The sequence below is a fragment of the Embleya sp. NBC_00896 genome (assembly GCF_045207785.1).
Taxonomy (GTDB): Bacteria; Actinomycetota; Actinomycetes; order Streptomycetales; family Streptomycetaceae; genus Embleya.
Map to the genome: position 1 here is coordinate 1 of NZ_CP108778.1, position 115,343 is coordinate 115,343.

A 115,343-nucleotide genomic window follows, 5' to 3' on the forward strand; every position below is an offset into this window, starting at 1 on the left:
ACCCGCATGACGCGCGACCCTACGGGTCGCAAGAGGTGTTGGCTGGAAGTGACTCCGTCACTTCCAACCAACACGCAATCGCTACGCGATTGCCCGCCGAACCAAACATGTCGGGCCTCCGACCGATGCGCTCCGGAACTGTGCTGGCAGCATGGCGGGTTGGTGTGAGGTTCCGCATCTGCTGTGGGGCCAGCGGGCCGAGACACCGACCGGTGGAGCAAACCAACATCGCGCAATGCCAGAGGACTTGAAACCGTCATGCACCAACCATCATTGGAAACAGGCGACTTCAGACCAGCCGAAGACTTCCAATATAGGTGGGCATCGCATCACGGACAAGACCATGCATCAAAAATCACGCCGGGTACGATTCGGGGAAATCCACGGGCCCCACGAGGACCCCCGACCCGGTCCGCTCCGCGGCCCCACCACCGCGCCCAACGGGCGAACGGCACCGACCCGCAGGCGCATCGAACCAGCCCCTCGCAGGCCACCACGAGCCCGCCTCGGACATCACCAGGAAGCCCCGACAAGCAGCCTGGGCGCCCTCTGCGGCCCCCAACAACACAACCCGCCACAACCCACCAAGCGCCGGACAACGCCACACGACGCCACTCCCCGACACCGACCACCGAGCCCGAAAGTTGTAAGGAAAACCCGACAGGAAAACCGAACAGGAAGCCCGGAGAACCGAGTCAGGAACGATCCCGGATGCGATCCAGGTCCGCGTCCAGGACCGCGAGGCCCGGATGGTCCCGCAGGTCCTGCTCGCGCGCCCAGTCCTCGAGGTCGACCTTGTGCACCGCCCACACCATGTCCACGCCGGTGTCGGTGAGGATCGCCAGCAGCTCCGCGTTCTCGCGGCTCAGGCCGTGATAGCGGTTGGCCGGAGCGAAGCACGAGACAGCCTCGGCAGGGAGGCCGGAGCCGGCCGCGGCGAGTCTGTCGATCAGCCATCGCCGGAACGGCGTGTCCTGGGTGCTCCAGGCGGGGTCGTAGTCGTCGTACTCGGGATCATCGAAACCGGGACCCAAGGCAGCCATGACCCCATCCTCTCCACAACCGCAGCAGCGTACGCCAGACCCACCCGAACGAGCGGCACCCCAACCGCCCGGCGCACGGCGTACCACGAGGGCCGCGGCGACGCCGGCCGCGCACCACCGCGTCCAGGTCCTCGACCTCCCCACGGTCCGGTGAGCAGGCGCCGGTCACCCGAACACACCGCTCGCCAAAGGGAAAACTCAACGGCGTTGCCCGACCCTCCCAAACCGTGCGGCACCCCAGGTCAACCGACCCCTCGGCCAGAGGCGCGCCCAGCGCCACACGCCAAAACCCCAGGTCATAAGACACAGCACGACATTCTCAAGCGGTGCCGCACCCCAGGTCAGAACACCGCACCCCTGACCTGCCATTGAGACAACGCAACCAGCACGGCCCGACACCCACGACCGACGACACGTCCATGCGTCCACCACGACACCGACCTGCACCCCGGGGACGATTTGCCGGGACGCCACCCACCCGCAGTCCCTCACCACTTACCTCACGCGGCATTCCTCGCATGAAACCCTCCCCACCTTCCGGCCGGCGCAGGAACCGCGTGCCACCGTCCGAGCCCCCAATGCAGGCAGCCCGGGGCCACAACGACAGGCGGCAAGGTCGCCCCGTCCCGCGGACAGCGGTCACCCCCATACCCGACGGTGCAACGCGGATCCCACGGCGGCGCAGCGGCGGGCGAGGGGCCGTCGAAGGCCTCGTGTGGAGGCGACACGCGTTGTCGTGCCGAAATTGTGCGGGGGCCGCGGTTCCAGGAACCTAGGCTCCGACCCATGACCGAGGATGTCTCTCCCGAGTCCGTGTCCTTCACGGTGCCGATCACCACGAGGTTCGCCGAGTTCGTAGCGCAAGCGCTCGGCGGTTTCCGCGTTCTGGCCGCGGACGGATTCCCGGAAGAGCCGATCTTCGCTGCGGACTTCCCGTTCAAACGCGAAGTCGAGGCCCATCGCGCGCTGCCACAATCGGTGGGGGCGGCGCGGATGTCGCTGCTCAACATGTTGTCGAAGACATCGCAGTTGCTCTGGGACAACGCGCTCGATCACGTCCGAGCGTTGGAGACGGACGTTCTCATGACGCCCCCGCCCGTCTGGTCGCCTTTGACGTTGAGCCGCACGGTGATGGAGAACGTCCTCATCCACCATTACCTCCTCGATTCCTCGATCGCCGGTGGACTTCGACTGGCCAGGTTCGCGGGTTTGTGGCGGACGGACATCGGCCATATGGGGAAGATGGCCGACGCTTTGGGCCACCCTGGCGCCACGGCGAGTACGGCGAGCACAGACGCACGCGCAAACAAGCTCCTCGCCGATGCGGGGATTCGAGAGCGGTTCAATGCCAAGGGCAAGCTGATCGGCCACGAGGTCGACGGCGACAATGCACGGTTGGACATCAACATCACCGAGCAGGCCGGCAAAGCGTTGCCGACATGGATTCCCGCGCCGTATCGGCTCCTGTCAGGGGCGGCCCACGGCCGGCCCTGGATGATCGAGCGTGCGCGCATGCTCGCCCAAGGAACCGACGATCGGTTGGTCGGCGAAGCCGCGACCCTCATGACGGCCGCGATGGTCGTATTCGGCTCTCTGGAGGTGGCTGTGACCACCTGGCAAAATTATTACGGCGCCGATCTGACCACCGTGCGACGAGAGATGGAGACACGCCGAACCCAATTCCCTCGGCAAGCCGCTGCAATGGTGAACGCGGTCGAGGCGTAACGAGCCGTTCCCACAGCCCGGTCGCGGGTGAGGGCGATCCCGCGTGGCAGGACCACAGCAACCGCCGCGCGCCCCGTAACCCATTGCCGTCGTGGAATGAGGGCCGGTGTGTCGGGCACCGGGTGCAGCGTTCTCAAGCAGTCCCGGTGTGTGCCGCCAGCTCCAGGGATACCTTCGGTGTCGCGGCCGACGGCCCGCCGCAGTGGGTCGCGGAGTCGACGGCCGCGACCTCGCCCGGCTCGACCTGCCTCGGGTTCGGGCCATACAACGCGTATGCCCGAACAGGCCCGGTGAACCGTGGCCTCGGGCGCGTCGTGGGCCTCGTGCGTAGCCGCCGGTGTCGGATCTCGGCTCCGGGTACTCGTCGCGCCCGTCGACCCTGCAACAGGCCGCTCACGGGGAGTCGAGTCGTGCTCCCAGGTCTCCGGAGGCAATCAGGGCGTCACGCAGCACAGTTCGTTCGTCGGTGCTCAGGTGGTCGGTGCTGTCGCTCAGGAACCTTTTCGCGTGGCCCTGGATGGCGGCGACTTGCCACGGGGAGCGGAGATGGCCGTCCTCGAGTAGTCCGACCAGCAGGTGCAGGGCGTCGGGGCTGTCCGGGAGACCGGCGGCGCGTTCGGCGATGTCCTCGTCGTACGGGCCCGGTTCGGCGATTCTTTCGCGGGTGCGGACCGCGAGGGTGAGCCAGGTGTGGGAGTCGAGGGTTCCACGCACGGCGAACACCCCGCTGGTGGCCAGTGCGTGGTCGGGAACGTCGGCGTCCAGGACTGCGGTCCAGATCCGTGCGGCGTGGTCGGCTTGGGGACGGTCGGGGTCGTCCGGCACGAACCTGGGCAGCAGTTCGAGCAGGTGGGACACGGCGTCGGGGCCTCCGTCGTGGGCGGCGAGGGCGGTGAGGAACGTGCCCGGGGCGCCGAGAAGCGCCGGGTTCGTGACCAGGGCATGGGCCACCTGGTGGAGTGCTCCGTCCGCGCGGTGGCGGTGGGCGGGGTCGGGATCGGTTACACAGAGTTCCGCGCGGAGTTCGTCGGGGTCGAGCCGCGCGAGCAGGGCAGGGCAGGGTCCGGCGTGGCGTAGCCAGCTGCGTGCGGGAGAGGGAGTGCCGGGGGCCAGGGCCAGCAGTGCGTGTTGGTGGAGATCGACCCAGTCGGGGTCGCGAGTGTGCAGAATCGGCAGCGCGTAGCCGATGACCGCGTGCGGGCGCGGGTCGGCGGCGGCGAGCATGTCGTCGAGGATGCCCGCCAGGTCTGCGGACAGGCCGGCGTGCCGGGTGCAGGTGTCGGTGATGAGGGCGTAGGCGGCCCTGCTCGGTGGGTGGGACAGCGCCGCGCCCCAGGCGTCGTCGCCGACTTCGTGCGGGTCGGGGTGTACGTCGGTGCGGTGTCGCGCGACTTCCCGTAGCCATGCGGACATGGTCTCGCCGTCGGTGCCCAGGTCGGTGTCGACGTCTTGCGCGGCGCGCAGCAGGGCGAAGGTCGTGTTGAAGAGCCCGTCGCTGTCGTGGTCGAGGGTGTCCGGGTGGCGGGTGACTGCGGCGTGGCCGGCGAGGGTGGCTTGCACGAGGACGGTCGGGGTTAGGTGGGTGCGGTGGTCGTGGTGGCGCGCGTGCAGTTCGTTGAGGTAGGCGGCGATCAGGCCGCGGTGGCGCAAGGCGTCGGCCACCTTGCGGGGCGCGGCCGACCATGCCTGGTCGTCCGCCGTGACGAGTTCGCGCACGACGCGTTGTGCGTGTTCGGTGTGGGCCGGGGCCGTGTCGACGGAGGCCGCCAGGGTGCGTGCGGCGTGCACGGGGCCGTGGGCGTTCGCGGCGGTGACGGCGTCGGTGCGCAGTTGCTCGGGTACGGCGTCGTAGGCGACCACGGTGACGATGGTCGTGTGGCGGGGGTCGGGCGGCGGGCCGCCGGTAACCGCTCGGAGGGCGGAAAGGGCGGGACGCCACGCGGCGAGGATACGGTCCGGCAGGAGGGCTTGCAGGTCCCAGGCGTGGAGCCATTCGCGGGGTGCCCGGGCGCCGTGCTCGTGGCGTGCGAGGGCGGCGAGTTGCTCTTGTCCGGCTGCGAGTTGGTGTGTGTCGGGCGGTGGGCCGATCAGGGCGGTCAGCGCCCGGTCGAGGTCGGGTTCCCGTTCCGGGGGGCACCGGTCGACGGCGGCGTGCAGGAAGGCTGCGGTGTCCTGGTGGATCCGGCCGTAGGGCATGACGCCGGGAATGACTTCGAGCGCGGTGTCCCACCAGGTGTCGGTGTCCGCTGTGCCGTCGTCGGATCCGCCGGGTGGTGGTACGTCCGCGAGGTGGGCGGCCAAGAGCCGGTCGCGGACGTCATCGAGGGTGGTCTTGCGGCGCAGTGCGGCGGTGCGGTCGGTGAGGGACACGTGGGCGGCCGCGTCCGCGCGGGCCATCTTGAGAATCGCGTGCGCCAGGGGGCGGGCGAAGGAGTACCCGGCATCCTGGTCGACGCGCAGGTCGTCCACGAAGTGCAGAGCGGCTCGGTGCGGCCGGCGAAGCTGTGTCGGGGCGTCCGGCGACGGGGAGTCGGTGGACGGGGGTTCGCACTCGAGGTTGTGCATGCGGTCCAGGCAGCCCGGCAGGACGTTGCGGATGATCTTCGCCAACGGGCCGGGCGTGCCTGCGCCGTCGGGGTGGGCTGTGGTCCGCAGTGCGGCGATCAGCGCGCGGCCGGTGTGGTGGTCGAGGCGGTCGTCGGCGGCGGCGTCGACGAGCGGTTCGACCGTGGCGACCCACTCTCCGTTGCGTGCGTCGGCCGCAACGGCGAGCGCCCAGTCCGCCGCGGCGCGAACGATCCACTGCGACCTGGCCGTCGCAACGCCGCCTTCTCCGGCGCGAGTGGCGGCGGCGTTCGCGCGCGCCGCTTGCGCGCGGACCACGGCGCGGATCGAGTCCGCCATCTCCACGCCGCAGCGTGTCGCGATCCGGCACGCCGCTTCGCACACCTGGTCCGACTTCCAGAGCGAGTCCCAGTGCACACGCAACCAGTTGGCAACCGGCCCGGGATCGGTCCGGGCGATCCGGTCGAGAAACGGCCTGGCGTCCCAGGCGTCACCGGAAGGCAGCAACAGCGCATCGCGCAACAGCCCGAGCCAGCCGGGACTGTCCGCGAACGCGAAGAAGTACGTGATCGCGCGTGGGTCGGACCACGCATGGATCTCGTACGCATGCTCCCGAGTCGGGTTCGGTTCCGCGGCCACTGTCAGCACCCGACCGGCGCGGGCCGGCAAGGGGACGAACACCTCCCCGACCGCCAGGATCACGTCGTTGAACAGGTCGACCGCCGCCAGCTCGGACGCCGTTTCGCCGTGGACGGTACCGGATGCCCGGGAGTACAGGCTCGACCACAACCGCAGAGCCTCCGCGCCGGCGGCCGTCACCGGCAGCCCGGTCACGGACTCGGCCAGGCGCCGCGCGAGGCGGTTGCGGTACCCACCCGGTACGTCGATCTCCGCCTGCAGGGCGTCGCGTGCGTGGCGCAAGCCCGCGTCGGTCCGGGGCACCGCCGGGGCGCCGTCTCGGCGGGTGGACGCGGGCGAGCCGGCCGGGGCGACGCCACCGGCGTCGGAGTCGATTTCGTTCAGGTGCGCGTCGACCGCGTCGACCATGGCCCGGGCCGCGCCCTGGATGCCCGTGCTTGTCTTGTCGTCCGCGATTTTGAGGAGCAGCTCGATCGCAAGGCGGCACGCGGCCTCCGCGAGAACGGCGGGCAACGCGAGGTCCTGCGACTCCGCCAGCAGACGGCGGGCGTCGCGAAGGAGTTCCAACGCGCGCTCCCCTGCAACTCCCTGTCGGGTAAGTGCCATCGCCAACTCGACTGAGATCGACGCCGGTTCGTTGTCCCCGGCAGCAAGCGGGCCCGACCGCGCAGTTGCATCCGCTTGTTCCATGACCAGACTTCTACCATCACTTCCTGAAGGCCGAGCGGTCCCGAGTCTGCGCAGCGGTGCATTCACGGGTTTTTGATGGCGTCGCACGATGTCCGGGTCGGAGCCCAAGCGCAGTTGTGCGGGTCGGAACTCTCCGGGAGTGGTGTATCCCAGGACCACGACCCGGACCCGCGTCCCGGCCGGGTACCAGCCGTTCCGATCCCGAAACGCCGGCTCCGTGTACTCCGGCTCCAGCAGACCCACCTCCCCGTTGGGCATGTCCACCATCATCCCGAACGGGCGGTGCCGAACCACGACGGCCTCAACCACCGCACCCCGCGCATACGCATTCGCCATCGACTCCCCGTCCCTCCTCGAAACCCCCACCGTACGATCCGCGAACGCCGCGACGGGCCCGAGGTGTTTCTGCGCGGCAGGCGTGGTGATTCGGCTCCGTTCCGTCCCCTGCGATGCCCCGGTGGCGGGGCCGAACGGCGTGGGCGGCTTATGGGAAAAGCCTTCCCGTCCCCTGTTCACCATGGGAGACACTGGTCAACCGGAATGCAGCACGGGTTCGCCGAACCCGGGTTCGGCATCTCGAGGCCCGTCGGCAAGACGTCCCGGAGCGGCATTCGTCGACACCGTCGGCAAGACGAAAGCGATCGGAGAAAGCACCCGCATGAGTCCTCAGGACATCCCCGACAACCTGCCGATCCGCGCGCCTCAGGCGTCGGTTCAGGCTGCCCGCGCCGATCTGGAGGCGTTCGAGGACCTGATGCTCCAGGTCCTGGATGCCTGGGGGCTGCCCACGGACAACATCATCGTTCATGCGAAGCAGCGGGAGATCCTACTCAGAAACGCCCCGAGCGTCATCGAGGAGATGACCGACGAGGAGCGGGCCAAAGCGCCCTACATCGCAAAGATGATCATCGCGGGCTCGGTCGGGCTTTTCGACGCGGCACTGAACTACCTCTGGAACGAGACGGTCAACCGGCTGCGCGACCACGTTGCCGCGTTCGACGTCGACTACTTCTTCACGCTCGCCGAGACGGACCCGGCCCGCCGAAAGAACCTCAAGACGCGCGACGACCTCGCCCAGGTCGACGACTACAAGCTGCTGGAGGCCGCAAACAGGATCAAACTCATCAGCGATGTCGCCTTCAAACAGCTGACTCACATCAACTACATGCGGAACCACGCGAGCACGGCACACCCGAACATCGAGGAGCTGACCGGGCTCAAGCTGGCCGAATGGCTGGAGACCTGCATCAAGGAGGTCTTCCAGCTCAAGCCCCGCAACGTCGTCGCCGAGATCGGCAAGCTGCTCAGCAACATCAAGGAAAAGCGACTGTCGAAGGAGGAGCTCAACAAATCGGCGGCGTTCTTCGACGGACTCCCGCAGGAGCACGCCGACAACCTCGCGGCAGGCCTGTTCGGCATCTACACCCCCGACAGCGCGGCGCCGGAGGTCCAGGACAACGTCCGTTCCCTCTGGCCGGCCCTGTGGCCGTTGGTCAGCGAGGACGCCCGCAACGACCTGGGCATCAAGCTCGCCCGTTTCACCGCCAACGCTGACACCGATCGCGCGGCACGCGCACGGGAACTCCTGGAACTGGTCGGCGGCTCCGCATACTTGCCCGAACCCGAGCGCGTCGCCGAGATCCAGCAGGCGCTCGACGACCTCAAGCGGGCGCACGAGGCCCACATGAACAACTTCTACGAGGAGCCTCCCGCTGCCCAACGCCTCAAGGACGTCGTCGGTCGTCACGGCGACATCCCCGAGCAGGTCACCCGCAACTACGTTCTCCAACTGGTCGACGTCTTCCTGACCAACGGCTACGGCATCGCCTGGAACGCGGAGCCGACCTACACCGAACTCATCAGTCGATTCGACGGATCCCAGGCAGCGATCGCGCTCCGCTCCTTCGGATATCGCGAGATCCATCTCAAACTCCAGGACGAGCTGCCGCGCAGGAAGTGGACGGAGTTGCTCGACATGATCGACCCGAAACTCACGGGTCGCGGAGACCGGACCTTCCTCACCGCAGTCCGGGACTTCGGCGGTACCCCGGACAAGTTGGTCCAGGACACCAGGATCAAAGCTCAACTGGACAACTGGCTCGACCGGAACGAGCCCTGACCAACCCTTCCGCAACCCGGCGCGGGTCTCCCGCACACCCGCCCCGTCGTCTCCACCGGACGGTAGCGAATCGGCCGCCGACGCGACGAGGCCGCGCCGGGCACGGAGGGACGCTGGCCGAGCCGGCATCGAGGGTCGGCATGGTGAAGTCACGGCGGGTGTCGTCGGCCTCTCCACGATCATAATCGCCCACCCTCCTCGCTCGTCCCGACGCATCGTCGCGCAGACAACAAAGAGCCGAGGTACGCGATTCACCACACACACTCCCGCCCGATCGCGGTGAGAATGCGTCGTGTCGGTACCCCTGTCGATGTCGACTCGCAGCTTCGCCGAGCCCGCCCGGTCGGCGCGTCTTCGACATGCGGGTCTCGTGGTCGAGTTCCAGGCCCCATCGCCCCGGCGCGCCGGGGGCTCGCGAGGATCGACGACCATGGACGGCCGCGCGTATGGCCGGACGCGCTCCGGAAACACTCGATTTCATCCGAGTGGAGTACCCGGCCAGCTCGTGAGCTTTCGGCGCTATCACGCAGCCGGCAGATGCGAGGTGACCACCCACGAGGTCGAACCCCGCACCCCCGATCGCATTATCAAGGGATTCTTGTCAAGGAAACCTTGAGGAGACTATCGTGTCGGAATGACTACACGAGGTGAGAGGTCGCCCGCTTCCGCGCCGGATTCCGTCGGCGGCGACCACCCCGTCGGGCGGATCATCACGCGGCATCGCCAGGCCATCGAACGCGATGTGGAGCGGGCGCTCGACATGAACGCCGAGCCGTACCTGGCGATCACCCACGTCGTCGGCCGGTCCATCGTCCTGTCCCCGGGCGACGACCCGAGCCGCCTGGCCACCGAGGACGTCGCCGACGCCCTGGCCGCAGTGCCCGCCGCGCGCAACCGGTGGGAGCACTGCGAGGCCGAACTCCTGCGCGCCGCACGCACCCCCACCGCCGACGGCAAGCCGCGCATGACCTGGCGCGAGATCGGCGAACGCCTCGGCATCACCGAACAAGGCGCCCAGGACCTCTACCGCCGCCGCATCGGCAAAAGCTCTCCCTCCGAACTCCGGAGCCCGTGGCCCGTGGGCCCCGGGGACCTCTCCACCGAACCGAATCACCAGGGCACGCGGGCCTGAGGTCACCCACCCGCCCCCACGCCCCGACACGGACACCCGGCTCACCCCCGCGGAGACCTTGATGCCCAACCCCACTGCACGCCGCCCCGCCCGCAACACCGCTCCGACGCTGCGCCCCCACCAACGCGACGCCCTGGCCGCCGTCGTCCGTGAACTGGAGAACCCGGACCCCACAGCGGTGGGCAGCGCCCGGTACGGCGGACGCCGCGCCACCGCCGTCATGGCGTGCGGTACCGGCAAGACCTGGGTCGCCGCCGCAACAGCCGCCACCCTCGCCGCGCACGACCGCGTCTTGGTCCTGGTACCCACCCTCGACCTCCTCGTCCAGACCGTCCGAGCCTGGCAGCGGGCCGGGCGGGTGGGCGGGACGCAGGTGGCGGTGTGTTCCCTCGGCGGCGACGCGGCATTGGGCGGTGCCGGGGTGCGGGCGACCACCAGCGCCCCGCAACTGGCCCTGTGGGCCGGGGCCGACGGGGCGTTGACGGTGTACGCCACCTACCAGTCGCTGGGCACGATCCTGGACGCCCACGCGGGCGTGTACGGGCTGCGCCTTGCGCCCTGGCGGCTCGTGTGTGTCGACGAGGGACACCGCACCAGCGGATCGCTCGCGAAAGACTGGGGGGCCGTCCACGACGACCGACGCCTCCCGACCCAAGGGCGCCTGTACCTGACCGCAACCCCACGCGTGTGGGAACCACCCGCCAACAGCACCTACAGCGAAGGCACCGGCGAGGGCGAAGCCGAGCGACCCCCGATCCTCGCCGACGACGCGGCATGGGACGACCCGGATGCGGCGGGCCCGGGTGGGCTCGACAACCTCGCCGAGGACGACGCCGGCCGGGACGACGAGGGCGGCGCCGGGCCGCCTCGGGTGCGCGGTGGACGCCCGGTCCACTCGCCGCTGCCGCTCCACGCCGTCGCATCCATGGAGAACGAGGAAATCTTCGGCCCCACCGTCCACCGGCTGGAACTCGCAGCCGGCGTGCGTCTGGGCCTGCTCGCCAGGCCGCGCATCGTGGTGGTCGACGTCGCCGACCCCACCGTCCAGAACCTGGCCACGGCCGGCGGCATCGACCTCAACCGCGGCCCGGGCCGACGCACCCTGGAAGAGGTCGAGGAGTACCGGGCCGCACGCCTGGCCGCCCTACAGACCGCCGTACTGCGGGGCGCCGCCGACCAAGGGTTGAACACGGTCATCGCCTACCACGCGCGGACGGCCGAGGCCCAGGTGTGCGCGGAGACGCTGCCCGACGTCGCCAAGCGGCTCCACGAGACGGACCCGCAGCGGTATCCGGCGGCCGTGTGGGCGGATTGGCTGTGCGGGGAGCACGAGACCGAGCATCGGCGGCGTGTGTTGGGCGACTTCGCCACGCACGCCGACCGCGAACCCGCCGGACTCTTCGAAGTTCCCGCCCGGAGTGGGATGGTGACGCGGCGGGCGGTGCTCTCGAACGTGCGCGTCCTCGCCGAAGGCGTCGACCTGCGCGCCGACGCGGTCGCCTTCATGGACCCCAAACTGAGCGTGATCGAAATCGTCCAGGCCATCGGCCGCGTCCTGCGCCAGGAACCCCACGAAGGCCGCACCGCCACGATCATCGTGCCCGTGTTCCTCGCCGCCGGGGAACAACCCGACGACATGCTCGTCTCCGACTCCTACCACTTCCTCGTCCGCGTCCTGCACGCCCTCGCCGCGCACGACAGCCGAGTCCTGGACATGCTCGCCACCCCCGCACCCAGCGGCAGCCACATCCGGCTCACGGCCCCAACCGACACCGACGCCGAGGGCGACGCGGCCCCGGAGACGCAGGGCGACGAGAGCGAGCCGGCCGAGCAGGACTCCGAAGGCGAGGGCGCGGGCGAGGAACCCGAGGACGACGAGGAACGGTTCCTCGTGCGGTTCATGACCGAGCGCGATCCCGCCCTCCTCGCCGACTTCGTCAAACTCAGGGTCATCGACCCCGAACGTCGGGACTGGCGCCGCGGCTACCGCGCCGCCCGGCGCTGGCACGCCGCGCACGGTGATCTGAGGGTTCCGTTGGAGGCGATCGACTACGACGCCGAAACCGGGACCAGCCATCCCGTGGGGGCGTGGATCAGCGAGCAGCGCAGGGCGTGGTCGACGGGGACGATCAGTGCGCGCCGGATCGAACTGCTCGAGGCGCTGGGGATGGTGTGGAGCCCCGACGACGCCGCGTTCGAGGACGGACTCGCCATGTGCCGCGCGTACCACGCCGTCCACGGACACCTCGCCGCACCCAAGACCGCCGCCGTCAACAACTACCCCGTCGGACAATTCCTCGCCAACTGCCGCCGACCACTCGAATCCCGCAAGAACCCCACACGCTGGGCGCAGCGGTGGGCGCGGCTCGCGGCAGTCGACCCCGACTGGAACCCCACCGGACGCAGCGACCCCGCCCGGCGGTGGCCCCTGGACTGGCAACGCATACTCACGACGGTACGACTGCACATCGAAAGCGGCGGAAGCCTCGACGAACTGGTGCCCGGACACACCATCGAGGGCGAGGACGTCGGAGCATGGCTCCAGCGGCAACGGCGCAGCGGAGCGGGGTTGTCGGGGGCGCAGCGGGAGGCACTGGCGGGGGTGGGCGTGCGCGTGGCCGTCGAGGAGCGGCCGGTGGTGCTGCGGGCCGTGGACCGGTGGACGCTCACCCTCGCTGCGGCGACTGCGTTCCGCGAGCGGGAGGGGCATCTGACCGTGCCTCGTAAGCACGTCGAGACTGTCAAGGTCGACGATGAGGCGCATGCGGTGAAGCTGGGTGTCGCGCTGGCCAACGCCCGACAACGGCAGGCTTCTTGGGCGGCCGAACGAGTCCAGGCCCTGACTGGGCTTGGGATGCGCTGGGGATAGCGCCGACAACCAAAATCGGGCGTCGGCCTCGGACACAACCCTTCGGATTGAATTCCCAGCGCCTTCGCGCAGCTCTCTCAATCCGTGCAACGCCACAGGCCAACCACACCCACCCCGACTGGGACGACAGAGCTGGCAGAAGTCCTTCGATGTCACTTCCATGATTGGAGTACGACGCAGTCCCGAAGTTCAAGGCATCCGCAGCGTGTGAGGGGTTGGGCGACCGATCGGGAGGACTCCTACAACGACGAGTCGTGGGGTTTCCGTCGGGGTGCGGGCGTGGTGCGTGATCCAGATGCGGTCGTGGACGTCCGAGTAGCCGGAGTGGTGGTTGCTGTGGTCACCGACGATGAGCATCCCGAACGGCGGGCCGGTCGCCGTGTAGTTGGTGGCTTGCGCCAAGTAGACCTGTTCGACGGTCTCTCGGGCGGATCGGCTCTCACGGCGTTTGACCTCGACCACGAAGCGATTTCCGGGTTGGGGCGTGTAGGTGATGTCAGTACGCCCGCCGGCGATGTCCATGATCTCTCTCTGGACGGTTCCCGGGATCAGGGTGCCGCATAGGTGCTGGTGCAGATCGTCCTGCAGATGCTTTTCGGGCCACGGGCGCACTCGTCCCTCGTCGTCGGGGCGGGGTGGTCCGAGGTAGGCCGTGCGTTCGCCGTAGAGGTCTGCTTGGGCGTCGAAGCGGTCGTACATGAATCGCAGGAACTGTTCGAGCAGTGTGGTGAATTGGTGTGATTCCGGGTGGCGCCACGCGGGGCTGGCACGGAGCGTGTCGAGGAGTTCCTCGAGGTGCCCGTCGAACCGGTGGTTGCCGGTGGGGATGTAGCCCAGGCGTGCGTGTCGTAGGTGGTCCTCGACGCTGTCGAGGAACGTCACGTCGAGGTCACCGGGAAGGGTGCGCAGGAGTTGGGCCAGTTCGGGTCGCCCCTCGAGGGCTTTTCCCGGCACCGCGGCTCCCGTCGCGGTCTCGTGTGATGCTCTTTCTTGGACGGCGTGGAGCAGGGCGATGGCGTCCGGGTGCTCGGTGAAGCGCTCGTCGTGCAGCAGGGCTAGTTGCAGTTGGTGGCGAAGGCCTTCGTTGCGGAGGAAGGGGGCTTCGATGCTGGGGGCGACGAGTGCGCTGATTCCACCGGTGGGTGAATCGGTGGGCGCGTGGATGGAGCGGCTCGCAAGGTAGACGGCGAGCAGGTCGTTCAGGGCTGCGGCGGGCTCGTACCAACTGGGCTCGGTCAGGCGGGCGGCGGCGACGCGTAGGGCGGTGACGAGTCGGGCCCAGGCTCCTTGGGCGAGGCCGCGGGCGCTGAGCCAGTCCAGTTCGTGGAGACCGAAGGTCCATGCGGTGAGGTCGTCGAGGGTGGCTTCCAGGACGTCGGTGGCGTCCTCGAGGCGTGTGCGGGTCTGGCTGGATCCGGGATCGTGTTCGAGGGCGGAGAACGCCAGGATGGCGTCGATGGCGGCGGCGTAGGCGCGGGCGTCGAGTCGGTTCTCGTTGTCGTGGTCCAGCCGGGTGAGTCGGAGCAGGGCCCGGCCGAGGTGGAGTTCGGTGTCGGCGCGGTCGCCGGCTTGGAGGGCGTTGCGGAGGTCGGCCAGGGCGAGTTCGAAGCCGGCGTCGGCGCGTGTGGCGTGGGGCAGGTCGCCCCGGTTCTCGATGGTGGTGAGGACGTCGAGGAGGGCGGGCTCGTCGAAGTGGTCGTGGGCCACGCCGATGAGGATGGGGAGTCGCTCGAGGGCATCCGCCGGTTCGCCGCCGGTGATTTCGGTGAGGAGCGCCAGGAGCCGGTGAGGCCTTGCCTGGCCGGAGATCGCGAGACGAAGCATTCCCGAGATGGCGGGTTGGGCGTATGCGGCGTGGTCGTTGTCGGGTTCGAGTGCGGTCTCGGCGTGGGTGGTGAGTCGGCGGGCCGGTTGGTCCCCGAGGCGGGCGAGCAGGGCCGGTCGTTCACATAGGGCGTCGATGGTGTCGGCGAGTACCCAGGCGGCGTGTGGGCGGGTGATGCCCTGCACGATCGCGGCGAGAAGGGGGGCGGTTGCGGTGTCTTCGAGGGCGTGGGCCGCGACGTGGACGAGGTAGGGGAGCTGGGGGCCGGCGGCGAGGGTGGGTGCCTCGGTGAGGACGGCGTCCCGGCCGCCGAGGTCGTCGAGGGTGGGGCCGGCGGCGAGTTGGTCATCCGTGGCTCGGGTGGCCCAGTCCTGGAGCGCTCGGTCGACGGTTTGTGCCATGGTCCCCTCCTCTGACGGGTTGACCCCAGATTAGAACGGGTGCTCGATCAGAACAGGTGCTCGTCGGTGCTGGTGATGATGTGGTCCTGCGGGAGGATTCCTTCGACCAGGTCGGGCTGAGCCGTGGTCAGGATCACTTGGAGGTCCGGGAGTTCTTCGGTGATCCTGTGCAGTTCGGCGATGAGCGCGCGGGCGGGCACGGCCGTGACCTCCTCGGCGGCGACCGAGTCGATCAGGAGCAGCCCGGGGTGGGAGGCCACGCCTCGGCTCGCGCCGACGCGGAGCATGGCGACGACGGTGGCGATGCGCATGCGCAGTCGGTCGCCGCGGGAGAGGCTCTTGAAGGGAGTCTTGACGCCCGCCTTGACGGCGTTGACCTTGCCGCTGCGATCGAGTTTGACGCTGTCGAGGTTTTGGACACCGAAGGCGGTCGCGAGCTCGACGATCCGAGTGTTCATGCTCGGGAAGAGATGTGTGGCGGAGGTGGTGACCGCTTCTCGGACACGGGTCTCCACGGCGCCCAGGATCCGGGTGGCGAGGGGCGCCGGGGCCGTCCGGGTTTGATCCGAGGGTTCGGTGGCGGAGAGACGGCCTTCGAGGCCTGCGGCGATGAGTTCAAGTTCGCGGAGCCGAAGGTGTCGTTGCGAGGTGTTCAGGGCCTCGTCGACGTCTGCGGTGATCCGGTCGTGGGCGGACTCGCTGCGGGTGACGTCCTCCTCGGCAGCCCGGTGGCGGGTCGTCGTCTGCTGCTCGGTCGCCAGCGTTTGGGTGACGTCGTCGGCGAGTTGTCTCAGGACGGCTTCGGCGAGATCGGCGTCGACTTCGGGCAGTACGCGCGCGCAGACGGCGCACGCGGCCGTTTCCTTTTCCGCTGCTCGCCGTTCGGGGGTCACCGGTCCCTCGCATCGGGGACAGCAGGTGGGGTTCAGACGTCCCAGCACGCGCCGGGACTGCCAGGTCTCCCGGGCGTCGAGCAGGGCCTGCTGCGCGACCAGTCTCCGCGCGGCGACCTCTGCGAGGGCCTGGTCGACTTCCGCGAACGCCCGGCGGCGATCGCGTAGTTCCGCGGCTGCGCTGTCCGCCTGCCTCAGCAGGTGGGTGACGTCGCGGGGTTGGGCGTCGCGTAGTGCCGTCATCTCCTCCCGCACGCGTGAAAGGTCCTGTTCCCATTGGGTGCGGACTCCCGCGCGGGCGGCGGCGTCGGCGTCGGCGCGGCGCACCGACTGGGTCGTCACCTTCTGGTCGGCCTTGAGTGCGGTGTTCAGTTGGGTCAGGACGGTGCTGTAGGGGATGTCGACGAACAGTTCGAGCAGTCGTGCGGACAGGCCTACCGCGTTCACGTCGCCCAGGAGGATCTCGTCGCCTCCCGGGTTCAGGTAGCAGGCTCCGAAGTAGGAGGTCCAGCCGTGTACCTGGGGGGCGCCCTCGCCGTCCGCTCCTCCGGTGCCCTGCCAGAGTTTGGTGTGTTCCATGCGCAGCGCGTCCAGGAGGAACGCGCCGATGACGCGCTCGACCTCGGCGGCGCCGCTCGCGCCGTCCAGCAGCCGTAGGCCACTCTCGTCCTCGGCTTCGAGAAGAGCCGTCGCGGTGCCGGCGGACAGGATGCTGCCGTCCACATGCGGGGCGCGGTAGGTGACGGGCTCCTGCGGTACGGACTGCACGGGGTCGGTTGCCGTCGAAACGGAGACGTCGACGCGTTCGGTCGCCCAGATCGTGTCCTGGGCGAAGGCGAGCGCTCGTGGCACCGGTGGCGCGGCGGGCGCTGCCGGTGCGGAGTTCTCGCCCTTGGCCGGCGCCGGGGTGAAGTCCAGGACGATGCGGATGGGTCGCCCGGCCACGAGCACGTCCAGGCGCAGACGTCGGAGCCAGGAACGCACATCGCGGGGTAGATCGCGGTGGGCACCGCGCAGCGGGGTGACCAGGAACTCCAGCAGGCTCGTCTTGCCGGCGCTGTTGGAGGGGTGCGCGATCGCCCACAGGCCCGGACCGAAGGCCTGGTCCACCGCGAAGTCCTCGCCCGTGTGCTTGACACCAGAGGCGCGTAGGCGCAGCACGCTCAGTCTGCGATCGGCCGGAGCCGGGCTCCTGAGGGTGATGTTGGCCTCGGCCAGGGTGCGTTCGACCTGGTCGACGGTGAGGGAGAAGTCCTCGGCGACGCTCGCGAGGATGTCCGAGGCAGTCGGCACCGAGGGCGAGTTGCCGATGGGCACCAGATCGGAGCGGGGGGTCACGAGGCCTCCGGATCGACGAGTGGGGAAGAGTTCGCGTTCGAGTCGAGCGCGGCACGAAGGACACGCAGGCGCTCGCGGGCCCGGTCGGTGATCGAGGGGATGTAGCGGCCCATGGGGGTGTCGGCGTAGTCCCGTACCAGATACTGGCGATGCTTGAGCTGTGTCCCGCCCGAGCCGTCGACGAGCTTGACGACCATGCGGGTGCGGTCCACGTACCAGGCGAGTGCCGGCGCGTCCTCGACCAGGCTCCGGGCGACCTTGCGTCCTTGTTCCAGCAGGAAGTAGCGGTGTTCGACGACGCGGTCGCGCCCCAGGACCTGCGTCTTGCTGAGGAGCCCGCGTTCGACCAGCGGAGCCAAGGCGTCGTCGAGTTCCTCGAACGCACCGAATTTGTGGCGGAGCATCGGGAAACGCCGGAGATCCGGCTCCTGGGAGTCGAGGATCTCCCCGGCCCAGTTCAGCAGCGCGGTCACGGCCGGGTCCTTCTCGAACTCCGTCATCAACTCGTTCGCCAGGTAGTCGGGGTTGCGCACCCAGAAGTCGAGCTTCTGCAGACGAAGCTGCCCACGCACCACGCCCACCGTCGACGAAGGCGCGCCCACCTCGTCCGACGGACGATCCTGCGCGGCCGCGTCGATCAGCAACAACAGCCGCACCGAATCCTGCCACCGACTTGCCCGACGCACCGTCAGATCTCGCACGATCCCACCCACCCCCAGTGACCAGCGGGTCACATCCAAGCAGGAATCCGATCAACATGCCGAACAGCGGCGGGATTGATTCATCAAGCGGATTCGCACACGCACCACCACGGCGGGCACCACCCGAGGGCGGAGCCATCGGATCCTTTGAGAGCGAACGATGTAGGCGTCCGGGGGGCGGTGGTCGTCGCGGCAGGGAGCCGGTTCACGCAACTCGCCCTGATCTGGACCGGCGAGGCGTAGGTGGTCCCCCTTCGATGGCCACTGACGCCCATCCGCTGCCACGACACCGCCCATGCACACTCGTCGCGGTCGACCGGGCCCTGCACGACGCCGACGGTCTCACGCCCGCGTCGCCCCGAACGCGGCGAGCGCGCCGGCGGTCGCGCGCTCGGCGGGTTCGAGGTTCATCGCCTCCTCGATGACGGCTTCGAGGTCGGGGTCCGCCCAGGGCCTCGCGTCGGCCAGCGGGATGCGGCGCCGTCCGGTGGCGATGTCCTCCAGGACGTCGGCCGCGCTCGCGTGGGGGCCGGCGAAGCGGTCCGTGGCGGGCGTGACGCCGGTCCAGGCCCAGCGGATCGCCGCGGCGAGGCTGTAGGTCTCGGCGGCAGCGGTGAGTTCGACGTGGACCGCGGGGTCGGTGTCGAGGAGTCGTCGGGCGATCTCGGGGGCGGTGCCCTGGTCGCCGCCGCCCCGGTACGGGCCCGGGAGCGGCAGGAGTTCGCGGTGGTGGGCGCGGTCGCAGTCGATGAACTCGACGGCGCCCTCGTCGGGGGTGACGAGGATGTTGTCGGGGTGGATGTCGCCGTGGCGCCACCCGGCGGCGTGCCAGGTGCCGAGGGTGGTGAACGCGTCGCGGGCGATCTCGCGCAGCCGCCGCGCGTACGTCGGGTCCGCGCCTTGGGCGCGGGCCGGGGCGCACCACGCCCACAGGGTGATGCCGGGCCGCCAGGAGACGGCCGTCCACACGCCGTCGCCCAGGTGTCCGTGGGTGGCGGTCAGGTGGGTCAGGCCGGCTTCGCGCAGGAGGGTGAGGGCGTGGATCTCGTGGTGCAGGGCGGTGACGGCGGCCGGTGTGGTGGCCGTTTTGATCCTGTGGTGGTCGGTGCGCCAGGCGGTGGTGTGGTGGGGGGTCAGCGGGCGCGGGGTGTCCGCGGCGCCCAGGTGTTCGAGGGCGGCGGCGAGCAACGGGTCCATACGTCACATCCTCGCCCGGGCGAGCCCGGCGCTGGCGGAGGAACCGCTCGAAGGGCCGTGGAGGAGCAGGTCGGCGATGCGTTCGGCGACGGGCAGGCCGGTGTGGGCCTGGACGAAGCCGAACTCGCCGTTGGGGTTGGTCTCGATGTACCACCACCCCTGCGGGGTGACGACGAAATCGAGGGCCGCGTAGGCCAGTCCCAGGGCGCGCACGTGCGCGACACAGGCCCGTGCGATGTCGTCCGGGACCGTCAGCGGGGCGTAGCGACAGGTCCCGGGGGGTGCGGTGCGCCAGTCGAGTTCGCCGTCGGTGGTGATCGCCGCGCCGAACGCGGTGTCGTCCACGACGGTGACGCGGGCGTCGAGGAGGCGGTCGGCGACGAGGGCCTGAAGGTAGTGGACGGTTCCGGCGACGCGGTCCAGGTCGTCGGCGAGTCGCAGGCGGGTGGTGGGGACGAAGGCGGTGTGTCGTTTGGTCTGTGTCTTGACGACGACGCGGTCGTCGTGGGCGCGGAGGAACGCGCGGGCCGCGGCGGGGTCGCTGGTGAGCAGGGTGTCGGGGACGGACAGGCCGGCGGCGGCCGCGGCCGCGAGTTGCGCCGGTTTCAGGGCGGCTCGCGCCGTCGTCGTCGGGTCGTTGCACCACACCTTGAGGGGGTGGGTCCGAAGGAGTCCGAGGAGCGCGGTGGTGTTCTCGTCCGCGCGCCACCTCTGGTCCGCGTCGTCGTGGGCGTCGGGGCGGGTGGGCTTGCGCCAGTACACCGAGCAGTGCTCGCCGAGCACGGCGGTCCGGCCGCCGTGTCGCAGGACGCTTTGCCAGTGGCCGGTGCGGAATTCGCCGGTGATGTCGATGTCGTCGCGCAGTCGGCCGGGGTCCAGGCGCAGGACGGTGGCGTGGCCGTCGAGGAGGCGGGTCACCACCAGGTCGGCGGTGAGGTCGGTCTCGGCGGCCACGACCACCACGGACGGGGGCGGATCAGTCATCCGTGTGCAGGCCGCTCTGGTCCTGGGTCTGCGTGTAGTCGGCGACGAGCGCAGGGTCGGCGGCGTGGACGAGCGGGACGCCGTCGGCGGTGACGTTGACACAGGTGGCGGGGTCGTAGTGGTGCTCGGGCAGCGGACGCGGTCCCGCCGTGGTGGGGGTGGTGAACGTGCGGTCGAGGATCAACGGTCGACTCATGTTCTCTCCCTGTCCGTTCCGGTGTGCGGCACGGCCGCGGACGATGCGGGCCGGCCGGGCCGTACTCCGAGTGAACCCCTCGATGCCCCGCGTGAACAGGCCCTGGGCGGAACTCGACGAACGGCGCCCCGGGCGGTGGATGCCCGCCGGTTCATCTCCGGGACGGGCGGGCCGGTCGAGGTCCAATCCCACTTCTCGCTGGGTTGAACCGGGTCGGGGGTGCCCCGGGCGGCCCCGAAGGCGCGGGGCTGCTGTTCCGTCGGGGGATGTCGGCACGTTCGGCGGGGCGGTCGTCAGATGTCGGCCTTGGCGCGCATCCTGCGGACGAGTTCGGCGTCGCGGCGCAGAGCGGCCGGGAACGTGGTGTCGGTCCGGGCGCCGTGCAGGCTCCAACCGCCGGTGTCGATCCGGTCGGCGACGTGCTCGAGGATGTGGGTCGTCTCGTCGAGGACGCCCAGCGGGATCTCCACGCGGTCCTGATCGGGGTCGGTCCCGATGACGACGCCGAGTTCGTAGGCGAGGTCGGCGGCGTGCTGCACGGTGCGGGAATCGCCGTTGGCGCAGGCGTACTTGACGGTTTGGGTCAGGGCCATCAGCGGGCGTGAGCAGAGCCAGCGGGGCACGGAGAGCTTGCGTTCGTCGGTGCGGAGGGGGCGGACGCTGTGGACATCCTCCGCTCCCTCGGCCGCGGGGTCGCCCGCTTCGGCGATCCGGTCGGCGATCACGGAGGGCTTGATGTGGCGCAGGGCCGCGCGGGGCTGGACGTCGAGGTGTGCGGCCACCGTCGTGACCGCGTGGGCGAGTACGTCGTGCACCGCCGCGGGCACGACGTCCAGGCGACGGGTCAGCAGCTCCGCCTCGGTCCGTGCCGCCAGCGTCTTGAACGCCTGGGTCTCCTTGATGTCTGCCACGGCGGACAGCGTAGGGACCGGCGCCCCGGACGGGACGGCGAAGCGCACGCGGGAGACTCGCACGTGTTTCGCCGAGTTGCCGTCGGCTCGCCGGAACACGGTTCGCAAGTCCCGCCTCGTCGTTCACGGTCGCTCGCGTGCTCGACCCGCGCTGGGCCTAAGTCACCGGGGCCGACCGTGCCCCGTTCCGAGGGGGCCGGTCCGCGTCGGAGGGGTCCGGTCGGACGGTCACCTGCTCGCGCGGACGTGGGGGAAAGCGCGTGAAGAGGTCGCCGCGGTCCGGACGCCCCGCCCCGATGGCCGAACGGGGACGTGGCCGTTCCCCGTCGGCCGCCGGTGCGGCCTTCGCGCGGTCCTGCGACCGCCACGTCACGCCGGGAGGCGGTCCCGAACTCGCGTCGATGCCGGCGCCGTCTCTGTGTCGGCGCCTGAAGGGCCAGAGCGCGGGGCCCGGGCGTCCGGAGCCACGCGTACGTCCACTGCTATTCCGCGTCGGGCTGCTTGACCGGTTCGGTGCGCAGGCACGGAAGCCATTGGGATGGAAGCGCGTCCTGCGCGCGGAAGATGGTAGCCAGGTCCTTCGTGGACAGCGTGGGGATGTTTCGGCCACGAGCGGTGCGCCAGGCTCTGGCCAGCCGATCGAAGAGACCCAGAACCGGTGCCGGGCGAACCAGGTACACGGTGCTCGAAGCCACCATGCGCGCGGCGGGGAGCATCTTCGGCTTGGAGGACATGACGAACGCGACGGAGTCGCTCGGCGCGGAGGTGTTGCGCTCGGTCTCCGTGTACGGCAGATGTGATTGTGCCTGTCGGACTTCGTTCGGGCCGACCGCGCCAACAGCGGTCGCTTGGCTTTTGGCTTCCCAGGTGATCCAGCGGGCGTCCTCGAAGATCCACACGGCGTCCGGGGCGGCGGGCTCTGCGTCGTCGTCATTGCCGTAGCTTGCGGAGGCGCCGGCGAGAGTGCCGAGAGTGACGAGCCCGGCTTCGTAGGCCCGGAACTCCTGGCCGTCGAGTCCGGTGCTGTGCGGAGGGTCTGTTCGAAGACCTCGGGGCGCTGTAGTTGGTGGCGGTGTGCCGTGGCGATGCCGCGCATGGCGGCCTCGTCTAGGGGGTCGAGTTCGCTGTCGGTGGCGGCATGGGCCTCGCTGGGGGAAGCGAGGTGGGACAGCCAACTGGTGCCGGCACTCATGGCTCTGGCATCGCGGTAGTAGCGGGCGCCGGCTTCCGCGTAGCTGGTGTCGCCGGTCTGTCGGGCGAGTCGGTCGGCGAGGCTGTAGCCCAGGTAGTTCCACAGGGCCGCATAGCGTCGTGGGGTCCGATTTCCGGTGAGCCCGTCGATGACCTTCCGGAGTTCGGTGAGGGCCCAGTCCCACTGGTTGTCCCAGATCTTCTCCCAGACGGCGACCTCGTGCCCGGCGGACTTCCGAAGTTCCGGGGCGCTGGGGGCGACGGCGCGGCTGTAGGTCTCGCGGTTGGCGACGATGTCGCCGTCGACGTCGTCCCAGTTGCTGGTTTGGCCCAGGAAGGCGTCGAGGTTGTCGAGCATCGAGGTGGAGTCGGTGTCCAGGCTGTTGCGGCGCCCGAACTCGACTTCCGCGTGGACCTCGGGGTGCATGGCGGCCTGGACGTCGCGGCCGGACAGGTAGGACGTCAGGGATTGGCCCAGCACCATGACCGCTGCGTAGTCGCGGACGCTTCGGGTGGCGCGTCCGGATCCTTGGACGATGCGCGCTCGGATGCGTTCCTGGAGGACTTCGACGGCGCCGAGGGATTCGTGGAGGAATCGCTCCTGTAGGTCGCCGCGGGCGGGAAGGCCCGCGAGGACGACGAGCCTGCAGTCGTTGCCGGGCAGGTCGATGCCGTCGTAGCGGTTGGTGAGGACCAAGGCGGCATCAGGCCGCGAGGTGAACGTCGTGAGGTCGTCCTCGACGTCGCCGGCGTCGAGGACGGGGCAGTTCGGAGGCAGTGAGTGCTGGATGAACGCGTTCGCGGTTCGGCGGTCGGGAGTCAGGACTATCGCGCGGCCCGCCTTCGCGACGACTCCGGCCACGAAGGCGGGGACCTGGTCGGGGTCGGCCGCAAGGTCGGTGGTCAACTCGGGGAAGAGGAAGAACCGACGGCCGGTGCCCTGCTTCTCCCAGCCGTCCGGCACCGGGATCCGGCTGATCTTCCGGCGTCCGAAGGAGCGTTCCAGCTCCCCGCCGTCTCCCAGGGTGGCGCTCATGTAGATGCGCCGCTCGGGATCGCTGAAGGCCGCGTGCTGCCTCGTCGGGGGAATCAGGGGCCGGATCAGGATCTGCCCGTGCGAGACGTACACCAGGCAGCGGTCGAGGCGCCCTTGGAGCAGAGTCCAGACGTGACGTTCGCTCACCGGCAGTTTGCGCGCGTCCGCAGCCGCGCCGACGGTCGCCTCCAACTGCTGTGCCTGGGCGGTGACACCGACCGGCGAGGCGAGGTAGACGGCGGATCGATGGGACTCGTCCCCCGCGCGGAGCTTGGGCACGACGAGTGGGTCCAGCGCCGGTTCGAGGACGGAGAGAACGTCCTGATAGGCCGCTTCCGCGTCGTCCCGGGAGATGGTCAGGCACCACGGTCCGGCGACGTATCCCTCGGCCGCGTGGGCGTCGTCCAACACCAACATGGCGGCGTTGTCCAGGGCGGGCCGCGAGTTGAAGACGTGACTGTAGACGCTCACCGCGATGGCCTCACCCGCCTCGTATCGGGCTCGGTGCGCCGGGTTCCATGTGGCGACGCGGTTGATCAGCAGGACGTTGGGGATGCCGTACGCGGTGAACTTGGCCGCGGTCTGGCGGGCGAGCTGTTTGGTGGGGCACAGGTAGGCGACGCGATCGTCGTGCTTGCGCCGCCGGAACTCGGCGATCAGTCCGCCGACGAGTGTCTTCCCCGCCCCGGTAGGCAGTTCGATCGCCACGTCCGGCTTGTCGGACATGCTCCTGTGCCACGCGCGCAGCACATCCTGTTGATGACCCCACACGGCCTCGGGACCGCGGTTGCCCTGCGCCAGCAATCGATACAGCTGGACCGGGTCGTCGGGTGTTCCGGCATCGCCCGCGTTGCGTTTGAAGGCCACGATGACTCCATCCCCCGTAGTGCCACGGCCCGGCACCTCGGCGAGACGCTACCAGTGCTCCGGTCGTTGTCCGACGCGCGTCGAGAAACGCGAACTCGCCTGCCACTCGGCCCTGTCGGTGGCCCGTGTGCCCGCTCCGGGGCGCCGCGCGGGCGATGCCCGACGCGAGATCCCCAGCCGGCGAGGCGTCGCCGGTCAGTCCTGTGGTGCGAACCGCTCCAGAAGCCGGTCGCGTTGTTGGATGCCCAGGCCGCGCACACGGCGGCTCTCGGAGATCTCCAACTCGCCGAGGAGCCTCGCCGCCCGCGCCTTGCCGATGGCGGGAAGGGATTCGAGCAGGGCGCGGACCGGCATCTTGCGCACGGCGTCGGATTCGGCGGCCAACACCTCGCCCAGCGACAACCGGCCGCGCTTGAGCGCCTCCTTCACCTCGGCCCGCTCCCTACGCACGGCGGCGGCCTTCGCGAGCGCGGCCCGGCGCTCCTCGGTGGTCAGCGGCGGCACGGTCATCAGGGTGCTCTCCTCGCATCACTCGGAACGGAACGGGCCCATCATCTCTCTCCACCCGGAGCTTCGACCAGCGACTTTGCCGACAGCGGCGGGCACCCGGGCCCCGATCGAGAGAGTGGGCGCACGACGTCATCCGACCGACCCGGATATGTCTCGGGGCTCGGGGCCGTGCGCAATTCACGGAAACGCGTGTGTCCGCCGCGGACTTCTCGTCCCATGGAAGCCGGGACGCTCTGCAGGTCGACGACCGGTCGGCCGCGAAGACGAGGAGGCACGGGTGCGGTACCAATCGATGTCGTCGCAGGCCAAGGGCCGCTACCTGGCCGAGCACCCGCATTGCATGCTCTGCCCGGGAGCCGCAGTGGTCGTCGACCACGACCACGCCACAGGCTTGGTACGCGGCGCGTTGTGTCGTCGCTGCAACGCGACGCTCGGGTCGTTGGAGGCCGCGCTGCGCCTGCCGGAGCGTGGATTCCAAACCCTGGCGGGCGACCTGCACCGTGCACTGCGCCGCGACGCGATGATCACGGTGGGCGGGTTCCGGCGGGAGTTGGACTACCTGGGACTGAGCGAGGCGGACTACCTCGCGCGGCTGCGCCGCGTGCACGACCGGCTGGTGGTGCCGTACGTGTACTGGGCCGGCGTGACCGCGACGCCGCTGGGACGCCGAACCGAGTGGACCAAGTCCGGCCCGCTGCCCGACGAAGCGGAAGCCGAGCGACTGCTCGCCCGGCTCCTGACCCGGCCCGCGCCACCGCCGCACCGGTGGGTCGCCCTCGCGTGGGAGCCGGACGACCGCGTGAACTCGCCCGTGCCCCGCGGCCTGATCACCCACCACGCGACCGAAGGGGCCGGCGACGCACACCGCGCGCTCCGCGGAGTGATCGACATGAGCCCCCACGAGGCGAAGTGCCGCGATTTCGTCGAACTGGCAGTGCCGGTCCTGCTCAGCCGCGAGCTCACCCCGGAGGAGATCCGCGCCGCCCACGGGGGCTCCGTCGCCCGCCTCCCACGCTCGCGGGACGCGCTGCGGGGTCTGATCGGGACGCAATACGGCGCCAAGTGGCTGGACCTGGCCGTACGGATCGCCGTCGACGACCTTCGCACAGAGCCGGCCGATCCGCGCTGGGCCACCTTCGGCAAAGCCCGCTGGAACTGGCGCGAACTGCTCCGGCATTGGCAGGCACAGGGACCACGCTGATCCTCATCGGGCGGCATGGCGCGGGCAGACCGCGCCGTGGCGCTCGTCGTTCGTGCACTTGGTCGACGAACCGGGAGCGTGCGAGCACACTTGGCCGGCCGCCCTCGGCCCGAACAGGCTGTGACGGGCCCCTCGATCTCACGCCCGTGGGCGCTGTCGACCTTCGGCGGGCGCCTGCGTTCACTCTTGTGAGTGATGGCGTTCGGGACTCCGACCGGCCAGTCTCGGATGAGTGGCCAATCGGCCGGCGAGTGGCCACCGTTCGGGAGATTCGAAGCCCAAAATCCAACAAAATAGTTGGTCAGGCCGCGAATCCGACCCCGGAAGCGAACTCGAAGCCGCCCCAGTCCGAGCCGAGATCGGCCAGGACCTCGTCGGTCCACAGCTCGTCCAGGGTCTGTTCGTCGCCAGCCGCCCAGGCGCGGACGATCGCGTCCCAGCGGCGGACGTTGACGTTGCGGTGACCGGCCACCCCCGCTCGCCGGTGCGGCTCGCGCACCCCGGACTGGTCGTGCGGATGCAGTTCCACGCGGGTGCCGCGGCCGTTGTTGTTCAGGCGGCGGGTCAGCGAGCGAACCACGTTGCGCCGGCGCAGATCGCGGTAGGCGGCGTCGATCCGGCGCAGGTTCGCCCGATTGGGGGTTTGGTCCTCGGCGAGCCAGGCGGCGAGGGTGCGGGGGGTGACGGCGATCCCGGCGGTGTCCATGGCGGTGTAGCCGGCTCCCGAGGCGGTGAGGTAGCGCAGGCGTGCGGCGAGGCCGCGTTCGGTGTCGACGGGTGAGGTGATGCCGTCGGCGAGTTCGTCCAGGCGCTGCGCGGCCAGGGCGGAGGCGCGCATGCCGCGCATCCCGTACTTGCCGGGCTCCAGGGAGCGGTACGGCATACGGCGTCAGTTCCTTTCCTTGGTCTGGAGGGTGTAGGTGTCCTTGATCTTCACGTCGCCGACGCCGCGGCCCTCGGTGAAGATCGTGCGCCAGTCGCCGCCGGTGAGGTGGAGTTCGTCGGTGCCCATCACCCGCACCACGGCAAGGCCGCCCTGGTGGGCCTTGAAGGCCTTGACCCACAGGTTCGAGAACGCCTGGGAGCGGATGATGTGCATCCAGTCGGGGCGGTTGATCTCCCGGTTGTAGTTCGAACCGCCCATGGTGGAGACGAGTTTGGCGTACATCTGCTTCACGTAGTCCAGCGTGACGTCGTCCCCCTCCGCGATCGCGGCGTCGCGGGCGTCGCGCAACGCGGTCCGCAGCCGCTCGAGGAGGTTCTCGGTGGCCACCGCCGTCCAGGACTCGAGGATCCGCGGTTCCTCGCACAGGTTGCCGTAGGCGGGCGACGCGCACCGCAGGAGCAGGCGCAGGGTGGGGTCGGTGATCCACAGCGGGCCGGGCTCGTCGCGGTCGCCCAGCGGGTTGGGCAGGCTGTCGTGCTCCCAGGCGGGCGGGTCGATCAGGTAGATGCCGGCGCGGCGGCGTTTGCGGCCGCGCGGTCCGTCGAAGTCGTCCAGCTCCGGGCCGACGCGGTGTTCGAGCGGGCCGATCGGCAGGTGGGCCTTGAGCGCGGACAGGTACGCGGCGTTCATGTCCAGCGCCGTGACCTCGTGATCCCCGGCGGGCAGGTGCTTGTTGCGCCACTTCGGGCGGGCCTCCCACACCGCGTCCGACTCCTCCTTGCTGCGCTTGCGCAACAACTCCGGCAGAGGCGGGTACCAGGTGTGCTCGTACCGCGAACCGGCCCGCGACAGGCGCAGGAGCTCCATCACGTCCGGGATCGCCCGCCTGGCCAAGGCCTCGCTCGCGGCGGCGATGTCACCCTCGGCCGCGGCGAGTTCCTCCGCGACCGCGCCCGCGATCGCGCCGGGCAGCGGGTCCTCGTCGGTGTCCACCACGACCCTGCGCGCCGTCTTCGACGCGGCCGGGGCCTTGGACGCGGTGGACGCGGAGCGGGCGGTCTCGCGTCCGGGCGTGCTCGACGTGCGGGGTGCGGTCGCCGGTGCGGCGGCGACGGTCCGGTCCTGTCGGCCCTCGGCTCGTTCGCGAGGAGCGGGGACGGGGGTCTCGGCCCTGTCGGCCGGGGCCGCGCCGGCCGTCCCGGCCGGGCCGGTCTCGGTCTCGGTCGAGGCCGGTGGGGGGTCGGTGAAGCGGACGTGGGCCAGGTCGGCGTGCAGAGCCGCCTGGGCGACGGGGCCCAGATCGCGTTCGGCGACGATCGCGAACGCCTGCTCACCCTCACGGGTCAGGTGGACCACGGTGTCCGCCTGGGCCAACGCCGCGGCGACCTCGGGCGGTTCACCCGCGCCTGTCTCCCACACGGCCACCACGGGAACGTCCAGGTCCGCAGCCAGCCGGCGCAACGCCGCCACGCCCCGCCGGACATCGGGACCGGCAGGCCCGGTAGCGGCGGGGAGGAGGTGGTTGAGCGGATCCACCGCTAGCAGGCGCAGGCCCGCGACATCCGCCGCGGTCTCGCGCAACAGGTCCAGGGTCAGGTCGGCGCCGTCGTCCAGGAGCAGCCCCCCGGCGGCCAGGCGCGTCGATGCCGCGTCGGCGGCGTGGCGTTCGGTGTCGGTGAGGGTGCCCGCGCGCAACCTGCGGTGGTCCACTCCGGCGGCGGCCGCCGTCAGGCGGGCCGCGATGTCGGCGCGGGGGCGGCCGGGCGTGCACGACAGCACCGCGTTCGGCGAGTCGGGGTCGTCGGCCGGGGCGAGTGTCGCGGACAGTACGGTGCCCGCCGCGAGCAGGCCGGCGCCGGCGCCGGGCGCGCCGACCACCAAGACCAGACGGCCGGGCAACGCGCCCCCACCGGAGGCCTCGTCCAGGGCCGTGGGGCCGAACGAGATCGCGCGTCGGCGGGCGGTGGTCGCCTCCCCCAACGCCGTCGCGAACGCCGCCACACGACGGCCGGTCTTCGGGGCGGTGGGCCGGTCCGGTGCGATGTCGTCGGTGGCCGGGCGTGCGATCGCCGGGGACGGCGCGGGACGGGTGGTTGCCGGGGGTGTGTTCGCGGGTGCCGGCGCCGCGGAGAGGTGGGTGATCTGGGCATAAACGGTGCGGTAGCGCAGCACCAGTTGCGGGGTACCTGTCGCGGCGGCGCGAACGAGGTTGCCCAGGCCCTGCCGGGCGGCGGTCATCGTAAAGGTTGGCAACTCGCCCTGCGCGGCGATCACATCCGGAGTGGGCGGGGTCAACACCGCCCGCACCCCGTGCGGGGCGTGGATCACGATCCGCGCGCCCGCGGCGGCGTCCGCGACCACGCGTGCCCACTTCTTGCGGACCTCCTCCACACCCAGCGCCGCGTCGGGACCGGTGCTGCGCGCGACCTCGGGCGGCCCGGCTTCGGCCGACAGTGCCTGCGTCTCGTCATTCATCAGCCCGGCCTCCCATGGACGTCGACACCTCTCGATCCTACCGTAATCCGACGCGAAAATTTGCGAAATCGCTAGGAAATCAAGTCGGAATAGAGAGTGTTCTTCGTCAAGTCTCGGGTGCCGTCTGTGACCACGACTGATAGTTGGCGGTGCCGATCGAAAGTTGGCGGCGAGCTCGGCCACAGGCGTTCACCGATGCGAAATTTTGAGATAGATGACATCGAGTCGTGCCGACTGACACCGAGCATGTGCGCCGTCGGCCAGGGACAGCACCGAGCCTGCGGCCGGCGGAGAATCCCGGCTTCGTCGTCGGAACGTGGACGGGGCATGATTTCCGCTGTGCACGAGGACGAGAACGAGCGCGGGAGCGCGCGGTACACGCTGAGCGAGACTGAGCACGGCCATGTCTGGGGCGTCTGCGCCGAGGCGGAGGCACTGTTCGGAGAATCCCAGCGCGGGATGTACGAGCTGTTCGGCTGGATCCCGGAGAAATCCGACGTACCCGCTTGGGCCGGCAGCAGGGTGTGGCTGGTGCCGGACGACGAGGCACTCGACGCCTGGCTGCTGGAGGACGCGGAGAGTTTGGGGCAACTCCCCGGGACGGACAATCTGTTGCTCACCGGTTTGGACGACTACGAAGGTCCGCCCGAGGGGCACAGGGGTCGCGTTCGCGTGCACGACGGGCACCGCTGGCTGGGCTCCTGCCGGGAATTCACCCGCGTCCCGACGCCTGAGCACGTGCCGCCCCCGCTCGTCCTGTGGGGGCTCGCGCAGAGTGATCAGCTGAGGGTGGCGCTCGCGAAGGGCACCCGGCGGGCGCTGGACTTGGGGGAGGCCGCTCTGGAGATACGGGACGATCGAGGTGAGCTGCTTACCGACCGGCTGCTGTGGGCCACGGTCAGCGACTGGCGCCCATCCTCCCGCGGGGCGGACCTGATCGACCTGGAGCTCGACGGAGGCCGCTTCACACCCGTTCCCGAATACGCCCGGCCAATCTGGGAGCGGTGGCTCGCCGGGCCGCCGGACGCCGTGAACGCCTGGGCCGGCCTCGATACCCGCCGCCGCGGGGCCTGGCTGGACCTCGCCCGGGAGCGGGCCTGCCGACGATCCCACCATGACCGGCCGGCCGGCCACGCCTACGAACTCGACGGCCGGCACATCACCGACGAACCAGCCCTCTACCTGGCGCTCGGCGAAGCAGTCAACGGGCCGGGCGGCTACTTCGGCGGCTGCCTCGCAGCCCTCGACGACTGCCTGCGCGGCACCTTCGGCTACACCGCCCCCGCCACCCTGCTCTGGCGAAACGCCGCGACCGCGCGCGAGCACCTGTCCCACGCCCTGACGCCGGACGGCCGGCCCTACGACCTGTTCGCCGTAGTCCTTGAGGCCCTGGCCGAGGGTGGCATGGACATCACCCTGGTATGAGCAGCTGTCCACCCGGTCCTTCGGCCCCACCTCTCTCCTCTGGCTCACGTTCCGGATGCTGTTGGCGATCTTGCCGAAACTTCCCGCGCCGCGCTGCGACTCGTATGCAGCGCCTCAGGTCCTCGCGGTGGTGGCGGCAGGCAGGCTGGGACCTGCGGAGTACTGCAACTCCGATCTGACCCACCTCGGCGAGGACGGATCCAAGCGTCACGCACTGCCTGCTGCCCGCCCCGCGACGTATCCGTGCGTGCGTCGGAGCGCGTCAGCCATCAGGCCGTTTGCGAGAAGTAGCAGCCACCCCCCAGGCAGGAGCACAGTGCGAATCGTGTATCCGGGATTGGCGTCATCCGAGCGCTCCCAGCCGAACGTCATCGCGAGCACCCACAGACCAAGAAGCGTCACGATGGTGATCCAGCCGGCACAGATCACACCTGCCGCCAGGCCGAACTTCTTCAGGTCTTTGAACTGCTCCGGGTTCGTTAGAGACTCGGGTGTGTGGCGATGACCTGCGGTTTTGGTTGTCCCTGGTAGTGCTTGGTTTCGTATTCGACGGGTGGAACGTGGCCGATTTCACCGTGGAGCCGGGTGTGGTTGTACCAGTCGATCCACTCCGCGGTGGCGAGTTCGACGGCGGCCAGGGTGCGCCACGGGCCTCGGGGTTTGATCAGTTCGGTCTTGTAGAGGCCGATCGTGGATTCCATCAGCGCGTTGTCGAGGGCGTCGCCGACGGTTCCGATGGATCCGGCGGTGCCCTCGCGCGCCAGGTGGGCGGCGAGGCGGAACGAGGTGTATTGGGCGGATTCAACTGGTCGTCGCAACACCTCGATGGTGGAGGTGTGGATGGGCAGGCCAGCAGGGTGGATGCGGGAGTTGACGGGCAGGGCCGCGATGAAGTCGCCGGGGAAGCCCTCACTTCGTCGTGACGTCGAGCGGTTGTTCTGGCGTGAGATCGCCAAGGGGCTGACCAGCGAGGACGCCGCGATTGCGGTCGGCGCGTCGCAGGCGGCCGGCAGTCGGTGGTTCCGGGAGCGTGGCGGCATGCCGACACACATGGTCACCCCGTTGTCGGGTCGCTACCTGTCGTTTGAGGAACGGGAGGAGATCGCGCTGTTGAAAGCCCAGGGCGTCGGGGTCCGGGAGACCTCCCGCCGGCTGGGCCGCGACCCGTCGACCGTCTCGCGGGAGCTCCGCCGCAACGCCGCCACCCGCGGTGGGAAGCTGGACTACCGGGCGTCGGTCGCGCAGTGGAAGGCAGAACTGGTGGCGCGGCGCCCCAAAACCGCCAAGCTGGCCGGGAACGAGCGGCTCCGCGAGTACGTGCAGGACCGGCTCTCGGGCCAGGTCCGCCGGCCCGACGGAACACCGGTGCCGGGGCCGGGGACCGCGCGGTGGAAGGGCCGCAACAAGCCGCACCGGCAGGACCGCCGATGGGCGACGGCGTGGAGCCCGGAGCAGATCGCCCACCGGCTCAAGGCCGACTTCCCCGAGGACGAGTCCATGCGGATCTCGCACGAAGCGATCTACCAGGCCCTCTATGTCCAAGGGCGCGGAGCGCTCCGGCGCGAGCTGGTCGCCTGCCTGCGCACAGGGCGGGCGCTGCGCGTTCCGCGCGCACGCTCGCGACGACGCCCCGCGGGCCACGTCACCTCGGACGTGATGATCAGCGAGCGGCCCGCCGAAGCCGCCGACCGAGCAGTCCCAGGCCACTGGGAGGGCGACCTGATCATCGGCACCGACCGGTCCGCGATCGGTACGCTCGTCGAACGCACGACGCGGTTCACGATGCTGCTGCACCTGCCCCGCATGGAAGGCTACGGCGTCCAACCACGGGTGAAGAACGGCCCGGCGCTGGCCGGCTACGGCGCCGAGGCGATGAAGGACGCGATCGCGGCCAGGATCATCGAGCTGCCCGCACAACTACGTCGATCGCTGACCTGGGACCGCGGCAAGGAACTCGCCCAACACGTTCAACTCCGGTGTGAGACAGGGCTGTTGGTCTACTTCGCCGACCCGCACAGCCCGTGGCAGCGCGGCACGAACGAGAACACCAACGGACTGCTGCGTCAGTACTTTCCCAAGGGCACTGATCTGTCCCGCTGGGACGTCAATGAGATCGAGGCCGTCGCCGCTGCACTCAACAGCCGTCCCCGCAAGACACTCAACTGGCGAACTCCTGCCGAGGCCCTCAACGATCATCTACGCTCACTGCAAGGAAGCGGTGTTGCAACGACCCCTTGAACTCAAGTTGCGAGCCGGCGTCGCTGTGGTGGATCAACTCCCCGTGCCGGACGGGGTGTTGCGTCCGGTCGCGCTGCCACAGGCCCATCTCGAACGCGGAGAGTACGAGGTCGGTGCGTTTGTCGGTGGCGGCCGACCAACCGACGACGCGGCGCGAGAAGGTGTCCACGACGAACGCGACGTAGACGGTGCCGGCCCATGCGGCGACATGCGTGAAGTCGGCCACCCACACGCGGTTCGGCGTCGACGCGACGAAGTCGCGTCGCAACAGGTCCGGCGCCCGCGTGGCGGTCGGGTCCGGTTCGGTGGTGCGGATTTTCCGGCCGCGGACGGCGCCGGAGAGCCCGGCGTCCTTCATCAGCCGTGCGACGGTGCATCGGGCGACGTCGGTGTGGCCGCGGCGTTTCAACTCGGCCCAGACCTTGCGGACGCCGTAGACGCCGTAGTTGGTTTCGTGGACGTCTCCGATCAGGGCGGTCAGTTCCGCGTCGCGAACGGATCGCGCCGAGGGGGCGCGTTTCTTGTACGCGTAGTAGGTGCTCGGGTGGATGCTGCAGTCGTGTGCGGTGAGCACGGTGCAGATCGGCTCGACTCCGCCGAAGCGGTCCCGGTGCTCGTCGATGAAGGCTACGAGCGTGTGTGTGGCCGGTCGAGCTCGGCCGCGAAGAAAGACGCCGCCGCCTTGAGGATCTCGTTCGCGCGCTTGAGCTCGGCGTTCTCCCGTTTCAACGCCTTGAGTTGCGCGGACTCCTCCGTGGTGGTCCCGGGCCGGTGGCCGGCGTCGACCTCGGCCTGACGTACCCAATGGCGGAGCGACTCGGGGCCCACATCGAGCTTGGCGGCGATCGAGCGGATCGCCGCGTGCTCGGACTTGTACTGGTCACGGGACTCCAGCACCAGGCGCACGGCCCGCTCCTTGAGGTCCCTTGGATAGTGCTTCGGCATGATTCGTCCGATCCTCTCAAGAATGAGAGTCTCGATCAAATCCGGAGCAGTTCACTTGGCCGCCGGCCAGCCTCAGCAGGAACAGGACTGCCAAGGCGAGGCCGGCCGCTGTACCGATGATCCCGATGGGAATCGCCTGCCAGCTCGTTACCACTCCGGGGAAGCCGCTGGGAATCGCTTCCCAAGGGTGCTGCCAGTTGAAGCGCTCGACTACGTGTGCCACTTGAGTGCCGGAGGGCTCCCTCTTCCAGGTCTCCGAAAAGAGCGGCTTGAAGCTCGCCCAGAGGAGCGCTCCCGCTGCCACGAGGATCTCTGCCACATGGGTGCCGATCACGTCGCGCACCGATGGGGGCCCGATCGGGTCCGGCACCTGCTGCGGCAGTTTCTGCGTACCCGGCAAAGCGGCGGGAGCCGACGAGGCGACAGGCCCGGCCTCCATCGTCCCGCCGCCTTCATCGCCACCCGTTATGTGCGGGGAATCGGGTTGATTGCGGAAGGGGGTGTCTGCCGCTTCCGAGTCGGCGACAGCGAGGGCGCGCAAAGCGCTGGTGCGCGCCTGGATAGCCGCGCGGGCACCGGTGATCCCCATCCAGGCGCCCGGACCGAGCGTGTCGCCCAGCTCCTCCTCGCACCACTCCCGCACACGTAACGGTGTCGGGCGCTGATCCGGGTCCTTGTGCAGGCAGGTGGCGATCAGTTGGCGCAGAGGTGGAGTGAAGAGGGACACGTCCGGGTCGTCGGCGACGACCCGGTGGGCAACGGCCCACTCGTTCTCCGCGGCGAACGCCTCACGGCCGGCGGCGAGGAAGTACAGGGTGGAACCGAGAGCGAAGACGTCGGAGGCCGCGCCGACGGCACGGCCCGAGGCCTGCTCGGGCGACATGTACAACGGGGTACCGATCCGGGTGGAATGGCTCCTGTAGGTCACGGACTGGGTCAGAGATTTGACGATGCCGAAGTCGATGACCTTCGGACCGCTCTCGTCCAGCATGATGTTCCCGGGCTTGAGGTCCCGGTGCACCACGTTCGCGGCGTGGATGTCGGCGAGGGCGTGGGCGATGCCCCAGGCCAGCAGCATCACCTGCTCGGTCGGCAGCGGCCCATGGTCGGCCACCAGGTCCCGCAGGGAGGGCCCGGCCACGTACGTCGTGGCCAGCCATGGCCGCTCGGCCTGGGGGTCGGCGTCCAGCAACGGCGCGAGGTGGGCACCGCGCACCTTCTGTGCGGCGCCCACCTCGCGCGCGAATCGCTGTCCGAACTCCGCGTCCCCGGCAAACTCGTGACGGATCACCTTCAAAGCCGTTGGCTGCCCTCCGGGGGAAAGAGCGAGAAACACCTGCCCCATACCGCCCTCGCCCAGCCGCGCCACCAGCTGAAAGCCCCCGAGACTGTCCGGATCGTCCGACTGCAATGTAGGAAACTGAAACGCTGCCCTCGGCACGAAGCACTCCCCCTCGTCTCCCCACGCGGGGATACCTCACGGCTCGACCGCCCGCCGCGTTCGCCCCACGAGCGTAGGACCCTGCCTGCCGTTCCACCAGAACAGCCAAAGGTCCGAGTTGCCTCGCTCATTGCCTGCAAGTCAGGCAGCGGCACAGGGCGCCTCAGCTCCATGCCAGCAGGCCCCGACAAGATCACCAACAGCATCCGTTCCGAGCAAGCTGCCGACTCACACACTCGTGGTGCCGACTTGGGCTCAGATGCCAGCCGAGTTGCACGGTGGCAGGTGGCGACGGGGCTGAAAACGTGGCGTAGGTGTCAACAAGCTCGGCCTTCTGGCGTCAAGCGGGGCGAAAACTACGTCGCTAAGGCCCAGTTCAGGCCATGGATTTGATGTCACCTAGCTCGCATAGTCGCAACCGATCTTCTGTGCAGCGGCCCTCGTCGTCCTGGGCGCGAACGAGAGCCCGGCAGCCGTCCGGGGCCGGCTCTGGCGGGTTCGGTGATCGTTGCGGACGGAAACGGGGGCACCACGATGACGACCCGATCACATGCGCACCTGCGACGGCTCCCGATCACAAATATCGCCTTTCTGCATGTTGCGGTCGGGTGTGGACATCGGCGTGCTTCACAAGTGGAGAGGTGCTGTCGTGGTGGGGTGACGGCACATGTCCACGTCCGGATCCGTTCCGATACATGCGGGTTGGACGAGCTGTTCGTCCCGTACGACGTCGGTGACGTCGTACGGGAGCGGTTGTCGCTGGGCGCTTCCTGGCCGCGACGGTGGTCGGCGGCCTGGCGTTTCGGCGGGCGCGACGTGGTCTGGCCGGTACGGGATCTGGCCGCGGCTCCGGTGTCGACGGCACAGCCGGTTCGGCGTTTCACGTGGCGGGCCGCTCAACGGCATCGTCCGGGATTGCAGTTCATGGTGTCGACGGGGCGTCTGCACGGATTCGAGTCCCTCGAGGAGGCTCGCCTGTTGCTGGCGCTGGACTTCGTGCGCGTGGCCGAGGTGCTGTCGCAGCCGTTCCGGCTCGTCTTCGAACACGGCGGCGGCCGCGCCGCTCACATTCCGGACTTCCTCGCCGTCATGCCGAACGGGGCCAGGTGGTTGTTCGACGTGCGGCCGCGCCGGCCGATCGGGGAAGCCGACGCGCTTGCGTTCGCCGCCACCGAGGAGGCCGCGGCGGCCTGCGGCTGGCGCTACCTCGTGGTATGCGAGTGGAGGCCGCACGTGTGGGCCGTTCTCGATCATCTGTCCGCGCGGCGGCGGCCGTTGGACGATCCTCTCGGTCTTCGGGACCGGTTGGAGGCGTCCGTGGACGGCGGGGGTTTCGGGGACACGGTGGCCTCGACGTCGTTGCCGGTGCTATACCGCGACGACGCCACCGCGTTCGTCGTCACTACCCGCAGGCTCGGACGTGTACTCGCTCGGCCTGGTCCTGGTCGAGAAGCTCACCGGCCACCGCCTGCCCGCCGAACAACTCACCGCACAGGCAAGGGGCCGCCGCCCCCACGCATCGACTGCCTCTACTCACCCGCATGACCGCCCCCAGTCACGGCGATCGGCCAACCGCGGCCGAGTGCGCCGAACTGCTGCGCACGCCCGCCGAGCCGGCGAGACCACCCAAGCCGGCGCGGTTCGACACGCTCGAACGGTTTCTCCCGCCGGCGGTACTGGCTCACGTTGTTCGCCATCTCCCCGTTCCTGCACGCCTACTCCTACTCGGCGAGTGATTGGACGGTCGTCAAGGCTCGCTCCGACGGTGGCCGCCTGGGCCTGGGCGTCCTCGTCGGCCTGGCGACGACCCTGGTGATGTCGGTGGTGCTCGTCCCGGGCGACAGAGCGCCGGCGCGACTGACGGGCTACGCGGGAGCGGCACTCACCCTGGGCTGCCTCCTGCGGCTGGACACGTCCACCGAAACTTCGTATGTCGACGACCACGGCAACGTCAACGGTGTTGTGGACATCCACCTCGGACTGTGGGTCTTCTACCTGACGGCGGCCCTGACCGTCGCCACGTACATCTACTGCGACATCCGCATTCAAAGGGGGGACGCACATTCGTAGGCCATCCGTACGCGGTTCCACCACAGCTGCGGGCCGGCTCCCTGGTGATGCGCGAAGCCAAGGCTCGTCGCACCTCTCACCGACCCCTGGCTCTCCCGGATCAGTCGCCTGCTGGGGCCCGTGCGGCGCACGCCTCGAATACAGGCACCGCACCAGTTCAGCGGCGAATCCCAGCTATAGCGGCGGGTCGGCCGTCGATGCCGACGCAGACGGGGCCGTGGGCTTCGAGGTGAGTGGCTACCGACGGAAGCGAACACGCACTCCGCCGGTGCCAGGTCCCGACCGATGCATCACCGCGCCCGGTCACACCTGCCCCGGGAGCGTCGGGCCTCCTCACCTGCGGATAATGGGCACATGAGCAGAGACGCAGAGATTATTGTCCTGGCCAGGGACGCCGAAGCAGTCATGGAGCACCTGACGACCGACGAGTTCGCACAGGAATGGGGCGGGCACAAATTCTTCCCCATCGACAACGAGATGTTTCGCGCCATGAAATCCGGCAGCAAACTATGTTATATGTGGATTATCCAATTCACGCGACAGAATTGGTACGGTATTTTTGAATACCTTCAAGGAATCGAGTGGCCCGACCCACATTCCGTTCAGGTGTTGGTTCGTGATCAGGACGACGATTGTTTTGGCCTCTGGATGATCTTCAATGGAAAGCTTACGGAGGTGACTTTGCCTGCAACCGAGAGGACGGATACTGACTATATTGAGGTAGGCTGTCTGTCCCGTACGGACAGGACCCAGGGCACATGACGGCGCCAAGCCGCGAGAAAAGTACCGCGTGGTCTTCGGCTCCCAGCCAGCCCGATTTCTTCGACTCGTGCATCTCGAATCAGAACACCCGGACCCTGTTGGCGCAGACTAGTCGATAGTGCGATCGGTGCGAACACGAGCTTCGCCGGCGGCTCGCCCATCTGGGTTCCTTGCGAATCGTCGTTCACGACGATCGGACCGTGGCGTCGGAGCCCGAGAGAATAACAGGTATGGCGGGTTGATGCCCAACCCGCCATACCTCACCCTTCGGAAATCATTTCCGATCTACGTCCAGTTCGGATTGCCGTCGCCGTAGACCGCCTTCCTCCCACCCCAGGGATCAACGATCCCCCAGAGCGTTTCCTTGACGCCGCCCCACCATCCGTACTGACGAATATTTGCGGCTGCGGAGAGAGCTGCGATCAGCCCCATCCCAAAGGCGAAGCTCGGAGTATTCCTCATGCCTCTACCGAGAGCTCCCGATTTCGACCTCGGTGCGAGAGGGATCCTGACATTCGGCCGGGAATCGTAACCGTCATACGACAGTACCCGAACCCGCGTATTTCCCGCGAACCTCTTCGCCACATTTTCCGCCTGGGCGCGATCCCGCGCGACGAAGATGACATTGTTCGCCTGCATCTTCATGGTGTAGTCGAGTTTGCGATTGATTTCCTTCTCGATGAGATCGACATTTTTGTCGGCCTTGGCTGCAGTAACGGCATCGTAGGAGTCGACGCTGACGATGTTCCCCTGGTCCCATTTGACGAGAATCAGGTCGGCGGTTGCTCCGGTGAGCACGTGTTCGCCGTTCGGTGCCCGCACGAAGCCCTTGAGCGTGTCCGCATCGACCTGGTTGTAGTAGATGTAGCCCGACCTGGTTTGTGGATCGTATGCGTCGCCGCTCGCTCGGAGGTCGGCGTTCGCATACGCGTGCGCATATCTGCCGGACTCCCCGTCCCCGGTGTCGGTCAAGTTGTGGGGGGTTCCCGTCGAGTCCCAGATCGTCTCGGGCCTCCCGTTTACCCAACCCGGGCTGGCCTGGAGCGGCGTATTTCGCCCATCCTTAATCGCGGGATGTCCACACTTGTCGTCCGGGCTGGAGCAGCCCACCGGAGGGGTGCGGTCGGGGTCGGCCAGGCCCGTCGGGTCACTGGCGGTGGCCGGGCGGTTGCTGGAGTAGGCGTATCCGTGGAGTTGTTCGGGACGGGCCAGGTCCATGACGGGGTCGACGCTCACGAAGCGCCCGATGGCGGGGTCGTATTCGCGGGCCCCGATGTTGACGAGTCCCGTGGGATCGACGGTCTTGCCGAGGAACCCCTTGTCGTCCGGCCAGGTTCCGGGGGGCGGCTGGGTCCCTCGGGGACCGCCGAAGGGGAGGGTCTTGCGTCGGACGACTGCCTGGGTCGTGTTGTCGATGGCGGCGTTGGCAGTCCCGTGTGCGTCGCTCGACAGGAACTTGACCTTCGCTCCGGTACGGACGGCGACAGTCTTGCCGCTCTGCGCGTAGTAGCGGGTACCCTCGATCGAGCCGCCGGCCGATCGCCGCAATTCCGTGCCACTCACGAGATAGAGCGTCACGCCCGTGGAATCGCGTTTCAGCAGACGACTGCCGTTCGCGTCGTAGATGTAGGACGATTCCTGGGCGCCGTCCAGCACCTTGCCGAGCCGGCCCTCTGCGTTCCATTCCAGGCTCTGTTCGGGGTGTCCGGCGATCCTCCGCTTCACCGTGTTGCCGGATGCGTCGTACTCGTAGGTGTTCTCGGTGGTGCCGGCTGCCGCTTCGGTGACGACCTTGGTCAGCGCGTGGCGGGGGCCGGTCTGGCCCTCCCCGGGGTAGCTGTACCGACGTGTCAGGTCCTTGGTCGTGTCGCCGGTGACGTCGTGCAGTGTCTCCTGGAGGCGCGACCCCACGGCGTCAAAGGTGTAGGAGTGCCAGTAGGCGTCCGGGCCGCCCACGGTTCCGTCCGTACCGGCGGCGGGCCCGCGCGCGCAGCCGTCGGTGGCCGTCCAGGCCGCGGTCATCCGGCGGAGACCGTCGTAGACGAAGCACTGCGTGTCCACGACGGCCCCGGCGTCCTGTCCGGTCGTGTCCGCGATTCGTGTGACGTTCTGGCTGGGGTCGTAGCCGTACTCGGTGAGCGAGAGACGGGACTTGACCGATTCCTGATCCGTTTGACTGCTGATCAGTGCACCCGTGTGCGGGTCCCATTTCTGGGTGGAGACGAGCTTCTTTCCGAAGGCACCGCTCTCCATTTGGGTGACCCGGTCGAGCGGGTCGTACGTGGTGTTCCCGACGTAGGGGAGCAGGCTGCTACCGGTCGACTGGACGCGACCGAAGAGGTCGTATCCGGTGGTCACGGTCTCGGCGGGAAGGCCTCCGAGAGCAGGGTGCCGCACCCCGGTGGGAAGTCCGGTCTCCGGGTTGTAGGCGTACTGCCATGTGAAGGGCCCGGTCATACCGGGTCCTTCGGTGGCCGGAAGCGTCACCGTGGTGCCGGTGGATTGGCCGCGAGGGTTGTAGCCGGTGATGGCGGTCTGGTATGCGCCGCCAGCGACCCAGCGCGTGGAGGAGGCGAGTCGGCCGATGCCACCGGGGGCGGTGTCGTAGTCCCATTCGGCGAGAACGGTGTCGCCGTTCTTCACTTCCCGCTGGCGACCGAGACCGTCGTAGACCGTCGAGAATTCACCGCCCCGGGCGCTCCTGTTCTTGACAACGCGGTCCGCTTTGTCATATTCGCGCCAGGATTCGCCCTTGTCTGGGTCCAGGCTGTGAACCTCGTTGCCGCGTACGTCGTAGTCATAGGACCATGTGTTGCCTACCGGGTCGACGAGCTTCTGCATGTCGCCGCGGGCGTTGTACTCGTAACGAGTCGTCTGTGGGCTTTGCTGTCCGGGTTGGGTGTACTCGACGAGTTCGCGGGTTCGAGCGAAGGCGTCGACGACCACGGTGGCGGAGGTGCCTCCTGCCGGTGGAATGGTCGTGGTGCGCTCGCCGTCGTACACAGTGGCCGTACGCTTGGTCTCCTCGCCGTATCTCTTGGAGACGACGTCCGTGGGACGACCGGCGGCGTCGAAGAGCGTCTCCGTACTGGCCGGCACCTTCGTGTCGTCGCCCGCGACGAGCGAGGTCTCAGGAGCACCGGAAGCGAAGTAGCCGCCGTAGGCGCGCCAGATACGGCCCTGGGAGTCGTACCAGTTCTCGGTGACGACCCGCCCGCCCTGCGTGGGCACCTGGGTCTGTCGCTTCCTGAGAAGGGAGTCGTACAGGTCGATGTTGGTGAGATACGTGCCGTTGGGGATCAGGTGCTTCGTGCTCACGGCCACCGGACCGTCCGAGCGCACGAGGTACGCGTACTCCTTGGACGGCTTCGTCTGGTGGGACGCCTTGTCCCAACCGGGTTCCCAGACCTTCACCGTGCGGCCCAGCGCGTCGTACTCGACGTCGGTACGGGCGTTGTTCGCATCGACGTTGCTGACTACCAAGCCGCGCCGAACGTCGAACGTCTGCGTGATGGAGTGCCCGAGTGGGTTGGTCACCGAACTCGAGGTCGGGAGTTCGCCGATCGGCCCCGCGTACTCCGTGGAGGTGAGGCGCTCATCGACGTTCCAGGCCTTGCGTGCCCGCCCGTAGGCGTCGTACTCGGTGCGCACCTTGGTCTGGTAGTCGACGCCGCTCGCGGTGATCTCCGTGGCCGTCGTAACCAGGCCTGTGACCGGTGGCGTCCCATATGGAAGGCCGTCGTACAGGTTCTGGCCGTCGCTGAGGACGTCCCGCGGTCGTACGGGTGCGGTACCGCAACCCACGGTGACCGTCTCGGTCCTGGAGACGTGACTGACCAGCCAGGCTGCGGTGTTGCGAGCGTACTCGGTGCGCATGCACTGCTCGTCGCCGGTGACCGCCAGGTCGCCCTGGGAATCCTCCTGGGCCACCATCCCGTAGTCGTCGAAGGTGCGCGTAACCTTCGTACGGCGCCAGCCGCCGCCGGAGAGTGTCGTCCGACTGAGTTCGGCCGCAACGCCGGACCGAACGGCGACGAGGTCCGAGAGGCCGACGCGGCTTCGACTCGCCGTTGGATCGGAGACCCAGTACTCCTTGGAACTCGCCGCGAGGACGGGTCCGCCGTCGCCGTTGTAGTTGATCGTCTCGCGAACCGATCCGGTGAGTATCTCGAGGTCGTCGGAGGTGTTTCCTTCGGAGTCGGCGACCTTGGCCCCGGGTATGCCGCGGAAGTAGCGGGTCTCCACAAGACTTCGCCTGTCGCCGGCGCCGCCTGAACGCACCTTCAGGGCCGCGTAGCCGCGGTAGTCGTTGTACGTGCGTTCCGTCGGCTTGGTGAACTCGTCGGTGCTCTTGAGCCACGCCGGGGCGCCGACGTATTCGTAGTCGGTTTGCATGACCCGACCGCCACCTGTGTTGTCCGCCTCGAGGACCTGCGTGACCAGGTACTTGTGGAACCAGTCGAGGATGGGCGTGTCGGCCCCGTCGGGGGACCAGTTCACCGGGTAGCAACGCTTGGTGTTGGTGGCCGGGTCGGGTAGCTCGCTGCGCAGGCAGTCCCGCGCGGAGTAGGCGACCTGGGTGGTGGCACCGGTCTCGGTGGTGATCCTGTTGACGCGGCGTCGCCAGAAGGGGGCGATGTGTTCCTTGCCGTCGACGCGGTTCTCGAGTTGTTCGCTGCCGAAGGTCACCGGGGGCATGACGATGTCGGTGCTGCCGGCCTTGCCGGTGCGGTTGATGGAGGCGAGCCACAGCGGGAAGTGGCCGTCGCCGGAGTCGGGGAACTGCTGCTCGAACGCCCAGGCGTCCACGTCTCGTTGGGTGCCGCCGCTGAGGACCTGGGTGCGGATCGTGGTCAGACGCTTGCGCGTCCAAAAGCTCGGGGAGAGTACCTTGCACTCGGCACCCGACTTGCAGTTCAGGTCGACGGGCACGTCCGGCCAGGACTTGGCGTTGTCCTTGGTGAACTGCGCGTCGGAACAGGTGATGGTGTCGGTGGGAAGGCAGCGCTCCGCGACGTCGAAGTACACGACGGCGGGAGCCTTGGCGCTGAAGAGCGCGTCGCTGCGGTGGCCGTACTCGATGCGCGTCGTCCATCCGCCCCGCGTGTAGGGGGTGGAGGTGCCCTTGCCGGTGGTGACGTCGCCGTTGCGGCCGTAGTGGTTGGTCTCGGTCTCGTAGAAGTACGTCATCGCGTTGCCGCGCGGGTCGACGACGTAGTCCAGGTTCCACCGCCAGCCCTGCTGGCACCATGAGTCCGCGAACGCGTTTTTGTGGCACTCCTCACCGTCGTTGTTGCCGAAGACCGGCACCGTCCAAGCGGAGTTCGTGCGCTGCGCACCGGCTCCGGGGAGCTTGCTCAGCCCGAAGAAGTACTGAGTGCCGTCGGTGGTCGTGACCTTCCAGTGCTCGCCGTCGTTGTCGCCGTTGTCGGCGCCGGTGAGGCGTTCGATCCTCTCCGCGCCGTCGGCGGCGGCTTTCCACAGGCCGTCGGCGCCCTTGACCAGTTCGGTGTTCTTGCCGTTGAGCGAAAGCGTGGCGTTGTCGTTGACCCAGCACAGGTCGTTCGATTTGGCGCCCTGGTTGCCTGCCTTGTCGTTCTTGCAGGTGTTGTAGCGGCGTTCGACGAAGTTTCCGCCGGTGGACCAGCCGTCGCCGAGCCAGGAGGACTGGGTATTGGTCGCCGCCGTCAGACCGTCCAGGCTCTGCGACGAGTACGAGAGCGCGATGGAGGGGGCGGGGCCGCCGAAGGACGGCGGAACGGTGATCGGGTAGTTCCACGAGAAGCCGCCCGTCGAGCCGCCGGCGCTCCAGGATCCGGAGGGGGCGAGCGAGGTGGCCTTGTAGTCGCCGCCCTCCCCTTCGGGCGCCGCCTCGGCCGCCAGGAGAGCCTGCGGCAGGGACGCGAACGAGCGGGTGCCCGCGGCAACAGAGATGACGGGCTTGGCACTGACCGTCCCCTTGACCGCGTCGTTGCGGGTGGGCAGGGGTGTTCGGGTCCGGCATTCGGGGCGATCCGGGGTGGTGAGCGCGCATGCGGGCAGTTGCATCAGTCGCAGGCGGGAACCCCAGTTCCCGCCGTAGGCGTGTTTGAACGTGTTGTAGTCGACCTCGACGTCGACCGCTCCGGGCCCGGCGGATCCGAGGCCGGCCTTGACCGCAAGGAGGAGGCCGTCGACGCCTGCCTTGTCGGTGGACTTGCGGTCGAGCACCTCCACTTGGAGGCGATCGTCGTTCGGCGCGAGCGTCGGCACCGCTTGGGTCGCGGCGGCCACGCGCACGGGCAGGGTGCCGGCGCGAACCGGTTTGCCGTCGCGGCGCGCGGAGACGAGGTCGACGTCCGCCGCGCCCGCCTTGGGCCATGACACCTGCGGAAGGGTCGTCTTGAGTGCTTCCCGCCCGCTTTGAGGGGATCCAGACGGGACCTTGGCGACCGGAACGGGCTTGAGTTGCTCCGGGGTGGCCGGGCTCCATTCCGCCGCGGCCGCCACCATCGGGACCACCAGGGTGGTGAGGACGATCATGCCGACGGCGGCGGATGCGATCCGGTGGCCGCGTCTGCGTCGACCGGGGCCGGATCTCGTCCGCCCCCCGGTCAGTGGGTGGGGTCGGGGAAACATTTCCGGGTACCTCCTGTGAGAGAACCGCAGGAAGCTACCGGATGGTTGTTACTCACGCATAGGGTTGTACGAATGAGGCGTTTATCACTGGTGATAATTATCCCCGACAATTCTTTGCCCATATTGATACGGCTTATGATGCCAAAAGCAACTATCAGCAGTAATTTAGGCGTTGCCAGTGGAATTTGCGGCCTCTTAGCCTGACCCGCTATTTCCGGGTTCGACAAGGGGTTGTCTTCATGCAGTATCAACAGATACCAAGTCGTTTCGGGCGAGCGAGACGGCTGACCGCCGTCGCCGGGGTCTTCGGATTGAGCGCCGGCCTGCTGACCGTCCTGCCCTCGGTGGCAACCGCAAGCGCCAAGACCCAAACAGCGGCGCCGACCGCCGAAGCGGGTGTCAAGCCGGACGAGGGGTCCGCGTTGAAGGCCGCGAAGTCCTCGGGCAAGCGGGTCGAGGTCGGGTCGCTGCGGTCGGAGACCGCGCAGACGTTCGCGAACCCCTCGGGGACGCTGACGATGGAGCAGTCGCTGCGTCCGGTGCGCACGAAGCAGAACGGCAAGTGGGTCGCTATCGACCCCACCCTTCGAGCGGGAGCCGACGGGACCGTCGCCCCTGTCGCCACCGCCGCGGGCCTCAGGTTCTCGGGAGGTGGCTCCGCACCCTTGGCGACGATCGACCGCAACGGTCGTGAGATTTCGCTGAGTTGGCCGGACCCGCTGCCCAAGCCGGTTCTGGCGGGGACCACCGCCACCTACCCCGAGGTCCTTCCCGGGGTGGACCTGCAGGTCGCCGCCGACGTCGACGGGTTCTCCCACCTGCTGGTCGTCAAGAACGCCGCCGCTGCGACCAACCCCCGCCTCAAGACCCTGACCTACACGACCAAGACCAAGAACGTCACCCTCAAGGCCGGCCCCGGCGGCGTCCTCAGCGGGATCGACGAGACCGGGCAGGAGGCGTTCACCGCGCCCCAGGCCCGCATGTGGGACTCCACGCGACCCACACAAGCCCCCACCGCAAGGACCGCGGGCCCTCTCTCCTCCGCTACGCCCGCGGAACCAAGCGACGCGCCCTCCCCCAACTCCGCGGCGATGCCCGTCAAGGTCACCGGCGACATACTCGAACTCACTCCCGACCAGGGCCTGTTGACCTCGCCGACGACGACGTTCCCGGTCTTCATCGACCCGCCGGTCTACCCGGGGAAAATGCAGGCCTGGACCACCGCCTACAAACCCCACCCCAACGCCAACTACTGGAACGGCGCCGGGTTCGACGAAGGCGACGGCGACAAGGTCACCAAGGTCGCCCGGGTCGGCTACGAGAACTCAACAGGCGGAACCGCCCACAGCTTCTTCCAACTGGACTCCCGCGGGCTCTGGGACAAAGAGATCATCAAGTCCCAGTTCATCATCAAGCAGGTCTGGTCCTACAGCTGCACCAAGACCTCCGTCGAGGTCTGGGACACCGGAACCATCAGTACCGCCACGACCTGGAACAACGAACCCCACTGGGACCGGAAGGTCGACTCCACCACGGAGTCCAAGGGCTGGGGCGCGAACTGCCCCTCCGGTGACCTCGTCTTCACCGTCACCGACGCGGCACAGGACGCGGCCACCAATCACTGGAACGCCTGGACGCTCGGCATGAAGGCAACCAACGAAAGCGACCCGCACGGCTGGAAGAAGTTCCAGGCCGACACCGCGGTGATGTCCACCGAGTACAACTCCACCCCGGAAGTCCCCTACGGCCTCTCCACCGACCCCGACGCCGGCTGTGACGGCACCGGCGTCGTGGGCGACACCACGGTGTCCCTGCGCGCCCACGGCTGGGACCCCGACGGCGGCCCCGTCACACTGCGCTTCCGCCTGTGGCCCAGTGGCCAGGCCATCCGTGAAGCCGGCACCGTCGACGTCCCCAACGACAGCTACGGCACCCTGCCCATCGAAAGCGAGGACCTACCCACCGGCCGCTACACCTGGGACGTACGCGCCGAGGACGGCCGCACCGCCTCCGCCTGGAGCACCCGCTGCACCTTCCGGGTCGACCGCACCAGGCCCTCGAACCCGCCCGGCGTGAGCTCCCCGCAATACCCCGACGGCTCCGCGGGCTGGCCCGCCGACACGCCCACCTCGGGCACCGAGGGAACCTTCACCTTCACCAACGGCGGCATCACCGACGTGGTCAAGTACCTCTACACCGTCGACGGAAGCCCCGACGGCGAGGAGACCGTCGACGCCGGCCCCGGCGGCAGCGCCGCCGTGAAACTCACCCCCACCGGCAACGGCCCCCGCTATCTGCGCGTCCAGAGCATGGACGCAGCCGGCAACCGGTCCGACATTCGTGCCTTCCTCTTCTACGTCAACTGCAGGACCGACCCCGCCACCGGCGGCTGCGCCAACTACAAGGCCGGTGACGTCACCGGTGATGACAAGTCCGACATCTACGCCGTCACCCCCGACGGCGATCTCAGGATCTACAACGGCAAGGGCGACGGGAACCTCGGCATCCAGGGCGACGGAAGCACCGACGACTACACCGGCGTCCAGACCACCCACCGCGGCGACTGGAACAACGACGGCACCGAGGACCTCCTCGCCCGCCGCAAGAACGCCGAGGGCTCCTGGGAACTGTGGATGCACCCCAACCTCGGCAACGGCTACGCCTGCTGGGTGTGCAGCACCGGCGCCAAGCCCCTCAAGACCTGGAGCGACGACGACTCCGACCCCGCCACCAACGACAGCCACTGGAGGACCGGCGACGCCCAGGTCCTCGCCGTCGGCAACGTCACCGGAGACGACAACTACGACGGCCTCATCAACGCCGGCGACAACCCCGACCTGATCGTCCGCGCGGCAACAGGTGTGCTGTACCTCTACCCCGGCTCCGGAATCAGCGACATGCTCGGCGACCCCATCGTCATCGGCGAGGACGGATGGGAGCCCTACAGGATCCTCGCCCCCGGCGACGTCACCGGCGACGGCATCCCCGACCTGTTCGCCACCCACACCACCGACGGCCAGTTCTACCTCTACCCCCTCGACCGCTGGATCGACACAAACGGCGCCCCCGCCTACCACCACGGCACCCGCACCCTCCTGGGCAACGGCTGGAGCACCACCGCCATCCCCCTCCTCACCGCACCCGGCGACGCCAACGGCGACGGCAAAGCCGACCTCTGGTCCACCGACAACCTCGGCAACATGCGCTTCCACAACGGAATCGACGCCACCGGCCTCGGCCCATGGTTCAAGGAAGGCAGCGGCTGGCAGGGCTACCAAACCATCGCCTGACACTCCCACCACACCCAGGTGTGGCCCGGCCCCCGGGCCACACCCGCCCTCCCCGGAACGTGGATGGACGACCAGTTCCCTCGGCCTCGGCAATGTAGGCAACGAGGTTGTCGCGGATCTCCTCCAACCGACTGCGCTGGGCCGGGTCCGCCCGGAGGAGCGAGCAACGAACACAAGCGTGTTCATGAACACAGGGGCTTGAAAAGGCACGAGCGCAGGTGCCGAGAGACCCTGCGCTTCTCGAAGTGCGCAAGGAAAGCGTCCCATTCCCCCTCGGTGAGAGGCCAATATTCATCGCTGAGTCGGGTAACCCTGCGGCGGGCGATGAAGGCGCGATGGGCCTCGATGCAGACCCTCGGAACTCGCGGACGAGAGATCCGCACCCACCTGGATAGCCTCGGCGAGGTCATCGAGATCACCCCCGACGGCGAGATCACCCACGGCGCATGAAGAGTCCGCCGGGACGGCCTCCCCGCCGTGGACAGCGCTGGGAGGGCCGTCCACTCGGCAACGCGACGAGGCCATAGGGTCGCCCGGTGGTGCGTCGGATGCTCGAGAGGAGCTGTGCGGTGTGGTGCCGGACCCATGGGTCGTCGTCGCCGAATCCGAGCGAGCGCAATGGGACTGCGAGCCGCTCGACGCGTCGGTCCCCTCCGCTTCGGAATGAGTCCGCAGAAGGCGACCGCCGCAATGTCGGGACGGGGATTCGCCTCGGCCGCGTCGGCGTGCGGCAGGTTCGGTCCGTTCGAGCAGACGCGCACGCGTTTCCGCGCGGCCGGGGCGCCGGCGAGCCGAGTGGACGTCGTGGCCTACTTCGTCGACTCGATCGGTTTGACCTGCGTCGTCGTGGACGCGCTGACCGGCCCCAGGTCACGCTGGACGGAATCCGACTGATCGGCCGCAGGCCCTCGGAACTCGCGGACGAGATCGGCACCCACCTGGATGACCTCGGCGAGGTCGTCGAGATCACCCCCGACGGCGAGATCACCCACGGGGCATGGGGGATGTTTCCACGCGCACAGCGAACGGGCGATGTGCTCCTGACCCGCGCGGTGTTCGGCAGACCCAACGGCTGGGCCAACGCCACCTTCGACAGCATCCCGGCCGACGAATGGGTGCGGAACCGTGTGACGTGAGCCCGCCTCGCGGCCGGGTCGGCGACGACCTTGTCGCGTGGTCCGGTCTCGCGGGGCTTTCGACCCAGCGGAAGGACCTTACGCCCTCGTGCGGGTCCGGCCCGGTCAGGGGACGACGGTGACGAGGAAGGCGTCGCCGTCGAGCATGCGGTGTTCGCCGTAGAAGGTGCTGCCCGGGCGGCTGCCCACGCGTTGGTTGTCGTCGCGGTCGATCAGACGCGCGGAAAAGTTCCCCCCGCTCAGGGACACGCCCTCCTTGGTCGAGGCGAACGGATACTCGTCGCAGTCCAGACGCTGCCCGCCCCAGTCGCCCCACACCTCGGTGCACACCTTCCCGGCGGCCACGCGGTTCTGCTCCTGGAGGGCGGGGTCGATCAGGCGGTGCAGTTCGGCGGGCACGTTCTTGCCCACGGTCGGGGGGAACGTCTTGACCGGGTGGCGCAGGGCGTCGTCGATGTGGCGGGCGCTCTCGTCCTCGTCCGGGTTGCCCAGGCTCATCGCGAACGTCGGCCTGTGGTCGGGGAAGACGGTGCCCCGGGTCTTGCCCGCGATACGCCCCGCCGAGTCGAACCGGACCCGGAAGGCGGCGCCGCGTTCGTCGATGTAGGGGTCCGCGCCGGGTGGACCGGTGACCTCGAAACGCACCAGGATCGCAGCGGAGAGTTTCTTGAACGGTGTGGTGACAGCGCCGTCGGGCGAGGTATAGGTCAGGACGGTCTGGGGGCGGGCGTCCCAAGCGCCCCACAGGTCGGTGCGGTCCTGCGCGGCGGGGCGGACGATGTCGGCGCCGCCGCCGGAGACGGTGGCGCTGTAGTTCACGCGGATCGGCCACGTGCGGGCGTCCTGGCCGGGCACGGTCGAGGCCTGGATGTTCTCCAGGCTGGAGACGAAGTCCACGCGGCGGTCGCCGTCGTAGGCGAAGCCGAGTTGCCACTCGTCGAACCACATCGTCCCCAGCGGTTTCGGCGGCCGGTCCTTCGTCGCCAACACCACCTCCCGCCGCCGATGCACACACCTCGAACCTGCTCTTCACCCAGCCCGAGGGGGACGCCGCCTCGGCGGGGTGCAGCGCGCACTCCTGGCGCAGGTCCGCCGCCAGGGCCGCCCGCGCCGCCGGCCCGACGGCGGCCGGGACCGCGCCGGCGGAGGGGGTGGTGTCGGCGGGGGCTGCGGCCGGCGTGAGCAGGGCCGCGACCACCGGGACCAGGACTCGGCGCAGCGCACGACGGCGCGGCTGCGGGCGTGGTGATGTCACGCGTGACCTCCGGGAGTCGCGGTCGTGGACGCGGGGTGGGGTGGGTGCGGTGTGGGTCATGGGGTGCAGCCGGTGCCGAGGCAGGCGTGGACGAGGGCGCCGGTGCGGGCGTCGAAGGTGAGGCGGTAGCCGGTGTGTTCGCGTCGGTCGCCGGTGAACGCGCGCATGCGGCCGGTGACCGAGGTCACCACCCACATGGGACGTTGCCCCGCAGCGTCCGGGCTTTGAGCCGTGTCGGGTGGGAGGGTCGCCGCGTCGGCGTGGGCGTCTGGGTCCGTGCCCGGGCGCAGTCGGGCGGCGGCCAGGGCCTGGTCCGCGGTGTCGATCGCGCGGTCGGGTCGTGTGGCCCCGCCGCTCGCGGCCTCGGGGGTGGCGTTGCAGGGCAGGCCGGCGTCGACGCAGGCGCGCAGGCCCGGGACGCGGTCCAGGCAGGTGTCGGGTTCGGTCCTCGCGCAGGCGTGCAGGGCGTTTTGGTCGACGCCGTTGAGCGTGGCCATGCCGGGCGCGGGCGTTCGGGCGCCGGGCGATCCGGGGCCGGGCGGTGTGGGGTTCGCGTCTGGGGTGGCGGCGCGTGGGGTGGGGGTGACGACGTCCTTGGCCACGTCCCAGGACACGAGGTCCGCGCCCGCGGTGGTCATGGCCGTGGTGAAGCGGAAGCAGTAGGCGGGGTCGGCGCCGGGTTCGCAGTTCCCGGCAGGGGTACGGACGCTCAGGTGTGTGGTGGGGTGGCGCAGGAACTGGCCGTTGCCGTTGAGGTAGCGGATCCGGTCCTGCGTCTGCGGGAAGGAGCTCTGGGCGTATTCGGCGGGCAGGTCCCAGCCGGTGACGGTGTGGCGGGCGGACGGGCTGCCCTGCGCGGTGGTCTCGCCGACCGGGTTGAAGTCGTAATGGATGCGCCAGGCGGCGCAGCCGTCACAGGCGGGGACGGCCATCCAGCTGTGGAAGCGATTGTCCGCGACGTCCTGTTCCGGGCCGATCGCGTGGAACTCGTAGTTCTCGCCGTGGTTGGCCCAGAACGGTTGATAGCGCGTGCCGGCGGGGTCGTTGCGGGCGCGCAGGCCCATCTCGAAGGAGCGGCCGAGGTCGTCCGCGGTGAACATGCGGGTGCTGTTGTACGCCTCCCCCGCCGGATCCGAACCCGGCCCGTAGGCCACGGGGCGGTGGACGAACGTCAGGAAGACGCCATACATGTTCTCCGCCGGGTCCGCGCACACCTGTGCCACCGCGTCCCGCGGCTCGTCCGCACACACCGACAGCGCCAACCGCAGTGCGGGCCCGGGCGGTTGCGCTCCTGCCGGGCCCGGCAGGAGCGTCATCACCGTCACCGCCGTTGCCAGGGCCACGCGGCGGCTTCCTCGAGGCGCCATCCGGGTCCCCCTCCACGCTTCGAAACCGGCGGCCTCCGCCGGGCCGTCGACCCCACCATCTCCCGACCAACCGTCCGGCAAGGGTGGTCGGGCCGGAAACCACCCGAACGGCACCGCGCGGCGCGGAGCTTCCCCATCGGCGTGAGCGGCTCCGACCTCGATGAGCAAGGTGAAGCCCGGCGGGCGGTCGCCTCGAAACCCATGGAGCGGTCGAATACGCGAGTGGTGAACCGGGCGTGGACGACGGCAGGCGCGACATGGCGCACGTGCGGGTCGTCAGCCTGGCGTGGAGTGAGCGATGTCGTGCGCGCCTTGCGCCATGAAAGCGTGGGCGGCTTCGACGATTTCACCCTTGATCCGCTCCAGCGGGATGTCCCAGCTCTCGTTCCAGTCCTCGCCGTTGACGGCCCCGTTGACGAATTCCTGAAGCTCCTCGGGATACCCCAGTTCCATCGCGACACGCCACCAGATCAGATCGGCGCCCGCCACGGGATCGAGCTTCCCGTCCACGATCAGGCCGGCCCACCAACGAGCCATCGCCCAGAGCGCCCGATCACGATCGGTGGGCAGATCGGGAACAAGGTCGAGCTCCTCGAGGACCTTGGCGAACAGATCAGGGGCATCCGGTTCCTCCTTGCGCCCCAGACCGGCGAGCAGCGGCAGAGACGGCGACTCCACTCCACTCAGCAGAGCATCCAGGCCGGCCGCGATCAGGCGGTCCGATCCGACCTGGTGACCGCAAGCCCGCTCGATGGCAAGCCCACGCAAGCCGTTCAGTACATCCCCGGAGTCGGTCATCGCCACCTGCCCTTCACCCACAGCCTGCCGCATCCGCCGTCGACAGTGCCGAGCAATTCCCAGGCGGAGGCTAAAGAAGCCGCCAGCGGCGGCACACACACGCCATGCCGCCGGCAGCACGTTCGCGGTCACCCGACGCACGCTCGACCACGATCGTGTCGTCCTCGGCCCACAGCCGGTCCCCGGCGCGCAGGAACAGCGGCCGCTCCAGCTCGAACACCGAACACCCGGGCTCGAAGTCCACCTCGTTCAACAGCAACATCCTCGGGGCCTTCACCCGCTCACCCATCAGCATCACCTCCCCAGACTCCCGCACCCGTCGAACGAATTTCCCGAGCGTGCCAGTGCCATCCAGATCGACGACCGCGACCGGAGTCGGCGCAAGACGCCACACAACTCACGGCGCTTCAATACGCGATGGCGTCAGTAGGCTGCGGTGCGGTGGTCGCTGCGTGGTTGGAGGCGGTCGATGACGCGCCGGACGAGGCGCGGAGCCAGCGGAACTCCGATCTCGCCGATGCGCGATCTCGACCGGTGCTCCCCCGGATGGCAGAATCTCGGCTCCGGGTTGCATCGACGTGGTCGGCCCGACCGGGCTTCGTGAGCCTCCCACGCACTCGGGGCGCGCGTCCCGCCCATGGTGGGTCTGCGCCACGTCCACACGTCGCCGGACGAAATCGCCCAGTCCCCCTGCCGATACGCGCGCCTCTCGTGACGCGACCGGTCCTGTGGCGGCCTCGGACAGCCCACGCTCCGCCTTCACGACCCGCACGCCCCGCTCCGTCATCACCTCCCGCCCGGAACCGACCGAGAGGACCCGAGACCTTGAGCAAGAAGAAGAGAAGGAAGAAGCAGGACCTGACACCGGGCGAAGCCCTCACCGTCGCCTGGGCGTTGCCGTGCCTGATGTCGATCAGTGCCACGCAGTCGTTGGGAGTGCGGGAGATTGGCTCCTATTGGATCGCGGCGCTGCTGTTCATAGCCGGCGTCGGCCTGTTCGTGTGGCGCCGGGTCGCGTCGGGGCGCTCCCCGCTCCTCGGGTACGGGTCGTCGCCGCGCGGATCGACGGCGGTCTCGCTCGCCGGTGTGGACGCCATGAGCGGGCGGGAATTCGAGCACCTCGTGGCGGACCTGTGCCGGCGGGACGGATGTTCCCGGGTACGCGTGTCGGGCGGCGCGGGCGACCTGGGGGCGGACGTGGTCGGACTGCTCCCCGACGGACGACGGTTCGTCGTGCAATGCAAACGCTTCTCGGTCACGTCCAAGGTCGGTTCGCCGGACATGCAGCGCTTTCTTGGGACGGGCCGGCACGTCCACGGTGCCCAGGTTCTGATCTTCGCCACCTCCTCCCTGTTCACCGCCCCGGCACGCAACCTCGGTACCGCCCAGGCCGTGGTGCTGATCGACCGGGACCGCCTCGGATCGTGGTTGGCGGGACGTTCCGCACTCTCGTTCGTCGGGGCCGTCCGGCGCTGACCACCGCTTCCCCGGGAAACGTCACATGATGTGCGCGGCGCCGCCGGAGGCGCCCATGCCACTGAACCTTGACCGTTTGCCACCGAACCTCGACTACCGGGGGCAATCGCCTTGGCGCCTTGCGCGTGCTCGAACGTACGCCGGCAGCCCATGGAACAGATCCCCGAGAGCGTTGACTGCGACATCCTGGAACGCCGGATCATCCCCGCGCTCAAGGCGATCCGAGAAGCGTCGGGCTGCACGCTTCACGAGGCACTCGACATCTTCGTTCGGCGGTACGAGGAACTTCGCCGTGACCGTCCGGACGACTTCCACCTCGGCCGGGAGGACTACGGCCAAGGCTTCTACTCCTGATCCACGGAACCAACCCGTGAGCGCTACGCGCACACCGTCGTCGGTCAAGGTTCAACGGCACACACTGCGATGCTCGAGTCTGTCGGGGATCTCGGAGGACGCAACACGATCCGTATCCACCCTTGGCTAGGGTCGTTTCATGACGCGGATGCCTGGGGTGGAGTGGGTTGCGCACGTGGAGACGGATCCGATCCGGGCGCTGGAGTCGTTCGTCACGGGCTGGTTCCCCGCAGAGCGGCCGGAGGTGGGCGAGGGCACGAGCGGGGCGGACGGACTCGGTGACATGCCGGCGGCGTTGACCGCGCTGCACCGGTTCGCCGGCGCGCGTCCTGCCCTCCACGAGTTCCACCACCCGCTGTGGACGCGACCCGAGCGTGCGTCCGGGCCGCTCGGCGACCGACTGGTCTTCGCGAACGAGAACCAGGCCGGTTGGGACTGGTCCGTCCCGTGGCCGCCGCACGCGACGGACAAGGCCGATCCGCCCGTGTGGCTCACCTTCGACCCTCGTCTTCCGGACCCGGAGACGATCGTCGAGGAGGAGCCGCTGAGTCGCTTCCTCCTCCAGTTCACCCTGTTCGGGGCCTCAGGGGCCGCCCCATACCAGGCATGGACCAACGTCGTGCCGACCGAACGCCTCGCCCCCTTGGGGGACATGCTGCGCCCGGTGCCCCTGAGCCCGTTCCTGCCGACCTTCACCGCCGAGAGGTTCTTCGTCGCTCCAGGACTGCTTGCGCAGATCAGCAGCGGCGAGGGGGAGGCGACCGTGGCGTTCGGCGCGCTTCGTCGCGAGACCCTGACGCCACTGCGCGAGCACCCGTTCCCGTGGAGGCGCTTCGACGGGTGAAGCACCTGCCCCACGGCAGAAGGGGTACTCGCCCCGACGGGACCATCGTGGACGGGTGCCGGCGTTGGTGGAGGCGGGCGCTGATCTGCTGTGTATCGACTCGTCCGACGGCCATTCCGTGTACCGGTCGCGGGTTCTCGAGGATGTGCGCTCCGCGCACGGCGACGCGGTGCGCGTGGGGCGGGCAACGTGGTGGACGCTCAGGTGTCGGCTGTCGGCAGGCCCATCGCGCGCAGCAGCTCGAAGAAGTGGTGCTCGGCGGACTCGATGCGGTCGGCGAGCAAAATCTCCAGCACCGTCGCGGGCTCCGGGCGCCAACCCGATGCCTTCGCCCAGGCGCAGGCATCGCGGGCCCGCTGCGGCATCTCGACGACGATACGGTCGTGCGCCGAGTCCCACGCGGCCTGGTAGGCCGTGCTCGGCATCCCCGTCTCGTCCTCGTGGCAGATGCTGCTCGGGACCTCGTAGTCGGCCGCGAGTTCGGGCGTGAACCAGGTCCCGAACAGGCCGCCCCGGGCCGACCAGCCCTGGACGTATCCGGTGTCGCTGTCGCAGATGTACACCACCAACGCGGGATGGCCGGTCTGCGCCGCCAAAGCCTTCAGGGTCTCCGGTGTGTGGCCGGGCAGTCCGTGGTGCACGGCGACGGTCTGCCAGCCGTCACCGTGCTCGGGGAGGCCGGCGACGCACCGGTCGTGGCCGTCCCGGCAGATGCCCGCGCTCAGCGGTTCCAGGTCCGGCAGCGGCTTGCCGCTGCGGGCCACCACGTACTCTCCCCAAAAGCCCATGCCGTGCCCTGCCTTCTCGGTCGTGGATTCGAATCGGTCATTCACAAGATCGGCGGGCCCCAGGGGCCCCTGGGTATGGCTGTCGTGAGTGAGCCGTCCGATGGCTGGGGAGGCTTGACCGCCCGGGGCCCCGCGACGACTCGACCGCCGCTTGGGAGATGCGACTCGATCGCCGTGTGGGGCAAACGTCGGCGTGCTCGTCTGCCGGCGCGGTCTCAGAAGGGCGGGTCGTCGCCGAACCCCTCTGGGTCCGCCCAGGGATCGTCACACGTGGGGGGTTGGTGGGCGCCCGGGTCGAACATCCGGTTCAGGGTGTGTGTCAGTCCGGCGCCGTCGTCATCGACCTGCCGTATCCAGGGCACCTCGGCCATCAGGAGGCCGAGTTCGTGCGTGACGGTCTCGTCGAGAACGGCGCGCAGGTCGTCGGGGGCGGGGTCGTCGACCAGGCACAGCCATCCCAGCGCGGCTCCGAACCTGACCTCGGCCGGGCGTGCGGGATCCGACCAGCACGCGCGGGTGAATCCGGCGGCGTCCTCGTGCCGGTGTTCCCTCGCCAGTTGCGCGATCGCCAGAATCAGGCCGGCCCGCAGACGGGGAACCTCCTCGATACGGAACCGCTCGTGCAGGGCGGCGGAGATCTCCCACGCCCGGCCCGACGACGCCGCCACGACGTACGCCGCCGCCTCCCGCACCTCCAGGTCAGGGTCGTCGAGCAGGGCGATCGGGATGTGCGCGTCCGCGGCGATCGCGTCACGCGCCGCCCGCACCGACCAGGTCTGCGGATGGCCGCTCATGTCGCATCTCACCTCCTCGTCGGCGTCGGCCACCCGCAGGAGACCGGTGCGCGACCCGTCGTCCCAGTAGTTGCGGCGCGCCACCACGGCGACCAGGAAGAGCCCGTCCGCCCGGTAATGCGTGGCCCGGTCCGCGGCGATCCGCAACAGGAACGGCACCGTCAACGGCGCCACCGAACACCTCGTGCCCTGGTGACAGACGGAATTCCACAGTGAGGACAGCGCGTTGTCCGCCGTGGCGGCGTCGGCGGAACGCATCCGCTCCAGGTAATCGGGGACGTTCTCGCCCGAGCCGTAGGCGTGGGAAAACCGGCGCCAGGGCACCTCCTCGAGGAGGAACCCGTCCCTGACATCCCGCGGCATCCCCGCGATCACCGCACGCACATCGAGCGCAGTCCCCTCGTACAGCCCGAATCCGTGTACACGCACCCGCTCGAAATCGAACACGAGATCCTCGGACATCATGGTCCCCTCTGGCGGATGTCGCCGACCGAAAGGCCTCTGCCTACCACCGGGCGCCGACATCACCGGACGAGCCGCCGGGGTTCGCTCCCCGCGGCCCCGCCGAACACGTCCGACGAATGCTCGTGTGGGTAACGGGTCTTCGATATCGCGCGGAACTCCGGTCTCGGCGACGCGCAACCTCGACCGGCGCTCCCCCGGATGGCAGAATCTCGGCTCTGGGTCACACCCGAGTGGTCGGCACAACCGCGCTTCGTGAGTCTCCCACGCACTCAGGGCGCGCTTACCACGCCCGAGGGCGGGTCGGTACCACCTCCGAGACGTCATCGGACGAAACCGCCCGGCCCTCACGCCGATCCGCGCGCCTGTCGTAACGCGACCGGTCCTGCGTCGCCGCGGACACCCCACACGTCGCCTTCACGACCCGCACGTCCCGCTCCGTCATCACCTCCCGCCCGGAAACGACCGAGAGGAACCCGAGACCTTGAGCAAGAACAAGAGAAGGAAGAAGCAGGACCTGACACCAGGCGAACTCCTCACCATCGCCTGGGGAGTCGCGTGCCTGATCTCGATCAGTGCCACACAGGCGTTGGGGATGCCGAAGGTGGCCTCCTATTGGGTCGCGGCGCTGCTGTTCGTGACCGGCGTCGCCCTGTTCGTGCTGCGCCGGGTCGCGTCTGGGCGCTCCCCGCTCCGGGTGTACGGGTCGTCGCCACGCGGATCGACGGCGGTCTCGCTCGCGGGGGTGGACGCCATGAGCGGTCGGGAGTTCGAGCACCTCGTGGCGGACCTGTGCCGGCGGGACGGATGTTCCCGAGTACGGGTGTCGGGAGGCGCCGGCGACCTGGGGGCGGACGTGGTCGGACTGCTCCCCGACGGAAGGCGATTCGTCGTGCAGTGCAAACGCTTATCGATCACGTCCAAGGTCGGCTCGCCCGACATGCAGCGCTTCCTCGGCACGGGCCGGCACGTCCACGGCGCCCAGGTGCTGATCTTCGCCACCTCCTCCCTGTTCACCACCCCGGCACGCAACCTCGGCGCAGCCCAGTCCGTGGTCCTGATCGACCGGGACCGCCTCGGATCGTGGTTGACGGGACGCTCCGCCCTCTCGTTCGTCGGGGCCGCTCGTCGCTGGCCACCGCTTCACCTTTACTTTGCAGTCGACTTCGGGCGTGGCCGAAGATCACGTGACGCGCATCAACCCGAGGGCACATGGCAGTGTGCCTTCGGCCTCTTCCGGACTTTTGTCCCCGCTCGGCCACCCGTCATCGGCGCCTCGGTGGCGTCCGGCCCCCACTCGAGCGGCGCTGGGCCTCGCGGGCATGCGGCACTGGTCCGCGGGTTCCCGGGGAATGTGGTTCCGGGTTGTCAGCGTCGGGTGACGCAATAGCCGCTGTCGTGCAGTGCCGCGGTCCAGACATCGCGGTCGAACCACTTGTCGATGTCGGGTACCCGGGCGGCGACGGCGTCCATCCGTGCCTGCCAGTCGTGGCCCGCCGGGCCGCGCGCGTCCTCGCACCCGTCACAGCCGTCCTCGCCGTGGATGTGCCCGGCCATCCACGCGTTCACCGCGACGTTGACGATCACCGCGTACAGGTCACCGCCGGTCTCCACCAGAGAGTCGGGAACACCCGCCAGGATCACGGCGAGTTCGGGGTTGCCCACCGGCGGCATCGGCGCGCCGCCCACGCCCTTCGCTTCCCGGCCGTCGCCTTCCTTGACCTGTTCCGCGATCGTGTCGGCCAGGGCCGCGGCGTCGAAGTACCGCCAGGCCGAACGCGGTTGGATCCCCAGCTGCCGCGCGACCACGGTCATGTTGGCTTCGATGGTGTCGGCGACCGTGCCCGGCCGTACCGTGACCCCGCGTCGGGCCAGTTCGCTGAGCGTCTCGCCCAACGCGGTACGAAACGCCTTGGTGTTCTTCATCGCCCGAGTCTAGGAGAGCAAGGCGACCCGGCGGACGAGAAACGGATCGATAGGGGTGGCCACGACATAAAGGCGGCGCCCCGTGCCCCCCGCGTGATCATCCGGCATCGCGCCCTGCGGAGCCACGGCTGCGACGGTCACGGCGACGCACTGCCGTGCCGAGGTCGCGGGAGGTGTGACCACGATCAATGGCCGGCCCGCCACACCCAGGAAACCGCAGGTCAGTGCCCGGCGGCCACTCGTGACCGGCCAGTCTGCCGACCGACGGTCGGCCACTTCGAATCGCGCCGCCCTGGCTACCAGATCCACACGATGCCGGAAGTCGCGCCGCTCTCGTCGACGCCGACCATGTGGGCCGACTCGGGGCCCCCGCTCGTGTCGGAGTCCAGCGGGATGACGAAGCGGTGCTCCCCGAAGTCCAGGGCGAGGATCCGATCCGGATCCCATTCGTAGCCGTCGACGGTCTCGCCGACGTAGCAGCGCATGGGCTCCAGCGATCCCGGCTCGGGAAAACGCCACTCGCGGCCCCCGTACACCCCCACCGGGTCACTCAAGGCCCGCAATACCGGCCCGTCGAAGTGCAGCTCGACGTAGTCGCGCACGAAAGACACGGCGCTGACCTCCAAGCCCATCAGCAGCCGGAGCGGGTCGTCCGAATCGTTCCCGACGTTCACAGGCTCATGCTGCCAGAGACCTCCGCCTGCCCACGCGAGCCGGCCGGCTCGGACATGTCACAGTGTGACCACGACGCATAGTTGGCCAGTCACAGCTCAGCGGCCGCAGGTCAGAGCCCAGCGTCGATTCGCATCTGGTCAGTCTGACGACCGATAGTTGGCCACTTGGGATCCGGCTGCCCCGACTACCAGATCCACATCCCGCCGAGGACGGACGTTGTCCGCAATTGCTGGTCGCTCCGTGCGCGACGGGTGTCCCGGCTGGGCGCGGTCGGAATCCGGTCACCACTGGGCGACCGGCGGCGTGTCCGGTCCGTGCAGCTGCCATGCCTCGGTGAGGCGGGCCAGGCGGGCGGGGGCGGCGATGCCGCGGACCGTGGCGATCTTGCCGTCGGCGATGTCGAAGGTGACCGACCCGACGACCCGGTCGCCGACCACGGTGAGGATGGCAGGGGTGCCGTTGACGAGTGCGTAGTAGATGGCGGGGGTGCCGCCGGCGAGACGCCGCTTCCCCTCTGAGGGCCTGAAGCCGGCCCGTGCGACGGCGGCGACGCGCTGCGGAGTGTCGTATTGCAGCAGCTTCGCGGTCAGACCGGCGCCGTCGGAGATCGCGGTCACGTCGTCGGTGAGCAGTGCGACGAGCCGTTCGGTGCGGCCTGAGGATGCGGCGGCGAGGAACGCCTCGACGATCCGGCGGGCGGAGAGCGGATCGACTTCGCTGCCCCTGTCGCGGCGGCGCGCGGCGGTGAGGTGCTGCCGGGACCGGTGCAGATGCTGCTGGCTCGCGGACGTGGTGATGTCGAGGAGGTCGGCGGTCTCGGCATGGCTGTAGGAGAACACTTCGCGCAGAACGTAGACGGCCCGCTCGACCGGTGTCAGGCGTTCCATGAGGGTGAGCATCGCGAGGGAGACCGATTCGCGCTGCTCGAAGGTGTCGGCCGGGCCGAGCATCGGGTCGCCGTCCAGGAGCGGTTCGGGCAGCCAGGCGCCGGCGGTGCGTTCGCGGCGGGCCTGTGCCGATCCGAGCCGGTCGAGGCACAAGTTGGTGACGACCTTGGTCAGCCACGCTTCGGGCACCTTGATGTGCTCCCGGTCGGCGGCCTGCCAGCGCAGGAACGCATCCTGCACGGCGTCTTCGGCGTCGGCGGCGGAGCCCATCATGCGGTACGCCAGCGAGGCCAGCCGGTTGCGGCTGGCCTCGAACCGGCTGGTGTCGAAGCGATCGACGGCGGTGCTGTCCACGGGGACGACCCTAGGCTGCGGCGCGGCCGGCCTGGTCGGCGGCCACCTGGTCGGCGGCTGGGTTCGGTGCGGCGGCCAGGCGGTGCTTGCGCGTGGGCATGCCGAGGGTCGGGTGCGAGGTGGCCCAGCAGGAGAGCGCGACGAGGCGCACCTTGAGCCGCGCGGACTTCCGGCCGCCCATGTACTTCGGCTTCGGCATGCCTTCGTCGTCGACCGACTGCCAGATCGCGTCCCGCCGTCCGAGGCTGATGTGGTTGTACGTGTAGACCAGCTTGGTGTTCGGGATCTTGCGGCCGGTCAGGCGTCCCACGATCGCCGGGATGGCCTGCTGGCTGGTGTATCCGGCGGACCCGCAGGACATCGGCAGCGGCCGGCCGTTGTCGCCGATGGCGTGGACGCTGTCGCCGATGGCGTAGACGTTCGGGTGCGACACCGACCGCATGGTGCGATCGACGACGACCCGGCCGTCCCCGGTGACCTCCAGCCCGCTCGCGGCGGCGATGGGGTCGACTGCGAACCCGGCCGTCCACACGGTCGCGTCGGACGCCAGCACGGTGCCGTCCGCGCACAGTACCCGTGCCGCTTCGACGGCTTCGACCGTGGTGTGCTCCCAGACGGTGACGCCCAGCCGGTCGCAGGCCCGGCGCAGGTGGCCGCGGGCCCCGGCGGACAGCCGGGCGCCCAATTCGCCGCGGGCGACCAGTGCCACCGCCAGCCCGGGCCGGGCCTCGGCGATCTCGGTGGCGGCCTCGATCCCGGTCAACCCGTCGCCGACCACCACCACACTCCCGCGGTCGCTCCGCCCGCCCAGGCTGCCGAAGCTGTCGAGGCGCTCGCGCAGCCGCAGCGCCGAGGGCCGGGAGGCGACGTCGAAGGCGTGCTCGGCCGCGCCGGGGACGCCATCGACGGCGCCGCGGCTGCCGAGCGCGTAGACCAGCGTGTCGTAGACCAGCTCGCCGCCGCCGTCGGCGTCGGCCACGGCGACGACCCGCCGCTCCGGGTCGACGGCGGTGACCCGGGCGACGCGCAGCCGGATCCCGGTGCCCGCGAACACATCGGCAAGCTTCGGAGCGTCGAACCGGTGGCCGGCCGCGAGCTGGTGCAGCCGCACCCGTTCGACGAAGTCCGGCACAGCGTTCACCACGGTGATCTCGGTGTCCGCCGGGGACAGCCGACGGGCCAGATTCCCGGCAGTGTAGGCCCCGGCGTAGCCGGCGCCGAGGACGACGATGCGGTGCTTCATGTCTCGCTCCTGTCTGTCCGCTTGCTCTCGGGGACTTGAGCGGTACAGCGCCCCGATTCCTGACAGGAACCGCACATGGCGTGGGTCACACGCCGAGCAGGAGCGCCTCCCGGGGATGCCCGCGGCGGCGCACAAGTTCCGCCGGGTCGGCTCAGGGCGGTGGGTTGGGGCAGCACCCCGCGGGTGATCGGAGGTGATCGTGTTTGTCACGTCTAGGAGCGCATGCCGAGGACTGGCCAACTACCGATCGAGATGGCCATCGATCGGTCGGCGTCACAACAAAGTAGGTTGGCAAAGTTGATCTATTCGAACTATTGTCCGAATAAGAGAGGCGTTTTTCGGACAAGGGGGTGGGCGAGGACGGAGGTGCGCTGTGGACGCTTTCGCGCATCTCCATACCGCCTCGGGCTACTCCGCCCGGTACGGCGCCTCGCACCCGGAGGCCTTGGTGGCGCGGGCCGCCGAGCGCGGCATGTCGGCCTTGGCGCTGACGGACCGGGACACCGTCGGCGGGGCCGTCCGCTTCGCGGCGGCCTGCGCGGCGCACGACGTGCGTCCGATCTTCGGAGTCGACGTGGCCGTCGCCCCCGCCGCGCCCGGCCCACCCCGCGCGGAGCGGCGCAGGACGCCGGTACGCGGCGGCGCCCACGTCGTCGAACCCCCGCTGCGTGTCACCCTGCTCGCCCGGGACGGGGCCGGCTGGTCGCGGCTGTGCCGCCTGGTCTCGGCCGCGCACACCGCCGACGCCGACGGTCCGCCGGTGCTGCCGTGGACGGCGTTGCGCGAGTACGCGGGACCGGGCCTGACCGTAGTGCTCGGCCCCCTCTCGGAGCCGGTCCGCGCCCTGTCGGCCACACGCCCCGACACCGCCGAACAGTTGTTGGCGCCGTGGCGTGAACTGTTCGGTGACGCGCTGCGCCTGGAGGTTCTCCACTACGGGCTGCCGGGGACCGGCCCGGGCTCGCTGCGCCTGGCCGCCCGCACCCTGCAACTCGCCGACCGAACCGGGGTCGCGGCCGTGCTGACCAACGCGGTGCGCTACGCCGACCCCGACCAGCACAAGATCGCCGACGTCCTGGACGCGGCGCGGCTGCTGCGCCCGATCCGCTTCCGGTACCCGGCCTACCTCGACCCGGGTGGGCGATGGCTCAAGGACCCCGCGGAGATGGCCGCGATCGCGGCACGGATCGCGGACGCCGCCGGAGCCGGACCCGACCGCGCCCGGGCGCTGCTCGCGCTAACCGCCCGGACTGCGGACGAGTGCCGACTCGACCCGGTGGAGGACCTGGGCCTGGGCGCCCCGCACTTCCCCGAACCGGCCGTGGTCGGCGCCACACCCGACTCGGCCGCGCGGGTGCTGCGCGAGCGCTGCGCGAACGGGATGGTCCGCCGTGGCCTGGACCGCGACGAGGCCGCGCAGGACCGCCTCGCGCGGGAGCTGGAGGTGATCGCGCGGTTGCGCTTCGACACCTACTTCCTCACGGTCGGGCAGGTGGTGGCGGATGTGCGGGAGATGGGGGTTCGGGTGGCGGCGCGCGGGTCGGGGGCCGGGTCGATGGTGTGCCACGCGCTGGACATCGCCACCGCGAATCCGCTGGACCACAACCTGCTGTTCGAGCGGTTCCTCAGCGAGCGACGCTCGTCGTTGCCGGACATCGACATCGATGTGGAGTCCGCGCGGCGGCTGGACGTGTACCGGCGAGTCTTCGAGCGGTTCGGGAACGAGCGGGTCGCGGTGACGTCGATGCCCGAGACCTACCGGGCCCGACACGCGCTGCGCGACGTCGGCCTCGCGCTGGGCATGGCCGCATACGACATCGACCGGATCGCGAAATCCTTCCCACACATCCGGGCGCGCGGGATCACCGCGGCGCTCGCCGAGCTGCCCGAACTGCGGCCGTTGGCGGCGGAGGCCGCGCAGTACGGGCCGCTGTTCAAACTCGCGGAACGGCTCGACGCGTTGCCACGGGGGATGGCGATGCACCCGTGCGGCGTGATCATCACTGACGCCACGTTGTTGGACCGGCTGCCGGTACAGCCCACGCCCGGCGGCGGCTTCCCCATGGTCCAGGCGGCGAAGGAGGAGGTCGAGGCCCTCGGCCTGATCAAGCTCGACGTGCTCGGGGTGCGGATGCAGTCCGCGATGGCGCACGCCGTCGCCGAGGTCGAACGCACCACCGGCGAACACATCGACCTCGACGACTCCGCCCAGGTGCCGCTCGACGACTTCTTCGCGTTCCGCATGATCCAGGCGTCCGACACGATCGGCATGTTCCAGTTGGAGAGCCCCGGCCAGCAGGACCTCCTGAGCCGTCTGCAACCGCGTGGTGTCCAGGACGTCATCGCCGACATCAGCCTGTTCCGACCCGGCCCGGTCGCCGGCGGCATGCCGGAGCAGTACATCTCCGCCCGCCATGGCGCGGCCCCCGAGTACCCGCACCCCAACCTGGAACCGGTCTTGGCCGATACGTACGGCGTCACGATCTGGCACGAGCAGATCATGGGGATCCTGGCACAGCTGACGGGCTGCGACCTGGCGCTGGCCGACGTCGCCCGCCGCGCGCTCGGCGACCCGGAGCGACTGCCGCCACTGCGGGCCTGGTTCCATCAGCGGGCCGCCGCCCGCGGCTACTCCCCCGACGTCCGCGACCGGGTATGGCGAATCGTCGAGGCGTTCGGTTCGTACGGTTTCTGCCGGGCGCACGCGGTCGCGTTCGCCGTCCCCGCGTTGCAGAGCGCCTGGCTCAAGGCGCACCACCCGGCCGCGCTGTACGCCGGACTGCTCGAGCACGACCCGGGGATGTGGCCGCGGCGGGTAATCGTCGCCGACGCCCGCCGCCATCACGTGGCGATCCTGCCCGTCGACGTCAACCGCTCCGAGTCCGGCCACACCGTCGAGCGGATCGGCGACGGAACGTGGGGTGTGCGCCTGGCGCTGTCGGCGGTGCGCGGCATCACCGAGGAGGAGTGTGCGCGGATCGCCGCCGGCCGGCCCTACACCTCGCTGTCCGACCTGTGGCAGCGCGCCCGCCCCTCCTTGCCCACCGCCGAACACCTCGCCCGCATCGGCGCGCTCGACTGCCTGCACGACGGAGACTTGACCCGCCGGGACCTGCTGCTGCAACTGCCCGAGCTCCACCGCCGGGCCCGCAGGGTAGGTGATGGGCAACTCCCCCTCGCCGACAGTCGGCTGGACGCGACACACCCCAGCGGGCTGCCGGAGATGACCGCCCGCGAAGCCGTCGGCGCCGAACTCCACGTGCTGGGCATCGACGTCACCCGACACCTGATGGAGCACCACCACCGGCTGCTCCGCGAGATCGGCGCCGTCGACGCCCGACACCTCGCCGAGGCGCGTCCCGGCCGGCACGTCCTGGTCGCCGGAATCCGGGCGTCCACCCAGACCCCGCCGATCGCGTCCGGGAAACGCGTCATCTTCGTCACCCTCGAGGACGGCTCCGGCCTCGTCGACCTCGCCTTCTTCGAGGACTCCCACCTCGCCTGCGCACACACCGTCTTCCACTCCGGGCTGCTCCTGGTCCGCGGCAAGGTCCAGGTCCGCGGGCGCCGCCGCACCATCGTCGGCACCATGGCCTGGGACCTCGAGGAAGTCGCCGCCATCCGACGCGACCACGGACCCCAGGCCGTACTGAACCTGCTCGGCACCCCCACCGCACACCCCACCCCCGCCCAACCACGGCGCGTCCTCGTCCACGGCACCGGGGCGCTCCAACACCCCTACGCCGACCTCCAACCCCCCGGACAACGCTCCGCCGACCTCAGCCGGTTCAGCCATCGCAGCCCCGGCAGCCCCGGCTGACAACCACCCCGCCGCCACCCGTCACGACACCGGGGACTCGAGGTCTGCGCGGAGGGGTCCTGGACCGGGCCGACGGCCCCGGGGCGCATCCGACCGGCCCGGGAGCGGGAGTCCTGCCTCGACCGCCCGGTCCACCCGGGTACGGGACCACGGGTGATCGGGCTGCGGCCCGGGATGCTTCGTTCGCCCTACAGGTCTGCCCGGGCCAGGAGTGCTTCCGCCTGTTCCCGGGTGAGTATCGGCGGGCCCGGTGACGGTTTGCCACCCACATTGGGGTGGCGGCGGTACCTCAGGGCCCACTCGGCGACGGGGTTGTCGGTCTGCAGCGTGGCCACGATCCGCTCGCGCAGGGCCGGCGGGGTGTCCGGGCGGGCCGCGATCGCGTTGCGGACGAACATGTCCGGGTCTTCCGCGAGTTGGTCGCGCAGACCCGCGGAAAGATCCGGATGGTCGGCGACGGCCACGCGTACGGCGGAATCGGGGTCGGCGGCCAGTTCCGGTGACGGGGCCACGTATTCGACGGCGGCGGCGCGGGTCACGGGGTCGGCGAGGAGGGCGGGCAGCAGGTCCGCCGGCGGGACGTACTTCAGGACACCGTCCCTGCGGACGTGGGGGTCGGGATCCGTCATCAGGGCCCGACGCACCCACTCCGGGGCATCGCGCCAGTGGTGGACGATCTGCCGGCGCACACGGGGTTCCGGATCCACGGCCAGACGGGCCAGCAACTCCGGCGGCAGATGGTCGTTTTCCGCGAGGAACATCCGCACAGAGGGATCCGGATCGTCCGCCAGTCGGGCCAGAAGTCCCGGCGGATCGTCGGCGACGCTGGTGGCGATCCCGCACCGGACGATCGATTCCGGGTGCTCCGCCAGGCGGGCCCTGATGTCGGCGGGAACGGAGCGGTTGAGCGAGAGGGAACGTACGGAGCCGAGCGCGATGATCTCCTCGATCATCGCCTCGGTCAGGTCCCAGCGCAGCAGCGCCACCATACGGCGGGCCTCCGGGTGCCGAAGCAGGCGCCACACCAGGTCGGCCGCGAGGTCCTTTTGGGCCGCCAACGCGCTCAGTTCGGCATCCAGACTCATGGACCGCAGGCTAACGGGCGGGAGGAATCCGTCGGTCGTCGTCCGCGGCCCGCCGCATGGCCCCGATGGTTGTGGGGCGTTGCCCGCTGCCCGACGCCGGCGTGGACATCGGACGCGGTTCGGTCATGGGCCGCCCGGGCGGAATCCCGGGCGGCAGCGGGACGGGTGGCAGGGGATTGCGAGCGTAGGCGATCGCGGCGTCCAGCCTGTGCCGGGCGGCGTCGCTCAGGCGCACGACGCGGTCCGGGGCGTGGGCCGCGGACCACAGTTGGACGAGGTAGCGCTCGCCCGCAGGGTCGCCGGCGCTGCCGTCGTATTCCAGGTCGCGTCCGTGTGCGTGGACCCGGACCCGGTACGTGGCCGCCCCGTCGGCGCCGAGGGGCAGGCGCACGGAGGGGACGTCGGTGATCTCCACGGTGTGGAAGTCGTCGGTGTGCACGGTCAGCGAGGACTCCGCGACGTCCTCCCACTCGCCTGCGGGCGTGCCCGGGTCCGTGTCGTGGACCTCCACCGTCAACGGCATCCGCACACACGTCGCCAGTCCGGTGCTCAAGCGGACCTCGTCGTCGCGAGCCTCGACGAGACCGGTGGTGTCCACGGAATACGGCCAGTCCCAGGGAAACCTCTCCCCCGCGACCAGGTGCAGCGAATGATTGTCGACGAACACGAGACCACGCGCGGAATCAACGACGGGAATCGCACCCACCCCCGATCGGGAACATCCTCCACACCGCACCCCGGAGTGGGGAGCCGAAACCGGACGCTACGGTGCCGCACCGACAACCGCCGCTCGACCCCGCCACGCCGGCCCCGCCCGGCCCGGCCGCCCCCGGCGCCCATCTCGGCGACCGAGGGCGTGTCCGACTCGCCCCCCGCCGGCATCGGTCGGTGACGAAGCGTTCCTGGCCACCACCGCATTGATCCCATACGATCGAAAGCGGTCATTTCATGTCATTTGGCAAGGGGTGTGTATGCGGGCGACGTGGAAGGGGTCCATCTCGTTCGGGTTGGTGAGCATCCCGGTCGAGTTGTATCCTGCAACCGTTTCGGAGAGTCGCTCCGCGGCGCATCAAGTTCACGAGAGCGACGGCGGCCGAATCCGATATCGGAGGATCTGCGAGCTGGACGGCGAGGAGGTCCCCTACGCCGAGATCGCCAAGGCCTACGAGTCCTCGGACGGGCGCCAAGTCGTGCTCACCGACGAGGACATGGCCGAGCTGCCGCTGCCCAGCAAGAAGATCGTCGACGTGCTCGCGTTCGTCGACGAGGCCGACATCGACCCGCTCGCCCTGTCCAAGCCCTACTACCTCGGGCCCGCCGGCCCCACCGCGACCAAGCCATACGTGCTCATCCGCGAGGCCCTCGCCGGACAGGGCCGGGCGGCGGTCACCAAGATCACTCTGTCCACCCGCGAGAGCCTGGCGTTGGTCCGCGTGCAAGGAGCCATCCTCACTCTCCAGACGATGTTGTGGCCGGACGAGCTCCGCGCGCCCGAGGGCATCGCCCCGCAGGGCGAGGTGACCATCCGCCCCCAGGAATTGAAGATGGCCGCCTCACTCATGGACACCCTCAGCGAGGATTTCGAACTCTCCGACGTCCAGGACGACTACCAGCGCGCCCTGGACGCCCTTGTCGAGGCCAAGGCCGCCGGCATCCACCCCGACGAGGCCGCCGAGCGCACCGCGACCGCGAACAACGTCGTCGATCTGATGTCCGCGCTGACCGCCAGCGTGGAGGCCGCCACCAAGGGCCGTCCCGACACGAAACGAACGACGCCGAAGACCGCCACCAAGAGCGGCACGAAAAAGGGCGGCGCAGCGGCCCGGTCACGCAGGAAGACCGGCTGAAGCGCTCCGCTCCACGCCCTCGGGACGGTGGGGTTCGAGGCGCTTCCTCTCGGTCTGCGGCCGAACACCTCACGAGATCGCCGGCTCGGCACGACGGGGGTCGGCGCGTGTCGGTGCCTCCGGCGATGATCGTCCGCATGACCGACACCCCGGCGCCGGCCGCCGCTCTCGCCGACCTCGACGCCTACGCCCAGGCCGTCGAGACCGTCACCGCCGCCGCGCGGGCCTACTACGGCGGCGCGGACTCCGCGCTCGACGACGACGTGTACGACGCCCTGGTGCGCGGCATCGAGACATACGAGCGCGAGCACCCCGACCACGTCCTCGCCGAGTCCCCCGTCGGCAAGGTCGCCGCCGGGGCGCTCGCCCCCGGGGACGTCCCCCACTCGGTGCCGATGCTCAGCATCGCGAACGTGTTCGACCCGGACGGGCTCCTCGCCTGGGGCGCTTCGCTGGAGCGGCGCCTGGGCCGGCCGGTCGACGGGTTCACCGTCGAGCCGAAGATGGACGGTCTCGCGGTCGCGGCCCACTACCGCCAGGGCCGCCTGGAGCAACTGGTCACGCGCGGGGACGGGATCGCCGGGGAGGACGTGTCGCATGCGATCGGCACGGTGCAGGGTCTGCCGGAGCGGCTGGCGGAGCTGGTGTCGATGGAGGTCCGCGGGGAGATCCTGCTGACCGGGGAGCAGTTCGAGCGGGCGAACGAGATACGCGTCGAGAACGGCGCGACCGTCTTCTCCAACCCGCGCAGCGGGGCGGCGGGAACGCTGCGGGCCAAGGACCGGCCGTACACGATCCCCACGACGTTCTACGGCTACGTCGGCATGCCGGTGGCGGATGACGACGGTTCGTTCGCCGCGTTCCTGCGCGAGGCGACGCACTCCGAGGTGATGGCCGCCGTGGCGAACCTGGGGGTGAACACGACCGGTGGCACCCCCGCCGGGCTGCGGGTGTGTCCGACGCTGGTTCAGGTGCAGGAGGCCGTGGACGCGATCGCCGCCATGCGGCCGGACCTGCCGTTCGGGATCGACGGCGTGGTGATCAAGGCCGATTCGGCCGCCGACCAGGCCGACGCGGGCAACGGGTCGCGTGCGCCGCGTTGGGCGATCGCGTACAAGCTCGCCGCCGTGCACAAGATCACCCGGCTCGTCGGCGTCGACTGGGCGGTCGGCCGCACCGGGGTGATCGCGCCGCGCGCGATCCTGGACCCGGTCGAGATCGACGGCAGCGTCGTCGGCTTCGCCACCCTGCTTTTGTTGGGGTCGCGTGCTCTGAGCGTTGCAGGAATCTCGAATTGTGCAGCTCAGCGGCCGATCGAGGAGAGATTATCGAGTGCAACAGGTGTTGTGCAAGATGGGAGGCGATCGCTGGGATGGCCAGGGAGGTGAAGCCGTCGGTGCGGGCGGGCAGGCCGTCGGCGACCAGGGCTGCCGAGCCGATCTTGCGGCCGGTGCGGATGCGCTAGTGAGTCACCCACTCGTTGCTGGGCGTGTCGAAGCGGCATGATCGGCATATAAGTCGGCCGGGGTGGTGTGTTGAGGTTTTCCGGTGGACAAGGTGAATCCAGTATCACAAGGGCGTGCCGCATGGGGTGTGGACGACACCGGGTGGCTGCGGGTTACGCAAAAGGGGGAATGAGTGTCGGAGTTGGACTTCCCGCCGACGCGGGTGGCCGGTCAGGGGCATGGCTGATACCGGGGTGACTGTCATGTGCATTCGCTGCGGTGCCGGGTGTGAGGTATGCGCAGGGTGGCGGGCTGACGACGAGAGGGCAAAAGGCCCGGGAGCGGGTGCGATTGGAGGCTGGCGCGCGGTTCGCGCGGGTGAGAAGACCGCTGAGATCGCCGCCGAGTTACGGGTGGGCAAGCGGCAGGTGGAGAAGTGGCGCCGGGCCTGGCGCGAGGGCGGCCTGGACGCGCTGCGGTCCAAGGGCCCGATGTCGGTGGAGAGGCTGACTCCGCAGCAGTGGGAGCACTTGAAACGGGCACTGGGCCGAGGACCGCTGGCGCACGGCTGGGACAAAGCGAGACGGGCGGCCGACAGACGCCACGCCAGCGTGACCTGCTTCACAACCCAGACCTTGAAACAGCCCGGTTCCCTTCTGTGGATGAAGCGCCGTCAGATCGCGTGGGGAAGGAGCCCCCGGAGCACGGCCCTGGTGTAGGCAGCAATGGTGAAGCCGTCTGTGATGGTGTCGGTTCGGATCAGATCAGCCAGTTCAGCTGAGCTGACGGCCTGGATACTCCCGATCCCCTCCTCCTTATCGGCCAGCTGGTACTTGCTGATCTCCGCAAGGTAGAGGTGAACCGATGTAGCCATCTGGCCAGTGTCGGGGTACATGGAGCCCAGCGAGGTGAGCGTGTCGGCGATGGCGCCGATCTCTTCCAATAGTTCGCGCCGTGCGTCGTCTTCGGAACGCTCTCCGGGCGTTCCAAAGCCACGCGGGAACTCTAGATGCCACCCCCGGGTGCTGTGCCGGAAATGTCGGATCAAGATGAGACCATCCGGGTGCACGGGGAGGACGACGACGCCGGGTGCGTTGCCGGGATTGATACGACGTGAGTACGTCCCCCGTTGACCACCGGGCTTGCGGACAGCGTCGCGCAATGTGACGCTGTAAGGGTCCTCAAAGACCACGCCTAGGCGACCCCACTCAGGGGGATTACCTTGGGCAGCCAGTCTCCGCATCGCCTCCTCCTCGATCAAGCGGATCTCCTCCGCGCCTGTAATGAGCTCGACGGGTGCGTCGGGCGGATTGGTAAATAGATCGGGCAGCGCCGCGCGGATCTCCCGGTAGCGCGTCAGCCTCTCCTTATAGTTCACAAGAGACCCCTTCCGATAGGAATTCTGTCACCGTCTGTGACCTATGCCCCAGTGGTACCACGTTACAGAATCGAATCGGCTGCGACTCGAAGGAGTCGGCGTGTTGAGCGACAGGATCATAAGCTGGGCGGACGCGCAGGAAAAGGATGTTGTCGACCTAATCCTGTGCTACGACGTTGACTTCGATGTACCTATGCGGCATCGGTACGCTATCGGCGTCCTGCGCATCGTGGAGGCATTCGGACCCAGATGGCCGATGCCTGTCCGTGTGGGCGCCTATTGGTGTGAGCTCGTCCGTGCCGACGTAGAGTACGACCTCCTTGAGGGGCTGAGGATCATCGATGCTTCTCGCGCCGAGGCTGAGCAACTGGGCGAAGAGTGTATGGCCGGTTCGGTCCAGCCTGGCAACGAATTCAAACCCTATGTGGCCGCACGGTGGTCAGATGGCACGGGAAGGATTCTCTACAGACTGGGCAGCTTCGCTCGCGCTCGAATAGCCTTTGAATCCGCCGGGAACATTGCCAGAAAGCATAACCTCTGGTGGTGCCTACCAGACATCGACAGCAACTTCATTCGCGCGCAATTTGAAGAACAGAAACAGACCTACGGAGCCACCTTCGCAGAGAAGGGGTCAGCCAAACTCGTGATGGAAATGGAACGCATTAGATCTCGCGCGGCCGAAGAGATCGAAGAACGTCCGATCTCGCCGGTGGAAGATGTGGAAGATCTCGCGGTCCGGGAGAAGGAGTTTTTGCGCGGGTACTCAAGCATTCTACACAATCTAGCGATCTCCTACCGCGAGCAAGGGAAGACGGGTGATTCCCTGAAGGCTTCGCGCGAGTCACTTGAAATCTCGGAACGCTTGGGGGACTTCTACCGGATTGGCCAGTCACTGAACCATCAGGCGCGCTGTCAGCCAGACAAGGCGATCGAGCTTTATGAGAAGCTCGAGAAGGGGAAATGGCGGCGAGGTCACATTATTGCACGCCAGAACCTGGCAAAATTGCGTGGCGGCATCGGTGGTGTCAAAATGCTCCGTGACCTTCTGGAAGAGTTGGGTGTTGGCTCCAGAGGCGGCAAGAGCGCTGGCTTCGACATCGATCTTCAAAGTTTCACGGTCCGATTCTTTGAGGAGCTGGTGAAGGACCTCGGCGACAGCTTGGGCAGGTCAGATCCGTGCTACTACAGTTCCCTCGTCGATGAGGCCATTAGACGGCGATTTGAAATGGCGCGTTCGATACGCCGCGTGGTGGCGACCCCTGCTTACAAACGCGCCTACGCCGTGGCGGTCCGGCCGAACTTTCTCGAACGGGTAGCAGACCTTCTGACAGACGGTGACACACCAGGTCGCAACACGACCGAGCAAGCTTTCGCGCTCGCTGAGGAGTCGTCTGCGCGGGAGTTGCTGGACCTGTTGTCCAGCATGAACCTGCCCCAACTAGGCCGTCCGTCGCCACCTGCCGTCGCTCCGCAACCCCAAGACACATCCAAAGCCGGTGGTGCGAGGCCACCGACCAAGCTGGAGGCCGGAATCACGCGCTCCAGGCAGCGGCACTTGCGCCGAGCCGGGCTACGCGCGGCAACCCCGGAGATAGTGGAGGCGCTCCGCGAGACTCTCGCCGCCCGCGAAACCGAGTTCGAGAAGCAGTTCTTGCACCAACCGCTGGAGAGTGCGCCACACGACCCGGAGATTAGTCTTAGGGTCCGCATGTTCGCAGTGAACAATCCAGGCACCTGCGTAGTGCGCTACTTCAGCTACGGACCTGGCAAGGCAACCCACCTGGGAGCGTTCGTTTTCCGAGGTGGCGCGCTGAGTTGTGTCAAAGGAATCCCGTATGAGGAAATAGAGGCCCTAATCCGGGATTTGGACATCAACCTTCCGCCTACGAAACACGAAAGTGAACACCTCTGGAGCCTGCTCATCGCCCCAATCTGGGAGATGGCTAACGCGGGAGGGAATCTGACCCATCTGGTGATCATCCCCGTAGATGAGCTGTTCTCCCTTCCTCTTCATATCGCTTCGCCTCCGGGGGCCAACACTCTGCCATTGGCCGCCATGGTGCCGTTGTCGCAGTCGGTCAGCGCGACTGCCTTCGTCGGAAGGAGCCGCCACCTACTTAAGCGCCAGCCGGTAGAGCCCGACGATAACCTTGCGGCGATCATTGTGGCGGACGAGGAAACAGCAACCAGCGACCCCGATGAGGACGGGGTGCCAGCGATTGGCGACGAAGTGGTTGATAGTGGGTGGCCGGCCGAGCAGATCGTCATCGCCGGCGATCGGCCGCATCGGCTGAAGGAACCAGTTCAGGTCTTTAAGGCCGACTGGGACGGTGTCGCAGTGATCAACGAATCTAAACCGGAGTTCTTTCTCTATGCTGGCCATGGCCAATATCACAAGTCGTTCGGACAGCTTGGACCGTCTTTGATACTAGGTGGCGACGAGCTGCTGACGCAGTATGACGTCGCGCTGCGTCTGCGACTGCCGCGCAACAAACTGACCATCGTCGGAGCCTGTCTCGCGGGCCAATCCGCGCAGACTGGAGGAGGGGACGTAGTCGGTTTCCTGCGCGCATTCGTTGCTGCGGGCGCGGGCGCGGTCGGCATCCCGCTATGGAGCGTCCTTAACACTGCAATGGTCGACACCGTGCGAACTCTTCTCGCAGCGAGTCGTGCCGAGCTTGCCACACCGGAAAGGACCTTCGATGTTGTCCAGGTACTGCATGAAAAATACCGAGAAGTTGCACAGCGCCACACGAAGGACTTCAAAGGAATGGTAGAGAATATGCCGCTCAGCCTCTACCTCTGATAAATCTTTGAGAGGGAGTTCCTCAAACCTCATGCCCGGATCTGCATGTTCGGCGAATGGGCCATAGCCACCTCAAGATTTGACGCCTGCGCAAGATTCGGTGCAGCACCACTCGGCGTCACGGCCTCGTTCAGGCCGTCCTGGCCTTCCACCTCAAGCTTAAATCTAAAACAGGTGATCATATGTCAGTGCAGGCGAGATACACCAGAGAGCTGCGCGAGCGATTCGGGTACTCGGCGACGTGGTTGCCCACAGTGACTGTTCGGCTTGGAGACGTTGGTCGGCTCACAGGCTATACATACGATTCCTTGGGTTCATGGGAAGACTACAACCTTCCGTTCGGGTCGCGAAGAGAAAGCGCGACGGGAACCTTCGACTACGTCTCGACGGAGGGGGTTCAAATTTCCTCTAGGTCCCGTGCTGAAGCACTAGCGCTTGATCCAGGTGCAGTGGGCGGGGTACTAACGGTGAAGTTCGGAAGCGAAGGCGCCGTGCTTTTCCGGGCGGAAGAGTGTGCAAGCGAGGTCATCAGCAGCCCAAAAACGCTCGAGAGCGAGATTTTTAGGCGCTATGAAGACGGCACATGGGACGATGGACTGATCGTGGTTACCGAGGTCGTTCACGCCGCGCGGGCGACGATTCTCGTCTCGGGTGGAAAGGATTCCACCGTTGAACTGAGCGGTGCAGTCGACGCAGTAGGTCTGGCCGCTGCTGAGTCTGGTTTGGAAGTTGTCAAGTCGCAAAACATTGCTACACAGATCCTCGCCAGAGGAAACCTCACCCCGCTGTTCCGTTCGATGGGCATCCGCAAACGTTTCCTCCACAGAGCTGAACTAGACCGCAGAGGAGTCGAACCGTTCGACTCGCCGCAATACTCGCTGGAACTAGCCGAGGTCGATTATGAGGACTTTTCCTAAAGAAGCGATCCTCCTGGATGATCACGATTCTGGCCTCGTATAGGATTCCTCCGTCATGGTTCCTGGACGCTGGCTGGAGTCGACTTGGTCCTGGCGGATCCACTTGCGTAGCGTCTCGCGCGAGCCGATACCCGGCTTCGCAGCGACGGCGTTGCTGAGGTTGAATTCGCGAGGCGGCTTGGTTCGGTTATCGCGTCTCGATGATCAGGCCGGTCTCAGCGAGGCAGCCGTCGAGCAGGTGCGGGCGGTACTGGATCTTCTTCAGCTTGCGTTTAATGACGCGGGCCAGGTGGTCGAGGTTGGCGGCGGCGAAGTTCTCCAGCGACCGTTTGACCAGCGACCACACACCTTCGATGGGGTTGAGGTCGGGCGCGTAGGAGGGCAGCTGGAACACGGTCAGCCAGTTCTTGTTCTCTGCGATGAACTCGGCGAGCTCCCCAGCCAGGTGGACGTTCAGGTTGTCCCGCACCCACACAATGGGAGTGCCGAGCTGGTGGTGTGCGAGCACGATCAGGTCGCGATAGTCCCGCCAGGCGAAGCTCCTGCGCTCGCCTTTGCGGCCCCGCCATACGTGCAGTCGGTAGAACAAGTGCGGCCGCGCGCCGGGCTTGAGGCACAGCACGCGGCGACCGAGATCCGGCCCCGGTTGCTGCCGCGTACCCGCATCACCGGGGTCTTCCCGCGCGGTGCCCAGGTGCGTCCCTTCGGCGGCCTCAGCCCCTGGCCCGCTTCCTCCTCGAAGCAGATGTTGTGGAACGTCGCGTAATTCCCCAGCCACAACTTCACGGAATGGGCCAGGGACATCGCGGCGCCGACGCCTTCGTCCCCATGCGGACGCCGGAGCTGCCACCCACCTGCGAGGAAGCACGACGAAACCGTCCGCGCAGGGCGGGCGCCGTACCGTTTTGATGGACAGTCGCGGTCTGGTCGCGCTCAGCCCGGCTGATTCAACGCCCGTGTCAACTCGCGGTTGGCTGCCCGCGCAGCCTCCAGATCTTCCAGAGCTTCGTCCAGTTTCAGCCTCACATCGGCATTGTCCTGTTCGAGCTGGACGATGCGCTGCTGCAGTTTCTCCGTACTCTCGGGGGCGCCAAGTCCGGCCTCGGCGAAGACCTGCTCGCCCATGAGCTGCGACAGCCGGCCCTCCAGCAAGGCGATGCGACCGGCCAGCCGGGCATTGCGCTCATTCGCCGCAGCCAGGTCGGCCATCAGTGAGGCCCGTGAGACCCCGGCCCCGCCGACCGCATCTGCGGCGGGGGCCCGCTCAGCGATGTGGACTTCGCTCAGCAGGTCACGGTGCCGGTAGAGGAAGGTGCGGTCCACCCTCGCCCGCCGGGCCACCGCTGTCACCGACACCTCCTCGCCCGCCTTTTGCAGGTCCCGTAGGGCCTGCTCGACGCGGGCCCGGCGGCGCTCGGTGTCGGCCTGCCGGCCGCGGACCATCGCCTGGGTGCGGCGGGAGCCGGGGTTACTCATCGGTCAGGGCCTTTCCGGTCGAACGTCCGGCACCGGCTGCCCGACGCTGGGCATCCCGAGCATGACAGCCCGGCTCTTGCGGATCGTCACCATCGCCTCCTGCACCTGGTCCTGTTGGTCCGGCTCCAGGTCGCCGAGGGTCTCCTTCACGTTTGCGATCAGCCGGCGGACCCGCCCGATCTCCTCCTGCGACGGCATCGCCTCGGCCTTGGCCCACTCATCCGCCGTGGTCAACGCCGCGATCCGCTCCCGCGACTGCAGCAGGTCGGACAGGTATCGCTCCAAGTCCGGCAGATAGGACACATCGGTGTCGAAGTGGTCGCAGCCCAGACACCGGAACCGGATCGGGCACTCGCCCCCGCCGGCCTGGACATTGGAGGGCTCCCCGCAGCCGCCGAACGCCACCGGTACCGACTCCAGGCCGCGGCGCACATGCTCGGATTCCATCAGCTGCCGGGCCTCGCGCCAGATGCGGTTCCCGTGCCGGTCGAAGTGAAACCGGGCGACCGTATCGACGGCCTTGCGGGTCCGCTCCTCCGTCACCCGGTAATACCGGCGTGTCGACTCCAGAAGATCATGATCCATGAGCTTGCGGAGCTGGTCGATCGGCACCCCTGCGTCCGCGTGACGCTGGGCATAACTGTGCCGATAGGCATACATCACCACCTTGGAACGGTCGAACTCGGTCTTGCCGTCGTCCAGCAGTATCGGCGGCATCGCGGCCACCCACTCCGAATGCCGGTCATTGACCGTGCCCATGGCGACCGACCGCGTGCCGCGCGGGTTGCGGATCGAGGACGGCAGCAGCACCAGCTCCGACAGCGGCGTATCAGGAAACCGTTCCCGCACCCGCTGCTGCTGGGCCCGGATCACCTCGACGGTGGCCTGGGCTATCGGCAACTGCAGGCCGAGCCTGTTGCACTTGAAGTTCGTCCAGATCAGCTCGTGCTTCCCCCGCGAGTCGGTGGCCAGGCAGTCCCACTCCAGTTTGCAGATCTCATCCGGACGCCGCCCTGTATCGATCATGATGTCGACGGCCACCCGGACCTCGCGCGATGCCTCCTTCTCCAGCCGGTCCAGTTGTCCGCAGACCTGCCGCATCACCGCGAGCGGCAGGTCCCGGGGCTTGCGACGCTTGTCCACCTTGGGGACGTCCGACTCCCGCAGCGCGAAGTCCTCCGAGACGCCCGCCATCGGCCCGCCCGGCCGTGAGGCACCCAGGGCCCGGGTGCGGTTCAGCAGCTTCCGAAGCATCCGCAGGGTGTTGCACCTCAAGTTCTCGGTCATCTCGTGGTCCACCTGGCCGACCTGGAAACTCAGCCGCCCGAGGAAGTTCTCGATATCTGCCCGTGCAACCACCGTCCGGATCTCGCCGCCGTCCTCGCGGAAGGCCCGCAGACTCTTCGACAGCCGCACCACCGCGCCGACGTGAGCCTGCAAAAACCGGGTGGCGCTCTTGCCGTAGTGACGCGGCAACTCATCCACGAGCCACATCATCACCGCCTCACGCAGCCACTTCTGGCTGATGCCGGTGAAGTTCAGCACTCCGCGGTGACCCCACGCGCGGGCGTCCCAGAGATCCGGCTTGCGCCGCTCAACCTCTGGGTCCAACAGCGCGCGGACCACGTGGTCCCGCAGCAGCCGGGCATGAATGGCGGCGGTGTTCTTCTCCTTGCTTTTCTCCTCGCGGTCAGGAACGTCCATCAGGGACGGGAATTCCTGCCGGCGGATCCAGTTGACGGTCGACTGCAGCTTCTTCGGCGAGACCTTCACCTCCTGTCCGATCCGCTCCTGCAACGCGAACAGCACCTCGACCACCATCAGCGGGGACAGCCCCATCAGCGGGACCTCACCGGGGGTGGCCGGAGCCGGCGCCTCCGTCCGGGCCCAGCGGGTCTCGTCCGCGGACTCTGGCTCGCCGTCGCGCACCAGGCGCTTCCACTTCGTCATGTGCGCCTGGCAGTACGGGCTCGTCGTCAGCTCCCGCTCTCGCGTGCACGCCACCACACCGCAGATCCCCAGCGGCGGCATCGGCTTGACCAGCGGGTGAGCGAAGAACTCCGCCATCGGCAGTCCCAGCTTGCGGAACCGTGAGCGGTGCGGCTCGCACAGCTTCGACACCGAACTGCCCCACATCCGCGTGCAGTCAGGGACGTGGCAGCGCTGCCGCGGCTTCTTCTTCTCAGCCTCCACGCTGCCCAAGAACTCGGCGAACGCCAGTCCGGACCGGTTCCACCGTGTCTGGCAGGCATGACACAGCCCCGACAACAGCGTAGCGCTGGCCGAGCACACCGCGTTGACGCACGGCGTCCAGGCCAGCAGCGGGTGACCCGGCGGGATCATCAACACCAAGCGGTCCTCGTCCCAGCCGGCCTCCGCCAGGAACTGCGGATCCAGACGGGTCCGCAGCCGCTCCAACTCCGGCTCCGAGTCAGTGAGCCGCGCGGCTTCACCCAACGTAGTGATCGTCACTTCCGACCCTCCCCACCCGTGACCAGCAGCCGCGGCGAGGGAACCCGCTCGACGGCATCCCGCAACACCTGCGGATCCAGGTGCATATAGGGAACCAAGGACTCGGGCGACTCGTGGCCCATCAGCTCCGACAACTCATCCCACTCCGCCCCCGCCGCTCGCGCATTACTGACGAAGGCATGGCGCAGCTGATGCGGACGAACCCTGCGCGACAGGCCCGCCCGCTCGCTCAGCGCCGTCAGCAGCCCGTTCACCGCCCGCGGCGGCATCGGCGCCCCCAAGGGCTCGCGCTGCAGGTTGACCAGCACGAAGTCACACGCCTCCGCAGCCCGGCAGGCGAGGCGTTCCATCGCGTAACGGTCGTGCGCCTGCACCAGCAGCCGGTCCACCGGCACCACCCGCTCACGCCGGGACTTCGCCCACGCACCGTTCGGGTTCAGCTCCCGCCGCACCACATGCAAGTGCGGCCCCGCCACCGAACAACCCAGCGACACAGAGCTGACCAGGAAGTGGATGTCCTCACGCCGCAGCCCCACCAGCTCACCGCGCCGCAGACCACCACGGCCCATGAACAGCAGCATCATCCGGTCCCGCGCCGTCCGGCAGGCCCGCAGCAGACCCAGAATCTCCTCATCGCTGGCCCGGTCAACCGGCCGCTTCGGCTCCTTCATCCGGTGCCGCACCCCCAAACGCAGCCCCGTCCCGGCACCCTCGCCCCGGGCCACAGCCGGCAGATCCTCAGTCGACGCAAGATCGAACAGCACCGGCAGCACCCACTGCGGGGCGTCACCATGCGTCACCGCGTGCGCGACCATCCCCCGCACCGCGGTCAGCACCCCGTTCACCCGCTTCTCACTGCGTACCGGCTTGCGCCCCGGCCCGACCATCAACGACGCCCCCGACGCCGGCTCCAGGCCCGACACGCCCCGGGGCGCGTACCGAAGCCACGTCATGAACAGACCCAAATCCGGTGCCGCCGTACGCCAGTCCCGACCCGTACGCAGACACCAGCGCAGGAACAGCGCGAGCCCGTACGCGTACGTCTCCGTCGTCGACTCCGTCTTGCCCATCCCGAACCGCACGTGCCGCAGATACCGGTCCGCAGCCGCCACCGGGACCAACGCCCCGTCCAACACCGTCCAGTACCGCTGCCCAGACGGCAGGGTCACAGCAAACGCCCTCAACGTGGTGCTCTCCCTCAACTGATGTACGCCATGCCACGTGAGCTACACCAGAACAGAGGTGTTGCGTATAGACCTCCGAGAGACTCCCATGCAACGTCTCACCACAGAACACCGGCCCCAACAAAACCCTGCACAACCCCGCCGACATCGAACGCCGCGGGCTGATGATCGGCGACCAGGTCAGCGTCTACAAAGCCGGCGACATCATCCCCCGGGTCGAGGCCCCGCTGGTGCACGTGCGCACCGGGGACGAGACGCCGATCGAATTCCCCGCGGTGTGTCCGCAGTGCGGCGGCGGGATCGACACGACCGAGCAGCGGTGGCGGTGCGTCAAGGGGCGGGCGTGCGGGTTGCACGCGGGGATCCTGTACGCGGTCGGCCGCGACCAGCTCGACGTCGAGGGCATCGGCGGCCGACTCGTGGCGCAGCTCGTCGACACCGGCGCCGTCGCCGACGTGGCCGACCTGTTCACCCTCACCCGCGAGCAACTCCTCGCGTTGGAGCGCATGGGCGACAAGAGCGCGGACAAACTCCTCGCCGGGATCCAGGACGCCAAGTCCCGGCCGTTGAGCCGTGTGCTGTGCGCGCTGGGGATCCGAGGCACCGGGCGATCCATGTCGCGGCGCATCGCCCGCCATTTCGGGACGATGGACGCGATCCGGGCGGCGGACGTCGTCGAGATGGCGCAGGTCGAGGGCATCGGTGACGGCAAGGCCCCGGTGATCGTGGCCGAACTCGTCGACCTGGCGGAGGTGTTGGACAAACTCGTCGCCGCCGGCGTGAACACGACCGAACCCGGTGTCACCCCCGGAGAGTCGACGGCTTCGGACGCGGCGGACGACCCTGCCGCCCCGCAGGGACCGCTGCCGTTGGCCGGTCAGGCCGTCGTCGTGACCGGTGCCATGACCGGTGTGCTCGCGGCGCTGTCCCGCAACGAGATGAACGAGTTGATCGAACGCGCCGGAGGCCGCGCCGCGTCGAGTGTCTCCGCGAAGACCACCCTCGTCGTCGCTGGGGACAAGGCCGGCTCCAAACGCGCCAAGGCCGAGGCCCTGAGCATCGAGATCATCACGCCGGAGGACTTCGCGACGCTGGTGGCGCCCGTCCTGGACGACGCGTCGAACTGACGCTGCCCGCCGCTGTGCTCAGGAGGTGAAGCCGAGGTAGGTGCCGACCGTGAGCCCCGAGAAGGTGATGAGTTGGCGGGGCTTGAGGCAGGTGAAGGCGGCGTGCATTCCGATGCCGACCGCGACGGCGTACGGCCAGGTCGTCGGGAAGAGCAGGGCAAGGGGCAGGGCGATCTCCAGCGTGATCGCGCCTGCCGCGACCAGACGCCACAGTCGGACGTCGCGGTCGGTGAGGTTGCCCGCGTGGCGCAGGACGAGGCCGGGGACGGCGTACTGGCGCCGGTAGGGGAGCCGCGCCCTGACCGTGCCGTAGACGTGGATCCACTGCGCCAGGTACAGCCCCGAGCGGAACTGCGGCGAACGAATCTTCTGCCAGGCGGAGTTCCAGTAGATGTCGATGGTGACCAGCACGAGGAGGCATTGGGCCCAGGTGTTGGCGGTGCTCGGGTCGTGCTCGATGTGCAGGCCGGTGCCGAGGTCGCCGGCGAGGAGGAGGCAGGTGCCGGTGAGCAGGGTGTAGCGGACGGCGTTGGGGCTTTTGAGGTAGAGAAGTTCCATCGCTGCGCCGGCGAGGACGAGCACGAGGGCGAGGCGGGGTGCGAGGCCGGTGGCCAGGGCGAGGGCGGCGACGATGCGGACGACGAGGGCGGGGCGGTAGGCGGTGGTCAGCCACCGCGCGCGGGTGGGGCCGAGGCGTTGGTCGGCCAGGTCGGCGCTGAGCGATCCGGGGGTGAAGCGGTGCCAGCCGCCCTGGCCGAGGGAGAGGGTGAATCGAAGGGCGAGCACGGTGCCGTAGACGATGCGGAAGAGTTGGAGTCGTCCGGGGTCGGTGGGGTGGTGGAAGCCGGAGGCGAGGGCGTCAAAGAACCACACGGCTGCGGGTCACCTCCACGTGTTGCTCGCCGCTCGCGGACAGGACGCGGCCGTGTCCGTCGATCCGGTCGTACCGGCCTGTGCGGACCAGGTGGTCGATGATCGCCTGGAGTTGGGGCGGGCCGAGGATGAACGAGCCCGGGGAGAGGTGGTCGTAGACGTTCACCGGTTCGGTGTGGCCGTTCTTGGTGCCGGTGAGTTCGATGATCGTGAAGGTGGCGCGACAGAACATCTTCCACCGCATCCAGCGGCCGGGCAGCGGGGTGAAGCCGGTGACCATCCACGCCGTCAGGGCGAGTGTCGCGGCGATCTGGGCAACGGGTGGCAGGGACACGTGCATGCGGAGCCTCCGGAGCGGGAGGGTGCAGAAGGGGTGCGCCCGCGCGGCGGGCGCCGGGTGTCAGCGCTCGGGCTTGGGGGGCCGCTGCATCAGGGCCGCGACCGCTTCGTCGAGGGTGACTTTCTCGTGCAGCAGGGCGCAGACCACGTCCGTGATGGGCATCTCGACGTGGTGGGCGTGAGCCAGGGCCTGGATCGCCTCGGCGGATTTGACGCCTTCGGTGGTCTGGCGGGTGGCGGCGACGGCTTGTGCGACGGTGAGGCCTTGCCCGAGGTGGGTGCCGAAGGTGCGGTTGCGGGAGAGGGGTGAGGAGCAGGTGGCGACCAGGTCGCCCAGGCCGGCGAGCCCGGCGAGGGTGGCGGGGTGGGCGCCCATGGCGACGGCGAGGCGGGTGGTCTCGGCGAGGCCGCGGGTGATGAGCATCGCGGTGGCGTTGTGGCCCAGGCCCATGCCCGTGGCGATGCCCACCGCGAGGGCGATGACGTTCTTGACCGCGCCGCCCAGTTCGCAGCCGATCACGTCGGTGTCCCGGTAGGGCCGGAAGTACGGGGTGTGGCAGGCCTGTTGGACGCGGTGTGCGGCGCCCTCGTCGGGGCAGGCGATGGTGGCGGCGGCGGGTTGGCCGGCCATGATCTCGCGGGCGAGGTTCGGGCCGGAGAGCACCGCGATCCGCTCCGGGGGTACGCCGGTCGCCTGGCCGATCACCTGGCTCGCGCGCAGCCCGGAGCCCAGTTCGATGCCCTTCATCAGCGACACGATCACGGTGTCGGGCCCGATGTGCGGCGCCCACGCGGTCAGGTTCGCGCGCAGGGACTGGGCGGGGATGGAGAGCACGAGGAAGTCCGCGCCATCCAACGCGGCGGCCGGGTGCGTCGTGGCCGTCAACGCCGCGGGGAGTTCGACGTCCGCGTGGTAGTCGGGATTGCGGTGGGTCGTGTTGATCGCGTCGGCGATCTCGGCCCGGCGGGCGTGGATCACGACGTCGCAGCCGGCGTCGGCCATGATCTTGGCGACGGCGGTCCCCCAGGACCCGGCCGAGAACACCGCCGCACGGGCGGGCTGGGGCCGGTTCACTGCGGGGTCCTCTCGTCGGACGCGTCCCTGTTGCCGGGATCGCGGGGTCCGGTCATCGTATCGGCCGCGCCGGGTGTCGCCGGGGCGGTGGCGGGGCGCCGCAGGGTCAGCAGGACGGCGCGGCGATCGGGCAGCGTGGGCAGCATCCGGTGTGCCTCGCTCAGCATGTTGCGCGTCTGGGTCTCGCCCAGCTCGTGCCGCAGTTCGTCGGCGTGGGTGATCCACAGCCGGTACAGCCGCTCCCACATCGCGGGCTCGTCGGGGCGCTCGTCCACGTGCTCCACCTCGAGCCCCGCGGAGCGGGCCTGCGGCCACCAGGCCGGTTCGGCGCCGCGCCGCGACGACCGGGTCAGCAGTAGGCGGCTCCCCGGGGCGAGGACGCGGGCGAGCTCGCGCAGCACCGCGTCCCGGCCGCAGGCGCGACCGAGGGCGTCCACGCACACGATGCCGCCGGCAGCGGCGTCGGGCAGGCCGGTGTCCTCCAGTTCCGCGACGCGGAAGAGGGCGCGGTCGGCGCCGGCGCCGAGGAAGGCGTGGCGACGTGCGCCGGCCCGGGCCACGGCGATCGGTGAGCAGTCGAAGCCGTCCAGGCGCAGGGCGAGGGCGCGGGCGAGCCACAGGCCGATGCCGCCGGTGCCGCAGCCGGCGTCCACCAGGAGTCGGCCCGGGCGCATCCGCAGGCGCGCGGCCATCAGCCCTAGCAGGGGCATGTCGCACGAGCCGGAGGCGGCGACCTCGGTCGGGTGGTCCTCCCCCATCGCCTGCGCGTACAGGCGGGTGGCCAGGTCGGTGCGGGCCCGGGCGGCATGGAAGGCGTCGTACTGGGCGCGTCGCCGGTCGCCGAGGTTGAGCGAAGGCTCAGCCGTGGTGGTGCGGGCGGTATTCATCGGGGTATCGACCTCCTGATCCGTGAGTGGGTGCCGGGGCAGACGACCTGGACGGCGTGGACCGGGCCGGTCGCGTCCGACAGGTCCAGGGCCACCGGTTCGTGTCCGGTGACGTGGTGCAGGCGTCGCGCGACGTCGGCGGCCTGTGCGGCGAAGCCGCCGCCGGTCGGGGTGAAGCGGGCGGCCGTTTCGGGCCATGGGGCCAGGTCTTTGGTCTGTGCCGGGTGTGCGGGTGGGGTGTCGAAGCTGCCGGTGTCGCCGGGGAGGTCGTCGCGGGTCCCGGCGATGGCGGTAACCCTCGATTGCGCTGCCTCGGTCAGCGCCCGGGTCAGCGCGATGGCCGGGTCGCCGTGGCATCCGCCGCCGGCGAAGATCAGCGGATGGTCGTCCGACCACAGGTAGGCCACACACACCGGCAGGTGGAACGGCCCGTGCACCAGGGCAAGTTCGAGTTCCATGCCCGCGGCGAGGAGCCGGTCGATCACCTCCCGGCCGTGGGGGTCGTCGACCGACGCGGGGCAGACGCGCGTCCTGTGCCGTCCGGCGGCTGCGGCATCCCGGTGCAGTACATCGCGCTCGACGACCTCGAACAGGGCGTGCAGCAGCGCCTCGTCCCGCGTGTTCCCGCACGCCAGACCGGTGCTGGTCGCGCGCAGCACGTCCGGGCTCCACTCCGACCTCTGTACCCGGCGGCGGACGAGATCGGCCGGCAGCAGGAGCGTCTTGCCGCCGAGCAGACCTGTGCCCGGCGTCCAGTCCCACACCATCCGGGCCAGGGTGTGCTCGAGGTGGGGGGCGGTCAGCGGCAGCGCGGTCACCGGGCAGTCGGGGGCGACATCGACGGCCGGACCGTGGGCGGCGACGGGCAGGGGCTGTTCGACGTGCCACAGTTCGATCGCCTCCATCACCGCCGACAGTTTCGCCAGCAGGTCGGTGGCGCCCTTGCCCTGGGCGGTGCTCAGGGTCAGCGAGGCGGGCCGGATCGCCGCCCAGACCGGCAACCCGACACAGTCGAGACCGGTCAGGTCCGCGACCCGGGTGATGCCGTAGTCGGCCAGGTGTCCGGCCACGGCCGCCCACGTGGCCTCGGGAGTGCGGGCGCGCACCGTACCCGGCAGCGCCACCACGTCGTCAACGCCCGTCACAGGACGCCCCCATCCGTTCGTTCGTCTCTTCCAGAAATCCGGGCACCAGCCGCTTGGCCGCCTCGACGGCGCGCGACCCGCAGGACAGCCCGCGCGCGGACGCCTCCTCGTCGAAGCGCAGCCCGGGGCACTTCCACACCCGCAGCAGGAGATCGTGCGTGAGGTCGTCACGCACCGCGGCGGCCGAGAACCCGGGCCGGTCGCGACGGGCGCGTCCGAGGGCGTCCGCGTAACGGGCGACCGCTCGGCGGTCGCCTTCGGTCTCGCCGGCCAGCAACAGCGCCACGGTCGCCTCGTCCCGCAGGTCCACCGTCGGGTGGAACAGGCGGTCGGCCGGCAGGTCACCGCAGCCGGCCCGGACCAGGCGCTCCGTCAGCGGCCGGCCCGGCCCGCCGTCGGCCGGGTGAAGGGAGCGGTGTTCGAGGAAGGCCGTCCACGTCCGGTGGAACGCCGGGTCGAACACCTGCTGGTAGACGAGGCGGTCCTCGGTGGACAACTCCAGCCCGTCGACGCGGGCCCGGGCGAACGCGTTGGACCAGCGCCGGAAATACGTCGACCCCCGCACCGAAGGCACCGAAGGCACCGACCGAACATCGATCCTCGACGCCCGGCCGTCGAGAGCGACACGCACGGCCGCGACCGCGTCGGCGCGCTTGAGGTCACCGAAGTGTCGGTCCTGCGCACACCGTTCGGCCAGCCAGGCGGAGAACCGGGTCTCGTTCCGGCGGCGGCAGACGGCCCGCACGGCGGCGGTGGTGCGCTGCGGGTAGTAGACGGCGCGCAGCGTCGCCAGCAGTCCGGCCGCCCTGTCGTCGTCGAGGATCCCGGCGGAGCGGGCCAGCCCCAGGACGTGCCGGAGGTTGACCAACGGCCAGGTCAACGCGTCGAATTCGCCGTCGGGGGCCTGGCCGACGGCGACCTCGTCGTCGCTCGTGATCTCACCTCGGGCGTAGGCGGTGTAGACGGCGCCGACGCCGAGCATCCCGAACGGCGCGAGTTCGGCCGCGCGCAGCGCGCCGATGCTCGCGGCCCCGATCATCCGTACCCCGCGGGCCATCGCGGCCAGGATCTCCTTGTGGCGCAGCGCCGGGGCCTGGTGGTACACCCCGTCGACGATCACCACGGTGTCGCCGGCGCGGATGGCGGCGTCGAACAGGTCTCCGTGGCGGATCGGCGGCCACACCCTCACTCCCGGTGCGGCGAGGCTGGGTTCGGACCGGGGCAGCGTCGGGCCGACGAACACATGAATCACTGCGACCTCCAACGGGGCACGAAAGGCGCCCCTCCCCGGGCGCAGGTCCACGCGGGGAAGGGCGCCCGGGGATCGGACGCGAAGACGGGAGGGGACTACTCCTCGTCCTCGACGTCGACGGCGACCACGACGGCCCCGGTGATCCTCTCGGTCTCCTCCGCCGGCAGCTCGGTGTCGGCAGCGGCGACCTGGGACTTGGACTCCATGACTCCTCCAAGGGATGGGGGATCGGCGGCCGGATCGACTCGGCCTGTGACATCCGCCAGTGAAGCCGGGGCCACCGTGTCCGGTAAGTCCCACCACGGGGGTCACACCGTGGGGGTAGCGTCCGGGAACAACGCTTTGTCACGCTGTGACCACAAAGGGGGACTCGCATGGATGACTTGCCGTCACCGGCCCAGGTTCCGCACCGATTACTGAGCGACCCGGCCTTCGTCGGTGCGCTGCGCAGCCGTTGCTTCGCGACGGTGTTCGCCATGGCGCACGAGAACGGGATCAGCTTCTACCGGATCGGCGAGTCGTGCGGGATGAAAGCCGAACGCGTCTCCAAGATCGCGCGGGGCGAGGCGACGGTGACCGCGTTGGAGACCATCGAGCGCGTCGCGGACGCGCTTCGTCTTCCCGGTGCCTTTCTGGGGCTCGCTGCGCGACCCTGGGAGAACCATTCCCCCACGCCCCCACCGGAGTCCGACGATGGAGACGACCCCGTGAACCGCCGCCACCTCCTGCGCGGCGCGCTCGCCACCGGCCTCACCGCAACCGCGCTCGGCGCCCTCACCGACACCCGGGCCTCGCTGGACCTCGCCCTCGCCGCCGACACCGCCCCTGCCGAACTCTCCGACCTGGAGGCCGCCGCCGAGACGTACGGCTACGGCTACCACGGCCAGGTCCCGACCCGCGTCCTGGCCAACCTCGCCGGGGACTTCGCCCGGCTCCGGCCACTGCTCGACGCCCCGCAGCCGGTGGCCGCCCGGATCCGGGTGTGCCGCACCGCCGGGCAGATGGCCGGGATGGTCGCGATCGTGCTGCACGACCTCGGCGCCCGCAAGGACGCCCGCGCCTGGTTCGCCACAGCCTCCACCGCCGCGAGAGAGTCCCGCGACGACGACCTCCTCGCGTGGACCCTCGCGCGCGAAGCGATGGTTCCGCTCAACTACGGCGCCCCCCGAACTGCGGCGGCCCTCGCCGAGCAGGCCCGACGGGCCGCCGGGAACCGAGCCACCCCGGCGGCGACCCTGGCCGCCGCCGTCACCGCCCGCGCCCACGCCCTGGCCCACCAAAGCGAACAGGCCCGCCGCGCGGTCGCGGACGCCGACGCCCTGATGGAACGCCTCGACACCGGCGCACGAGCGGACACCTGGCTGACCCACGGCGAACAGAAACACCACATGCACCTGTCCCACGCGCTCACCGCGCTCGGCGACACCCGTCGCGCACGCGAAAGCCAACAGCGGGGATTGGAGCTGTCCGCGCCGACCAGCACCATGACCCGCTCCCTGTTGACCCTCGACGCGGCCGCCTGCGACCACCACGACGGCGACACCGAACAGGCATGCCGGCGCGCCACCACCGTCCTGGCCGACCTCCCCGCGGCCTACCGCACCGGGCTCGTCCACCACCGCGGGCTCGACCTGTACCGCTCCATCCCCGCCCGACACCATCCCGAGAGCGCAGTGCGGGAGCTGTACGACCTCCTGTCGGCTTGAACCCGGCAGGAGGTACGGATACGTACGTGGCCGTTCGGAACACCCAGCTCGTTCCAGGGCCCGACCCGTACGTCCGGGTGGCAGGCGCTCGGGGCTGCGCACCGGACGAGGCCCAACCCCCGTCCGGGCCACGTCCGCTACGCCGGTCGGCCCGCCAGCCAGACGTGCACCGGTCGGCGGGCCGATCAAGGCCGTCGAACCCGGATGGGGAGGCAAGGTCTCCGACGACCAAGCGTGACCGTACCGGCCCCCGCCGACAGGTCCGGACGCACCATCGGGCAAGCCCACAGGGGCAGAGCCCGACGCCATCGCCTTGAACGTAAGCGGCCTTGTTGGCGGGTCGGACGGCTGGTGGGGTCAGTTGTCGACGAGGCGGTCGAGGGCGGTGATCTCGCGGGCGCGATCGTCCTCGACGAGTTCGGCGCGCAGGTCGAAGTGCACGACGTACACCGACTCCGCGATCGGCGCCATCCGGGGCAGGCCCGGGTCGGTCGTCGTCAGGCGCACGGTGCCGCCGTATCGGGCCACGATGCCCAGGACGGTGTGGAGTTCGTCAAGGTCGCCGGCCTCGACACCGACACATCCGTTGGGGTGGGGGTGCGCGATCAGGCGGATGCCCACCGCCCGGGCGTCGGGGCCGTGGACGTAGTCGGGGAGCGGATCCAGGGTGTGGGCGCGGCAGGACGTCGTCAGGTCGGCGGTGAACGCGACCGCGTCGATGCAGGTGCGCGGGCCGCGCGCGACGGCGGCGACGGCAAGGTCGAACAGGCGGTCCCGGCAGTCGAAGGCCTGCTCCTGGTTCACCGGGTACAACGGCCCCACCCGGTGGGCAACCCAGTGCAGCCAGTACTGCGTCAGGACCAGCGCCCGTTTCTGCCGGGCGACGCGGACGGCGAACTCTGCCCGGTCTCCGAGGGGCGGCACCGACCCATCGAGATCCCCTGGCACGCCTCGTGGCACTGACCATCCTGCCCGGATGGAGCGCCAACATGACGAGACGACATGGCAGCCCTACGAGAGCGTGGGCACCAAGGACGCCATCACCGCTCCGGCCAGAGGCGGTCAACTGCTACGGCCGGTGGACTGAGGCGGGATCACACGGCAGAAGATCGCGCCGGCACCGCATCCTGGGGTTCGACGCGCGTCGTCCTGTAGCCGCGACGAGCGCGACCAGAGGCGAACTAGCCGGGCCGGGGCCCGAAGTCGAACCTCTGCACGCAGGTGGTCCGCGGCCGACCGCATCGGGCTGAGGCTGTACACGGTTCCCCGGTCGGAGGTCATCATGAGCTGGGGCGCGTAGTACCGAAGGCCGGCGTGCCTCTCCATCACCGGGCATGTCCGGGCGTGAGGCAGCCGGTGGCCTCCCCATCCGCCACAGGGCACGCACCTGGAGGAGTCGGAAGGCAGCCGCACCTCCTCCTCGGGCGGCGGCGCCAGCCAACCCTCGCCTCGACATTCCTGGCAGATGTCGTCCTTCGCCCGGCAGGTACAGGCCGCGGTGGTTCCGGCAACGGCAGATTCCATGAACTGAACCTACCCAAGCGCTCGAACGCCCGCATCCCCCCGACCCGCAGGCGGCGCCCCGGACCGAAGGACGGCGGAAAACGCTGCTCCGGGAAGTCTTCCCGTTTCTGCCGGGCGACGCGGACAACGAACACACAACGGCCTCCGAGGCCGTGCGCTGCGAACGCCGCGCGGTACGTGCGGCGTTCCCGCATCAACTGAAGGCATCCGAGGACTCGTACACCGCCCACCACGGACGGCGGGTCCGGGCGCCGGACGACGACGGCGGCCTCGCCCCGCTGCACGAGGAACGCCTGTACCCCGCACCCGCATGTCCCCTGCGGCCGTTTCGTGGCCGGGCGGCGATGCCCTGCGTCCGTATGGATACCGGACCACCGCGGCCACGCCCCGACGGCTGTTCCTCCGCGTCGACACCGGAAGGCCGATTCCGCGACCGGGTGTGCCGGCGTTCACGAGGGTTCGCGGGGTGTCCAGACGCGGGTGAGGTGGTCGGTCAGGGCGCGGTACACCGGGCCCAGGCCCGCGTTGCGGGGGATGTCGAAGTCGATGTCGCCGTAGCCGTTCTCGACGCCGTCCTCGGTGTTGAAGACGACGTGGGTGTCCTTGGGCAGGAGCGGGAGGAACCACGTGGTGAGGAGTTCGGCGGCGGCGCGCGCGTCGGTCGTGCCGATGTGCAGCGTGCCGGTGTCGAGTTCGTAGAAACCCTGGAAGGGCCATTCCTGAACACGGAATCCGAAGTTGATCTGCGCGTCGTCGCGTTGCTTGTGGTGTGCGCCGGGTCGATCCGCGATCGCGGCGATCACGGCGTCGGCGGTCATGATCCAGGGTTGGTCGCGGGCGGGACTGATGAACCAGCGGGTTGCGTAGCGGGTGGGGTCGGACATGGTGGGTTCCTGGTGTGAGTGGCGGTTCAAGGGGTGAGGAGGACTTGGCCCGGGGTGTGGTTGCGGGCCATGAGTATCTGCCAGTAGGCGACGCTGGCCGGGTTGTTGGTGTGGAGTTCGACGGTGGTGAGGTGTCCCTTGGACTCGGTCACGGCGTCGGCGTATCGCGCCATCTCGTCTTTGTCGTCCCTGAAGATCTTCTCTTCCCAGGGGCGGAGGTCGCGCTGTTCCGCGTCTCGGAGGACGGTTTCGGTGCGGCACGTGTTCTCGGGGTTGCGGACGTGTTTGGCCTCGACGATGGCGCCGTCTTCCGGGCGGAGTCCGTCGGCCTGGATTTGCCCGTCCGAGGTCGGAAGGTCGTACTCGGGGTAGCCGGCGGTGCGTCGTTGGTAGGCGTTGTCGGGGTCCTTCTCGTCGCGGTGGTTCGCGAAATGGTGGCTGTTGAGGCTTGTTTGCCACTTCGTGAACTCGGCGCGTTGGGCGGGCGTGAGGAGTTTGGTGCCCGGCGGCGGCGGCAGGGGTGGGGTGACGAGGGCGGGGTCGACGGGGTCGGGGACGCCGAAGGTGCCGGTGAACAGGCCCGCGAAGCCGACATGGCGCGTGGTGGTCGCAAGCGAGGTCAGGGCGACGGGTACGGGCGCGACCGGGACGGGGATCAGTGGCGGGATCGGGGGGATGCCGGGGATGAGCGGGGTGGTGCCGCCGTCGGGTCGGGGCAGGGTGACGCGCGACCTGGAGGCGTTCAGGATCGGCGGCAGGTCGCCCAGGGCGCGGATCGCCGGGTCGGACAGGACTGCGTTCTTCAGGTCGTCGTCGCCGCCGAACAGGCGTGGCGGGAAGTGGATCTCGCTCTGGTCCTTCTTGACGTGGGAGGAGTACCGCTCGCAGGCGTGGGCTATCTGACGGCAGGCCGCGGCGAGGTTGGCGATCAGGGGCGCGCACTCGGTGGGCTCGCCCGGTGCGCCCTGGTAGCCGACGAACAGCTTGAAGTGGGTGTCGAATTGGTCCATGGCCGGGCCGCGGCATTCGGCGAGCAGGCTCCGGGCTCCTTGTTGTGCCTGGGCGAGGACCTCGTCGAGCAGGGACGCGGCCGAGCTCCAGCTGCCGCGGGCGGAGGAGAGTTTGCCGCGGTTACCGTGGGAGGGGTTGACGACCCGCTCGACGGTGCCCTGTTCGTCGACGATGTGCGGGAGGTCACGGCCGCGCCCGGTGGAGTTGCAGGGATCGGCCGCGGGTCCGCGCAGGGCGTCGATGGCCGTGTCGATGGGATGTTCACGCATCATGGCGGCGGCGATCGCGTCCTCGGTGGCCAGGTAGTTCGCGGCCGCGCGCATGACGGTGGCCGAGGTGGAGCCCATCACCGACGCGGCGAACGCGATCTGGTCGACCGTCTCCGCGGCGGCCGGCTGGTAGACCTTCGCGAAGGCGTTGCCCGCGCCGTCGTCACCGGCCATCCCCGCCGAAGGGCCCAGGTCGTGCGCCAGACCGTTCGCGATCGTGTCCACCTGTTCCCGCAGCGTGTTGAACCCCTGCGAGGTAATCACGAGACGATCGAAACTCGCCTCGAAATCCACCGTCATGCGACCCCCCGGAACGCGCACCGAACGTGATTGCCCACCAACGTACCGCCATCGACGGTGGTACGGGCTCGGGGCGATGAACCGCTGCCGCACACCGGCCCGGCCCATCGCGGCGATGTGGTTCGAGGTGGGAACGATCCCCGCACATGCGGGCCGACACCTCGGCTTGGATCTTCGGGAAGACGGCCGCAGGCACATCCGCGCGGCAACCGGCGGGTCCGAGCGGGTCGGCGCCCTCGGCACGGTGCGGCCACGCCGCAGACGTGGACCGCGGGCGGTGAGGTCGACCTCGATCACCTGAAACGTCATCCGGTCCACTCGGGGTGGGCCCGCCGATCGGGGGATGTCGGCGGGCCCGGGTCGCGACCGCACGACGGGGGGACGCGGGCCACACCCGGTCGACGAGCCGAGACCGCCGCAGTGGCGGCCGGGACACGGGCCGACCCGACCGGCCTACCGACCCGACGAGTTCGCGGCGACTGCCGCGTCTCCCGTCGCGGGGCCGTCGCCTGATGTTCATGCTGTGCAGGGTCCCGGCGACCCGGGAGGGTCGGGCACGCTAGGCGGGCCGATCCCGTCCGGCCCCGGGCCCCGGGCTGCGGGGCGAGGCGGCCTATGGGCAGAACGCCTTCACCGTCGACCGGGATCACCGACACGCGATCTGCCCGAACGGGGCGAACCAGCACCGGTTGGCGGGAGGACCGCTCCCAACACGGACCTCCGGTGATCCGGGCGCAGTTCTCCGCCCGTGGCTGCCGCCCCGGCCGCGACTGCGGCGGGCTCGCTGCGGACGACCGGGGCTGGGCGATGCTCGAGCGTGGGGTCGCCGCGGTGACGCGGGCCTACGAGGCCGGCCGGTGGTGTCGGCAACCGGCCCGCCGCCACTCACCCCAACAGCCCAGAGCGGCGTGCCGGTTCAAGACGGGCGATGGTCAGCGGGTCGGCACGGTCCGGGTTGTGGTAGTCGTCAGTCCGGATGTGGAGGGTCCGACGACGCGTCGACCGCTTCTCGGGCCGCGAGGTGGTCCGCCCGAGTGTCCTGGGCGAGTTCGTCGTCGACGTCCCACGGCTTCGGCCGCGCCACCCCGTACCCTCGGATTCTCGGGCCCAAGAGCAATCCGACCATCACGAACGTTCGTGGTTCCAAAGGGCGATCGGTTGGTAGGCGAGCGCTTTGTCCACGACCTGCTCCGCGGTCATTTCGTCGTATCGTGGGCTGAAGACGTAGTTCGTGACATGCGGATCGGTGATGTTGGTCTGTAGTAATTCGACCAACGCCGTATGTTCTTCCTCGCTGCCCACCTGCACGTCCATGACGCGCTGGACGAGGTCGATCAATTCCTGGCGGGTCATGCTGAAACTCCTGGACCGTGGGTGCGGTGAGGGCGCATCGGCGGTGTGCGTCGCCGTCGTCGGGGCTCTGGGCCGGCCCTGGACCTTCGTGCCCCCCGAGTGCCACGGCCGACATTCCCTTCCTGTGTGGCCGCTCCCGCAGGCCGAGGGTGACATGCCCCGTGTCGGGAGCGGACGGGCCGCCGTCCGCCAAGGGGTGCGCATGGGGGCGGCGGACCGTTCTCACACCGCCGGACCTGGTTGGGGGGCAAGTCTCCGGCGGCACCGGAGAATGTAGCCGCCCGCACCGACAACGGCGCCGGCCCGTTCCCCGTCCGCTCGATCACCGCGTTGTCCGTACCCGCGGATGCGGCGCGGGCGGCCCCCGGCGCGTCGGGTCAGCCGGTGGCGGTGAACAGGCCGCGTCCGGCCTTGGCGGCGCGTCCGGCCTTGACCAGGCCCTCGGTGGAGGTGCGTACGCTCTCCAGGCGGCTCTTGGTGGGCTGCTCGCCCAGGGCCTCGGTGAGTTGGCGCACGTTCATCGGTTGCCCGGCCTTCGCCAGGAGTGCGGCGAGTTCGTCGCGCAGCCGGGTACGGACCCGGCCCCCGCCGGCCGGCGCGGGAACGCTCTTGGCGGGACCGGGACGCGTGCTCTTCGCGCGGGTGGTCTTCGTCGCGGTCGGGGATCCCGACGGGGCGGGCGCCGCGGCCCGTCCTCGCGGCGCGGCCTCGCGGCGTCTGCGGGCGCCGGTGTGTCCCGCGTTCGCGGCGTGGGCAGTGCCTGCCGCGCCGTCCGCGGGCGGGGTGTCGTCCGTCGGCGTTGGCGGCACGGTCTCCGCGCGCGGGTGGGGCAGGGGAAGGGGTCGGATGTGGGCAAGGTGGGCGACGGCGTTGCGGCGGGCTTCGAGTTGTCGCTCCACCTCGGCGAGTTCGGTCTCCAATTCCTCGCGGCGTACGGCGAGTTCCTCAATCTCGCGCTCCAGCACCACGCGCAGTTCCTGCACTGACGACGCCATTCGGTGACTCCTTTGCTCGGCGTGCTGTGGACGGGGACGGTCCCGCCCGGGATGCGCACATGATCGCCCGTCGCAGTGCCCGGCGTGTACGAAAGGCACGTTTTCCACAGCGATCGAATGCTTTCGTGCGCTGTGCTCGCGGTTCCCGGCGCACATGGACCGTTGGGGGCGAGGTGCGGAAGGCGGCGGCGCGACACGGCGAGGCGGGCGGGCGGCGGTTCCGGGGCGCGGCGATCAACCTGGTGGTGTTGAGCGGCCCCGCCCTTCGTGGGCCGGGCCTTCGCCAGTGTGCCTTTCGGACTGGGGACTTACCATGACGACCGACAGTCGGATCCGACCGGACCGGCTTTGCACCGGGCGCGGCGGCGGATCCGCGCGGCAGTCGTGAAGCACCGCCCACGGCAGACCGGGTGTAGTCACGAGCCCCGGGCGAGCGAGCGCAAGAGCCAGTCGGTACGAGCGGAACGGCTTCTCGGTGATGGACTCGACGACATTTCGACTGCAAGGCCCGGACTACTACGTCCGTTTGGCGGACCTGTTGCCCTTGATTCCGGACAACGACTGGGTCTGGAGCATCCTGGAATGCGATGGAACGGGCATCATGCCGAACGGCATGAGCGTCGACGCATTCGAGGAACTGGTCCACGCGAGCCCGACGGGCCTCGTTCTGCGCTGGCCCGAGCTGAAGGCATTCGCCACGGGCCTCGAGTGGAATCACTTCCTTCTCGTCGTCGCGGTGCGGTCGGTCGAGCAACTGGTCGCTGCCGAACTCGGCGTCGACGACTTCTCCACCTGCCTGGTGGTGCTCGAGGCGTTCGACAGCACGTCTTGGATGGTGGCCGTTCAACCCGGAGTGACCAACGAGCACGACATCGTGGAAGCAGTCCGAGCGCGATATTCCCGAGCGGCATCGACTCACCCGGGGAGCGGTGCGAGCGAGGCATGAAGCAGCCCGGAGTGTTCGGTCGGCAAGCGGATGCGGCACGACAGGCCTTCGTTGATTCGATGGAAACGATCACTCGCCGCGCGGGAAATCGAACGCGCATGCGGCCACTCGTCCCAGGTCACACGCAACTCGTGAACGGCCGCGTAGGCGAGCTGTACCCACCCGGCTCGACGACCCGCCGGATCGTCGCGACCGGTGCCGCAGCGTCCTCCCATACCCAGCCCCAGCATTCGCTTGGCCCCCGACCTCCCCGATCACGGGGCTGCGGTCCGCGCCTTTCGACGTGAGCCGACCCACAGCTTCGTTTCTTCGCTGGACGCCCGTTCGCAGCCGTTCGTGCGGAGATGCCCGACGACGCGATCCGCGCAGAGTGGGCCATCCGCCGCAGACAGGGCTACTCGCTGTGCGTCACCGCACCGATCATCCTCTACCGGGTCGCACTCGGGCCTGGGCCGACGAAGTCACCCGCAGCGAATCCGGCTCCGAACCGTCGAGACAAAGTCGTCGTCACCTGTTCCACAGTCCGCTCCCCTCCAACGAGCGGAGGATCCGCTTCTCCAGTTGTCGAGCGGCTGTCCCATCTACGGTGTCCGTCCAGCAGATGTGTACGTCCGCCCACTCCATCGCGGCGCGTCCCCATTCCAGAGCGGTCTCGGGGCGCCCCGCCTCTATCCGTGCGGTCCGTTCACGCACCCAACCGAGGTCTGCCAGCGCATGGTGACTGCCCGGCCCAGGCCCGTGGCCAGGCCGCCGAGACGGATGTACATGTCGAGTCGGCCACGGATGCCCTTTCCCCGACGCTCTCCGCCGTATCCCACGTACACCAGCCGACCGTCCGGGCCCTGCTTGGCGAGGTAGACCCCCGGGAACCTGGGCGCGTCGGCGTCCGCCAGCGCAACCCGGTCCGACCAGCTCGCCATCGTCTGCACCGTGCTCGGGATCATCGGTCCCCCCTCGGTTCGAATCCGCCGGACATCATGTCGGACCGGCGCGTTCGCCTTCCCGCCGCTCTACGCCGGCGACCGGCTCGGCCTGCTCCTCCACGCGTCGGCGCCGCAGGGCCGTGTGCTCGCCTCACCCGAGGTCCGATGCCGCCGGTCGTGGTCCAGGCGTGCCTGGGACGGCGCGCAGCGTCCGGTGATGGCCACCGGAACGCACAGCGCCCGGGGAAGGCTTGACCCCACATGATTGCCGTCGTCCTGAGCGGCTACGAGCGCTCCTGGGCCGGCGGCGCGCCCGACTCGTCTCCGTCGGGTCCCCCAGTACGGCGCGCCGGAGCGGTTCCTCACCGAACGCTCCGACGCATCGCCGCTCGGCCATGTCGAGCCGCTCAGGGGGCCTGTCCCCTGTGTTGGAGCCATTGTTGAGCGAGCTGCGCCAATCTGCGTCTTTCCGCCCTTCGCGGCTCGGAACACATCACGGCTTGCTCCTCGCGACGACGAAGGAGAGCCTGGACGAAGGTGTCTATCGCAGCGGAGTCCGTCCGTCTCCATTCTTCGAAGAAATCTTGTGCCCAGCGCTCCGCTTGCGCCGGAGAACAACCTTCACTGATGAGCGACGAGATCATGAAGGCCACATTGAGCCACGAAGCCCCCCTGCCGGGCAACGACCAGTCCACCAGGACGGATCGGGTCTTTCCCATCAGGATGTTCCGCTTGTTGAGGTCGGTGTGCACGAGGCAGTCTCCTGCCAGCAGGCTCAGATTCAGGCCGTCTCCGAATCGAGCCCATCTTTCCTCGACCGGCAGCGAAACGGAGGTGTCGTGCTCTGCCGTGGCGAGCAGCTTGTGCAGCATCGACGGGATCGCGACCAGGTCCGGGGATTCGGGGGCCAGGTTTGCATGCCTGCCCTCGAAGTGCTCGAAGACGAGGAAATTCCACTCGCCCGTATCGCCGTGATGGAGCACCGTGGGTGAGATTTCGCGAACACTCGGCCCTATGGTCGCTTCGTTGTTCTGCCTGTACGCGGTCTTGTGGTTGCTGGGCAATCCCTTGATGAATACCTTTCCTCCGGGTACGTGCAGGGTGGATGCGAGGTGTGCGTTGAGGCCTGCGTCGTCGGGGACGGCAGTGCCGACACGACCCACCAACGACTCGATGGCGGATCGTGAACGAGCGGGGAGGTCCCCCCAGTTCAAGTGATTCGTGTGAGGAGATTCCTCGCTCATCCGCGATGCCTCCCAGGGGTGGCGGTTCTCACCGGCTTGTGGTGGGGATGCCTCGGTCCGGCCGGCTCGCGAACTCGATGTCTCTCGCGGTGCGGAAGAGTTCGGCGCAGTCGGCCCCCGGTGGGAAGCGTTCGACCACGCGGTGGTGGACGTGTTGCCGATAGGCGACTTCCGCCAGCTTTCGGTAGACGTCCATGTCGAGTTGCCGTTGCGAGGCGAAGCACTTCAGGGCCGCCGTCTTGGTGTCAAGGAGTTCCCGGTTTCCCACGAACAATCGGGTGGGTTCGAATCCGATGCTGTAGGGCGAACGGAAGTAGCGCAGGTTGTCGGCCTCGCGCAGGGCGACCGTGGTGACCTCCTGCGCGGTGGTGACGTGGTCGAGGTGTTGGTCGTCGGGGAAGTGGGTGTAGACGATGTCCGGGCGTGCCCGGTGGAACATGTCGAACAGGTCGGCGTTGATCTGCCCGCGGTGCTCTACGAACCGGGTGTCGGGGATGGCCGAGAAGGTGTAGTCGTCCGCGTCCACGCCCAGGACGGCGCCGGCGGCCATGCATTCCTTCCGTCGTTCCTTCGTGCCGTCGGGGCCGGGTGTTCCGGTGGTGAGGCAATGGATCCGGACCCGGGCGCCACCGAGTGCGTACGCGCGTATGCGCATGCCCATGGAGATCTCGGCGTCGTCGGGATGGGCGACTACGACCAGTACGTTCGTCATTCGTGCTCTTCTCGGTGGTCGGCCCTCAGCACGAGGGCGCTGCGCAGGACGCGGCCGTCCAGGCCCCGCCAGCGGAAGGGTTCCCTCGGTTCGGCTGGCCATTGGAGGTAGTGCATGCTGCCGACCACCCGCGTCGTGTCGTGGTCGAGGTAGGCGATCTTGGACGATGCCCCGCCGTCGAGGTGGTACATGGCATGCGGGTCGAGTCCCGCGGCCGTGCAGAGCGCGGCGGTCTCGTGGGGGGTGGTGCCGCGGAAGGTGTCCGACTTGGGAGCGCCGTCGAGGACCTGGAGCGTCAGTTCCCGGCCGTGCAGGCCGACAAGCGTTCGGGCGTGGCGCGTGTCGCGGAACGGGGAGGTGCCCAGGCAGCCGTCGTCGTAGGCCGCGGTGTGCCCGGTGGCGGCGTCGGCGACGCTGGGCCCGAGGGAGATGCCGGACTCCAGGTGCCGTGGGTCGTGTCCGGCGATCCGGGTGATCTCCACGGGTGCGCCGCGCTCGAGGCGGGTGTCCCAGGGGTGTGCCGCTCGCAGGACGAAGTTCCCGGCGAAGAGGTCGGCGCCGCCTCCGGGGTGGACGGCGACGACGCGGTGTGTGTCGTTGGGGGTGTGGGCGACCACGTAGTCGACGGCCGAGGGGTCCGGTGGGGTGGTGTTGGCGTCCGGGTCGACGTGGCGGAGGAAGCCGGTGCGAGGGTTCTCGCTGTAGCCGACTCGGCAGTTGGCGGCGCCGAAGACGACGAGTGTCCCGGGGCGGTGCCCGGCGCCGTGGTGGGCTGTTTTGGAGCCTACCCATCGGTAGGGGTGTCCCCCCAGGGTCAGTGTTCCTGTGGCGTTGAGGGTTTCGATCACCGGTCGGCCGTCGCGCACCAGGAGCGCCGGTTTCGTGGCCGTGGGCAGGCTCACGACTTCTCCGGCGCGACAGCAGAAGTCGAGGCGGGGCTCGTCCGGTTGGTAGGAGGGGTCGTCGGAGATGAAGGAGAACGAGCCGCTGACGGCCGCGAGGGCGGCGTCGGCCGCCACGTGGTCGCGCAGGTGGAAGCCGTCGGCGGTGGAGACGACGTCGGCGCGGATCAGTTCCAGGTCGACGCTGAGGGTGTAGGCGTTGGTGAAGCAGCCTTCCCCCAGGTCCACGCTCGTGCCCCGGAGGTGGATTCCGGGGGCGATCGTGCGGCGGAGTGCGGGAGTTCGTACGGCGAGGGGCCGGTGGTCGTGCGCCAGGGACTGGATGTCGGCGACGCGGTAGCCGTGGGCGTGCAGAGCGGCCACGGCCGCTCGGTCCTGCTCGGCGGCAGGCTCGAGCGGGCGCGAGGTCATGCGGGGCCCCGCTCGGAGCCGGCCGCGTTCACCAGGTCGCGCACGATGAACGTGCCGCTGTCCAGGAGTTCGAGCACGCGGTCGCGATAGCGCTCGGTCACGGCGGGCGGCTGCGCCAGCGGGTAGGGCACGGTGGTGCTGGCCAGCCGGTAGAGGACGACCCCGGCCGTGACCGTGGCCATGAGCGGGTCCTCGGCGCGCTCGGGCGCGTTCGTGCCGAGGTAGCCGGCGAGCAGGGCCGGGACGAGGGCGGGCAGATGGTGGGGTCGCGTGAGGTGGTGGATCAGTAGGTGGGCGAGGAAGTAGGCGACGTCGTACAGGGGCCAGCCTCGGTGGACGTTGTCGAGGTCGCACAGGGCCACGCCGTCGTTCGCCAAGCTCAGGTTCTTCGGGGCCAGGTCTCCGAGGATCAGCTGCTGGCCCGGACGGGCGGCCATCTGCCGGCAGGCCTCGTCGAGGGTCTTGTGTCCTCGGGCGCGCAGGCAGAAGTCGAAGGTGTGCTCGCGGAACCACACGTCTCCCTGGGAGCGGATCCGGGTGTGGACCTCTCGGGTGGCCTGGTGGATGCCGCGCAAGGTGGCGCCCAGGCGGGTCGTCTCCGCGACGGTGGCGGGGCGTCGGTGCAGGTGTTGGTGGTAGTTGAGGCCGTCGGGGAAGACGTCGGTCAAGACCATGGCGTGGGCCTGGTCGTGAAAGCCGAGGACCCGGGGGAAGAGTCCGGGGGCCGCCGTTCCGTAGACCTCCAGCGCGCGGCGTTCGTCGGCGATCAGGGCCGGGTCGGTGCGCAGCGTCGGGATCTTGGCGAAGCGGCTCCTGCGGGCCTTGACGATGGCGTTCCTGCGGCTGCCCTGAACGCGGAAGACGTGGCTGACGTTGCCTCCGGTCGCTGGCGCGATGGTGAGGATTTCGCCGGTGTGCCGTCGGCAGTCGGCGAGGACGGCCGGCAGTGCGTCGCCCAGGAGCGTGGCCAGGGACGGAGGGGCCGGCTGAGGTGGTGGTGGGGGCGGGATCACAGCGTGGCCTCCGCCGGGACCTGGCCGGCGAGGGACGAGGGTGTCGGCGCGGGGGCGGTTCGAAAGTCCAGGGTGGTCTCCGGCGAGGCGCCGGCCCACTGCTTGGCCATCGACAGGTAGGCGCCCGCCATCAAGGTGGCGGCGCGGCGGTGCGTGGTGAGTTCGGAGAGCATTTGTTCGCGTGTCAGGCGTCCGTTGAGGTATTCGAGGAACTCGTGGGTGGCGCGCCGCCGGGAGGACTGTTGTGTCGGCACGGCCACGTCCGTTTTCCACGCGGTCGTCAGCGCGGTGTAGTCGAGTCTGGTGTGGTCGGTCCAGGTGGGCCTGAACCGGTTGTTGCGGAAGACGTGCACCTCGACGTGGCTCTCGCGGCCCAGCGCGTGGGGGTCCGGGCTCGGGCCGGCGTCGCCCAGGGTCTGCAGGGAGTGGAAGTGGATGGCCTGGAAGGGGCCTTGTTGGATGATGTGGGTCTCTTGGCGGACCCGGCCGTTGCCCTTGTAGAGACCGGCCGCCGGGGTGAGGTTGCCGCGTTGGGAGAAGCCGTTGTGCACGAGGTTGACGCTGCCGAGCGTCATGGTGTGTCCGCCGCTCTTGTAGGCCATGGATATGAACGCGTCCACCTCTCCGAACCCGTGGGTGGCGGCGCGTAGTTCGTCCGGGGTGTACGGGTTGCGTGCCGCGAAGCCGGGGAAGAGACGCTCGTGGTCGGCGATGCCCAGTTGGGCCAGGACGTCTCCGGGCCGGGTGACCTGGGCGTGGACGGTGACGGCGTCGAGGTGTTTGCCGCCTCGTTCGCCGGCGGCCAGGAGCCAGGGCACGATGTCGAAGAAGTGGTAGCCGGAGTGGGCGGCCTTGCCGTAGCCCTGGTCGAAGCCGTGGTAGGACAGGTCGACCAGTTCGTCGGGCATCCGCCATTGGCCGTCGCTGTGGAAGGACTGGACGGAGGTGACCGGGCAGTCGGTGTCGTCGGCGATCTCGGCGATGAGTTGCCGCATCCGCCAGAACGCGGGGTGGTAGCGCCGCTGGCACTGCACGCTCACCATGAGCTTGGGGTGGCGCTCTTTCGCCTGCCGGTAGCGGGCCAGGATGTCGTCGACGTCGGTGAGGATGGCGCCTGCTCGCGCCGGGTCGACGGAGGCGTCTGTGTGCACGCTCAGTGGCTTGTCCAGGAGGACGCTCAGGCCTCGCTCCAGTGCCCAGCGGGTGTAGACCATGTGGTAGCCGGGCTCGGTGGACACCACGACGGCGTCGATGCCGCGGCGGTCCACCACGGCGTCCAGGGTGCGGCGGACCGTGTCCGGGAGGGCCGGGACGCGGGAGTCGAACGGCTGGATGAGCGTCAGCGGCAGTGACCGGGGCCCGTCGTCCGCGTCGTAGGGGACCCAAACGTCCGTCGCGCCCGCGACGTCGACACCGGACACGGTGCCGACGAGGCCGGCGGACTGCCCGGCGGCCAGTGCGGGCAGATGGGTCCTGCGGGCGTGGGGTCCGACCCCGACCACCAGGAGGTTCTTCATGTCGCCTTCTCGTGCTCGGCGGGGAACGGGATGCTCGGCGGTGGCGGGGGTGTCACCGGCGGTGGCGGCTGCGCCAGGCCGCGTCGGCGCAGCTCGGGCAGGACGCCCTCGCCGACCGTGTAGGCCTCCTCCAGGTGCGGGAACCCGGACAGGATGAACTCCTCGATTCCCAGGTCCGCGTACTCGGCGATGCGGTCGGCGACCTCGGTGTGGCTGCCGACCAGTGCGGTGCCGGCGCCGCCGCGCAGCAGCCCCACTCCCGCCCAGACGTTGGGGTAGACCTCCAGGTCGGACGTCCTCCCGTGGTCGCGGAACCGTTCGTGGAGGGCGCTCATCCGGGCCTGGCCCGTGGATTCGCTCGCCGCCAGGAGGTTCTGGACGTGGTCGACGCGGGTCGGGTCGATGCCCTCGACGAGGCGCTCGGCCGCCGCCCAGGCCTGCGCGGAGGTGTCCCGGGTCACGACGTGGAACCGGATCCCGAACCGCATCTGTCGGCCGTGCTCGCGGGCGAGCCCGCGTATCCAGGCGATCTTGTGGGCGACCTGCTCGGGCGGCTCGCCCCAGGTGAGATAGGTGTCCGCGTGGCGGGCCGCGACCGGGCCCGCTTCCGGGGAGGATCCGCCGAAGTACAGCCGGGGCGGCGGGGTGGGCGGGGCCAGGACGGTCGCTCCCCGGACGTCGTAGTGCTCGCCACGGAAGTCGAACGGCTCGCCGCTCCAGGCGCCCCGCAGCACGGTGAGGAACTCGGCCGCGCGGGCGTAGCGTTGCGCCTTGGAGAGGTGGTCGCCGAAGCGGGCCTGTTCGTCGCGTTCGCCGCCGGTGACCACGTTGAGGAGCAGTCGGCCGCCGGAGTGGCGTTGGAGGGTGCCGGCCATCTGCGCGGCCAGGGTCGGTGAGACCAGGCCCGGCCGGAAAGCGACCATGAATCTCAGGCGTTCGGTTTCCTGTGCGAGTGCGGCGCAGGTCAGCCAGGCGTCCTCGCACCAGGTTCCGGTCGGGGTGAGCACCGCGTCGAAGCCGACGTCCTCGGCGGCTCTGGCGATCTGTGCCAGGTAGCGGATCGTCGGCGCCCTGAACCGGTCAGCGGTGGGTTGGGGCGGTGAGGCCGCTTCGGCCTCCCGGCCGTGGGTGCCGCGGGTGCCCACGGTCAGGGACCGGCCGTCGCTGGCGGTGGGAAGGAACCAGTGGACCCGCATGCTCATGCTCACTCCAAAGGTCGTGTCGGGAGGGTCAGTCGGTGGCGAAGTCGCCGGCCGCGCGGGCTCGGAGCCTGCGGTACACGGCCTGGTCGATCTCGACGGTGCCGGTGTCCAGGGCGTGGTCCGCGCGCTCCTTGCTCGCCTGTCCGGGTAGGCGCACGGCGTCGCCGTCGCGTGTCACCGCGCTCTTGATCGTGTCGACGAGCCTGGTGTTGCTCTCGGTGTGTCCCGCGACCTGCCCGCCGAAGGACGGGTCCAGGGCGAGGAACGTGTAGCCGGTGCTCCAGGTGGAATCGACCTCGGTGCCCATGGGGAACCCGAAAAGGGACCCGGTGAGGATCTGCACGAGCAGCGAGACGGCGAAGCCGCGGTGTTCCCCGAACACCACCGCCGAGCACGCGGTGTCGGGATCGTCGGTGAAGTGTCCGCGGTCGTCCACGAAGCGGTCGCGGGGGAGTCTGTTGTCGCCGCGCCGGGCCTCCCAGAGGAGTCCCATGGGGGCCAGGGTGGTTGCCATGTCCGCGACGACGGGCCCGTCGAGCGTGGGGAAGGCGAAGCTGAGCGGGTTCACGCCGAGGAAGGGAGTCCGGCCGCCGTGCACGGTGGCCTCGGCCCGGGAGGTGTTCATGGCGATGCCGACGAGACCGTGCTCGGCGATGCGCTCGCTCCACTGCGCGAGAATGCCGTACCGCTGCGTGTTGATCATTCCGACGATCCCGGCGCCGAAGTCCGCCGCCTTGCCCAAGGCGACGTCGACGGCATAGTTCGCGCTGATCGGACCGATCTCGCGGCGCGCGTCGACGACGGCCAGGGCGCCGTGTTCGCGCACGACGCGCGGCGTGCCTTGACGGTGGTGGAAGAACCGGGATTCGAAGCAGAACTTCGCCACCCCGTGCCAGGACTTGCCGCGCAATTCGCCGGCCAGGTAGTGCTCCACCACCGCGTCGACCCGGTCGTGGGGCACGGACGCCGCCCGGCAGGCGTCGGCCATCAGCGTCCGCAGGATCGTCAGGTCCCTGCGCACCGGCCGGTCGCCTACGCCACGGACGGGGCACGCGCCGGACACGGCCGTGCCGGCGTCGACGGCCCCGGGGTGGTCGGGTGGTGTGAAGGACACGATGGTTCTCCTTGCGCGGTCGCAGGGGACGCCGCGCCGGTACTCGCACAGCGGCGGAAAGTAGTGGCGAGGAGACGGGCGCGGGCCCGGCGGGGTGTCGAGGCGGTGGAAGGCCGCCTCTGCCGCGCCGCTGGGCTGGGGGGTGGGGCAACCGCACCGGCAGGGGCGGATGCACCAGGGATCGGTCTCGGATCGGGTGCGCAGCGGAGGGGCGGGGCCTGGGAAGCCGAGCGCGGTGGCCCGAGCAGGTCGGCCCTTCGCGATGCGAGTCCTCGCCGGGTGGTTCTACGAGTGCGTAAGAGCTTCGGCCAGGTGGTCGACCATGGCGGTGAGGCGGGCGAGTTCCGGTCCGGTGCGCGCCCGGCGGAATCCGTGGCGGCGACCGGAGAACGCGGCCTGCACGGCGTGGAGCTGTGCCCACCGCCGGGCGCGCTCGCGGTCCAGTCCGGCCGCCTCCACGAAGGCGTCGAGGGTGCGGTGGGCGGCCTTGCCCAGGTCGTCCGCGTCCAGGAAAGTCGGCACTCGCGACTTGAGGAACGTGCCGGCGTCGTAGGCCGGGTCCCCGGCGAAGCCCTTCGGGTCGACGGCCAACCAGGGTTCACGCTCCGCCCGCAACACGTTGCGGGCGTGGAGGTCGCCGTGGACCACCAGGTCCGGCTGGTCGTGGCCCAGTTCGCGGGCGGTGGCCACAGCGGCGTCCACCACGCGCGGAGCAAGCGTGTGCGCCAACTCCTGGGCATCGGCGCGCAGCCGGCTCTCCCATGCCGCGGCCCGCTGCCGCAGGTGTGGCAGGCCGGGCGGAGCGGGGACCGCGAGGCGGCGGTTGAGCCGTCCGGCGACCGCGGCGACCTCGTCGCCGTCCGCGACCTGCGCCAGAGTCGTCGGGTGCGCACGTTCCAGCAGCATCGCGAAGTGTTCGTCGTCGCGCTCGTAGAGCATGACGGCGCCGTGCCCGTGCCATGCCGCGAAGGCGTCCGGCTCGTGGACGTTGCCGGGGTGCGGGAACGACACCTTGAGTACCGCCGGGTCGTCGCCGGTGTGTCGGCGCACCGGGACGATGAGGCCGACGCCGCCGTGCAGGGCCTCGCCGTCGGGGACACACGCCCAGCGCTCGAGCAGGTCCTCGACCAGGACCGGGAGTTCGGCGAGCCACGCCCGCCCTCGGTCGCCCTCGCGCGCGAGGGTGGTCCGGGCGAATGCATCCGGTGTGCCGATCACCCGGGCATCGTACGCGTGCGTTTGCTGCCGCGACCGCGGTCGCACCGGCTCCGCGTCGTGGCGACGACGTGGACGCTCGGAAATTCGGGAGTGCATCAAGGAGTCCTTCCTCGGCATGGCAAGGGAGATCGGCGCTGCGGGCGGGGCCGGGGACAGGGATCGTCGGCGGGTGCCGGTGGTGGTTCGGGGGCGGGACGCGGTTCGCCCGGTCGTGGCGTGTGTGTCGCGGGTCAGAAGTAGTCCGCGAGCCACGGTTCGCGGTCTGCGGTGGCCAGGAGGAGCCGAGTGAGCGCCTTCGGGTCCGCGCTCACTCCGGCCAGCGCGGCGGCGGCCGCGCTGCGGTATCCCCCGGCGTACCAGACGGCGAACTGGCCTCTGGTCAGCGTGAGCTGCCCCTCGCGGGTGGTGGGCGTCAGTTCGCCGGTGCCGTTTGCGATCCGGAGTGTGAACCGTTCGGTGGCTTCGCCGTCCTCGGTGACGACTTCGATCGGGAGGGTGAGGTCCGTCTCGTCGGGCCAGCCTCGCAGTTGCACAGCGCGGCGCAGGTCCAGGACGCGCAGCATCCACGGGTGCCAGGAACGTGCGACCACGCAGGCGCAGCGGTGCAGGTGGTGGAGCAGCAGTGGCGCGGGTGGCAGGCCGGTGCGCTGGAAGGCGACGGTGGGGATCCGGCTGTCGTGCCGGCCGAGGAAGGCGAACATGGCGGCGGCCACGTGGTGGTCGGCGGCCCAGAAGTCGTAGACGACCAGGCGTCGTCCCTCGACCGGGTGGTGCTCGCCGGCCAGGGACAGCACGCCGGTCGGCTCCCGGCCGGGCCGGTTGAATCGGTAGGTGGTCACGTCGGGGTGCTGCCGGTGTTGCCAGTCCTGCCACCAGTCGGGGCGCTGCCAGGGTCCGTTCCACCGTGCGGCCAGGTCGTCGCGCAGCGGGCGGAGTTGCTCGGTCGTCCCGTGGGCGATGTCGTATCCGGACCCGTCGAAGCCGCGCTTGAGGTCGTCGGTGGGGACGGTCCACGAGTACACCGGGGTGGGAGCCTCCCAGCCCAGGCGGCGGGCGTAGCCGGTGGAGGCGGTCCAGAGCGTGGCCAGGACGGCGCCGTGCTCCTTCAGGGGCCGCAGCCGCTCGGCGATCATGGCGACGGTGAGTTGTCCGCCGCGCTCTTCCGGGGCGACGCACCCGCAGGCCATGGCGGCGGCGGGTACCGGTCGGCCGCCGAAGAACTGCGGGATGAGCATGCCCAGGCCGCCGGCGACGACGTTCCCGTCGCGCACGGCGACCCGCCGGTCCGCGTGCGCGCCCAGGCCCATGATGTCCGGCACCGGGTGTCCGTACGCGCGCCGGGCCAGGGCGTCGTACTCCCGCCACAGGTCGTCGTCGGCTTCCACGATGGTCAAGGGTGGAGCGTCCATGCCGCACCTGTCCTGTCAGTAGTCGGTCGCGTCGCGGACGACGCGCGCGTCGGCGGGGACCAGGAAGGTGCGGGTGCAGCTGAGGACCCGCTGGTCGTGCTGGTTGTGGCCCTCGATGCGGCACGTGACGATCCCCTGCTGGGGGCGGCTTCGGGAGCGGCGGGCGGTGAGGATCTCGCTCTGCGCGCGCAGGGTGTCGCCGACGTGCACGGGGTGTTCGAAGCGCACCTCGTCCAGGGCGAGGTTGGCGGTGGTCAGGGCGCTGGTGGAGCGGACGGTCAGGCCCAGCACGATGTTCAGGGTGAGGATGCCGCAGACCAGCGGCCGGTCGCGGCCGGTCCGCCGGCAGAACTCGGTGTCGGAGTGGACCGGTGCCTCGTTGCCGGTCAGCGCCAGGATCTGGACGTGCTCGGTCTCCGTGACGGTCCTGGCCGGCCGGTGTTCGATCACGTGGCCGACGGCGAAGTCCTCGAGGCCGAGGCCGACGAGTTCACGGACCCGGTTCTCGCCGACGCTGCGGTAGCCGGGCGGGAGGTTGTCGGTCACCGTGGGTCTCCTTGAATGTGTGGGGAGCGGGGCGTCTGGTCCGCTCGGGCGGTGAGGGCGCGGGCCGCGGCCACCAGCGGCGGGCCCACCATGCGGCCGTCGACGGTGGTGATCCCGCCGCCGGCGGCGTCGGCGGCGCCGACCACCGCTCGCGCGGCCGCCAGGTCGCGCGGGTCGGGTCGGAACACCGCACGGATGACAGGGAGTTGCCCGGGGTGGATGGCGACCTTGCCGACGAACCCGAGCTCGACGGCGTCCTGGGTCTCCTGCCGCAGCCCGTCCGGGTCCCGCACGGCGAAACAGGGAGAGTCGACCGCGGGCAGGTCCGCCGCCGCCGCGCCTGCGGCCAGCGCGGCCCTGGGATACCACAGGGCTTTGTCGGTGAGCGCGCAGCCGGCCGCGGCGGCGTAGTCGGCCGCCCCGAACAGCACTCCCGCCAGGGCCGGGGAGCGCAGGATGGCGGACAGGTTCCGGATGGCTCGCGGCGTCTCGATCAGCGCCCAGATCCGGCACCGCCCCTGGGCGGTGTCCATGATCCGCGCGACCAGGTCGACGTCGCGCGCGGTCTCGACCTTGGGTACGAGCAACACGTCGGGCCACAGCCGGGACTCGGCCAGCGCAAGCAGATCCTTCAGGCCGTCCACCGTGCAGGGCGCGTTCACCCGGACCCCCAGCGTCGGGCTGCCGTCCCCGGCCTTGTCGCCCCGGCCGACGAAGTCGAGTACGTCGGCACGCGCGGCGTCCTTGCCGACGAGCGGGACGGAGTCCTCCAGGTCCAGCAGGGCAACATCGGCACCCGACGTCATCGACGCCTCGAAACGGGCGGGGGTCGCCCCCGGGGTGACCAACCAGGTGCAGTGATCGAAAGTGGCGGCGCCGATGCCGGCCTGATGCCGGTCGGCCTCGCGGGCCGCGCCGGGCGGTGAATGCTGCATCCGCGGAGTTCCCTTCACGATGCGTACGAACGGCGCCGACGGCGCGGGAGACGGGACGCTACCCACCGCGGGCGAGCCGAGGGGAGTGGACGGGCGTTGCGTGCGACCGCCTTCACGTTGCGCCCCTTGCCTCTTTCCTGCGCACCTGTCCGAAGCGGTCGACAGGGGGCGACGATGGTGGTCACACGCGGAGGGGGAGACCAGTCGTGCGACACAACACCCAGGCGCATCCGCTCAACGCCGTTTTACAAAGCGGGCATTGGAACGCGAGGAGATACCTGACCGCCGTGGCCGAGGCGCAGCGCGCCCTGGGCATGAGCGTGTCCGCGATCCGCCCGGAAAAGGTCAGCCGATGGCTGGCGGGCGCCACACCGGACACCGACACCCAACTGGCGATGGCACACATGCACGGCGTACCCGCCGCCCGTGTGCAAGACCTGGGCTGGCCCCGCTGGTTACGCCTGGCTCTGCCCGACGACGACGAGGACCTCTTGGAGGCCTGGACCGCGCAGACCGCCGTGAGCGCCCTGACCCGACTGGGAGGACCCATGAAACGCCGCACACTGATCACGTACACCCCGGCTGCGGTCACCGCCGCCGCGGCGCTGTACTCCACCGCGATTCCCGCCGACGCCACCCACAGCCGCGGCCGACGGATCGGCCCGGCGACGGCCGACCACATCGACGAGCGACTCGCCGCGTTGCGCCGCCTGGACGACGAGCTCGGATCCGGCCCCGTCCACGAGATGGCCCGCGCCGACCTCGCCCTGATCACCCACACCCTCGACAACGCGTCCTACGACGAGACCGTCGCCCGGCGCCTGTTCGCCGCAGCCGGCGAAGCCGCCCGCATCGCCGGCTGGACGGCGTTCGACAACGGCAACTCCGCCGTCGCCGAACGCTTCTACGCCGGAGCCCTGCGCGCGGCCGCCGCCGGAGACGACCCGGTCACCGGCGCCACCACGCTCTCCTTCTGGGCCATGCAGCGCTACTCCGAACACGACCCGCAGGGCGGCGTCCACCTCATCGACGAGGCCCTGCGCCAAGGCGACCGCACCGGATCCGCCCGGATGCGGGCCATGCTGCACGCCCGCGCGTCCCGCGCACACGCCAAGGCCGGCAACGCCCGCGCGTGCGCCCACGCCGAAACCGCCGCACTCACCGCCTACGCGAAGGCACCCCATCCGGCCGAGGAGCCCGTGCCCGGCCTGTACTGGGTGGACCTCGGCGAGCTCTACTCGTGGTTCGCCTCGAACGCAACCGATCTCAACCTCCCCCGGCAGGCCCTGCACCACTACCTGGCCATCCCCCAGGCCCACCGCCGGGAACACCACGACACACCCGCCTACCCTCGCGGCACCGCGCTGCGACTCACCCGCACCGCCGCCACCCACCTGACGCTCGGCGACGTCGACGCCGCCGTGGCCGTCGCCACCGACGTGGTCACGCATCTCGCCGACGTCGCCTCGGCCCGCAGTGACAGCACACTCGACTCCCTACGCCGCGACCTCGCCAAACACGACCAAGTCCCCGCCGTCCGTGACTTCCTCGCCCTCACCGGGTAGGCCCCGCGCAGGACACCGACAGGGCGCACCCGATGGGCCGGCCCGTCATCCGCGGCAGCACTCCGGCGGCGGCCCGCAGTCTGCGATCGGGCGCGGACAAGAACCGCGTCTCCCTGTGGGAACGCACCACGGTCCCCAGCGACGAATCGCAGGACCTGCCGGCGGAAGTGTTCGACGTCCCGAGCGACGTCGTCCGCGCCATGGACCGGCCCGACTGGCTGCCCGGCCGCAGCACCCCCATCCCTTCGGTGCGCACAGCACCGTGCCCGCCCTCCGAGAGGCGTTGAAATTCTCGATGGATCGCCGCACGTTCGCCTACGGCAGCGCCGCCCTGGCCGCGCTCGCCCATCAGTGGGCCACCCACGACCCCACCGACCTGATCACCGGGCCGACCGGGAAACACGTCGACGACGAACTCCTTGCCTGGCTGGAGACCACGAGCGCACGACTGACCACGCTGGCCACCGAACAGCGCCAACACACCGCAAGACTGTTGGACGCCCACCTGGAGACCGTCACCACGCTCATCGCGGACGCCCGCTACAGCCCGGTCATCGGACGTCGCCTCCACGTCCTGGCCGCGGCACTGGCGCAGACCATCGGCTGGCACCGCTTCGACCAGGGCGCCCACCGCGCGGCCGCCGGCTTCTGGCACGCCGGGCTGCACAGCGCCCACGCCGGTGGCGACCGCGACCTGGGCGCGGGCATCCTCTCGGATCTCGCCTACCAGGCCACCTGGACCGACACGCCGCGCACCGCGATCGACATCCTCGGCCACGCCCTCACCCGCACCACCCACCCCACCGCCCGCTCGCTGCTGCACCTGCGCAAGGCACGCGCCCACGCCGCCCTCGGCGAGGCCGCCTCCTGCCGCCGGGCCCTGGCCGTCTCCGAACGCGAACTCGACGCCGCCACACCCGAACCCCCACCGTCGTGGTGCTCGTGGATGTCACACGCCGACCTCGCCGTCGACTCCGGCCGCTGCCTCCTCGACCTCGGCCACCACGACCACGCCCACCACCTCATCGGCGAAGGACTCCAAGTCCTGCAACGCCCCCGCGACAAGACCCGCGGCGTCTTCCTCACCTACGAAGCCGAAACCTTCCTCGGCAGCGGAGACATCGACCAGGCTGCGTCGGCCGCCACCCAGGCGCTGGTCCTGGCACAGCGCATCGGCGCACCCCGCTGCGTCGACCTCGTCCGCGCGCTCACACCGCGCTTCGCCCGGCACCGCGACGCGCCCGGCGTCACCGAACTCCTCGAACTCGTCCACCCACGTTGAGACCGTCACCCACCCACAGGAGAGAGCCGCAACACGGGCGGGTCAGGCCCGGCCGGCGTCGAAGAACGCGACAATCCCGACCTCGGTCCGCGGTACGTAGTTGCGCGGCCACCCGCCGGCGCAGGGATGGGTGCTCACGACGGTGGAACAGCAACTCGACGCCGGGTGGACGTCGACGAGGGGGCCGAGCACCGGGTCGGCGCCGCGACAGCGCGTCGAACAGCGCCGCAGGACACCCTCGTATCCAGCGTGAGACCCACCAACTACGCTCGGTGCCAAGCGAGTTCACGACGGGGGCGAACATGGCGAACCATCACACATCGCGCGCGGGTAGGGTCGTTGTCGGCTGCGCCGCCGCACTGCTGGCGATCACAACGGCCGCCGCGTGCTCCGGCGGACACGACAAGCCGCGTCCGAAGCGGGCCGAGGTCGACTCCCCCGCGCCGGCCGGGTCCGCGGAGACCGACGCGGACGACGCGACCGAGGACGCCGAGGACGACCTGCCCCCGCCGGGCGTCGACTACTGGGCCGGGAAAGCGGACCTGGCCGTGTTCCTGTGCCAGACGTCCGACCCCAAGACCGGCGGCTGCGCCGACGGCCCGGTCACCGACACCCAACGCGAGGCGACCCTCGCCGCGCTCCGGGCACTGCCCCAGGTCCAACACGTCTACTTCGAGGACCGGCAACAGGCCTGGAAGCTGTTCCGTGCGCAGAGCGCGAACACCCTCCTCGGCGACACCATCACCGCGGCGCAACTCCCCGAATCCTTCCGCGTCAAACTCAAGGACCGCGGCACCCTCCCGATCGTCGTCTCCGCGATGGAGGGACACCCCGGCGTCGCCTCGACCATGACCCACGCGCCCACCGCCCCCGGCGCCGCGACTCCCCCACGCTCGGGCACAGCGCTCCCGCTGACCCAGGAGCGGGCGCGGCGCGCCGTGCCGACGGCGGACGACGTCGGCCCCGAATGGAGCGCGGACACCCTCACCGACACCGGACCCAAACCCGCCTCCGAGCCGTACTCGGGAAGCAGTGGCAACGCCGGCTGCGACCGCGCGCTGGCCGGCGCGCCGACCGGCAGGATCACCATCACCCTGGGCGCGCAACGGATGTTCCAGGACCGCAACGGACTGCGGCTGACCGCGACCGTCCAGGTCTACGAAGGCGACAGCGCCGCCCTTCAACTGGCCAAGACCCGCGCCCTGCTGGCAGGTTGCGCCGACCTGCCCCTGCCCATGCAGGGAACCACCGTCCGCTTCCACACGCTCCCCGCCCCCACCCTGGGCGACGAGACCCTGGGCATGCGCCTCGTCCTCGACCACAACGGCCCCAAAACCGTCGACTCGATCATGGTCCGCATGGGGCCCAACATCGCCGCCGTCACCGTCTCCGGCGACCCCATCCTGCCCTCCACCACCCTGGAACAACTCGCCCGCCGCGCCGCCGAACACCTCCACGCCGCTGTCTCCGACTGACCCCGAACATCGGGCACGGGTCGACGGACCGAGCTTCCTCATGGGGCGCGCGCACCACACCCGAACTCCGCGCACTCGCCGCACCGTGCACCATCATCTGCCCAGGGCGGCCCACCAGTGGGTGGGCCGTCCCGGATCCGCCCGAGCGCGCCCATGTGAGGGCGCGCCGGGCTGAATTGGGTTCCGGTCAGTGCCTGGGACGGCGGCCCGTCCGCGGCCGCTGTGCCGTCGGTGGCATCAGGTCGGCGAACGCCGGAGCCAGCTCCCGCACGCTCGCGAGCGGGGGTCGGTCGTGGACCCCATTGCCGTACACGGTCAAGCCTGGGGATCCATCGCCGAGGGAACGCGTCTCGCCTGACGTGAGGACCCGCAGGGGGGCATGTGTGGCGTGCGGGTCGAGCGTGGACACCAGCAGAGCGTGGCCACCGTCGTCGAACCAGCCCAACACTCGCCCGTCGGGCGCACGTTCGAATCGGAATGGTGAATAGGACGTGGGTTGCGGCGGCGGGACCGGCCGCCGGTCCCGGGCCTGCTCCGCGGTGAGGTCGACGACGTCGCCGTCTTCGAGCAGGAGCACCAGGTCCGGGGTGAACACGCCCTGCCGCGTGGGGCGTCGGTGCCACAACCACATCTCGGCTCGCGCGCCCACCCAACGGCGGGCCATTCCCGGCCGGCGTCCGGAGTCCGCCGGGACGGTCAGGACCAGTTGCTCGGTCGGGTGCATGCCGACTCCGGGGTTGTCGTGCCGGGCCCGGGCCAGTCCGGCGGCCATCTCGCGGGCCGTGGCCAGGTTGGGGTACCACACCACCGATCCCAGGGCGTCTCGCCGTCGATCGTCACTCCAGGTCCGCGCCGCGTCGGCGTCGGTGTGCAGGACGGAGTACATCTCCGGGCCGGGCTCGGCGCGCCACGCGCACAGCGGGCAGGGGTCGGCGTGTCGGTACTCGACTCGCTGGTCCGGATCCACCAGCAGGGGACCGTCCAGGCCCTGCATCATCAGCATGGTCACCCGGGTCCAGGCTCCGCGCACGGTCTCGGGAATCTCGACGTCTTCCCAGGGTGCGTTCGCGGTGGGGCGCAGTCGCGTGATCAGGACGCGGATCAGGATCGGGCACGCGCCGTCGGGCAACGCGTCGACGGCGGCCTGGTGGGCGAGATCGTTTTCGTAGGCCACGGAGGGCTCCTCGAGGAGTAGCGAAGCGTCCCGCGCGGACGCT

Annotated in this window: 88 protein-coding genes and 4 pseudogenes; 32 read left to right on the top strand and 60 right to left on the bottom strand. The window is 69.6% G+C overall.

Features of this window, described 5'->3' with window-relative positions:
• Nucleotides 1–695 precede the first annotated feature (695 nt).
• Nucleotides 696–1,043, bottom strand: coding sequence for a hypothetical protein (locus OG928_RS47335; protein WP_331738141.1), 348 nt, complete (start codon nt 1,041–1,043; stop codon nt 696–698).
• Nucleotides 1,044–1,829: 786 nt separating this feature from the next.
• On the opposite strand from OG928_RS47335, the gene OG928_RS47340 reads away from it, so the two are divergent.
• Nucleotides 1,830–2,768 carry a hypothetical protein gene (locus OG928_RS47340; protein ID WP_331738144.1) on the top strand — a complete coding sequence of 313 codons (939 nt, stop codon included), beginning with the start codon at nt 1,830–1,832 and terminating at the stop codon, nt 2,766–2,768.
• A gap of 393 nt (nt 2,769–3,161) precedes the next feature.
• On the opposite strand, the gene OG928_RS47345 is transcribed toward OG928_RS47340, so the two are convergent.
• A complete protein-coding gene (locus OG928_RS47345) occupies nt 3,162–6,539 on the bottom strand; it encodes a hypothetical protein (protein ID WP_331738147.1) in 3,378 nt (1,125 codons plus the stop codon).
• A 781-nt stretch (nt 6,540–7,320) separates the two neighbouring features.
• Between OG928_RS47345 and OG928_RS47350 the strand changes: the two genes are divergently transcribed.
• The 3 genes from OG928_RS47350 (at nt 7,321) to OG928_RS47360 (ending at nt 12,782) form a co-directional block, all read left to right on the top strand.
• The gene (locus tag OG928_RS47350; protein WP_406292166.1) at nt 7,321–8,781 is read left to right on the top strand and encodes a hypothetical protein; all 1,461 of its coding nucleotides are present in this window, start codon (nt 7,321–7,323) and stop codon (nt 8,779–8,781) included.
• Between the two features lie 634 nt (nt 8,782–9,415).
• Nucleotides 9,416–9,913, top strand: a complete 498-nt coding sequence (locus OG928_RS47355) for a hypothetical protein (RefSeq protein WP_331738152.1) — start codon at nt 9,416–9,418, stop codon at nt 9,911–9,913.
• A gap of 61 nt (nt 9,914–9,974) precedes the next feature.
• Nucleotides 9,975–12,782 (top strand): Helicase associated domain protein, encoded by a 2,808-nt coding sequence (locus OG928_RS47360; protein WP_331738154.1) that lies wholly within the window; start codon nt 9,975–9,977, stop codon nt 12,780–12,782.
• Between the two features lie 189 nt (nt 12,783–12,971).
• On the opposite strand, the gene OG928_RS47365 is transcribed toward OG928_RS47360, so the two are convergent.
• The 9 genes from OG928_RS47365 to mihF all read right to left on the bottom strand — a co-directional run bounded on the left by OG928_RS47365 (nt 12,972) and on the right by mihF (nt 24,832).
• Complete coding sequence (locus tag OG928_RS47365; protein ID WP_331738157.1) at nt 12,972–15,008, bottom strand: hypothetical protein; 2,037 nt, start codon at nt 15,006–15,008, stop codon at nt 12,972–12,974.
• 47 nt (nt 15,009–15,055) lie between these two features.
• Entirely contained in the window at nt 15,056–17,239 is a 2,184-nt protein-coding gene (locus OG928_RS47370) for a hypothetical protein (protein WP_331738160.1), read from the bottom strand.
• Nucleotides 17,236–17,940: a hypothetical protein gene (locus OG928_RS47375; protein WP_406292169.1), complete on the bottom strand. Its 705-nt coding sequence runs from the start codon at nt 17,938–17,940 to the stop codon at nt 17,236–17,238. Before OG928_RS47375 ends, OG928_RS47370 begins: the two co-directional genes overlap by 4 nt.
• Before the next feature lie 342 nt (nt 17,941–18,282).
• Nucleotides 18,283–19,137 (bottom strand): lipopolysaccharide kinase InaA family protein, encoded by an 855-nt coding sequence (locus OG928_RS47380; protein ID WP_331738165.1) that lies wholly within the window; start codon nt 19,135–19,137, stop codon nt 18,283–18,285.
• Between the two features lie 3 nt (nt 19,138–19,140).
• Nucleotides 19,141–20,121 carry a hypothetical protein gene (locus OG928_RS47385; protein WP_331738168.1) on the bottom strand — a complete coding sequence of 327 codons (981 nt, stop codon included), beginning with the start codon at nt 20,119–20,121 and terminating at the stop codon, nt 19,141–19,143.
• Entirely contained in the window at nt 20,114–20,317 is a 204-nt protein-coding gene (locus OG928_RS47390; RefSeq protein ID WP_331738171.1) for a hypothetical protein, read from the bottom strand. The genes OG928_RS47385 and OG928_RS47390 overlap by 8 nt, the downstream gene beginning before the upstream one ends.
• Nucleotides 20,318–20,610: 293 nt before the next feature.
• Nucleotides 20,611–21,228, bottom strand: coding sequence for a hypothetical protein (locus tag OG928_RS47395; protein WP_406292171.1), 618 nt, complete (start codon nt 21,226–21,228; stop codon nt 20,611–20,613).
• A gap of 157 nt (nt 21,229–21,385) precedes the next feature.
• Nucleotides 21,386–24,322 carry a DEAD/DEAH box helicase gene (locus OG928_RS47400; RefSeq protein WP_331738175.1) on the bottom strand — a complete coding sequence of 979 codons (2,937 nt, stop codon included), beginning with the start codon at nt 24,320–24,322 and terminating at the stop codon, nt 21,386–21,388.
• A 195-nt stretch (nt 24,323–24,517) separates the two neighbouring features.
• The gene (gene mihF, locus OG928_RS47405; RefSeq protein WP_331738178.1) at nt 24,518–24,832 is read right to left on the bottom strand and encodes an integration host factor, actinobacterial type; all 315 of its coding nucleotides are present in this window, start codon (nt 24,830–24,832) and stop codon (nt 24,518–24,520) included.
• A gap of 277 nt (nt 24,833–25,109) precedes the next feature.
• On the opposite strand from mihF, the gene OG928_RS47410 reads away from it, so the two are divergent.
• Nucleotides 25,110–26,033: an endonuclease domain-containing protein gene (locus OG928_RS47410; RefSeq protein ID WP_331738181.1), complete on the top strand. Its 924-nt coding sequence runs from the start codon at nt 25,110–25,112 to the stop codon at nt 26,031–26,033.
• Nucleotides 26,034–26,334: 301 nt separating this feature from the next.
• Here the strand turns inward: OG928_RS47410 and OG928_RS47415 are convergent, their stop codons facing one another.
• Entirely contained in the window at nt 26,335–26,916 is a 582-nt protein-coding gene (locus OG928_RS47415) for a transcriptional regulator (protein ID WP_331738184.1), read from the bottom strand.
• A gap of 6 nt (nt 26,917–26,922) precedes the next feature.
• Complete coding sequence (locus OG928_RS47420) at nt 26,923–29,394, bottom strand: DnaB-like helicase C-terminal domain-containing protein (RefSeq protein WP_331738187.1); 2,472 nt, start codon at nt 29,392–29,394, stop codon at nt 26,923–26,925.
• A 327-nt stretch (nt 29,395–29,721) separates the two neighbouring features.
• On the opposite strand from OG928_RS47420, the gene OG928_RS47425 reads away from it, so the two are divergent.
• Nucleotides 29,722–30,819, top strand: a complete 1,098-nt coding sequence (locus tag OG928_RS47425) for a barstar family protein (RefSeq protein ID WP_331738190.1) — start codon at nt 29,722–29,724, stop codon at nt 30,817–30,819.
• A 479-nt stretch (nt 30,820–31,298) separates the two neighbouring features.
• On the opposite strand, the gene OG928_RS47430 is transcribed toward OG928_RS47425, so the two are convergent.
• Complete coding sequence (locus OG928_RS47430) at nt 31,299–31,637, bottom strand: integrase core domain-containing protein (protein WP_406292174.1); 339 nt, start codon at nt 31,635–31,637, stop codon at nt 31,299–31,301.
• A 43-nt stretch (nt 31,638–31,680) separates the two neighbouring features.
• Between OG928_RS47430 and OG928_RS47435 the strand changes: the two genes are divergently transcribed.
• Nucleotides 31,681–33,057 (top strand): IS30 family transposase, encoded by a 1,377-nt coding sequence (locus OG928_RS47435; RefSeq protein ID WP_331738844.1) that lies wholly within the window; start codon nt 31,681–31,683, stop codon nt 33,055–33,057.
• Here the strand turns inward: OG928_RS47435 and OG928_RS47440 are convergent.
• Genes OG928_RS47440 through OG928_RS47450 form a run of 3 tightly spaced genes read right to left on the bottom strand, consistent with a single transcriptional unit; the run spans nt 33,005 to nt 35,413 of the window.
• The gene (locus OG928_RS47440) at nt 33,005–33,679 is read right to left on the bottom strand and encodes an IS3 family transposase (protein ID WP_331738847.1); all 675 of its coding nucleotides are present in this window, start codon (nt 33,677–33,679) and stop codon (nt 33,005–33,007) included. The genes OG928_RS47435 and OG928_RS47440 overlap by 53 nt on opposite strands.
• A 5-nt stretch (nt 33,680–33,684) precedes the next feature.
• Nucleotides 33,685–34,002, bottom strand: coding sequence for a transposase (locus OG928_RS47445; RefSeq protein ID WP_331738193.1), 318 nt, complete (start codon nt 34,000–34,002; stop codon nt 33,685–33,687).
• Between the two features lie 16 nt (nt 34,003–34,018).
• Entirely contained in the window at nt 34,019–35,413 is a 1,395-nt protein-coding gene (locus OG928_RS47450; protein WP_406292176.1) for a serine/threonine-protein kinase, read from the bottom strand.
• Between the two features lie 732 nt (nt 35,414–36,145).
• Here OG928_RS47450 and OG928_RS47455 point away from each other — a divergent pair.
• The 3 genes from OG928_RS47455 (at nt 36,146) to OG928_RS47465 (ending at nt 38,275) form a co-directional block, all read left to right on the top strand.
• On the top strand, nt 36,146–36,988 hold the full coding sequence (locus OG928_RS47455) for a hypothetical protein (protein ID WP_406292178.1): 843 nt from the start codon (nt 36,146–36,148) through the stop codon (nt 36,986–36,988).
• Between the two features lie 141 nt (nt 36,989–37,129).
• Entirely contained in the window at nt 37,130–37,513 is a 384-nt protein-coding gene (locus OG928_RS47460) for a hypothetical protein (RefSeq protein ID WP_331738202.1), read from the top strand.
• Between the two features lie 354 nt (nt 37,514–37,867).
• Complete coding sequence (locus tag OG928_RS47465) at nt 37,868–38,275, top strand: hypothetical protein (RefSeq protein WP_331738205.1); 408 nt, start codon at nt 37,868–37,870, stop codon at nt 38,273–38,275.
• Between the two features lie 285 nt (nt 38,276–38,560).
• On the opposite strand, the gene OG928_RS47470 is transcribed toward OG928_RS47465, so the two are convergent.
• A complete protein-coding gene (locus OG928_RS47470; RefSeq protein ID WP_331738208.1) occupies nt 38,561–44,797 on the bottom strand; it encodes an RHS repeat-associated core domain-containing protein in 6,237 nt (2,078 codons plus the stop codon).
• 335 nt (nt 44,798–45,132) lie between these two features.
• On the opposite strand from OG928_RS47470, the gene OG928_RS47475 reads away from it, so the two are divergent.
• The 3 genes from OG928_RS47475 (at nt 45,133) to OG928_RS47485 (ending at nt 49,077) form a co-directional block, all read left to right on the top strand.
• Nucleotides 45,133–48,183, top strand: a complete 3,051-nt coding sequence (locus tag OG928_RS47475; protein ID WP_406292181.1) for an FG-GAP repeat domain-containing protein — start codon at nt 45,133–45,135, stop codon at nt 48,181–48,183.
• Between the two features lie 324 nt (nt 48,184–48,507).
• The gene (locus OG928_RS47480) at nt 48,508–48,633 is read left to right on the top strand and encodes a hypothetical protein (protein WP_406292183.1); all 126 of its coding nucleotides are present in this window, start codon (nt 48,508–48,510) and stop codon (nt 48,631–48,633) included.
• 213 nt (nt 48,634–48,846) lie between these two features.
• Nucleotides 48,847–49,077 (top strand): hypothetical protein, encoded by a 231-nt coding sequence (locus OG928_RS47485; protein WP_406292185.1) that lies wholly within the window; start codon nt 48,847–48,849, stop codon nt 49,075–49,077.
• A gap of 347 nt (nt 49,078–49,424) precedes the next feature.
• Here OG928_RS47485 and OG928_RS47490 read toward each other — a convergent pair whose 3' ends face one another.
• On the bottom strand, nt 49,425–50,306 hold the full coding sequence (locus OG928_RS47490) for a NucA/NucB deoxyribonuclease domain-containing protein (RefSeq protein WP_406292186.1): 882 nt from the start codon (nt 50,304–50,306) through the stop codon (nt 49,425–49,427).
• Nucleotides 50,307–50,382: 76 nt separating this feature from the next.
• Between OG928_RS47490 and OG928_RS47495 the strand changes: the two genes are divergently transcribed.
• Nucleotides 50,383–50,568 (top strand): hypothetical protein, encoded by a 186-nt coding sequence (locus OG928_RS47495; RefSeq protein ID WP_406292187.1) that lies wholly within the window; start codon nt 50,383–50,385, stop codon nt 50,566–50,568.
• Between the two features lie 62 nt (nt 50,569–50,630).
• Here OG928_RS47495 and OG928_RS47500 read toward each other — a convergent pair whose 3' ends face one another.
• From OG928_RS47500 to OG928_RS47510, 3 genes are all read right to left on the bottom strand, one after another.
• Entirely contained in the window at nt 50,631–51,917 is a 1,287-nt protein-coding gene (locus tag OG928_RS47500; RefSeq protein WP_331738220.1) for a hypothetical protein, read from the bottom strand.
• A 300-nt stretch (nt 51,918–52,217) separates the two neighbouring features.
• Nucleotides 52,218–52,739, bottom strand: a complete 522-nt coding sequence (locus tag OG928_RS47505; RefSeq protein WP_406292304.1) for a hypothetical protein — start codon at nt 52,737–52,739, stop codon at nt 52,218–52,220.
• Between the two features lie 70 nt (nt 52,740–52,809).
• Nucleotides 52,810–53,028: a hypothetical protein gene (locus OG928_RS47510; RefSeq protein WP_406292188.1), complete on the bottom strand. Its 219-nt coding sequence runs from the start codon at nt 53,026–53,028 to the stop codon at nt 52,810–52,812.
• 536 nt (nt 53,029–53,564) lie between these two features.
• Here OG928_RS47510 and OG928_RS47515 point away from each other — a divergent pair.
• From OG928_RS47515 to OG928_RS47530, 4 genes and pseudogenes are all read left to right on the top strand, one after another.
• Complete coding sequence (locus tag OG928_RS47515) at nt 53,565–54,215, top strand: restriction endonuclease (RefSeq protein ID WP_331738229.1); 651 nt, start codon at nt 53,565–53,567, stop codon at nt 54,213–54,215.
• A gap of 150 nt (nt 54,216–54,365) precedes the next feature.
• Nucleotides 54,366–54,569 (top strand): hypothetical protein, encoded by a 204-nt coding sequence (locus OG928_RS47520; protein ID WP_331738232.1) that lies wholly within the window; start codon nt 54,366–54,368, stop codon nt 54,567–54,569.
• A gap of 139 nt (nt 54,570–54,708) precedes the next feature.
• A complete protein-coding gene (locus OG928_RS47525) occupies nt 54,709–55,413 on the top strand; it encodes a hypothetical protein (protein WP_406292190.1) in 705 nt (234 codons plus the stop codon).
• A 37-nt stretch (nt 55,414–55,450) separates the two neighbouring features.
• A pseudogene (locus tag OG928_RS47530) lies at nt 55,451–55,611 on the top strand (IMP dehydrogenase); the annotation flags it as partial.
• Nucleotides 55,612–55,613: 2 nt separating this feature from the next.
• Here the strand turns inward: OG928_RS47530 and OG928_RS47535 are convergent.
• Nucleotides 55,614–56,201 (bottom strand): hypothetical protein, encoded by a 588-nt coding sequence (locus OG928_RS47535; RefSeq protein ID WP_406292191.1) that lies wholly within the window; start codon nt 56,199–56,201, stop codon nt 55,614–55,616.
• A 215-nt stretch (nt 56,202–56,416) separates the two neighbouring features.
• Nucleotides 56,417–57,457, bottom strand: coding sequence for a hypothetical protein (locus OG928_RS47540; RefSeq protein WP_406292193.1), 1,041 nt, complete (start codon nt 57,455–57,457; stop codon nt 56,417–56,419).
• Between the two features lie 484 nt (nt 57,458–57,941).
• On the opposite strand from OG928_RS47540, the gene OG928_RS47545 reads away from it, so the two are divergent.
• Nucleotides 57,942–58,847 (top strand): restriction endonuclease, encoded by a 906-nt coding sequence (locus OG928_RS47545; RefSeq protein WP_331738244.1) that lies wholly within the window; start codon nt 57,942–57,944, stop codon nt 58,845–58,847.
• Here the strand turns inward: OG928_RS47545 and OG928_RS47550 are convergent.
• The 4 genes from OG928_RS47550 to OG928_RS47565 form a co-directional block, all read right to left on the bottom strand.
• Nucleotides 58,826–59,383, bottom strand: coding sequence for a hypothetical protein (locus tag OG928_RS47550; protein ID WP_331738247.1), 558 nt, complete (start codon nt 59,381–59,383; stop codon nt 58,826–58,828). The two genes, OG928_RS47545 and OG928_RS47550, sit on opposite strands and share 22 nt — an antisense overlap.
• A gap of 296 nt (nt 59,384–59,679) precedes the next feature.
• Nucleotides 59,680–60,057 carry a hypothetical protein gene (locus tag OG928_RS47555; protein ID WP_331738249.1) on the bottom strand — a complete coding sequence of 126 codons (378 nt, stop codon included), beginning with the start codon at nt 60,055–60,057 and terminating at the stop codon, nt 59,680–59,682.
• 282 nt (nt 60,058–60,339) lie between these two features.
• Nucleotides 60,340–61,299 carry a sigma-70 family RNA polymerase sigma factor gene (locus OG928_RS47560; RefSeq protein WP_331738252.1) on the bottom strand — a complete coding sequence of 320 codons (960 nt, stop codon included), beginning with the start codon at nt 61,297–61,299 and terminating at the stop codon, nt 60,340–60,342.
• A gap of 10 nt (nt 61,300–61,309) precedes the next feature.
• Nucleotides 61,310–62,542 carry an FAD-dependent oxidoreductase gene (locus tag OG928_RS47565; RefSeq protein ID WP_331738255.1) on the bottom strand — a complete coding sequence of 411 codons (1,233 nt, stop codon included), beginning with the start codon at nt 62,540–62,542 and terminating at the stop codon, nt 61,310–61,312.
• A 373-nt stretch (nt 62,543–62,915) separates the two neighbouring features.
• Here OG928_RS47565 and OG928_RS47570 point away from each other — a divergent pair, with 373 nt between their 5' ends.
• Nucleotides 62,916–66,362 carry a DNA polymerase III subunit alpha gene (locus tag OG928_RS47570; RefSeq protein WP_331738258.1) on the top strand — a complete coding sequence of 1,149 codons (3,447 nt, stop codon included), beginning with the start codon at nt 62,916–62,918 and terminating at the stop codon, nt 66,360–66,362.
• Between the two features lie 188 nt (nt 66,363–66,550).
• Here OG928_RS47570 and OG928_RS47575 read toward each other — a convergent pair whose 3' ends face one another.
• Both OG928_RS47575 and OG928_RS47580 read right to left on the bottom strand, forming a co-directional pair.
• The gene (locus OG928_RS47575) at nt 66,551–67,447 is read right to left on the bottom strand and encodes a hypothetical protein (RefSeq protein WP_331738261.1); all 897 of its coding nucleotides are present in this window, start codon (nt 67,445–67,447) and stop codon (nt 66,551–66,553) included.
• Between the two features lie 10 nt (nt 67,448–67,457).
• Complete coding sequence (locus tag OG928_RS47580) at nt 67,458–68,114, bottom strand: hypothetical protein (protein ID WP_406292196.1); 657 nt, start codon at nt 68,112–68,114, stop codon at nt 67,458–67,460.
• Between the two features lie 304 nt (nt 68,115–68,418).
• On the opposite strand from OG928_RS47580, the gene OG928_RS47585 reads away from it, so the two are divergent.
• Together OG928_RS47585 and OG928_RS47590 are read left to right on the top strand one after the other, a co-directional pair.
• Nucleotides 68,419–69,294: a Ku protein gene (locus tag OG928_RS47585; protein WP_331738267.1), complete on the top strand. Its 876-nt coding sequence runs from the start codon at nt 68,419–68,421 to the stop codon at nt 69,292–69,294.
• Nucleotides 69,295–69,431: 137 nt separating this feature from the next.
• Nucleotides 69,432–70,544, top strand: a pseudogene (locus tag OG928_RS47590) (NAD-dependent DNA ligase LigA); the annotation flags it as partial.
• 121 nt (nt 70,545–70,665) lie between these two features.
• Here the strand turns inward: OG928_RS47590 and OG928_RS47595 are convergent.
• Nucleotides 70,666–70,776, bottom strand: a pseudogene (locus OG928_RS47595) (cation diffusion facilitator family transporter); the annotation flags it as partial.
• Nucleotides 70,777–71,002: 226 nt separating this feature from the next.
• Between OG928_RS47595 and OG928_RS47600 the strand changes: the two are divergent.
• Nucleotides 71,003–71,458, top strand: coding sequence for a helix-turn-helix domain-containing protein (locus tag OG928_RS47600; RefSeq protein ID WP_331738850.1), 456 nt, complete (start codon nt 71,003–71,005; stop codon nt 71,456–71,458).
• Here OG928_RS47600 and OG928_RS47605 read toward each other — a convergent pair.
• Nucleotides 71,413–72,117, bottom strand: a complete 705-nt coding sequence (locus OG928_RS47605) for an NUDIX hydrolase (RefSeq protein WP_331738270.1) — start codon at nt 72,115–72,117, stop codon at nt 71,413–71,415. The two genes, OG928_RS47600 and OG928_RS47605, sit on opposite strands and share 46 nt — an antisense overlap.
• 100 nt (nt 72,118–72,217) lie before the next feature.
• Between OG928_RS47605 and OG928_RS47610 the strand changes: the two genes are divergently transcribed.
• Together OG928_RS47610 and OG928_RS47615 are read left to right on the top strand one after the other, a co-directional pair.
• Nucleotides 72,218–74,923: a CHAT domain-containing protein gene (locus OG928_RS47610; RefSeq protein WP_406292198.1), complete on the top strand. Its 2,706-nt coding sequence runs from the start codon at nt 72,218–72,220 to the stop codon at nt 74,921–74,923.
• 467 nt (nt 74,924–75,390) lie between these two features.
• Entirely contained in the window at nt 75,391–75,840 is a 450-nt protein-coding gene (locus OG928_RS47615) for a hypothetical protein (RefSeq protein WP_406292199.1), read from the top strand.
• Nucleotides 75,841–76,027: 187 nt separating this feature from the next.
• On the opposite strand, the gene OG928_RS47620 is transcribed toward OG928_RS47615, so the two are convergent.
• From OG928_RS47620 to OG928_RS47635, 4 genes are all read right to left on the bottom strand, one after another.
• The gene (locus OG928_RS47620; protein WP_406292201.1) at nt 76,028–76,462 is read right to left on the bottom strand and encodes a transposase; all 435 of its coding nucleotides are present in this window, start codon (nt 76,460–76,462) and stop codon (nt 76,028–76,030) included.
• Between the two features lie 311 nt (nt 76,463–76,773).
• Nucleotides 76,774–77,316, bottom strand: coding sequence for a DUF6262 family protein (locus OG928_RS47625; protein ID WP_331738279.1), 543 nt, complete (start codon nt 77,314–77,316; stop codon nt 76,774–76,776).
• Nucleotides 77,317–77,319: 3 nt separating this feature from the next.
• Nucleotides 77,320–79,734, bottom strand: a complete 2,415-nt coding sequence (locus OG928_RS47630) for a tyrosine-type recombinase/integrase (protein ID WP_406292202.1) — start codon at nt 79,732–79,734, stop codon at nt 77,320–77,322.
• Between the two features lie 50 nt (nt 79,735–79,784).
• A complete protein-coding gene (locus OG928_RS47635; protein WP_406292204.1) occupies nt 79,785–80,957 on the bottom strand; it encodes a tyrosine-type recombinase/integrase in 1,173 nt (390 codons plus the stop codon).
• Between the two features lie 140 nt (nt 80,958–81,097).
• Here OG928_RS47635 and OG928_RS47640 point away from each other — a divergent pair.
• Nucleotides 81,098–82,099: pseudogene (locus OG928_RS47640) on the top strand (helix-hairpin-helix domain-containing protein); the annotation flags it as partial.
• 18 nt (nt 82,100–82,117) lie between these two features.
• Here the strand turns inward: OG928_RS47640 and OG928_RS47645 are convergent.
• From OG928_RS47645 to OG928_RS47670, 6 genes are read right to left on the bottom strand one after another with little or no spacing between them, the layout of a single operon-like run.
• A complete protein-coding gene (locus OG928_RS47645; protein WP_331738288.1) occupies nt 82,118–82,972 on the bottom strand; it encodes a hypothetical protein in 855 nt (284 codons plus the stop codon).
• Nucleotides 82,959–83,312 (bottom strand): hypothetical protein, encoded by a 354-nt coding sequence (locus tag OG928_RS47650; protein WP_331738291.1) that lies wholly within the window; start codon nt 83,310–83,312, stop codon nt 82,959–82,961. Before OG928_RS47650 ends, OG928_RS47645 begins: the two co-directional genes overlap by 14 nt.
• 60 nt (nt 83,313–83,372) lie before the next feature.
• Complete coding sequence (locus OG928_RS47655; RefSeq protein WP_331738293.1) at nt 83,373–84,386, bottom strand: NAD(P)H-dependent glycerol-3-phosphate dehydrogenase; 1,014 nt, start codon at nt 84,384–84,386, stop codon at nt 83,373–83,375.
• Nucleotides 84,383–85,273, bottom strand: coding sequence for a class I SAM-dependent methyltransferase (locus tag OG928_RS47660; protein ID WP_331738296.1), 891 nt, complete (start codon nt 85,271–85,273; stop codon nt 84,383–84,385). Before OG928_RS47660 ends, OG928_RS47655 begins: the two co-directional genes overlap by 4 nt.
• Entirely contained in the window at nt 85,270–86,418 is a 1,149-nt protein-coding gene (locus tag OG928_RS47665) for a YcaO-like family protein (RefSeq protein ID WP_331738298.1), read from the bottom strand. Before OG928_RS47665 ends, OG928_RS47660 begins: the two co-directional genes overlap by 4 nt.
• Nucleotides 86,405–87,670: a TfuA-like protein gene (locus OG928_RS47670; protein WP_331738301.1), complete on the bottom strand. Its 1,266-nt coding sequence runs from the start codon at nt 87,668–87,670 to the stop codon at nt 86,405–86,407. Before OG928_RS47670 ends, OG928_RS47665 begins: the two co-directional genes overlap by 14 nt.
• 374 nt (nt 87,671–88,044) lie before the next feature.
• Between OG928_RS47670 and OG928_RS47675 the strand changes: the two genes are divergently transcribed.
• A complete protein-coding gene (locus tag OG928_RS47675) occupies nt 88,045–89,376 on the top strand; it encodes a hypothetical protein (protein WP_331738303.1) in 1,332 nt (443 codons plus the stop codon).
• Nucleotides 89,377–89,733: 357 nt separating this feature from the next.
• Here the strand turns inward: OG928_RS47675 and OG928_RS47680 are convergent, their stop codons facing one another.
• The 5 genes from OG928_RS47680 to OG928_RS47700 form a co-directional block, all read right to left on the bottom strand.
• Nucleotides 89,734–90,300 (bottom strand): hypothetical protein, encoded by a 567-nt coding sequence (locus OG928_RS47680; protein WP_331738306.1) that lies wholly within the window; start codon nt 90,298–90,300, stop codon nt 89,734–89,736.
• Nucleotides 90,301–91,349: 1,049 nt separating this feature from the next.
• Nucleotides 91,350–91,784 (bottom strand): hypothetical protein, encoded by a 435-nt coding sequence (locus OG928_RS47685; protein WP_331738308.1) that lies wholly within the window; start codon nt 91,782–91,784, stop codon nt 91,350–91,352.
• A gap of 26 nt (nt 91,785–91,810) precedes the next feature.
• Nucleotides 91,811–93,328: a restriction endonuclease fold toxin-2 domain-containing protein gene (locus tag OG928_RS47690; protein WP_406292206.1), complete on the bottom strand. Its 1,518-nt coding sequence runs from the start codon at nt 93,326–93,328 to the stop codon at nt 91,811–91,813.
• A gap of 1,161 nt (nt 93,329–94,489) precedes the next feature.
• Nucleotides 94,490–94,717, bottom strand: coding sequence for an e9imm peptide (locus OG928_RS47695; RefSeq protein WP_331738313.1), 228 nt, complete (start codon nt 94,715–94,717; stop codon nt 94,490–94,492).
• 377 nt (nt 94,718–95,094) lie between these two features.
• Complete coding sequence (locus OG928_RS47700) at nt 95,095–95,712, bottom strand: hypothetical protein (protein WP_331738315.1); 618 nt, start codon at nt 95,710–95,712, stop codon at nt 95,095–95,097.
• A 475-nt stretch (nt 95,713–96,187) separates the two neighbouring features.
• Between OG928_RS47700 and OG928_RS47705 the strand changes: the two genes are divergently transcribed.
• Nucleotides 96,188–96,658 carry a hypothetical protein gene (locus tag OG928_RS47705; protein ID WP_406292208.1) on the top strand — a complete coding sequence of 157 codons (471 nt, stop codon included), beginning with the start codon at nt 96,188–96,190 and terminating at the stop codon, nt 96,656–96,658.
• Between the two features lie 668 nt (nt 96,659–97,326).
• On the opposite strand, the gene OG928_RS47710 is transcribed toward OG928_RS47705, so the two are convergent.
• From OG928_RS47710 to OG928_RS47765, 12 genes are all read right to left on the bottom strand, one after another.
• A complete protein-coding gene (locus OG928_RS47710) occupies nt 97,327–97,602 on the bottom strand; it encodes a hypothetical protein (protein WP_331738320.1) in 276 nt (91 codons plus the stop codon).
• Nucleotides 97,603–97,988: 386 nt separating this feature from the next.
• Complete coding sequence (locus tag OG928_RS47715) at nt 97,989–98,825, bottom strand: hypothetical protein (protein WP_406292210.1); 837 nt, start codon at nt 98,823–98,825, stop codon at nt 97,989–97,991.
• Nucleotides 98,826–98,853: 28 nt separating this feature from the next.
• Entirely contained in the window at nt 98,854–99,537 is a 684-nt protein-coding gene (locus OG928_RS47720; protein WP_331738325.1) for a PIG-L family deacetylase, read from the bottom strand.
• Complete coding sequence (locus tag OG928_RS47725; protein ID WP_331738327.1) at nt 99,534–100,850, bottom strand: phosphodiester glycosidase family protein; 1,317 nt, start codon at nt 100,848–100,850, stop codon at nt 99,534–99,536. Before OG928_RS47725 ends, OG928_RS47720 begins: the two co-directional genes overlap by 4 nt.
• Entirely contained in the window at nt 100,847–101,863 is a 1,017-nt protein-coding gene (locus OG928_RS47730; RefSeq protein WP_331738330.1) for a phosphotransferase, read from the bottom strand. Before OG928_RS47730 ends, OG928_RS47725 begins: the two co-directional genes overlap by 4 nt.
• A complete protein-coding gene (locus OG928_RS47735) occupies nt 101,860–103,380 on the bottom strand; it encodes a Gfo/Idh/MocA family oxidoreductase (RefSeq protein WP_331738333.1) in 1,521 nt (506 codons plus the stop codon). Before OG928_RS47735 ends, OG928_RS47730 begins: the two co-directional genes overlap by 4 nt.
• Entirely contained in the window at nt 103,377–104,582 is a 1,206-nt protein-coding gene (locus tag OG928_RS47740) for an LLM class flavin-dependent oxidoreductase (protein WP_331738336.1), read from the bottom strand. Before OG928_RS47740 ends, OG928_RS47735 begins: the two co-directional genes overlap by 4 nt.
• A 28-nt stretch (nt 104,583–104,610) precedes the next feature.
• Nucleotides 104,611–105,696: an Ldh family oxidoreductase gene (locus OG928_RS47745; RefSeq protein ID WP_331738340.1), complete on the bottom strand. Its 1,086-nt coding sequence runs from the start codon at nt 105,694–105,696 to the stop codon at nt 104,611–104,613.
• Nucleotides 105,697–105,981: 285 nt separating this feature from the next.
• Complete coding sequence (locus OG928_RS47750) at nt 105,982–106,914, bottom strand: aminoglycoside phosphotransferase family protein (protein ID WP_331738853.1); 933 nt, start codon at nt 106,912–106,914, stop codon at nt 105,982–105,984.
• A 230-nt stretch (nt 106,915–107,144) separates the two neighbouring features.
• Nucleotides 107,145–108,299 carry an enhanced intracellular survival protein Eis gene (eis, locus tag OG928_RS47755; RefSeq protein ID WP_406292306.1) on the bottom strand — a complete coding sequence of 385 codons (1,155 nt, stop codon included), beginning with the start codon at nt 108,297–108,299 and terminating at the stop codon, nt 107,145–107,147.
• A gap of 39 nt (nt 108,300–108,338) precedes the next feature.
• A complete protein-coding gene (locus OG928_RS47760) occupies nt 108,339–108,869 on the bottom strand; it encodes a MaoC family dehydratase (RefSeq protein ID WP_331738346.1) in 531 nt (176 codons plus the stop codon).
• Entirely contained in the window at nt 108,866–109,804 is a 939-nt protein-coding gene (locus tag OG928_RS47765; protein WP_331738348.1) for an aldolase/citrate lyase family protein, read from the bottom strand. Before OG928_RS47765 ends, OG928_RS47760 begins: the two co-directional genes overlap by 4 nt.
• Before the next feature lie 206 nt (nt 109,805–110,010).
• Here OG928_RS47765 and OG928_RS47770 point away from each other — a divergent pair, with 206 nt between their 5' ends.
• The 4 genes from OG928_RS47770 (at nt 110,011) to OG928_RS47785 (ending at nt 114,126) form a co-directional block, all read left to right on the top strand.
• A complete protein-coding gene (locus tag OG928_RS47770) occupies nt 110,011–111,369 on the top strand; it encodes a transcriptional regulator (protein WP_331738351.1) in 1,359 nt (452 codons plus the stop codon).
• 32 nt (nt 111,370–111,401) lie between these two features.
• On the top strand, nt 111,402–111,656 hold the full coding sequence (locus OG928_RS47775; protein WP_331738354.1) for a hypothetical protein: 255 nt from the start codon (nt 111,402–111,404) through the stop codon (nt 111,654–111,656).
• 8 nt (nt 111,657–111,664) lie between these two features.
• Nucleotides 111,665–112,651, top strand: coding sequence for an XRE family transcriptional regulator (locus OG928_RS47780; protein WP_331738357.1), 987 nt, complete (start codon nt 111,665–111,667; stop codon nt 112,649–112,651).
• Nucleotides 112,652–112,953: 302 nt separating this feature from the next.
• Nucleotides 112,954–114,126 (top strand): permease-like cell division protein FtsX, encoded by a 1,173-nt coding sequence (locus OG928_RS47785; RefSeq protein ID WP_331738360.1) that lies wholly within the window; start codon nt 112,954–112,956, stop codon nt 114,124–114,126.
• A gap of 187 nt (nt 114,127–114,313) precedes the next feature.
• Here the strand turns inward: OG928_RS47785 and OG928_RS47790 are convergent, their stop codons facing one another.
• On the bottom strand, nt 114,314–115,300 hold the full coding sequence (locus OG928_RS47790) for a hypothetical protein (RefSeq protein ID WP_406292215.1): 987 nt from the start codon (nt 115,298–115,300) through the stop codon (nt 114,314–114,316).
• Nucleotides 115,301–115,343 lie beyond the last annotated feature (43 nt).

Coding starts and splice junctions, on each gene's coding strand:
- OG928_RS47335 (WP_331738141.1), bottom strand. CDS start 1,043: ATGGCTGCCTTGGGTCCCGGTTTCGATGATCCCGAGTACGACGACTAC.
- OG928_RS47340 (WP_331738144.1), top strand. CDS start 1,830: ATGACCGAGGATGTCTCTCCCGAGTCCGTGTCCTTCACGGTGCCGATC.
- OG928_RS47350 (WP_406292166.1), top strand. CDS start 7,321: ATGAGTCCTCAGGACATCCCCGACAACCTGCCGATCCGCGCGCCTCAG.
- OG928_RS47355 (WP_331738152.1), top strand. CDS start 9,416: ATGACTACACGAGGTGAGAGGTCGCCCGCTTCCGCGCCGGATTCCGTC.
- OG928_RS47360 (WP_331738154.1), top strand. CDS start 9,975: ATGCCCAACCCCACTGCACGCCGCCCCGCCCGCAACACCGCTCCGACG.
- OG928_RS47365 (WP_331738157.1), bottom strand. CDS start 15,008: ATGGCACAAACCGTCGACCGAGCGCTCCAGGACTGGGCCACCCGAGCC.
- OG928_RS47380 (WP_331738165.1), bottom strand. CDS start 19,137: ATGGACCCGTTGCTCGCCGCCGCCCTCGAACACCTGGGCGCCGCGGAC.
- OG928_RS47385 (WP_331738168.1), bottom strand. CDS start 20,121: ATGACTGATCCGCCCCCGTCCGTGGTGGTCGTGGCCGCCGAGACCGAC.
- OG928_RS47390 (WP_331738171.1), bottom strand. CDS start 20,317: ATGAGTCGACCGTTGATCCTCGACCGCACGTTCACCACCCCCACCACG.
- mihF (WP_331738178.1), bottom strand. CDS start 24,832: ATGACCGTGCCGCCGCTGACCACCGAGGAGCGCCGGGCCGCGCTCGCG.
- OG928_RS47415 (WP_331738184.1), bottom strand. CDS start 26,916: ATGCCGTACCGCTCCCTGGAGCCCGGCAAGTACGGGATGCGCGGCATG.
- OG928_RS47420 (WP_331738187.1), bottom strand. CDS start 29,394: ATGAATGACGAGACGCAGGCACTGTCGGCCGAAGCCGGGCCGCCCGAG.
- OG928_RS47425 (WP_331738190.1), top strand. CDS start 29,722: ATGATTTCCGCTGTGCACGAGGACGAGAACGAGCGCGGGAGCGCGCGG.
- OG928_RS47435 (WP_331738844.1), top strand. CDS start 31,681: ATGCGGGAGTTGACGGGCAGGGCCGCGATGAAGTCGCCGGGGAAGCCC.
- OG928_RS47445 (WP_331738193.1), bottom strand. CDS start 34,002: ATGCCGAAGCACTATCCAAGGGACCTCAAGGAGCGGGCCGTGCGCCTG.
- OG928_RS47465 (WP_331738205.1), top strand. CDS start 37,868: ATGAGCAGAGACGCAGAGATTATTGTCCTGGCCAGGGACGCCGAAGCA.
- OG928_RS47470 (WP_331738208.1), bottom strand. CDS start 44,797: ATGATCGTCCTCACCACCCTGGTGGTCCCGATGGTGGCGGCCGCGGCG.
- OG928_RS47475 (WP_406292181.1), top strand. CDS start 45,133: ATGCAGTATCAACAGATACCAAGTCGTTTCGGGCGAGCGAGACGGCTG.
- OG928_RS47480 (WP_406292183.1), top strand. CDS start 48,508: ATGAAGGCGCGATGGGCCTCGATGCAGACCCTCGGAACTCGCGGACGA.
- OG928_RS47485 (WP_406292185.1), top strand. CDS start 48,847: ATGAGTCCGCAGAAGGCGACCGCCGCAATGTCGGGACGGGGATTCGCC.
- OG928_RS47505 (WP_406292304.1), bottom strand. CDS start 52,739: ATGACCGACTCCGGGGATGTACTGAACGGCTTGCGTGGGCTTGCCATC.
- OG928_RS47510 (WP_406292188.1), bottom strand. CDS start 53,028: ATGGGTGAGCGGGTGAAGGCCCCGAGGATGTTGCTGTTGAACGAGGTG.
- OG928_RS47520 (WP_331738232.1), top strand. CDS start 54,366: ATGGAACAGATCCCCGAGAGCGTTGACTGCGACATCCTGGAACGCCGG.
- OG928_RS47525 (WP_406292190.1), top strand. CDS start 54,709: ATGACGCGGATGCCTGGGGTGGAGTGGGTTGCGCACGTGGAGACGGAT.
- OG928_RS47535 (WP_406292191.1), bottom strand. CDS start 56,201: ATGGGCTTTTGGGGAGAGTACGTGGTGGCCCGCAGCGGCAAGCCGCTG.
- OG928_RS47540 (WP_406292193.1), bottom strand. CDS start 57,457: ATGTCCGAGGATCTCGTGTTCGATTTCGAGCGGGTGCGTGTACACGGA.
- OG928_RS47550 (WP_331738247.1), bottom strand. CDS start 59,383: ATGAAGAACACCAAGGCGTTTCGTACCGCGTTGGGCGAGACGCTCAGC.
- OG928_RS47565 (WP_331738255.1), bottom strand. CDS start 62,542: ATGAAGCACCGCATCGTCGTCCTCGGCGCCGGCTACGCCGGGGCCTAC.
- OG928_RS47575 (WP_331738261.1), bottom strand. CDS start 67,447: ATGAGTCTGGATGCCGAACTGAGCGCGTTGGCGGCCCAAAAGGACCTC.
- OG928_RS47585 (WP_331738267.1), top strand. CDS start 68,419: ATGCGGGCGACGTGGAAGGGGTCCATCTCGTTCGGGTTGGTGAGCATC.
- OG928_RS47600 (WP_331738850.1), top strand. CDS start 71,003: ATGTGCATTCGCTGCGGTGCCGGGTGTGAGGTATGCGCAGGGTGGCGG.
- OG928_RS47625 (WP_331738279.1), bottom strand. CDS start 77,316: ATGAGTAACCCCGGCTCCCGCCGCACCCAGGCGATGGTCCGCGGCCGG.
- OG928_RS47650 (WP_331738291.1), bottom strand. CDS start 83,312: ATGCACGTGTCCCTGCCACCCGTTGCCCAGATCGCCGCGACACTCGCC.
- OG928_RS47660 (WP_331738296.1), bottom strand. CDS start 85,273: ATGAATACCGCCCGCACCACCACGGCTGAGCCTTCGCTCAACCTCGGC.
- OG928_RS47675 (WP_331738303.1), top strand. CDS start 88,045: ATGGATGACTTGCCGTCACCGGCCCAGGTTCCGCACCGATTACTGAGC.
- OG928_RS47685 (WP_331738308.1), bottom strand. CDS start 91,784: ATGTCCGACCCCACCCGCTACGCAACCCGCTGGTTCATCAGTCCCGCC.
- OG928_RS47695 (WP_331738313.1), bottom strand. CDS start 94,717: ATGACCCGCCAGGAATTGATCGACCTCGTCCAGCGCGTCATGGACGTG.
- OG928_RS47700 (WP_331738315.1), bottom strand. CDS start 95,712: ATGGCGTCGTCAGTGCAGGAACTGCGCGTGGTGCTGGAGCGCGAGATT.
- OG928_RS47710 (WP_331738320.1), bottom strand. CDS start 97,602: ATGATCCCGAGCACGGTGCAGACGATGGCGAGCTGGTCGGACCGGGTT.
- OG928_RS47715 (WP_406292210.1), bottom strand. CDS start 98,825: ATGAGCGAGGAATCTCCTCACACGAATCACTTGAACTGGGGGGACCTC.
- OG928_RS47720 (WP_331738325.1), bottom strand. CDS start 99,537: ATGACGAACGTACTGGTCGTAGTCGCCCATCCCGACGACGCCGAGATC.
- OG928_RS47725 (WP_331738327.1), bottom strand. CDS start 100,850: ATGACCTCGCGCCCGCTCGAGCCTGCCGCCGAGCAGGACCGAGCGGCC.
- OG928_RS47735 (WP_331738333.1), bottom strand. CDS start 103,380: ATGAAGAACCTCCTGGTGGTCGGGGTCGGACCCCACGCCCGCAGGACC.
- OG928_RS47740 (WP_331738336.1), bottom strand. CDS start 104,582: ATGAGCATGCGGGTCCACTGGTTCCTTCCCACCGCCAGCGACGGCCGG.
- OG928_RS47765 (WP_331738348.1), bottom strand. CDS start 109,804: ATGCAGCATTCACCGCCCGGCGCGGCCCGCGAGGCCGACCGGCATCAG.
- OG928_RS47775 (WP_331738354.1), top strand. CDS start 111,402: ATGGGCCGGCCCGTCATCCGCGGCAGCACTCCGGCGGCGGCCCGCAGT.
- OG928_RS47780 (WP_331738357.1), top strand. CDS start 111,665: ATGGATCGCCGCACGTTCGCCTACGGCAGCGCCGCCCTGGCCGCGCTC.
- OG928_RS47785 (WP_331738360.1), top strand. CDS start 112,954: ATGGCGAACCATCACACATCGCGCGCGGGTAGGGTCGTTGTCGGCTGC.